A 114,217-nucleotide genomic window follows, 5' to 3' on the forward strand; every position below is an offset into this window, starting at 1 on the left:
TCTCAAGGACCGGAGGCGGTGACCAAGCTGCGGCATGGCCACCACCCTCGCACGTGGCCCGATCGACATGAAGTCAAAGAGACAGAACCTAGTCACTCGCCCGCGAACGGCGGAGCCACCAGATGCCGGTCACCGGCAGCAGGACCGGAATGAAGATGTAGCCGTAGCCGTAGTCAGACCAGACCGTGGCGTCGGGGAACGCGGACGGGTCCGCGAGTGTCCAGGTCCCCACGGTCAGCACGCCCACCAGCTCGGCGGCGCAGCACACCAGCGCCGCCCTGCGGGCCGTCTCACCACCCCTGACCAGCGTGTACGTGATGAACGCGTACACCACGGCCGCGACCGCCGACAGCGCGTACGCGAGCGGCGCCCGGTCGAACTCGGTCGCGATCTGGTAGATCGAGCGGGAGACCGCGCCCACCGACATCACTCCGTACAGCCAGACGAGCAGCATGCCCGGGCCCTTGACCAGCCGGGTGGTCCCCTCGGTCGTGGTCATCAGCCCACCGTCCAGATGTCGAAGAGACGCACCTCGAGCACCGCCAGCACGACCGCGCCGGCCGCCACCGTCGCCGAGCCCCAGCGGGTGCGCTCCGCGAGCGACATGAATCCGGCCGCCGGGACGGCGCACAGCGCGCCCAGCAGATACGCGACGAAGATCGTCGTGCCCTCCTCGGCCTTCTCGCCGCGCGACAGCTGCACGATGCCCACGATCAGCTGGGCCAGCGCGAGGAAGGACACCACGGCCATGCCGATGAAGTGCCAGTCCTTGGTCGGCTGATCGCGGAAGAAGGCGAAGCCGCACCAGGCGGCGAGGGCGAGCGCGGCCACCGAAACCGCGACCGTCAGGGCGTCAAGCATGGGCCCGAGGGTATTACGGGCCAAAAGGCCCGATGCGCTCGCCCCCCGCCCGGCCCCGCCCGCCTCTCGCTCGCCCCCGTCCGGCCCCGCCCGCCTTCCGCTCGCCCCCGTCCGGCCCCCGACCGCCTCCCGCGCGCCTTCCGCCGTGGCCGCGGACCGTGGCCTTGACCACAGCACCCCGCCCTGCCGGGCCGGACACCGAGGGCGTCCCGACCCGACCGGCGGAGGCGTCCGCGCAGGCCGCGGACGGGATCGCGGATGCCGTGGCCGGAACCTGACGGCCCGGACGCGGTGTCCGGATGCTGTGTCGACGGCGTCCGCTATTCGGACATGCCCGATCCGGTCGAACAGGTGCGTGCTTTACTTGCAGCCATGACCACGACGAGCAGCCGCACCCTTGCGACCGAGGCGATCACGACGCCCGGTGCTCGTTGTATGTGTCGAATGTGCGCCTTCTGAGGGCCCCCGCCTGAGACTCGCGCCCCGAAGCGAGCCCCCGACGGCCGTGCCGATCCGCCCGCCCCCGCGGCGCCGGACCGTGCCTGCCCCGCGCACGCGCCCCTCCCGGTCACCCACCGGGCCGGCCGACTTCGCGCCTGACTGTCCGAACGACGAATGCCCCGTGCCCGGCGGACCCCGCGCCGCGCACTCGACAGTGACGGAAACCCCTGTGATCACCACTTCGGGCCTGACCAAGGTCTATGAGTCGCGAGGCCGCCAGGTCACCGCTCTGGACGGCGTCGACCTCCACGTCCGCGAGGGCGAGGTGTTCGGCGTGATCGGCCAGAGCGGCGCTGGCAAGTCCTCGCTCATCCGCTGCGTCAACCTCCTGGAGCGCCCCACCTCCGGCACCGTGACCGTCGACGGCGTCGACCTCACCGCGCTCGCGGCGAACGGCCGCCGCGCCGGCAAGGACCTGCGCCGCGCCCGCAGCAGCATCGGCATGGTCTTCCAGCACTTCAACCTGCTGTCCTCGCGCACCGTCAAGGACAACATCGAGCTGCCGCTGGAGATCCTCGGTGTCTCCGGCACCGAGCGCTCGCGCCGCGCCCTGGAACTCCTCGACCTCGTCGGCCTCGCCGACAAGGCCAAGTCCTACCCCGGCCAGCTCTCCGGCGGCCAGAAGCAGCGCGTCGGCATCGCCCGCGCCCTCGCCGGGAACCCCAAGGTGCTGCTCTCCGACGAGGCCACCAGCGCCCTCGACCCGGAGACCACCCGCTCCATCCTCCAGCTGCTGCGCGACCTCAACCGGCAGCTCGGCCTCACCGTCCTGCTCATCACGCACGAGATGGACGTCGTCAAGACGATCTGCGACTCGGCCGCGCTGATGCGCAAGGGCCGGATCATCGAGTCCGGCACCGTGAGCGGACTGCTCGCCACCCCCGGCTCGGAGCTGGCGGCCGAACTCTTCCCGGTCAGCGGCGCCGCCACCGCCCCCGACCGCACGGTCGTCGACGTCACCTTCCACGGCGAGGCCGCCACCCAGCCGGTGATCTCGCAGCTCTCCCGTACGTACAACATCGACATCTCGATCCTCGGCGCGGCGATGGACACCGTCGGCGGGAAGCAGATCGGGCGGATGCGGATCGAGCTGCCCGGACGGTACGAGGAGAACGTCGTGCCCGTCGGCTTCCTGCGCGAGCAGGGCCTCCAGGTCGACGTCGTCGACGAGGACACGGCGCCCGAGGAGGCGCCCGTACTGGTCAAGGAAGGTGCCAAGTGACCTGGTCGGAGATGCAGCCCCTGCTGGAGCAGGGAACGGTCGACACCCTCTACATGGTCCTGTGGGCCACGCTCGTCACCGTCCTCGGCGGCCTGCCCCTCGGCATCCTCCTCGTCCTCACGGACAAGGGGGGCCTGCTGCAGAACACGGTGGTCAACAAGGTCGTCGGCGTGATCGTGAACATCGGCCGCTCGCTGCCGTTCATCATCCTGCTGATCGCCCTGATCCCCTTCACGACCTTCGTGGTCGGCACCTTCATCGGCCCGACCGCCATGATCGTGCCGCTCGCGATCGGCGCCATCCCCTTCTTCGCGCGCCTCGTCGAGACGTCGGTGCGCGAGGTCGACCACGGCCTGGTCGAGGCCGTCCAGTCGATGGGCGGCTCGGTGCCCACGATCATCCGCAAGGTGCTGCTGCCGCAGGCGCTGCCCTCGCTGGTCTCCGGCGTCACCACCACCGTCATCGTGCTCGTCGGTTACTCCGCGATGGCCGGCGCGGTCGGTGGCGAGGGCCTCGGCTCCAAGGCCATCACCTACGGGTACCAGCGCTTCGACACCCCGTTCATGCTGGTCACCGTCGTCGTCCTGATCGCCCTCGTCACCGTCGTCCAGCTCATCGGCGACCTGGCCGTCCGCCTCCTCGCCCGCCGAGGACGCACCGCCTGACGCACCGCCGTCGGCCCCGCGCCCCACCGCGCGACCCCGGCGCGTGCCACCACGCGCCCCCACAGACTTCGCTCGTCGAAGAAGAGCCCGGACTTGTTGTCCAGGCTTCCACCGCACCACCGGAAAGAGGCACTCTTCGTGCGTAAGAACATCAAGCTCACCGCCGGCTTCGCCGCCACCACCGCGCTCGCCCTCGGCCTGACCGCCTGCGGCACGTCCTCGGACCCGTCCTCCGCCAAGGACACGGCCGGCTCCGCCGACAAGCCGCTCGTCGTCGCCGCGTCCCCGACGCCGCACGCCGACATCCTGAACTACGTCAAGGACAACCTCGCCGCGAAGGAGGGCCTGAAGCTGGAGGTGAAGGAGTTCACGGACTACGTCCTGCCGAACACCGCCACCGAGTCCGGCCAGGTCGACGCCAACTTCTTCCAGCACAAGCCGTACCTCGACGACTTCAACCTGAAGAACAAGACCCACATCGTCCCGGTGGTCGACGTCCACCTGGAGCCCCTCGGTCTCTACTCCAAGAAGGTCAAGGACCTCAAGGACATCAAGGCCGGCCAGACCATCGCCGTCCCCAACGACACCACCAACGGCGGCCGCGCCCTCAAGCTGCTCGCCGACAACGGGCTGATCACCCTCAAGGACGGCGTCGGCTCCAACGGCAAGCTGTCCGACATCACCGACAAGAAGGGCCTGGAGTTCAAGGAGCTGGAGGCCGCCACCGTGCCCCGCGCCCTGAACGACGTGGACGCCGCGGTCGTGAACGGCAACTACGCCATCGAGGCCAAGCTCAACCCGGCCACCGACTCCCTGGCCCTGGAGAAGGCGGACGGCAACCCCTACGCCAACTTCCTCGCCGTCAAGGAGGGCAACGAGAAGGACGCCCGCGTGCAGAAGCTCGCCAAGCTCCTCAACTCGCCCGAGGTGAAGAAGTACATCGAGGACACCTACAAGAACGGCTCGGTCGTCCCGGCCTTCGGCACCGTCGCCAAGTAAGGCCCGTCGTACAGTTCTTGTGACGAAGGCCCCCGCATCCCGTCCGGTGCGCGGGGTCTTCGTCGCACCCGCCGCCATCTGACGCCACATCGGACCCGGCCATGCACACCGGCCGCTGCATGCTGCATGCTGTGCGTTCACGGTCGATTCGGACGGTCCTCGGCATGGAGCTGCGCATGACTACCACCTTTCCGGACATCTCCATCAACACGGACCGGTTGGTGCTGCGCCCGTACGACGACGCCGACATCCCCGCCTTCACCGAGATGATGAACGACGAGCTCATCACGGCCTGGACCTCGATCCCGCACCCCTACACCCGCTCCGACGCCGAGGACTGGGTGCGCAGGATCGCTCCTGCTGAGCGCACCGAAGGCCGCGGGATCGTCTTCGCCGTCACCGAGTTCCTCACCCAGCGCCTCGTGGGCACCGTCCACCTCAGAAACACCAACTGGCGCACCTTGGCCACCGAGGTCGGCTACGTGACCGCGCCCTGGGCCCGCGGCGAGGGGTACGCCACCGAATCCGTGCTCGCCGTCGCCCAATGGCTCTTCCGGGACCGCGGGTTCGAGCGCCTGGAGCTGCGTACCGCCGCCGACAACACCGCCTCCCAGCAGGTCGCCCAGAAGATCGGCTGCATCAGCGAGGGAGTCCTGCGCAACGCGTGGATAGCGCGGACGCAGACCGAATCCGGCGACTGGACCGACATCCGCACCGACCTCATCGTCTGGAGCCTCCTCCCCGAGGACCTCGAGGGCCTCGCGGACCAGATGGCGGAGGCCGGCTACTCCTCCTTCACCGACTGGAGCTGAGCCCGCAACCGATCCCGGGTACCCTCGACAACCCCCGACCTGCGACAAGACCTCAGGAGACAGACGACGATGGCCGATCGGGTCACGGTGATCGGCTGGGACGGCTCGCCCCTCACCGCGGCGGCCCGGTCCGCGCTCTCGGCCGCCACGCTCGTGGCCGGAGCCGCACACCACCTCGCGCTCCCCGAGGTCCCGCCGGCCGCCGAGCGCATCCGCCTCGGCAGCGTCGACCTCGCCGCCCGCAGGATCGCCGGCCACCGTGGTACCGCCGTGGTCCTCGCCGACGGCGACCCCGGCTTCTTCGGCGTCGTCCGCACGCTCCGCGCCCGGGAGCACGGCCTCGAGGTCGAGGTCGTCCCCGCCGTCTCCTCCGTCGCCGCCGCCTTCGCCCGGGCCGGCATGCCGTGGGACGACGCCCGGATCGTCGTCGCCCACCAGCGCACCCTGCGCCGCGCCGTCAACGTCTGCCGCGCCCACCCCAAGGTCGCCGTCCTCACCTCTCCCGGCGCGGGACCCGCCGAGCTCGCCCTCCTCCTCGACGGGGTGCACCGGACGTTCGTCATCTGCGAGGAGCTCGGCACCGACCGCGAACAGGTCAGCGTCCTCACCTCGGACAAGGCCGCCGACCACGCCTGGCGCGATCCGAACGTCGTGATCGTCATCGGGGGATCCGCCGGCGGGCAGGGCGGCGGCTGGCTGATGGGCCACGAGACCCCGGCCGTACGCGGCTGGGCGCTGCCCCTCGAAGAGCCCGGCGGCAGCGGCGAGGACCCCACCCTGCGCGCCGCCCAGCTCGCCCGGCTCGGCCCCCGCGTCGGCGACCTCGTCTGGGACATCGGCTGCGGTGGCGGAGCCTTCTCCGTCGAGGCCGCCCGCTTCGGCGCCGCCGTCATCGCCGTCGACGCCGACCCGGACGCCCGCTCCCGCACCGAGGCCGCCGCCCGCCGCCACGGGGTCCAGCTGCAGGCGGTGCAGGGCCGGGCCCCTCATGTACTGGAACGGCTTCCCGAACCCGATGTCGTACGGATCGGGGGCGGCGGCGTCCCCGTCGTCACCGCCTGCACCGACCGCAGGCCCGAACGGATCGTCACCCACGCCTCCACCCGTGACGAGGCCGAGGCCCTCGGCGCCGCCCTCGCCGACGGCGGCTACACCGTCGAATGCGCCCTGCTGCAGACCGTCGGCCTGGACGCCGGGGACTGGTCGGAACGCGAGCGATCGGTCGTCTTCCTGCTCTCCGCGCGCAGGATCGACCGCGCCCCGTGAGCGGGCGGCCCCGAGGGGCCAGGTAGGCTGGCCGATCGTCGTACCGCACCCGAACCTTCGGCGGTTCTCCCCCTCGCTTCCCTGGGGGACCCCCAGCCAATGTCCGGAAGTGTGGGCCCCTTTGGGCCCCCTGCTGTGGTACGGAGCGATGGGGGGCCGCGCGACGTGGCGCAGTCCACAGCGCACCGTGGCGGATCTCCCTGCCACGATGGCCGAAGACGGCGACAATGCTGGGGTGTCCGCGTGTCATTCGTGCCGCGCGGCGCGCACGCTCGTTGTTGTTGACGGGCGAAGGTCTGAAGGAGCAGAAGCGATGGGCGAGGGGTACGCATGACGGACACCGGCCAGGTCCCGGGCGAGGGGCTGCCGGAGAACGCAGGCATGGTCGAGCAGCCGGGCATCCCCGCTCCGGGCGCGTACACCTTCCTGGACCCCTCCGAGAGCGCAGCCGAGGACGACGACCTTCTTCTGATGCCCGGCGCGCAGGGCGCGTGGAGCGAGCACCAGCCCGGCGCCGTGCCCGCGCCGCCCGTCGCCGTACCGGCTCACGGCACGGTGCCGGGGCAGCCGCACCAGGGCGACCCGCTCACCGACCCGCTGGCGGGTCCGATCGCCGACGCCCTCGCCGCGCAGGCGCCCGTGGCACCGGTTCCGCCGGCCGCGCATGAGCCCTACTCCACCCCCGCGCACGGCGTGCCGGCGGCCCCGCAGGAGCCGGTCGTCACCGACCACGGGTACGAGCCCGGGATCCTGGACACCGGCGCCCACGAGGCGGCCGGCCGTGACTCCGGCTCGGTGGACCTCAGCGCGGTCCGCGTACCGCCGGCGACCGCTCCGACCCCGCCGCCCGCCCGCCGTCCGCTGCACATGGGCCCGCCCGTCCCGGAGGCCGGTGGGGGAGTCGTGCGCTCGCTCGCCGACCGTGGTGCCCAGCCCGCCGCGCCCGCGCAGATGCCCGCCCAGGCGCAGATGGCCGCCGCGGCGGCCGCTCCGATGCCGGCGCGCGTGCAGGGCCCGGCGACGACCGGCCCCGAGTACCTCGACGTCCCGCGCGAGCAGCCGGCCGCACCGGCCGCCGTTCAGTTCGGCGAGGTCCCGCCGCAGGGCGCGGTGCCGTGGGACCCGCAGCCGCAGGGTCCCGTGGCGGCGCCCGCGCAGCAGATGGCGCCCGCAGAAACGGTCGGCCAGTTCGTCCAGGTCGAGGGCACCGTCCCGACCACCCCGCACCTGGCGCCGACGCCGGTCGTCGAGGCCACCGAGGTCGCCGAGGAGCCGGTTCCGGCACCGGAGCCCGTGACCGGACCCGCGCAGGAGCCGGTACAGGCGCAGGCCCTCGGGACCGACGAGCCCGTGGCGCCCGTCGAGCCCGTCGCGGCGGAGCCCGCGGCCGAGGTGCCGGCAGAGCTTCCGGCCGAGGTTCCGGTCGCGGCCGAGGTGCCGGTGGCGGAAGCCCCCGTGGCCGTCCCCGCCCCGCGCGACGGCGGTCCGTCCGCCGCCGTGCCCGTACCGCCCGCGAAGACCGAGACTCCGGCCGAGCCGGTCGCCGAGGTCGCGGCGGAGGCGGTCCAGCAGGTTGAGGCCGAGGCGGTCGTCGAGCCCGTCGTCGAGCCGGCCGCCGAGCCTGTCGTCGAGCCGGCCGCCGAGCCTGTCGTCGAGGCGGCACCGGAGCCCGCGGTGGAGCCGGTGGCCGAGGCGCCCGCCGCCGAACCGCCCGTAGCGGACGAACCCGCTGCGGACGCGCCGGCAGTGGACGAGCCGGCCACGGGCGAGCCCGTCGTGGAGCCCGTCGCCGTGGAGGCCGTCGTCGAGACCGCCCCCGAGCAGGAGCAGCCGGAACTGCCGGCCGAAGCCGAGCTCCCGGCCCCGGCCGAGGCGCCGGTCGCCCAGGTCCAGGCCCCCGCGGCCGAGCCCGAGGCCCAGGCCCAGGCCGAGATCCCCGAGGCCGAGGCCCAGGCCCAGGCCGAGCCCCCCGCGGTCGCGGTCGCCGAGCAGCGCACCGCCGAGCAGCCCGCCGCCGCAGAGCCGGCCCCCGAGCAGCCCGCCCTCGAAGAGCCCGTCGCCGACGCGCCGGTGGCGGCAGAGCCGGTCCCCGAGGAGCCGGTCGCCGAGGACTCCGTCCAGGAGGCTCAGCGGCAGGAGCCCGTCGGCGCTCCCGCGCCCGGATACGACGAGGCCGAGCGCGAGGCCGTGCTGCGCGTCATGCGCGAGCGCCGCGACATCCGCAACGGCTTCCGGTCCGATCCCATCCCGCACGAGGTGCTGCTCCGCGTTCTGGAGGCCGCCCACACGGCCCCCAGCGTCGGCCACTCCCAGCCCTGGGACTTCGTCGTCATTCGCTCCGCCGAGACCCGCCGGAGCATGCACGAACTGGCCCAGCGCCAGCGCGAGGCGTACGCCCAGTCGCTGCCCAAGGCCCGGGCGAAGCAGTTCAAGGAACTGAAGATCGAGGCCATCCTCGACACCCCGGTCAACATCGTCGTCACCGCGGACCCCACGCGGGGCGGCCGGCACACCCTGGGCCGCTACACGCAGCCTCAGATGGCGCCGTACTCCTCCGCGCTGGCCGTCGAGAACCTGTGGCTCGCCGCCCGCGCCGAAGGTCTCGGCGTCGGCTGGGTCAGCTTCTTCGACGAGCGCGAGATGGTCCGCGCGCTCGGCCTCCCGGAGCACCTGGAGGTCGTCGCGTACCTGTGCGTCGGGTACGTCGACGAGTTCCCCGAGGAGCCCGAACTGATGCAGGCCGGCTGGTCCAAGCGCCGCCCGCTGTCCTGGGTCGTCCACGAGGAGACGTACGGCCGCCGCGCCCTGCCGGGCGAGGAGCCGCACGACCTGCTCCAGGACACCGTCTCCAGCATCCGTCCGCTGGACGCCAAGGCGCTCGGCGAGGCGTGGGAGCGGCAGAAGCGCATGACGAAGCCCGCCGGGGCGCTCGGCATGCTGGAGATCATCTCGGCGCAGCTCTCCGGACTCTCCCGGATGTGCCCGCCGCCGATCCCGGAGCCCGCGGCCGTCGCGATCTTCGCCGGCGACCATGGAGTGCACGCCCAGGGCGTCACCGCCTGGCCGCAGGAGGTGACCGGCCAGATGGTCGCGAACTTCCTCGGCGGCGGAGCGGTCTGCAACGCCTTCGCGAACCAGGTCGGCGCCGAGGTCTGCGTCATCGACGTCGGTGTCGCCTCCGACCTGCCGTCCACGCCGGGGCTGTTGCCGCGCAAGGTCCGCGCCGGTACGGGCGACTTCACGACCGGTCTCGCGATGACCCGCGAGGAGGTGCTCGCCGCGATCGAGGTGGGCATCGAGACCGCGCGGGACCTGGTGGCGGCCGGCAACAAGGCGCTGCTGACCGGTGAGATGGGCATCGCCAACACCACCGCCTCCGCGGCGCTGATCTCGGTGTACACGGGCGTCGACCCGGTCGAGGTCACCGGCCGCGGTACGGGCATCAACGACGAGATGCACGCGCGGAAGGTGGACGTGGTCCGCCGCGCCCTCGACCTCCACCAGCTTGACCCGGCGGACCCGATCGGTGTCCTGTCGGCGATCGGCGGTCTGGAGCACGCGGCGCTCGTCGGCCTGATCCTGGGCGCGGCCTCCCTGCGCACCCCGGTCATCCTGGACGGCGTCTCGACGGGCGCGGCGGCTCTGGTGGCCCGGGCGATCGCGCCCGAGTCCCTGGCGGCCTGCATCGCGGGCCACCGCAGCGCGGAGCCCGGCCACGTCGCCGCCCTCAACAAGCTGGGCCTGCGCCCCCTGGTCGACCTCGACCTCCGCCTCGGCGAGGGCACGGGCGCGCTCCTCGCCCTCCCGGTCGTCCAGAGCGCGGCCCGTGCGATGCACGAGGTGGCGACGTTCGACTCGGCGGGCGTGACGGAGAAGTAGCGCGACGCGCTCCACCGCGCGACGCGAGGAGATGCCGGGGCCGCCCAGGTCCCGGCATCTTCCGTACCCGGCATCTTCCGTACCCGGCATCTTCCGTACCCGGCATCTTCCGTACCCGGCATCTTCCGTACCCGGCATCTTCCGTACCCGGCACCTTCCGCACCCCACCGGGTGCCCCGCACCCTCCGTACCCGGCAGCCCCTTGTGCCCCGCACCGTCCGTACCCGGCATCTTCCGTACCCGGTGACCGGGAGCGGGAGGGACATGGGTCACAGGTCGCCCACCGCCGGTGACCGATATCGTGGGGGCGGGCGCCCAAGCCCGCCTCACCAGCCGCTTCAGCGCCGACGCGGCCCCCGCACTCGCCCCGCCCCTCCGAGGAGCCGCACACCCATGGCCGAGCACGCCGCGCACCCCGCCTACCCCGTAGGACTCCGCCTCTCCGGCCGCCGCGTCGTCGTCTTCGGCGGTGGCCAGGTCGCCCAGCGCCGCCTCCCCGCCCTGATCGCCGCCGGCGCCGACATCACCCTGGTCTCCCCCTCCGCGACCCCGTCCGTCGAGGCGATGGCCGAGGCGGGCGAGATCACCTGGGTCAGGCGCCGTTACGAGGACGGGGACATCGCCGACGCCTGGTACGCGCTCGTCGCCACCAGCGATCCCGTCGCCAACGCGGCCGCCTCCGCCGAGGCCGAGCGGACCAAGACCTGGTGCGTGCGCTCCGACGACGCCGACGCGGCCACCGCCTGGACCCCGGCCACCGGCCGCAGCGAGGGCGTGACCGTCGCCGTCCTCACCGGACACGACCCGCGCCGCTCCGCCGCCGTGCGCGACGCGATCGTCGAGGGACTGCGGGACGGTTCGATCGCGGCCCCGCAGCACCGCTCCCGCACCCCCTTCGTCGCGCTGGTGGGCGGCGGTCCCGGTGACCCGGACCTGATCACCGTGCGCGGCCGCCGACTGCTCGCCGAGGCCGACGTGGTCATCGCCGACCGCCTGGGCCCCCGCGACCTGCTCGACGAACTGCCCCCGCACGTCGAGGTGATCGACGCGGCGAAGATCCCGTACGGCCGCTTCATGGCCCAGGAGGCCATCAACAACGCGCTGATCGAGCACGCCAAGGCCGGGAAGTCGGTCGTACGGCTCAAGGGCGGCGACCCCTTCGTCTTCGGGCGCGGCATGGAGGAGGCCCAGGCCCTGGCGGCGGAGGGCATCGCCTGCACGGTCGTCCCCGGCATCTCCAGCTCGATCTCGGTCCCCGGCGCGGCCGGCATCCCCGTCACCCACCGCGGAGTGGCGCACGAGTTCACGGTGGTCAGCGGTCATGTCGCCCCCGACGACCCGCGTTCGCTGGTGGACTGGGGCTCCCTCGCCAAGCTCACCGGCACGCTCGTGATCCTGATGGGCGTCGACAAGATCGGGAAGATCGCCGAGGCGCTGATCGCCCACGGCAAGGACCCCGAGACCCCGCTCGCCCTCGTCCAGGAGGGCACCACGGCCGCCCAGCGCCGCGTGGACGCCACGCTGGCCACGGTCGCGGAGACGGTCAAGGCCCAGGAGGTCCGCCCGCCGGCCGTCATCGTCATCGGCGCGGTCGTCGGCGAGGGTCCCGGGAAGCTCCTGAAGTAACCAGGGGTGACCGAACCCCCTGCACACATTGGCACCACACCCCGGACAAGGCAGTATCACCTCGTGGCCGAACTCATCACCATCGACGATCCCGACGACCCGCGTCTGCGCGACTACACCGGGCTGACCGACGTCGAGCTGCGCCGCAGACGCGAGCCCGCGGAGGGTCTGTTCATCGCCGAGGGCGAGAAGGTCATCCGCAGGGCCCGCCAGGCCGGGTACGAGATGCGGTCGATGCTGCTGTCCGCCAAGTGGGTCGACGTCATGCGCGACGTCATCGACGAGGTCCCGGCTCCCGTGTACGCGGTGCAGCCGGACCTCGCCGAGCGCGTCACCGGCTACCACGTGCACCGCGGCGCCCTCGCCTCCATGCAGCGCAAGCCGCTGCCGAGCGCCGAGGAACTCCTCCGTACCGCCCGCAGGGTCGCCGTCATGGAGTCGGTCAACGACCACACCAACATCGGCGCCATCTTCCGCAGCGCCGCCGCCCTCGGCATGGACGCGGTGCTGCTCTCCCCGGACTGCGCCGACCCGCTGTACCGGCGGTCGGTGAAGGTCTCCATGGGCGCGGTCTTCTCCGTCCCGTACGCCCGTCTGGACACCTGGCCGCGCGGCCTGGAAGCCGTACGGGAGGCGGGCTTCAAGCTCCTCGCCCTCACCCCCGACGAGAAGGCGTCCCCGATCGACGTGGCCGCCCCGCACAAACTGGAGCGGGCGGCGCTCATGCTCGGCGCGGAGGGCGACGGCCTGTCCACGCAGGCGCTGCGGGCCGCGGACGAATGGGTCCGCATCCCGATGGCCCACGGGGTCGACTCGCTCAACGTGGGCGCGGCGGCCGCCGTGGCCTTCTACGCGGTGGCGAGCGGCCGCCCGCAGGACTGACGCCCGGCCACCGGCCGAGGCCGGTCGTCCTCACGCACCCGCACGGCCCGCGACGCTCCCAGGATCACAGGAGCGTCGCGCCGGCGGGTGGCGATGAGGACCGGCTCGGCGCCGTCCCGGCAGGCGAGGACGACACCGTCGCACCTGTACGTCCGGGGCCAGGCGTCGGGGTCGTCGCCGAGCCGGAAGGCCCGTACCCCTTCCACGGTCAGCGACTCCGGAACGGCAGGGACGGTCCCGGTTCCGGAGCGAGGCCGCCGTACGGTAGGTGAGGCCGTCGCGATGTCGCCGGACTCCGGCAGGGGGCCTCAGCCCTGGAGGGCCTGCGCGGCCGCGATCCCCAGGGCGACGACCAGCGTGACCACCACGAAGACGAACAGGCGCTGACGCAGGAGTCGCGGATTGGCGGGGCGGCGGCCCGTCGAGGTGGTGCGGACGCCCGGCCGGGACGGCACCGGCCGCCCGTTGGGCCGGGACTGCGGGGCGGGCCGCCCACCCGTACGCGAGGCGGCGGGCCGCGAGCCCGCGCCAGGTGCCCGACCCTGCGTGGTGCGTTCGGTGTACCGCTCCGTCGGCCGGCTGCCCGTCGCCACCTCCGTACGCTCCCGCTGCACGGGCGGGCGGGCGGCGGGCAGTCCCTGCGCCTCGCGGGCCGCGATCTCCTTGAGCCGCATGGAGAGCTGCAGCGTGCTGGGACGGTCCTCGGGATCCTTGGCCAGACAGGCCCGCACGAGCGGCGCCAGGGCGTCCGGTACGCCGTTCAGCTGCGGCTCCTCGTGCACCACCCGGTACAGCATGACCTCCGAACTGCCGTGCCCGAAGGGGGAGTCGGCCATCGCCGCGTACGCGAGGGTGGCACCGAGCGAGAAGACGTCCGTGGCCGGGGTGACGGCCGCGCCCCGCACCTGCTCGGGCGCGAGGAAACCGGGGGAGCCGACGGCCGTGCCCACATGGGTCAGGGTGCTGGCGCCGGTGGCCCAGGCGATGCCGAAATCGATGATCCGCGGCCCCTTGGGTGACAGCAGGATGTTCGACGGCTTGAGGTCCCGGTGCACCACACCGGCCTCGTGGACGGCGACCAGGCCCTCCGAGAGCGCCGCCCCGATCGCGGCCACGTCGGCGGCCCGCAGCGGACCCTCCTCGGCGACGCGGTCGTGCAGCGAGGGGCCGGGCACGTACTGGGTGGCGAACCACGGGCGGTCCGCCTCCAGATCGGCCGCGACCAGCCGGGCCGTGCAGCCGCCCCGGATCCGGCGGGCCGCGGAGACCTCGCGCGCGAAGCGCGACCGGAACTCCTGGTCCTCGGCCAGATCGGGCCGGATCACCTTCAGCGCCACGCGCTGCCCCCGCCGGTCGGACCCCAGGTACACGACCCCCATCCCACCGGCCCCGAGCCGGCGGTGGAGCCGGAACGACCCGACGATCCGCGGGTCCTCGCGCCGGAGCCGCATCATCGCCATGTCCGTCCCCTCGTCCGTTCGACGTGGCACAGCTTACGTATTGGCGCCCCGGTGTGCTCATAGGCCGCGCCCTCGCCGGAGGATCGATTGTCAGTGCTGAGGGGGACACTTGAGGGGTGGTCAGGACGACGGCGTCGACGTCCGTCCCGGCCGCGGGATTTCCCAATGTCCGGGCACAGAAGGGGGATTGGCTCGATGAAGGGTGATCGCGTGGAGATAGTCGTGGATGCGGGGGACACGACACGGACGTACGAAGTGGTGGCAAGCCGGGCGGGCCGGAGGGTGGAGACGGCGGTACGGCGAGGGGTGGTGGAAGTGAGCGAAGTCACGCGCACCGGGGTGGTCGTCCGGACGGCCCGCTTCATGGCCAGCCGCGTGCTCGCGCTGGTCGAGCAGCCGGTACCCCTCCGGGAAGACCCTCAGTCCTAGGGCGGACTCTCCACCCAGGGGAGTACGCCGCGGGGGGACTCCTCATCCTCCGGGAGGCCCGGAGATCGGTACGCGGGCATGACGTCCGGGCCGCATCCGATCCCTAATGTTGAAGTCAAGCGGCGGGTGCAGCACTCGTCCCCCGAGGTCAGACACCCGCCGCTGCCAACACGAACAGGAGAGGACTCATGGCGTTCACGGCATCGCGGATGAACACCCGCCCTTCGGGCCGCCGCCACCCCCTGGTGGCGACCGCCATGGTCCTCCCTCTCGCGACCCTGCTGGTCGTCGTCTTCGGCGGCTGGGACGCAGTGGTCACACAGGCGTCGTCCGTGGGCGTGATGCTGGGGCGCTGAGCGGCGCCCCGGACCCGGGAGAGCGGCCCGGGTCGGGGACATCCGGCCAACAACCCCGTGGGGACGGGGGTGCGGCGGACGGCAGCGTGCGGCCGGTCAGCTGGGGAGCTGACCGGCCCTCGCGCTTTCCCGCCCACCAGCCGGGCGCCACTCGGCCGCCCTCCGAACCCGCCCCGCTCGCACCACGGCTGGGCACCCCATCCGTCCGTGGGCGCGAAGGCCGCGCCCCGCGAGGAAGGGGCAGGTACCACCCGCCACCCGCCCCGGCGGGGCAGGGCCGGACCGGGGACTCCCTCCTCCGCCGACCCCCCCCGCCCGCGTACGCTCCCCGCGTGGAGCACGCCCCTCTCGAACAGCTCAGCGCCCTCGCGCGCGACGCAGCCCACCGGGCCGACGCCGCCTGTCGCTGCGTCTCGCACACCCGGCTCGTCCTCGCCGACCGCGACGACGGCACCGTGGTCCGCCACGGCGCCGTCGTCGTCAAGGCGCACGCCCCCGGCACCGATCCCGACGCGCACGCGGCCCGCATCGCGGTCGCCGCCCTCGACGCGCTCGACGGGATCCTCCTCCCGCCCCACCCCGGCCCCCTCGCCCCCACCGTCGACGCCCGTCCCCTCACCGCCTGGCCCTACGGCACCCCCGTCGACCCGGCCGACCCCGACGCCGCCCCCTGGGAGGACGCCGCCCGGCTCCTCGCCCGGCTCCACCGCACTCCGCCGCCCCGCGGGATCCCGCTCCCGCCCATGCGCGCGCCCGCCAAGGCCGCCCTCGCCGTGCGCCGGATGCGCCGGTCCGGCGCGCCCCGCCCCGCCGTCGAGGCCGTGCTCCGCGCCTGGCACACGCTTCCGCGGGAGCCGGTCGTCGAGCGCCCCCTGCTCTGCCACGGCGACTTCCACCTCGGCCAGCTCGTCCGTGATCCCCGCACACCCGACGGCCCCTGGCTCCTCATCGACGTCGACGACCTCGGCCTGGGCGACGCCGCCTGGGACCTCGCCCGCCCGGCCGCCTGGTTCGCCGCCGGCATCCTGCCCCCGGACATCTGGTCCCGTTTCCTCGACGCCTATCTGGCGGCCGGCGGCCCCGCCGTCGCCGCCCACGACCCCTGGAGCCGACTCGACCTTCCCGCCCGGGCCCTGACCGTCCAGACCGCAGCGCTCGCCCTCGCCAAGTCCACGGCGGAGAAGCGCCCTCTGGACGAGGTCGAGGAGGTGATGATCGACACCTGTGCCCGAATAGGTTCGCTCCGAACCGAGTTGCCCCCGCCCGCGTCCTCATAAGCTGAGAGCACCATCCGAACGGCAGGGAGTTGAGCCGAACATGCAGTGTCCCAAGTGCCATGCGGCCATGCACACGTACAACCGCAACGGTGTCCAGATCGAGCAGTGCAGCGGTTGCCGCGGGATATTCCTGGACTACGGCGAGCTGGAGGCCCTGACGCGGCTCGAGTCCCAGTGGGTGCAGCAGGCCCCGCCGGCCCCCGCCCCGCCGGCCTACCCGGCGCAGCCCGCCCCCGCCGCCCCCGCCTGGGGCGCCCCGCACCACGGAGGCCACCACGGCGGTCACTACCGCCAGCGCGGTTTCGGCCGGATGCTCTTCTCCTCCTGAGCGGGGAGCGGGAACGACGAAGCCCCCGGCCGCGAGAGGCGGCCGGGGGCTTCGGTGCGGTGCGCGATACTGGGATTGAACCAGTGACCTCTTCCGTGTCAGGGAAGCGCTCTCCCGCTGAGCTAATCGCGCGGGACGGTCCCAAACCATACAGGACCAGGTGTTACTGCGTGCGCGATACTGGGATTGAACCAGTGACCTCTTCCGTGTCAGGGAAGCGCTCTCCCGCTGAGCTAATCGCGCGGGGATCCTTGCGGACCAGATCCTTACGGATCAGTGGACGATACTGGGATTGAACCAGTGACCTCTTCCGTGTCAGGGAAGCGCTCTCCCGCTGAGCTAATCGTCCTTGGAGGTGGAGACGGGATTTGAACCCGTGTAGACGGCTTTGCAGGCCGTTGCCTCGCCTCTCGGCCACTCCACCAGGAGTGAATACGGGGGTTCGGGAAGATCCCCCACATCGAGCGGACGACGAGATTCGAACTCGCGACCCTCACCTTGGCAAGGTGATGCTCTACCAACTGAGCCACGTCCGCTTGTCGTTTCCGTTCGGCTTGCGCGTCCCGGCGACGTGTTGAACTCTAGCGGATTCCTGGGCCAGCACAAAAACGCGTTTCCGCAGCGTGCTGAGCTGCGTACCCAGCCGGGCGGCCGGAGCTTCCGCGCGCCGTTCACTCCGCGTGGTCCCGAGGTGGCTCCCCGCCGCGCCGGGACGAGCGCCCCGGTGCACGCCCCGCCACCGGGCCCCCGCCCGCCTAGACTCGCACCCGTGCACGACCTTGCTCCTCTGGCCCGCTTCGGCGGCCTCGTCGCGACCGACCTGCGGGATGTCACCAGTGACCCCGAGGCCCTGGACTCCGCCGGCTTCTGGGCCGTCTCCGCGGACTTCGAGGGCCGTCTGACCTGCGCCCGCTTCGGCGACGTACGGCCGGACCCGGTCCCGGCCCCCGTCCCGGGCGCCTGGCGCGGGCCCGGTGTCGGTGACTGGACGTCCTCGCTCGATCGCTCCGCGTACACGGCGGGCGTACGGGCGATCCGGGCGCAGATCGCCCGGGGCGAGGTCTACCAGGCGAATCTCTGCCGGGTGATGTCCGCGCCGCTGCCCGACCCGCGGGCCGCCGACGTCGACGCGCTCACCGCCGTCCTGGCCCGGGGCAACCCCGCCCCGTACGCGGGAACGATTCGGCTGCCCGCTCACGGGGTGGAGATCGCCACCGCGTCCCCCGAGCTCTATCTGCGCCGCGACGGCCGCACCGTCGAGTCCGGCCCGATCAAGGGCACCGCACGCACCGCCGACGGTCTGCTGGAGAAGGACCACGCCGAGAACGTGATGATCGTGGACCTCGTCCGCAACGACCTCGGCCGGGTCTGCGCGAGCGGCTCGGTCACCGTCCCGGAGCTGTGCGCCGTCGAGCCGCACCCCGGACTGGTCCACCTCGTCTCCACCGTCCGAGGCGAACTCGACGAGCGCGCCGGCTGGCGGGAGCTGCTCGCCGCCACCTTCCCGCCCGGTTCCGTGACCGGCGCGCCGAAGTCCAGCGCCCTGCGCATCATCAAGGCCCTGGAGACGGCACCCCGCGGCCCGTACTGCGGCGGCATCGGCTGGGTCGACGCCGACCGCCGCACCGCCGAGCTCGCCGTCGGCATACGCACCTTCTGGATCGACCGCGCCGAGGGAGTGCTCCGCTTCGGCACCGGCGCCGGCATCACCTGGGGCTCCGACCCGGAGCGTGAGTGGGCGGAGACCGAATTGAAGGCGTCCCGCCTGCTGGCGGTAGCGTCGGGCACGTACGAGGCGAGCGGAAAGGCCATTTCTCGATGAAACTCTGGGTCAACGGCGGGCTGTACGACGCGGCGGAAGCCCGGGTGTCCGTACTGGACCACGGTCTGACCGTCGGCGACGGCGTCTTCGAAACGGTCAAGGCGGAGCGCGGCGAGACCTTCGCCCTCACCCTCCACCTGGAGCGCCTGACCCGCTCCGCGCGCGGTCTCGGCCTGCCCGACCCCGACCTCGACGAGGTCCGCCGCGCCTGCGCCGCGGTCCTGGAGGTCAACCCCATGGAGCTGGGCCGGCTCCGGATCACGTACACCGGCGGACTCTCCCCGCTCGGCTCGGAGCGGGGCGACGAGGGCGCGGGTCTCGTCGTGGCGCTCGGCGAGACGGGCCGCCGTGCCGACTCCACCGCCGTGATCACGGTCCCGTGGACCCGGAACGAGCGCGGCGCGCTCACCGGCCTGAAGACCACCTCGTACGCCGAGAACGTCGTCGCCCTCGCCAGGGCACGGGAACAGGGCGCCTCCGAGGCGCTGTTCGCCAACACCGTCGGCCGGCTCTGCGAGGGCACCGGATCGAACGTGTTCGTCGTGCTCGACGGCCGGATCCACACCCCGCCCGTCTCCTCCGGCTGCCTGGCGGGCATCACCCGCGCCCTCGCCGTGGAGTGGACCGGCGCCGAGGAGACCGATCTTCCCTTCGACGTCCTGGAGAGCGCCGAGGAGATCTTCCTGACCTCGACCCTCCGCGACGTCCAGGCCGTCCACCGGGTCGACGGGCGCGAACTGGCGACGGCGCCCGGGCCCGTGACCGCCAAGGCCATGCGGGTCTTCGACGAGCGGGCGGCCGAGGACCGGGATCCCCGTCTCGCGTAGGAAAACCGGATGACGGACGGCCGCGGTATGGGTACAACACCCGTGATGACCACCACCCTGCGGCCGTCCGGGCCGCTTCAGCAGACCCCCGACGGCGACCGCTCACGCACCTACGACGTCTGCGTGAACAGCCGTCGCGTCGGTTCCGTGCGCCTCACCACGGCCCCTGGCTTCGGCGCCGGGTCCGGCGTGATCGAGGCCCTGGCCATCGACGAGAAGGACCGCCGCCGCGGCCGCGGCACGGTCGCCGCGCTGGCCGCCGAGGAGGTGCTGCGCGGCTGGGGCTGCGGCCAGGTGCAGATCTCCGTACCGGCGACGGCCTCGGCGGCGCTGCGCATGGCCGACGCCCTCGGCTACACCGAGCGCGGCCGGAACATGGTCAAGGAACTGCCGGCGGAGCCCCCCGCGCTGCCGCCGGGCATCGAGGTCCGCCCCATGGGCGAGGCCGAGTTCGACGTCTGGGAGGCCGAGGCCAGGGACCGTTTCGCGCGGAGCTGGGTCGACCGGGGCGTACCGGAGGACCAGGCCCGCGCCAAGGCCGAGGCGAGCCACCGCGAGCTGCTCCCGCGGGGACTGGCCACCCCCGGTACGAGCATCGACCTGGCGGTACGGGACGGCGAGGTGGTCGGTCACGTCTGGACCGCCCCCCGGGAGCTGGAGCCGGGCGGGCGAGGCCGGTACGTCTTCGGCGTCGAGGTCCTCGAGGGGCACCGGGGCCAGGGCTACGGCCGTGCGCTGATGCTGTTCGCCGAGCGGGTCGCGATCGACGCCGGGGAGAGCCTGCTGGGACTCCATGTCTTCGCGGGCAACACCCCGGCGATCCGGCTCTACGAGTCGCTCGGCTACCGGACGACGCACGTCAACAGCTACAAGCGGCTGCTGTAGAAGAGGTCAGCCGGCGAGCAGCCGGTCGGCGACCGCCTCGATGCGCTCGCGCAGGCCGTCCTGGCTCTTGCCGCCGTCCAGACGCTCGCCGTCGACGATGTAGGTCGGCGTGCCGGTGACCTTGACCGCCTTGCCCTCGGCCTGGTCGGCGTCGACGGTCAGCAGGTGCCGGCCGTCGATCAGGGCGGTGTCGAACTCCTCGGCGTCCAGGCCCAGTTCGCGGGCGACCTCCAGAAGCACCGGCTCGCCCCGGTCGCCCAGCTCCGCCGTCCTGGCCAGCAGCGCCTCCACGTACGGCCAGCCCTTGCCCTGCTCGGCCGCCTCCTCCGCGGCCTGCGCGGCGGCGTAGGCGTGCTTGTGCTTCTCCAGCGGGAAGTGCCGCAGCTGTACGTCGATCCGGTCGCCGTACGTCTCGCGCAGCGCGCGTACGTCGTCGAGCGCCCGGAAGCAGTCGGGGCACTGGAGGTCGAACCATGCCTCCACGACGACGGGGGAGGCGGACGGGGTGGTGGAGTCACTCATGGGAGCAGTCTCCCAGCCGCCGGTCGTCCGGCCCAACCGGGACCTGGGGAGGAGATCCGCGGGGGGCGACCCGGAGATCTCCCTGAGGTCCGCCTCGGGGCATGGCCGCGGGCGGCCCCGCCGGTGCAGGATGGAAGGGACGTATCGCCCCGCGCCAGGAGGATCGCATGCTCGCCGAGACCATTTTTTCCGCGGTGTCCGCGGCAGGGCTGGGCGTCGCCGCGATCACGGCGTGGCGCAGGCGCTTCCTCGCCGCGACGCGCATCGCGGCGTACGCGCTGGTGCCTGTCGGCCTGGTCATGACCGGTGTGGTGGAGTGGGCCTTCGGCACGGTCTTCAGCCCGGCCGCCTGGGCCGGATTCGGTGTGCTCGGGGTGGCCTGGCTGCTCTTCCTGTCCACGCGAGCCGTCGAGCGGCGCAGGGGCCGGGACCGTAGGGAGGCCGCCGAGGACGTCCGGCCCGGTGTCGCCGCACCGGCCTCGTCGGCGCCCGCGCTGGGCCGGGGGCAGCGTGGCGCGAGCCCGAAGCCGAAGCCCCCGGCCGCCGGGGACGACTTCAGCGACATCGAGGCGATTCTGAAGAAGCACGGGATCTGACGGGCGCCCCCTCCACGGGATGGGATGAACTGCCCATCCCGAGGGGCGTGTTGCGGAGGGTCCTGGGGCGCCACTGCGCCATGATCGCCCCCGAGATGCTGGATACCTCGCGGGATCACGCCCCCGCCCCCACCGAAGAGCCGCGCGGCTGTCTGTTCGCGCTCTCCCAGCCGCCGCTGATGATCTTCCTCGCGGTCATCGGCTGCCTGCTGCTGATGGCCGCCGTGCACGACCTCTTCGTGCTGTGACGGGCCGGTCCGGGAAGGATCAGCCGGCGGCTTCCTTGCGGCGCGCCCGGTACGCGGCGACGTGGAGCCGGTTACCGCAGGTGCGGCTGTCGCAATAGCGGCGCGAACGGTTGCGGGAGAGGTCGACGAAGGCCCGGCCGCAGTCCGGCGCCTCGCAGCGCCGCAGGCGCTCCTGCTCGCCCGCCACCACGATGAAGGCCAGCGCCATGCCGCAGTCCGCGCCGAGGTGGTCGGCGACCGACGCGCCCGGCGCGAAGTAGTGCACGTGCCAGTCGTAGCCGTCGTGGTCGGTGAGCTGCGGGGTGGTGCCCGCGGCCGCCACCAGCTGGTTGATCAGTGTCGCCGCGATCCGGGCGTCCGGCGCCGCGAAGACGGCGGCGAACCTGGCACGTACCTCCCGCACGGCCCGCAGGTCGTTCTCGCAGAGCTCGCCCACGTCGCTGATGTCGTGAGCGCGCACGAAGGCGTGCAGCGACGGGAGGTCCGCGAGCTCGTCGTCACGGTCGCCCTGCGCGGCCGTGTTCATCAGATCGACGACGGTGTCGAGCGCGCTCCGGGTGTCGTGGGGGATCAGCACGATTCGCTCCCTGGCAGGCCGCGGGCGGGCGCCCGCGGAATTGCGCTGACTCTAGCGGCTTCGCGGCGCAGGGCCCGGGGCGGTCCGAAAGCGGGCCGGAACGGGGCCGAAACCAGGCCCCGACCGGCTCTCCGCGGTGCGGAACGGGCATCGGCGCCCTCCTCCGCGCCGGCTGCGCGGTGAGGACGCCGATGTCTGCCGTATGGGGTTGTCCGCGCGGCGCCGTCTCCCCGAGTCGGACGGCGCCGTGCGGCTCTCGGCCTGGCTCAGCTGTCGGCCAGGATGTGGGAGAGCTCCGTGTCGAGGTCGAAGTGCCGGTGCTCGGTGCCCGGTGGAACGGCGGCGTCGGTCCGCTTCAGGAACGACTCCAGGGCCCTCGCCGGGGCCTCGAGCAGGGCTTCGCCCTCGGGGGAGCTCAACGCGATGCAGACGACGCCCTGACCGTGACTGCGGGACGGCCAGACTCTGACGTCGCCGGTGCCGGTGGGCCGGTGCAGCCCCTCGGCGAGAAGGTCGCGGGCGAAGACCCACTCGACCGTCTCCTCGGCTCCGGTGTGGAAGGTGGCGTGCACGGCATACGGATCGGCCGTGTCATACCGCAGGCCCGCGGGTACAGGCAGTGAGGACTCGCTCGACACAACGAGGCGCAGGTGCAGCTCGCAGCTGACCGTGGTGTTCATAAGCGCCAGGGCCTTTCGCTCAGTGTGCGCTCGGGGATTCGCACGTCGGCGAAATCGACATGCCACCTACGGTGGCGTTGTAAACCCCTCTGTCTGTTTTGTGATCGTTCAGGTAGCTCGTTCGGGCGTGTGTGACTTTGGGTAATACCGCCATTCCGGTGACGGCGCCGAATCCGGTAGGTTGGAAGCCATGAATGCGGAGAGTGACGAGCGCGCCGGGGAGTCCGCGGCGGACGGGGAAGCTCCCCTGGGATCCCGCGCCCCGGAGTACATCAAGGCCCGCAAGACCCTGCATCTGAGCTGGCAGGTCGGCGTCTTCATCGTGGGCCTCGCCGTGGTCGGCGCCGGCGTCGTGATGCTGCCGCTGCCCGGGCCGGGCTGGCTCGTGATCTTCGGCGGCATGGCGATCTGGGCGACCGAGTTCGTCTGGGCGCAGCTCGTGCTCCGCTGGACGAAGCGGAAAGTCACCGAGGCCGCGCAGCGCGCGCTCGACCCCAAGGTCCGCCGCCGCAACATCATCCTCACGTCCGTCGGTCTGGTGATCATCGCCGTGCTGGTCGCGATCTACCTCTGGAAGTTCGGCTTCGTCATGCCGTGGACGATAAAGCAGTGACCCTCCCACGGTCGGAGGCAGCCGCTGACATGCGGTAATGTTTGCGGTGCGCCCGGGCGATTAGCTCAGTGGGAGAGCGCTTCGTTCACACCGAAGAGGTCACTGGTTCGAACCCAGTATCGCCCACCCCGGACCGAAGGCCCGGAGACTGCATCCAGTCTCCGGGCCTTCGGCGTTCCCGCGTCGGGTCACCGCATGCGGCCGAGCCGCTCCCGGAGCCGGCGGGCGTCCCGCAGCCGCTGCTCGTACGTCGCGCCCACCGCGAGGAGCAGCAGCCCGGCCAGAGCCGGCGGCAGCCAGCGGGGGAGGGCGCCGACGACCTGGACCACGTACGGAGCCAGCTCGTGCAGCGCGTCGAGGGCGAGCACCGCACCGCCGAGCACCAGCAGCGCCTGCAGCCGGTACCGGGCGCCCAGCAGCGTCACCGCGAGGGCGGCGAGTCCCAGGAGCAGCGGACGCACCCAGTCCGGGTCGGCCCAGGCCGCGAAGAGGCTCGGCACCAGGGTCGCCGCCAGGCCGGGGCCGTACGCCACCCAGGACGAGGCCTCCGCGTCACGGCGCCGGCGCAGCACCCCGACGACCAGCGCGGGCACTGTGACCGGCAGCGTGTACGCCTCCGGGGTCTCCACGTCCCACACGGCGAGCCGCACCCAGGTCGCGAGCAGGAACAGCGCCGCGGCCGTCCACGAGGCGTACGGGCGCCGCTCGGGGCGGACGGCCGTCACCGCCGCGATCACCCCGCACAGGGCCAGGACGAGCGCGAGCACGGCAGGCCGGGACACCGCCGCGCCGATCGCGAGCAGACCCACGACGGCGCCGGTGATCTCCACCGGCAGCGCGACGGGGTGACGGCGCAGCCACGCACCGGCCGCGGCGGTGGCCGCGGGAATCACGAGCAGGGCCAGAGCCGTCCGATGGTCCGGGAGGTCCGCGGCGGCCGCTCCGGCGGCGACGAGCCCGGTCGCCGCGACCACCGCCGCACAGCCGGCCACGGCCCGCCGTGCGCCCTCCGCGAGGAACGCGACCCCGACGAAGAGGCCGAGCAGGACACCCAGCGCCGTGAACGTCGCCGCACGGGTGTCCAGGGCCACCGCGACCGCTCCGGTCGCCGTCGCGAGCCCGCAGCCGAGAGCGGTCCACCCGAGCACCTCACGCGGCGGAACGGGACGGGCGGCCCCCGCCGGGGCCGGAGCCGCTCCCCAGCCGGTCCGCCCCGCTCCGTCGCCGGACGCGGTGGCAGGGCCACCCGTCGCGGTAGGCGTCGCTTCCCGCGCCCCGGCCGCGTCCTCGGATCCGCCGGCCCCGGCGGCATCCGGCGCCGGCGCGGCAGGGTCGGCCCCGGCCGGAGCCCGGACTCCGCGCGCCGGCACCCCGGGGCGCACCGCCAGGAAGAGCGCCGCCGTGGTCGTCAGGAGCTGGAGGGTCAGCGTGAGGACGCGCGACAGGTCCAGGGACACCGGGAGGGCCGTCAGGAGCGCCCACGCGAGGACGAGGGCGGCGCAGCGGGCCCACAGGCGCGGCACGGCCGCCAGGGCCGCCGCCGCGACCAGGAGGACCAGCGGGGCCGTCGACGGGTACGAGGTGAGGACGCGGTGCGGGGCGGCACCCGACCAGACCGGGGTCGTCCGCGCCAGAGGGACGAGCAGCGCCGCCGCCACCGGCGGCAGCGCCCAGGCGACGCCCAGCGCCAGCACCCCGCCACCCGCCCCCACGAGCCCCCGCTTCACCGCACGCGGCACCGCGGACCGCAGGACCGCCGCCAGGGCGACCGCGCACAGCACGTACCCCGGTACCTCCCAGTCACCCGGCACCACCGCGCGCAGCACACCACCCACCGCCGCGACCAGCGCAAGCCCCGCCACCACCGACGCGGCCACCGCCGCCGGGGCCGCCTTCCAGGCCAGGAACAGCGCCACCGCCGCACAGGCCAGCAGCAGCGCACCCGCGGGAACCGCCGTCGACAGCGACAGACCTCCCCCCGTCACCAGGGCCCAGCCACCCAGCAGCCCGGCGCCGACGCCCGCCGTCGTCCGTACACCCACCGGCTTCGCCCGGAGCACCACGGCCAGATCCGCGGCCGCCGTCGCGAGCGCCGCCCAGCCCAGCGCGAGCGCGCCCCCGTCCGCCGCCAGCACGGCCAGCGGCAAAGGCAGTTGAGCCGCCACCACGGCCACCGGCAGCGGAATCCGCAGCCGCCCCAGCGTCGCGCCGTACGCCGCCCAGGCGCCGGCGAGCACCGCCGAGGCGGCCGCGGCGTACCCGAGACCGTCCGTCTCCGGCAGCGCCACCCGGTGCAGCGCGTACGCGTCGAGCACCATCAGCACCAGGCCGAGCGCCGCCACCGACTCCGCCGTGGAGACGAGCCCCCGGCGCAGCAGCACCACCGGCACGGCCAGCGCCGCGGACGTCACCACGCCCAGCACGGCCGCCCGGCCGGCGATCCCCATAGAGCCCCAGCTCACCAGAGTGAACGCGAGCGCGGCGATCGTCAGCAGCACACCGCCCAGCGTGAGCAGCACGTTCTGGGCGCTGCGCGGGCTCGAGTCCGCCACCGGCCCGGTCGCGGGCAGCGGCGCGCCGGGAGCCGCCACGGGCGGACGCAGCACCTGGAGCAGCCAGGCCCGCCGGGCCAGCAACTGGGACCGGCGGGCGTCGAGTTGGGCCAGCTCGCGGTCGACGAGCACCAGCTCGTCCGCGGGCGGCAGCGCATTGTTCATACCGGGAGTGTGGCGCCGGACACACCGCGCGTCATGCGTGGACGTACTCATGTTCCGGCCTGAGTACGTCCACACTGGAGACATGGACTGGTCCCGCTACCGCTTCCGCAGCGTCTGGCAGCTGGCCGCCCCGCCCGACGTGGTCTACGCCGTGCTCGAACGCGGCGAGGAGTATCCGCAGTGGTGGCCGCAGGTCCGCGAGGTCGTCCCCGTCGACGAGCGCACCGGCACCGCCCGGTTCCGCTCCGTCCTCCCGTACGACCTGGTCGTCACCGTCGAGACCCGGCGCGGCGACCCCGCCGCCGGCGTCCTGGAAGCCTCCCTGTGGGGCGATCTGGAGGGGTGGGCGCGCTGGACCCTCACCCCGCGAGGTGCCGGCACCCACGCCCTCTACGAGCAGGAGGTCGAGGTGACCAGCCCTCTCATGCGGCGCCTCGCCGTCCCCGGGCGGCCCGTCTTCCGCGCCAACCACGCCCTGATGATGCGCGCGGGACGACGCGGGCTCGCCGCCCGGCTGCGGCTGGTTTGAACGAAGCCCGTCCCGGCCTGTATGGTTCAACCCGTTCCCGGGCGATTAGCTCAGCGGGAGAGCACTTCGTTCACACCGAAGGGGTCACTGGTTCGATCCCAGTATCGCCCACCGGGAGAGGCCGGTCCGTCGAAAGACGGACCGGCCTTCCGCATTCCCGGCCCCGCGCTCCCCGGCCCGCCGCCTCATGCCGCCGTGCGCAGCTCCGGGCGGAGCGGCCACGCCGGATCGACCAGCTCCGGCGTCCCGTTGCGCGTGAACCACGCCTGGAGGCCCCGCGCCTGCGCCGCGTGCCACACCGCCTGCAGGGTGTGCAGCTCCGCCGGTGACAGCCGCTCCAGCCGGGACGCGAAACGCCGCGCCACCGCCCGTACGACATCCAGCGCCGCCGTCGCGTCCGCCGCCGCGTCGTGCGCGTCGTCCAACTCCACGCCGTACTGCGCGCACAGATCCGTCAGCGTCCGGCGGCCCTTGCGATAGCGGTCCAGATGCTTGTCGAGCACGCGCGGATCCAGCACGCACAGCGACGCGTTCTCCATGTACCGCCCCAGCGAGGAGGCGCGGTGGCGGCGCAGCTCGCGGTCCAGGATCGTCAGATCGAACGGCGCGTTCATCACCACCAGCGGCCGGCCCGCCGCACACTGCTCGGCGAGCGCCCGCCCCAACTCCTCCATCACGGGCGCGGGCCAGCGACCGTGCAGCTGCAGATGTCGATCCGTCAGACCGTGGACCGCCGTGGCCTCGGCGGGCACCGGAACCCCGGGATTGACCAGCCAGCGTGTCACCCGAGGCCGCCCGCCGGCCGTGTCCTGGACGACGAGGGCGGCCGAGACGATCCGGTCCTCCTCGACGTCGACTCCCGTGGTTTCCGTGTCGAATGCGGCCAGGGGCCCTTCGTACCAGTGCGTCATCCCCGAACTCCTCGCACCTCTGGGGCAGATGGCGATCCCCCTGCCCGAATCGGTGATACCCGGGCTGTTTGCGCCGTACGCCGACCGGTGACAACACAACTGACGGGGAAGGAAATTGACATGGCGCTCGCCCAGCCCGAATCGGGAGGGCTGCCGCCCCAACAGGCAGCACCGCTGCGCGGCTCGCTCGCCACCACCGCCTGCATGGAGACGCTCCAGGTCGGGTATCTCCACGCGGTCGCGGCGGCGGCGGGCTGCTCGCTGTCGCAGCCGTTTCCGGACAACGGCATCGACTGGCACGTGAGCCACAGCGCTCCCGGCCACACCGTCGACGACGAAGTGACCATCAAGGTGCAGCTCAAGTGCACCTATCAACTACCACCGCGGCCGCACGGTCCCGCGTCCGCGACGTTCTCGTTCACCCTCGACAACGACCATCTGGTGAAGCTGGCGCGGACCCCCGTCGCGGTGCACAAGATCCTGGTCGTGATGATCGTGCCGCGGGACCGGGAGGACTGGCTGCGGGCCGGCCACGACCGGCTCGACCTGCGGCACTGCTGCTACTGGATCAACCTGGCCGGACACCCGGTCACGGGACGGCGCAGGACGACCGTGCGCATACCGACGGCACGGATCTTCGACGACCGGGCGCTCTGCGAGATCATGACCCGGGTCGGCGTGGGAGGGAGACCTTGATGCACCGGCCGATCGAGGAACCAGGAGGCGGGAGCGGTCACGGCCCCTCCCTGCCGTCGTTCCGCCCGCACCCCACGCCCGGCGAGGTGCCCGGCGGCCCCTGGGCCGGGAGCGGGGGCGCACCGGACCCCGGACGCGTCGACCCGCTCGTCCTCGGCGCGCTCCTCGCCCGCCACGGCTGGCGACGGCGCGGCGGGGCCGCGGGCCGCTACAGCCGCTGGACCCCACCGGGACCCGTCGGGGCGACCGGCGGCACGAGCCTGCTCGTGCCCGAGAGCCGCGCCTTCCCCGACTGCGAGGACCTGCTCGACGAGGCGCTCACCGCCCTCCGGCGCAGCGCGGCGCCGTCCGCGCGGGACGTCCTGGTCGGACTGACCGTGCCCAGCGACGAGATCCGCTGGTGGCGCGACGTGGCGCCCGGCCCCGCGGGCACGGTTCCCTGGACGGTCCAGGAACAATTCAGGTCGGCCGCCCGCCGGCTCCTGCTCGCCGGGGCGCTCGCCGTCCGCGGCCGTGCCGGGTACTACGGCGCCAGGCACCGCCGCCAGGCCGAGGCGTCCCTCGAGGCGGTGGTCGTGGGGGCGGACCCGGGCGGCCGGGGCCTGACCGCGTTCGTCCCCGTCGACCCGGGCCGGCCGATCGCCGTACGGCTCTATCACGCGCTCTACGCGGCCCGGGAGGCCACCGACTACCAGCGGGCCACGGGCGGCATGGAGGCCTTCGACGCCGCCGTGGAGGCCGGGGTGAGCCGCGAACTCACCGAGGCCCTCGTCGCGCTGGTGCGGGGCACCGAGGGCGCCCGGATCGCGCTGGAGTGGGCGCCCGCGGCCGGGACCCCGGAGGGGTGCGCGGCACGGCCCGAGCCCGTGGAGTTCTCGGCGGGCGACCTGCCCGCGCTGCGCGAGGCCGGCGCCCGCTACCTGGCCGACGAGCCGTCCCTCCCGGTGCGGATCACCGGCGTCGTCGTCCGGATGCGCCGCTCGGGCCCGCGCGGCGAGGGAACCGTCCGGCTGCGGGTCCTGGCCGGCGTGGAGGTGCCGCACGTGAGGGTGACCCTGGACGAGGAGTCGTACCGCACGGCCGGCCACGCCCACCTCGTGGGAGTGCCGATCCGGGTCGTCGGGCGGCTGGAGAGCCGAGGGGGCTTCCGGCGGCTGACCGATGCCTCCGGCGTCGTACCGGTGCAGGTCGACGAGGCGGAGCGGGACCGGCTGATGAAGTCCCTCCACGAGAACCTCGACTTCTTCGAGGAGGCGTGCGGGGGCGACTGACCGCGCGGCGGGGCCGCCTGGACACGCGGCGCCGCGGCCGGACCGGGCCGGTCACCGGGAGCGGGCCCGCGGAGAGGCCGCGCGGGGCTCCCGGCCGTCAATCGTTTCGCGGCCGGGGGCCCCGGCTCGGTACGATCGACGCGACGCGGCACCTCGTCTCTGCCGCGCACCGTCGGCGCCGGCACTTCGTGTCTGCCTGCGCCCCTATGGAAAGAGCATCTGTGTCTGAAGTCCGTGTGACCGTCCAGTCCGCCTCAGGATCCGAGGAACGGGCGGTGAGCGCGGGCACCACGGCCGGCGCCCTCTTCGCCGACGACCGGTCCGTCATCGCCGCCCGCGTCGGCGGCGAGCTGAGGGACCTCTCGTACGAGCTCGCCGAGGGAGACCTTGTCGAGGGCGTCGAGATCTCCTCCGAGGACGGCCTGAACATCCTGCGCCACTCCACCGCGCACGTCATGGCCCAGGCCGTGCAGGAACTCTTCCCCGAGGCCAAGCTGGGCATCGGCCCGCCGGTCCGGGACGGCTTCTACTACGACTTCGACGTCGAGAAGCCGTTCACCCCCGAGGATCTCAAGGCCATCGAGAAGAAGATGCAGGAGATCCAGAAGCGGGGGCAGAGGTTCGCCCGCCGCGTGGTGACCGACGAGGCCGCCCGCGAGGAGCTCGCGGACGAGCCGTACAAGCTGGAGCTCATCGGCATCAAGGGCTCCGCGTCGACCGACGACGGCGCGAACGTCGAGGTGGGCGGCGGCGAGCTGACCATCTACGACAACCTCGACGCCAAGACCGGCGAGCTGTGCTGGAAGGACCTCTGCCGCGGTCCGCACCTGCCCACCACCCGGAACATCCCGGCCTTCAAGCTGATGCGCAACGCCGCCGCCTACTGGCGCGGCAGCGAGAAGAACCCGATGCTCCAGCGCATCTACGGCACCGCCTGGCCGTCGAAGGACGAGCTGAAGGCCCACCTCGACTTCCTCGCCGAGGCCGAGAAGCGCGACCACCGCAAGCTCGGCAACGAGCTCGACCTCTTCTCCGTCCCGGACGAGATCGGCTCCGGCCTCGCCGTCTTCCACCCCAAGGGCGGCATCATCCGCCGGGTCATGGAGGACTACTCGCGCAAGCGCCACGAGGAGGAGGGCTACGAGTTCGTCTACTCGCCGCACGCCACCAAGGGCAAGCTGTTCGAGAAGTCGGGCCACCTCGACTGGTACGCCGAGGGCATGTACCCCCCCATGCAGCTCGACGAGGGCGTGGACTACTACCTCAAGCCCATGAACTGCCCGATGCACAACCTGATCTTCGACGCGCGCGGCCGTTCCTACCGTGAACTGCCGCTGCGCCTCTTCGAGTTCGGCACCGTGTACCGGTACGAGAAGTCCGGCGTCGTGCACGGCCTGACCCGTGCCCGGGGCTTCACCCAGGACGACGCGCACATCTACTGCACCAAGGAGCAGATGGCGGAGGAGCTCGACAAGACCCTCACCTTCGTCCTGAACCTGCTGCGCGACTACGGTCTGACCGACTTCTACCTGGAGCTGTCCACCAAGGACCCGGAGAAGTTCGTCGGCTCGGACGAGGTCTGGGAGGAGGCCACCGCGGTCCTCCAGCAGGTGGCCGAGAAGCAGGGCCTCCCGCTCACCCCCGACCCGGGCGGTGCCGCGTTCTACGGCCCGAAGATCTCCGTGCAGGCGCGCGACGCCATCGGCCGCACCTGGCAGATGTCGACCGTGCAGCTCGACTTCAACCTGCCGGAGCGCTTCGACCTGGAGTACACCGGCCCGGACGGCACCAAGCAGCGCCCGGTCATGATCCACCGCGCGCTGTTCGGTTCCATCGAGCGCTTCTTCGCGGTGCTGCTCGAGCACTACGCGGGTGCCATGCCGCCGTGGCTGGCCCCCGTGCAGGCGACCGGCATCCCGATCGGTGACGCGCACATCCCGTATCTGCAGGAGTTCGCCGCCAAGGCGAAGAAGCGGGGCCTGCGGGTCGAGGTCGACGCCTCGTCCGACCGGATGCAGAAGAAGATCCGTAACGCCCAGAAGCAGAAGGTCCCGTTCATGATCATCGCGGGTGACGAGGACATGGCCGCGGGCGCCGTCTCCTTCCGTTACCGCGACGGTTCGCAGGAGAACGGCATCCCGGCCGACGAGGCCATCGCCAAGATCGCCAAGATCGTCGAGGACCGCGTCCAGGTCTGACCGGACGTGTTCAGGAGGCCCCCGGGGAAACCCCGGGGGCCTCTCCTCGTCCTCCCGCCCGGAGATCCGGAGCGGGGCCTCAAGGGCCCCGTGAGCATCGCCCCGGCCATACGGTCCGAACGGGCGAAGCAATATGCTGCACAGCATGACGATTGAGCCGGAGCAGCAGATCGGAGTCGGGACGCAGGACGCGTTCCAGCGCCTGTGGACGCCTCACCGGATGGCGTACATCCAGGGCGAGAACAAGCCGACCGGGCCAGGGGCCGAGGACGGCTGTCCCTTCTGCTCGATCCCGGCGAAGTCGGACGTGGACGGGCTGGTGATCGCGCGCGGCGAGCACGTGTACGCCGTGCTGAATCTCTACCCGTACAACGGCGGACACCTGATGGTCGTGCCGTACCGCCACGTCGCCGACTACACGGGTCTGGACGCGGCGGAGACGGCCGAGCTGGGCGAGTTCACCAAGCGGGCGATGATCGCGCTGCGGGCCGCCTCCGGCGCCCACGGTTTCAACATCGGCATGAACCAGGGCTCGGTCGCCGGTGCCGGCATCGCCGCCCATCTGCACCAGCACGTGGTGCCCCGCTGGGGCGGCGACACCAACTTCATGCCGGTCGTCGGCCACACCAAGGTGCTGCCGCAGCTCCTCGCCGACACCCGCGCGATGCTCGCGGACGCCTGGCCGGCGACCTCCGAGCCGGCCTAGCCGGCGGGGCCGGCCTGGGCCGGCCCCGACGCCCTCGCCCTCACGCGTCGTAGACGTCGGCCTTCTTCGGGCCTGGGTCCTGGATGGATCCGCTCAGCACCAGCGAGCGGTTGGTGAAGCGCTCCGTGTCCACGCCGTGCTCGTCGAGCACCTTGATCGTCGCGGCGTGGACGGCGCGCATCACGGGGGTCGCCGTGCGGATGGCGTCGTCGGCCATGAAGCGGTGCCGCCAGGGCTGGGCGGCCCAGGCGTGCCGCAGGCCGAACGGCTCCGGCAGGACCAGCTTGCCGCCGAGGAAGTCCAGGACCGGCGGGAACCAGGTCAGCGGGGCGCGGACGGCCTTGCTGACGATGTCGTCGTCCTCCAGGATCGGCAGCTGGATCTCCCGCGTCTCCCAGAACCGTACGGTCTTGGAGACCTCCTTGGTCCTCGCCTTGGGCTTGGTCGTGAACAGCGAGTGCACCGGGCCCAGCGCGTGGCCGGTGACCTCCACCCGCAGCGTGTGGTGCAGCGAGGTCACCGTGATCATCATGGTGAGAACCAGCTGGCCGTCCCAGAGCGTGAACTGCACCCCCAGGTAGTGGCGGTTTCCGGCACCGAACTGCTGGTCGTTGCAGATGCGCTGTATCTCGTGCGGCTTCACCTGGAAGTGGACGATGTTGTCGCCCTCGGGGCGGGCGACCTCGTCGGCGCCCTCACCCACGGGGGAGACGATCCAGTGCTTGACGGTCGGCTTGGGGAAGCCGGTCTTGAGGGAGCCGCGCTCCAGGAGCGTGAGCTCGTCGTGGATCTTGCGTACGACGTCCCAGGCGCGGAAGGCGTGGATCTCGCGGCCCTCCTTGGGGATCAGTTCCTCGGCGAGCGTCCAACTGCCCCACCGCGTACCCATGCCCAGTATTCCCTTGGGGCCGGCGTAGAAGACGATGTTGGACTGCTGCTCGGCGGTGAGCTTCTCCAGGTTCTGGCGGAGGTCCTCGGCCGCCTTCTCCGTCGGGTCCTGGGGGACGGCCTCCGGCACCATGGCGCCGATGCCGCCCCCGCTGAGCAGGGCGCCCCAGCGCTCCCGCAGATCCTTGGCCGTGGACTCGCAGATGCGCTTGGCGAGGAACCAGCCGACGACCGGGGCGATGATCATGGCCCGGAGGTAGATCGACAGCAGCCCGCCGAACGGAAGCTTGATCAGGAAGAGCAGGGCGAGGAATCCGACGGCGATCAGGAACGCCGTGCCGATCGCACTCGTGCGCTTGTTCTCCGTGCCCGCGAGCATGCGGCGCAGCTGGATGACGCCGAGCCAGAGCAGCAGCCCGGGCAGGAAGACGACGCCGAAGACCAGGGTGACCAGGGTCAGCTTGACGTCGCGCTGCTTGCGGATTCCCGTGGCCGCCAGGCAGTGCTCGACCACGGGCCGCGAGTCGGTACCGAAGGACTGGATGAGCGCCTTGCGGGCGCCACCGAGCGTCCGCACCTGGACCGCCCGCGAGAAGGCCTCGCCGAGGTCCGGACGGAAGAGCTTCCACCGGGCTTCGGTGACCTTGGACTGGTGCCATTCGTTGTTGGCGTCCAGGATCGCTTCGACCTTGCCGTCGCGGTACGCGGCGGAGGCCAGGGCATGGGTCGCCGCCGTCTGTCCGTCCGAGCCCTGGAGGGGAACCTGAGCCCCGGGTCCGAAACTGCCGATCGTCACTGATGCCCCCATCGCCGCGTGCCCGCGTGGTTCACCGCGTATCCCTCTGCGGCCTTTTCCCAACTACCGCGCCCCGCACACCTGCTGAGCTGGGCACCACAGCGTAACCGGGTACCGGTGGATGCGTCACGAGTCGGCCGAATGCCGCCCGTCGGAGGGGAGTCGACGGACGGCATTCGGCGGTCCGGAAGATGACTAAGATCCCCTTTCCGCCTTTTCGCGTATCTTGTTGGCGAGTTGGGGCGGCATCGCCTCATGGCGGGCGTACGTACGGTCGAAGCGGCCGGTGCCGTGCGAGACGGAGCGGAGGTCGATCGCGTACCGGCCGATCTCGATCTCGGGGACCTCGGCGCGGACCAACGTCCGCCCCGAACCCGCCTGTTCGGTACCGACGACCCGGCCGCGCCGCCCGGAGAGGTCGCTCATCACCGGCCCCACGTACTCGTCCTGGACGAGCACCTGGACCTCGGCGACCGGCTCCAGGAGCTGGATGCTCGCCTCGGCCGCCGCCTCGCGCAGCGCGAGGGCGCCGGCCGTCTGGAAGGCGGCGTCGGAGGAGTCGACCGAGTGGGCCTTGCCGTCGCGCAGCGTGATCCGCACGTCGACCAGTGGGTAACCGGCGGCGACGCCGCGCGCGGCCTGGGCGCGAACACCCTTCTCGACCGAGGGGATGAACTGGCGCGGAACCGCCCCGCCCACCACCTTGTCGACGAACTCGATGCCGCTGCCCGGCGGAAGCGGCTCGACGTCGATCTCGCAGATCGCGTACTGGCCGTGGCCACCGGACTGTTTGACGTGCCGGCCCCGCCCGGCCGACGGGCCGCCGAAGGTCTCACGGAGCGCCACCTTGTGCGGGACGGCGTCGACCTGGACCCCGTACCGGTTGCGCAGCCGCTCCAGGGCCACGTCCCGGTGGGCCTCGCCGAGACACCACAGAACGACCTGATGGGTGTCCTGGTTCTGCTCCAGGCGCATGGTCGGATCCTCGGCGACGAGCCGGGCGAGCCCCTGGGAGAGCCGGTCCTCGTCGGCCTTGCTGTGGGCCTCGATCGCGAGCGGCAGCAGCGGATCGGGCATCGTCCAGGGCTCCATCAGGAGCGGATCGTCCTTGGCGGAGAGGGTGTCGCCGGTCTCCGCGCGGCCGAGCTTGGCGACGCAGGCGAGGTCGCCCGCGATGCACCGGTTGAGCGTGCGCTGCTGCTTGCCGAAGGGCGCGGTCAGCGCCCCGACCCGCTCGTCGACATCATGGTCCTCATGGCCACGGTCGGCCAGTCCGTGCCCCGAGACGTGGACGGTCTCGTCCGGTCGCAGGGTGCCCGAGAAGACCCGGACCAGCGAGATCCGGCCGACGTAGGGGTCGGAGGCGGTCTTCACGACCTCCGCGACGAGCGGGCCTTCGGGGTCGCAGGTGACCGGCGGCCGCGGGACGCCGTCGGGCGTGGTGACGGCGGGCGCCTCGCGCTCCAGCGGAGTGGGGAAGCCGCCGGTGATCAGTTCCAGCAGCTCGACGGTGCCGAGACCCTGCTTCGCGCCGTTCGCGGCGGGCGCCGCGGCCAGCACGGGATGGAAGGTGCCGCGGGCGACGGCCTTCTCCAGGTCGTCGATGAGCGTCTTGATGTCGATCTGCTCGCCACCGAGATAGCGGTCCATGAGGGTCTCGTCCTCGCTCTCGGCGATGATCCCCTCGATCAGCCGGCCGCGGGCCTCCGCGATCAGCGCCTGCTGGCCGTCGTCCGGCGCGTTCTCCTGGCGTACGCCCGTGGAGTAGTCGAAGATCCGCTCCGAGAGCAGCCCCACCAGGCCGGTGGCCGGAGCGTGCCCGTCCGGTGCCTCGGCGCCGTGGACGGGGAGGTAGAGGGGGAGCACGGCGTCGGGGTCGTCGCCGCCGAAGATCGAGGCGCAGACGGAGGTCAGCTCGTCGAAGCCGGTGCGGGCGGTGTCCAGGTGAGTGACCACGATGGCGCGGGGCATGCCGACGGCCGCGCACTCCTCCCAGACCATGCGGGTCGACCCGGCGATCGCGTCGGCCTCCTGGGCGGCCGAGACGACGAAGAGGGCCGCGTCCGCCGCGCGCAGACCGGCCCTGAGCTCCCCGACGAAGTCGGCGTATCCCGGTGTGTCGAGGAGATTGATCTTGCATCCGCCCCATTCGAGCGGGACGAGGGAGAGCTGGACGGAACGTTGCTGGCGGTGCTCGATCTCGTCGTGGTCGGAGACCGTCCCGCCGTCCTCGACCCGGCCGGCCCGGTTGACCGCCCCGGCGGTCAGCGCCAGCGCCTCGACGAGGGTCGTCTTTCCCGATCCGCTGTGGCCGACCAGCACCACGTTCCGTATGTCCGCGGGCCGGTCGGCCGTCGGAGCCCTGCCGGCGGCCCCGGAGTGTGCGTGCGCCTTGTCGCCCATGGTGTTCCTCCCGATCGCTTGCACCGCTCGCTGCGCGGTGCGGCGGGGCGCGGGCGCGGGGGAGTCGGCGCGGGAGGGGATCGCGTGCAGCTCCGGCGATGCCCGCGGTGGTCCTTCGAGCTTTGCACCGTCGTCAGGGCCCGTCCATACGTCGTGCACGACGCGACGGGCGGGTGGCCGACGGTGCGCCGGGGTGGGCCTGGCTACGATGGGCAGGCCGGTGGCCAGAGGGGCCGCGCGGCCACCGAACGTCGGGAAGGCCATGCTGAACAAGTACGCGCGTGCATTTTTTACGCGTGTCCTCACACCGTTCGCCGCGTTTCTGCTCCGCCGGGGCGTCAGCCCCGACGCGGTGACGCTCATCGGCACGGCCGGGGTGATGGCGGGTGCGCTGGTCTTCTTCCCCCGGGGAGAGTTCTTCTGGGGCACGATCGTCATCACCCTTTTCGTCTTCTCCGACCTCGTCGACGGCAACATGGCCCGGCAGGCCGGGATCTCCAGCCGCTGGGGCGCGTTCCTCGACTCGACCCTGGACCGGGTCGCCGACGGCGCCATCTTCGGCGGCTTCGCGCTCTGGTACGCGGGTACGGGCGACGACAACGTGCTGTGCGCCGTCTCCATCTTCTGCCTGGCCAGCGGCCAGGTCGTCTCGTACACCAAGGCACGCGGTGAATCGATCGGCCTGCCGGTGGCCGTCAACGGCCTGGTGGAACGGGCCGAGCGGCTCGTGATCTCGCTGGTCGCGGCCGGGCTCGCCGGACTGCACGGGTTCGGAGTGCCCGGTGTCGACGTCCTGCTGCCGATCGCGCTGTGGATCGTCGCCGTGGGCTCCGCGGTGACGCTGGGGCAGCGGGTGGTGACGGTACGGCGGGAGTCGGCCGAGGCCGACGCGGCCGCCGCACCGGGGAACGAGGCGACGTCATGAGTGGCGCGAGCGGCATGAAGGACCGGCTGACCGACGGGCTGTACGGGCTCGGCTGGGCCACCGTGAAGAAGCTGCCGGAGCCCGTGGCGGCCGGGCTCGGGCGGCGGATCGCCGACATCGCCTGGAAGCGGCGCGGCGCGAGCGTGCTGCGCCTTGAGTCCAACCTCGCGCGCGTGGTCCCCGACGCCGGCCCCGAGCGGCTCGCCGAACTGTCGAAGGCCGGGATGCGCTCGTACATGCGGTACTGGATGGAGTCCTTCCGGCTGCCGACCTGGAGCAAGGAACGGGTCGACAGCGGTATCGACATCAAGGACATCCACCGCATCGAGGACGGCCTCGCCTCGGGGCGCGGCGTCATCGCCGCCCTGCCGCACCTGGCGAACTGGGACCTCGCGGGCGTGTGGGTGACCCGCTCGCTCGGCGTGCCCTTCACCACGGTCGCGGAGCGGCTCAAGCCGGAGACGCTGTTCGACCGGTTCGTCGCCTACCGCGAGTCGCTGGGCATGGAGGTCCTGCCGCACACCGGCGGCGCCGCCTTCGGCACGCTGGCGAGGCGGCTGCGCGCCGGCGGCCTGATCTGTCTGGTCGCCGACCGAGACCTGTCCGCCTCCGGCACGGAGGTCACCTTCTTCGGCGAGACGGCGCGGATGCCGGCCGGTCCGGCCATGCTCGCCCAGCAGACGGGCGCCCTGCTGCTGCCCGTGACCCTCTGGTACGACGACACCCCGGTGATGAAGGGGCGCGTGCACGCGCCCGTCGACGTACCCGAGACAGGTACGCGTGCGGAGAAGACGTCCGTGATGACCCAGGCGCTGGCCGATGCCTTCGCCGGCGGAATCGCGGACCATCCGGAGGACTGGCACATGCTGCAACGACTGTGGCTCGCCGACCTGGAGGAGCGCGGGGAGGGGGTCCGCGCGTGAAGATCGGAATCGTCTGCCCGTACTCCTGGGACGTGCCGGGCGGCGTCCAGTTCCACATCCGGGACCTCGCCGAGCACCTGGTCCGGCTCGGCCACGAGGTGTCCGTCCTCGCGCCCGCCGACGACGAGACGCCGCTGCCGCCGTACGTCGTCTCGGCCGGCCGCGCCGTGCCCGTGCCCTACAACGGTTCCGTGGCACGCCTGAACTTCGGTTTCCTCTCCGCGGCGCGCGTGCGGCGCTGGCTGCACGACGGCACCTTCGACGTCATCCACATCCACGAGCCGGCCTCGCCCTCGCTCGGCCTGCTGAGTTGCTGGGCGGCGCAGGGACCGATCGTGGCGACCTTCCACACCTCCAACCCCCGCTCGCGCGCGATGATCGCGGCGTACCCGATCCTGCAGCCCGCCCTGGAGAAGATCAGCGCCCGGATCGCGGTGAGCGAGTACGCCCGGCGGACCCTGGTCGAGCACCTGGGCGGTGACGCCGTCGTCATCCCCAACGGCGTCGACGTGGACTTCTTCGCGCGGGCCGAGCCGAAGGCGGAATGGCAGGGCGCCACCCTGGGGTTCATCGGGCGGATCGACGAGCCGAGGAAGGGCCTGCCGGTCCTGATGAAGGCCCTCCCGAAGATCCTCGCCGAGCTGCCGGAGACCCGGCTGCTGGTCGCCGGGCGCGGCGACGAGGAGGAGGCGGTGGCCTCGTTGCCGCAGGAGATGCGGTCGCGCGTCGAGTTCCTCGGCATGGTCAGCGACGAGGACAAGGCACGGCTGCTGCGCAGCGTCGACGTCTACGTGGCACCGAACACCGGTGGCGAGAGCTTCGGGATCATCCTCGTCGAGGCGCTGTCGGCCGGAGCGCCGGTCCTCGCCTCCGACCTGGACGCCTTCGCCCAGGTCCTGGACCAGGGCGCGGCGGGGGAGCTGTTCGCCAACGAGGACGCGAACGCCCTGGCCGACGCGGCGATCCGGCTGCTCGGCGACGAGACGCGCCGCGAGGAGCTGCGCAAGCGCGGCAGCGCGCACGTGCGGCGCTTCGACTGGACGACGGTGGGCGCCGACATCCTCGCGGTCTACGAGACGGTGACCGACGGCGCGGCCTCGGTGGCGACCGACGAACGCACGGGCCTGCGGGCGAGGTTCGGGCTGGCGCGCGACTGACCGCGCGGCGGTGGCGGTGCCGCTCCCGCCGTGTGGTGGGCATGCTGAGGGAATGACCTCCATCGAGTTACTGGACCTCGGTCACTTCGTCCGCCCCGCCGAGGAGTGGGGCGGCCCCCACGCGCGAGTGGAGCCCGTACTCGCCTACCTCGTCCGGCACGCGCGCGGGGCGCTGCTCTTCGACACCGGCATGGGAACCGGCTGCGCGGAGACGGACGCGCACTACCAACCCACCCGCCACGCCCTCCCCGTGGGGCCCGAGGACGTCGATCTCGTCGTCAACTGCCACCTCCACTTCGACCACATCGGCGGCAACCAGCTCTTTCCCGACACCCCCGTCCTCGTCCAGCGCAAGGAACTGGCCACCGCCCGCGCCGGCGGCTACACCCTCGAGTGGCTGCTCGACGGAGTCCGGTACCAGGAGATCGACGGCGAGTACGAGATCGCGCCCGGGATCACGGTCGTCCCCACGCCCGGGCACACCGAGGGCCATCAGTCCCTGGTGGTGGACCACGGCGATTACGTCACCGTGCTCGCGGGGCAGGCGTGCGACGTCGCGGCCGAGTTCGGCGTCCCCCACCGCCCCTGGCTCGACCGGCTCGCGGAGCTCGCCGCCGGGCGGCCCGCACGCGTCCGGTTCGCCCATGACCGTGCCCTCCGGGAGGGTGTGCTGCCGGTGCGACGGTAGCCTGTGCGCCCGTGACCGAAACCCTGATCTGGACCGTCGTCGCGCTGATCGCGATCGGCCTGTACCTCAGCTGGACCGCCGGCCGGCTCGACCGTCTCCACGCGCGGATCGACGCGGCCCGCGCCGCCCTCGACGCCCAGTTGCTCCGCAGGGCCTCGGTCGCCCAGGAACTGGCCACCTCCGGAATCCTCGACCCGGCCGCCTCCATCGTGCTCTACGAGGCCGCGCACGCCGCCCGGCAGGCCGAGGAGGACCACCGGGAGGTCGCCGAGAGCGACCTGAGCCAGGCGCTGCGCGCCGTCTTCGGTGAGCCCGAGCAGGTCGAGGTCGTACGGGAGACCCCCGGCGGGGACGAGGCCGCCGGCGAGCTCGCGGCCGCCGTCCGCAGGGTGCCGATGGCCCGCAGGTTCCACAACGACGCCGTGCGGGCCGCCCGCGCCCTGCGCCGCCACCGCACGGTGCGCTGGTTCCGGCTCGCCGGCCACGCCCCGTTCCCGCTGGCCTTCGAAATGGACGACGAGCCGCCGGTGGCCCTTGCCGATCGCCCGACCTGATCCCGATCACCTGCGAAAACAGCGAAAACGATCCACCGGCTCCACATTGGCCCTTGATGTGGACTGGTGGTGGCCTGTTTCCTCACTGTTGTCTGAACATCGCTTTCCCCCGAGTGAGGTCCCCCCGTGTCCACCACGCTTCCCACCAGCACCCAGTCTGCAGAGTCCTCGGCGATCGGCACCTCGCGAGTCAAGCGCGGCATGGCCGAGCAGCTCAAGGGCGGCGTGATCATGGACGTGGTCAACGCCGAGCAGGCGAAGATCGCCGAGGACGCCGGCGCCGTCGCCGTCATGGCCCTGGAGCGGGTCCCCGCCGACATCCGCAAGGACGGCGGCGTCGCCCGTATGTCCGACCCGAACATGATCGAAGAGATCATCGGCGCCGTCTCCATCCCGGTCATGGCCAAGTCCCGCATCGGCCACTTCGTCGAGGCCCAGGTCCTGCAGTCCCTCGGTGTCGACTACATCGACGAGTCCGAGGTCCTCACCCCGGCCGACGAGGTCAACCACTCCGACAAGTGGGCCTTCACGACCCCCTTCGTCTGTGGCGCCACCAACCTGGGCGAGGCCCTGCGCCGCATCGCCGAGGGCGCGGCCATGATCCGCTCGAAGGGCGAGGCCGGCACCGGCAACGTCGTCGAGGCGGTCCGCCACCTGCGCCAGATCAAGAACGAGATCGCCCGCCTGCGCGGCTACGACAACAACGAGCTCTTCGCCGCCGCCAAGGAGCTGCGTGCCCCGTACGAGCTCGTCAAGGAGGTCGCCGAGCTCGGCAAGCTCCCCGTCGTGCTGTTCTCCGCGGGTGGCGTCGCCACCCCCGCCGACGCCGCGCTGATGCGCCAGCTCGGCGCCGAGGGCGTCTTCGTGGGCTCCGGCATCTTCAAGTCGGGCGACCCGGCCAAGCGCGCCGCCGCCATCGTGAAGGCCACCACCTTCTACGACGACCCGAAGATCATCGCGGACGCCTCCCGCAACCTCGGCGAGGCCATGGTCGGCATCAACTGCGACACCCTCCCCGAGTCCGAGCGCTACGCCAACCGCGGCTGGTAATCACCATGAACACCCCCGTGATCGGTGTCCTGGCCCTCCAGGGCGACGTCCGGGAGCACCTGATCGCCCTGGCCGCGGCTGACGCCGTGGCCAGGCCGGTCCGGCGCCCCGAAGAACTCGCCGAGGTCGACGGCCTCGTCATACCCGGCGGCGAGTCCACCACCATCTCCAAGCTGGCCGACCTCTTCGGCCTGATGACCCCGCTGCGCGAACGCATCGCCGCGGGCATGCCGGTGTACGGCACCTGCGCCGGCCTGATCATGCTCGCCGACAAGATCCTCGACCCGCGCTCGGGTCAGGAGACCTTCGGCGGCATCGACATGATCGTCCGCCGCAACGCCTTCGGACGGCAGAACGAGTCCTTCGAGGCCGGCGTGACCGTGACCGGCATCGACGACGGTCCCGTCGAGGGCGTCTTCATCCGTGCCCCGTGGGTCGAGTCCGTCGGCGCCCAGGTCGAGGTGCTCGCCGAGCACGAGGGCCACATCGTGGCCGTACGGCAGGGCCGGGCCCTGGCCACCTCCTTCCATCCGGAGCTCACCGGCGACCACCGACTGCACGCCCTGTTCGTCGACATGGTGCGCGCGGCGCGGTGACGAGGTCCCGGTAGGATCTCTGGGGTTCGTGCAGAAATGGGTTACGCGAAGGAGACAGGCAGATGTCCGGCCACTCTAAATGGGCTACGACGAAGCACAAGAAGGCCGTGATCGATGCCAAGCGCGGCAAGCTCTTCGCGAAGCTGATCAAGAACATCGAGGTCGCCGCCCGGACCGGCGGCGCCGACCCCGAGGGGAACCCGACCCTCTTCGACGCCATCCAGAAGGCGAAGAAGAGCTCCGTCCCGAACAAGAACATCGACTCCGCGGTGAAGCGCGGCGGCGGCCTCGAGGCCGGCGGCGTCGACTACGAGACGATCATGTACGAGGGCTACGGCCCGAACGGCGTCGCGGTGCTCATCGAGTGCCTCACCGACAACCGCAACCGTGCCGCCTCCGACGTCCGTGTCGCCATGACCCGCAACGGCGGATCGATGGCCGACCCCGGCTCCGTCTCGTACCTCTTCAACCGCAAGGGCGTCATCGTGCTGCCCAAGGGCGAGCTGACCGAGGACGACGTCCTCGGCGCGGTGCTCGACGCGGGTGCCGAGGAGGTCAACGACCTCGGTGAGAGCTTCGAGGTCATCAGCGAGGCCACCGACATGGTCGCGGTCCGCACCGCCCTCCAGGAGGCCGGCATCGACTACGACTCCGCCGACTCCAGCTTCGTCCCGACCATGCAGGTCGAGCTCGACGAAGAGGGCGCGCGCAAGATCTTCAAGCTGATCGACGCGCTGGAGGACAGCGACGACGTGCAGAACGTCTTCGCCAACTTCGACGTCAGCGACGAGGTCATGGAGAAGGTCGACGCCTGACGAGGGCCTCGCACCCACGGACAGACAAGGCCGGACCGACGGAGTATCCGTCGGTCCGGCCTTCTCCGTCTCGGACCCGTTCGAGCCGGTCGACCCGCGGGCGGGGCCCCGGGCGGTGCACGGAAGCGGCCCGCCGGAACACCGGCGGGCCGCTCTCTTCGACATCCCGCCTGGTCATGAATCAGCGGGAAGAGGGATCACACTCAGTCGATCCGCTTGAAGTCGCCCGAGTTCTTGACGCTGCCCGACGCGCCACCCGCGGCGGTGACCTTCTTCATCCGGCTGGTGCGGCCGTCCTGCCACCAGACGTTCATCGAGGCCTCGTAGGAGCAGGTGTTGCGGTAGTACACCGTGGTGGTGGTCCAGCCCTCGGCCCAGGACCAGCTGAAGCAGCCGGTCTTGCCGCGGTGGATCTCCGAGGTCGCCGCCTGGGCGGGCGAGCTGAGGCCGACCGTGGCGAGCGCGAGTGAGGCGCCGGCTACGGCGAGCTTGGACATGCGACGCATGTGTTTCCCCCTGCTGAGTTGTAGATGTTTGTACTAATCGAACGTACGCACGTCGGTCAAACGTGCGAACATCAGGATCATAAGTGACTGTTGATCATGACGGCAAGGCGGAAAAGCGGCCCTCGAACGCCAGGTCGGCGGGCCGTCGGGCCGCCGGGCCGCGTGGTCGATCGCGGTGTCGGTGGCAGCCGGTAGCCTTCAGGCGGTTACCGAGGGATGGAGGAGCTGTGCGTGTCTTGGGTGTCGACCCCGGGCTGACGCGGTGCGGCGTGGGAGTCGTCGACGGCGTGGCCGGGCGCTCTCTGACCATGCTCGGCGTCGGAGTCGTGCGCACTCCCGCGGACGACCACATCGGCGCACGGCTCGTCCTCATCGAACAGGGCATCGAGGCGTGGATCGACGAATACCGCCCCGAACTGGTCGCGGTGGAGCGGGTGTTCAGCCAGCACAACGTACGTACGGTGATGGGCACGGCCCAGGCCAGCGCCGTCGCCATGCTCTGCGCCGCACGCCGTGGCATCCCCGTCGCCCTGCACACGCCCAGCGAGGTCAAGGCCGCCGTCACCGGCAGCGGCCGGGCCGACAAGGCCCAGGTCGGTGCGATGGTCACGCGACTGCTGCGGCTCTCCGCCCCGCCGAAACCGGCCGACGCGGCGGACGCCCTCGCCCTCGCCATCTGCCACATCTGGCGGGCGCCCGCCCAGAACCGCCTGCAGCAGGCCGCCGCCGCCCACCGCGCGGCGCAGGCCACGCACGCCTCGTACACGCCGTCCGCGTCACCCGCACCGCGCGCACCGAAAGGCCGTACCGCATGATCGCCTTCGTCAGCGGCCCCGTCGCCGCCCTCGCCCCCACCACGGCCGTGATCGAAGTGGGCGGCATCGGCATGGCCGTCCAGTGCGCCCCGAACACCATCGCCGAACTGAGGATCGGTCAGGAAGCCCGCCTCGCCACCTCGTTGGTGGTACGGGAGGACTCGCTCACCCTCTACGGGTTCGCGGACGACGACGAGCGGCAGGTGTTCGAACTCCTCCAGACCGCGAGCGGGGTCGGGCCGAGGCTGGCCCAGGCCATGCTCGGCGTGCATTCCCCGGACGCGCTGCGCCTGGCCGTCTCCACCGGGGACGAGAAGGCGCTCACGGCCGTCCCGGGCATCGGCAAGAAGGGCGCCCAGAAACTGCTGCTCGAACTGAAGGACAAGCTCGGCGCCCCGCTGGGCGGCAGCGGCCTCGTCGGCGCCCAGCGCGCGGCGGCCTCCGGCCCGGCGCCGTGGACCGAGCAGCTGTCCGCCGCGCTGATCGGCCTGGGCTACGCGAGCCGCGAGGCGGAGGACGCGGTCTCGGCGGTGGCGCCGCAGGCCGAGGCGGCGATCGCCGCCGGCGGCCCGGCCCCCGTACCGCAGCTCCTGCGCGCCGCCCTCCAGACCCTGAACCGCGCGAGATAGCCCCGGGGCTCGTTCCCCACCCCGCCCTTGCCGAACCGAGGGCAAGTCCCCAGGTCCCGTGCCGCTTCGGCCGTGTCCTCGAGCGCCGGACGGCCGGTTTGGCCCCAAGGGCGGACAACGCGGTTCCGCCGGCGATCGAGGCGCAGGGCCCGGGGCGGAGCCTCCGTTCGGGAAGGGAGCGGGGAACAAGCCCGCCGTAGGCGACCCGCAGGCCGCAGACACCGCACACACCACGAAGGCAGACACGTGAACTGGGACGACGAAAGCACCGCCGAGCCGGACGCGCGGATCGTCGGCGCCTCCGCCGAGGGGGACGACCAGGCCGTCGAGGCGGCCCTGCGCCCCAAGGACCTCAGCGAGTTCGTCGGTCAGGAGAAGGTCCGCCAGCAGCTCGACCTGGTCCTCAGGGCGGCCCGCCAGCGCGGCGCCACCGCCGACCACGTCCTGCTCTCCGGCGCCCCCGGCCTCGGCAAGACCACCCTGTCGATGATCATCGCGGCGGAGATGAACGCCCCGATCCGGATCACCTCCGGACCCGCCATCCAGCACGCGGGCGACCTCGCCGCGATCCTCTCCTCCCTCCAGGAGGGAGAGATCCTCTTCCTCGACGAGATCCACCGCATGTCCCGGCCCGCCGAGGAGATGCTCTACATGGCGATGGAGGACTTCCGCGTCGACGTCATCGTCGGCAAGGGCCCCGGCGCCACGGCGATCCCCCTGGAGCTGCCGCCCTTCACCCTGGTCGGCGCCACCACCCGGGCCGGACTCCTGCCGCCCCCGCTCCGCGACCGCTTCGGCTTCACCGGGCACATGGAGTTCTACGAGCCCGCCGAGCTGGAGCGGGTCATCCACCGCTCCGCCGGACTCCTCGACGTCGAGATCGACACCGCCGGCGCCGCCGAGATCGCCGGCCGTTCCCGCGGCACCCCCCGCATCGCCAACCGCCTTCTCCGCCGCGTCCGCGACTACGCCCAGGTCAGGGCCGACGGCGTGATCACCCGGGAGATCGCCGAGGCGGCTCTGAGCGTGTACGAGGTGGACGGCCGCGGTCTCGACCGGCTCGACCGGGCCGTCCTCGAGGCCCTGCTCAAGCTCTTCGGCGGCGGACCGGTCGGTCTGTCCACCCTCGCCGTCGCGGTGGGGGAGGAGCGCGAGACCGTCGAGGAGGTCGCCGAACCCTTCCTCGTACGGGAGGGACTGCTGGCCCGTACGCCCCGTGGTCGCGTCGCCACTCCCGCGGCATGGGCCCACCTCGGACTGGTTCCGCCGCAGGCAGCGGCGCCCGGCGCCCCAGGAAGCGGACAACCGGGGCTCTTCGGGGCGTGACGGCGCGGACACTCGTCGGGGCAGGAACCGCGGTGCGATGCTGGACGTTGTTCCATCGATGCGGACTCGCCTAGACTCCGCCGATGCCGACCTTTCTGGTCGGCACGCCCACCCCCGAAGATCAGGCCGCGGGTTCTCCGCGTCCGTGCGAAGGAAACCCGTCCCGTGAGTATCGTGACCCTCCTCCCCTTCATCGTCCTCATCGGGGCCATGTTCCTGATGACCCGCTCTGCGAAGAAGAAGCAGCAGGCGGCCGCGCAGATGCGCGACGAGATGCAGCCCGGCACCGGCGTCCGCACGATCGGGGGGATGTACGCCACCGTCAAGGAGATCGGCGACGAGACCGTCCTCCTCGAGGTCGCTCCCGGCGTGCACGCCGTCTACGCCAAGAACGCGATCGGCGCGGTCCTCCCGGACGAGGAGTACAACCGCATCGTCCACGGCGACGAGCCCGACGCCGAGACCGTCGTTCCGGACGACGCCTCCTCGCTGACCGAGTCGGCCGAGGCCGAGGCGTCGGACGACGCCACCGAGCCGGTCGGGGACGCCAAGCCCGACCTGACCAAGAAGGCGCAGGCCACCGAGGCCGACGCCGAGGTCAAGAAGGACGACAAGGCCGACGGCGAGACCGAGGCGAAGTAGTCCGGACCGGGGACCGCGGGACGCCCACCGGCGTCCTTGGTCCCCGGCACGGTTCCACGTCTGCGGGGGCAGGTCCCCACACACACTTCGTGGCCGCACCGCGCACACCCGGCGCGGGACGGTTGGACAGGGAGAAACGACAAGGTGGCAGCACCGAAGAAGGGCCGAAGGCCGGCGGGGGGCCAGGGCAAGCCGGGGCGTGCCCTGGCTCTGATCCTGATCGCCATGGTCGCGCTCACGGGCGGGATGTTCTGGTCCGGCCACACCACGCCGCGGCTGGGCATCGACCTCGCGGGTGGCACGTCGATCACGCTCAAGGCCAAGGCGGAGCCCGGCAAGGAAGACGCCGTCAACGAGACCAACATGAACACCGCGGTCGGCATCATCGACCGCCGTGTCAATGGTCTGGGTGTCTCCGAGGCCGAGGTTCAGACGCAGGGCCGCGAGAACATCATCGTCAACATCCCCAGGGGTGTGAACGAGAAGCAGGCGCGTGAGCAGGTCGGTACGACCGCTCAGCTGTACTTCCGACCGGTACTGGCCTGGGCCCCGAGCGGGCCGACGACGCCGCCGCCGTCCGGCAGCGCCACGCCGTCCCAGTCCGCGCCGCCGTCCGCCGGTTCCTCCGCGAGCCCGTCGGCCTCGGCCACGAAGCAGTCCGGCCAGGGCGCCTCGGCCACTCCGTCCGGGGGAGCCACCACGCAGGGGCGCGCCGTCAGCGACGCCCTGAAGAAGGCGCCCACCCCCGGCGCCACCCCGACTTCCGGCTCCTCCACCTCGCCGGATGCCTCGAAGTCCCCGAACCCCACGGCGACGACCACGCCTCCGGCCGACGCGGCCGACGCGCGGCTGGAGCAGCAGTTCGCCGCGCTCGACTGCACGCCCAAGGGCGAGAAGTCCGGCGACAAGAAGGCCGTGCCCAACCCGGCCCGCTCCGTTCCGCCGGAGCAGCCGACCGTCGCGTGCGCCGCCGAGGGTGACGCCAAGTACCTCCTCGGCCCGGCCGAGGTCAGCGGCAAGGACGTCGACGACGCCCAGGGCACCTTCGACCAGCAGCGCGGCATGTGGATCGTGAACATGGAGTTCACGGACGAGGGCGCCAAGAAGTTCTCGAAGATCACCGGCAAGCTCTCGCAGCAGCAGGAGCCGCAGAACCAGTTCGCGATCGTGCTGGACGGCGAGGTCGTCTCGGCCCCGTCCGTGCGCACCGTGCTGAGCGCCAACGCGGAGATCTCCGGCAGCTTCACCCAGCAGTCCGCCCAGGACCTCGGCAACATCCTGTCCTACGGCGCCCTGCCGCTCTCCTTCGACACCCAGAGCGTCGACACCGTCACCGCCGCCCTCGGCGGTGAGCAGCTGGAGGCGGGCCTGATCGCCGGTGCGATCGGTCTGGCCCTGGTCGTCCTCTACCTGGTGGTCTACTACCGCGGTCTGTCGCTGGTCGCCCTGCTCAGCCTCGCGGCCTCGGCACTGCTCACGTACGTGATCATGTCCCTGCTCGGCCCGGCCATCGGCTTCGCGCTGAACCTGCCGGCCGTCTGCGGTGCCATCGTCGCCATCGGTATCACCGCGGACTCGTTCATCGTCTACTTCGAACGCATCCGCGACGAGATCCGTGAGGGCCGCACGCTGCGCCCCGCGGTCGAGCGGGCCTGGCCGCGCGCCCGTCGCACGATCCTGGTCTCCGACTTCGTGTCGTTCCTCGCCGCCGCGGTGCTCTTCGCGGTCACCGTCGGCAAGGTCCAGGGCTTCGCGTTCACGCTTGGTCTGACCACGCTGCTCGACGTGGTCGTGGTGTTCCTCTTCACCAAGCCGGTCATGACGCTGCTCGCCCGCACCAGGTTCTTCGGCGAGGGTCACGCGTGGTCCGGGCTGGACCCGAAGCGGCTCGGTGTCAAGCCGCCGCTGCGTCGTTCCCGCCGTGTCTCCGCCCCCATCGACCCGAAGGAGGCGTGAGATGTCGAAGCTCGGCGATCTCGGCGCCCGGCTCCACCGTGGTGAGGTCGGCTACGACTTCATCAAGAACCGCAAGATCTGGTACGGCCTGTCCATCCTGATCACCATCACGGCCATCGTCGGCCTGGCGGTGCGCGGGCTGAACATGGGCATCGAGTTCCAGGGCGGCGCCCTCTTCACCACGCCGAAGACGTCCGTCTCGGTCACCGACGCCCGCCACTACGCGGAGAAGGCGTCCGGCCACGACGCGATCGTGCAGAAGGTCGGCAACGACACCCTGCGCATCCAGATCGGCGGCCTCGACACCGAGCAGTCCGACAAGGTCCGCACGCAGCTCGCCAAGGACCTGAAGGTCGACGAGAGCAAGATCGCGGCGGAGCTCGTCGGCCCCAGCTGGGGTGAGCAGATCGCCAACAAGGCATGGATGGGTCTCGGGATCTTCATGATCCTGGTGGTGATCTATCTGGCGATCGCCTTCGAATGGAGAATGGCGGTCGCGGCGCTCGTCGCCCTGATCCATGACCTCACCATCACCGTCGGCATCTACTCGCTCGTCGGCTTCGAGGTCACGGTCGGTACGGTGATCGGTCTGCTGACCATCCTCGGATACTCCCTCTACGACACGGTGGTCGTCTTCGACTCCCTCAAGGAGGGCACGAAGGACATCACCAAGCAGACCCGCTGGACGTACAGCGAGGTCGCCAACCGCTCGATCAACGGCACCCTGGTCCGTTCGATCAACACCACCGTCGTCGCCCTGCTGCCGGTCGCCGGTCTGCTCTTCATCGGTGGCGGCGTCCTCGGCGCCGGCATGCTGAACGACATCTCGCTGTCGCTGTTCGTCGGCCTCGCCGCCGGTGCGTACTCCTCGATCTTCATCGCCACCCCGCTCGTCGCCGACCTCAAGGAGCGCGAGCCGGCGATCAAGGCGCTGAGGAAGCGGGTGCTCGCCAAGCGGGCGGCCGCGGCCGCCAAGGGCGAGTCCCTGGACGGTGCGGACCGCGACGACGACGACCACGGCGCGTTCCACGAGGACGAGGACGAGGACCGGACCGCCGTCGTCGGCCAGCGCGGCCGCCGCGCCAGGCCGTCGGAGCACCGCGGATGACCGCCGGCACCCAGGACAGCACGGCCCTGCTGCTCAGCCGGATCCGGGACGTCCCCGACTATCCGAAGCCGGGCGTGCTGTTCAAGGACATCACCCCGCTGCTCGCCGATCCGGAGGCGTTCACCGCGCTGACCGAGACCCTCGCCGCCCTGTGCGCCACGCACGGCGCGACGAAGGTCGTCGGCCTGGAGGCGCGCGGCTTCATCCTCGCCGCACCCGTGGCCGTCCGCGCGGGCCTGGGCTTCATCCCGGTCCGCAAGGCCGGCAAGCTGCCCGGTGCGACGCTGAGGCAGGCGTACGAGCTGGAGTACGGCACCGCCGAGATCGAGGTGCACGCCGAGGACCTGGCCGCGGGCGACCGGGTCATGGTCATCGACGACGTCCTCGCCACCGGCGGCACCGCCGAGGCATCGCTGGACCTCATCCGGCGGGCGGGCGCCGAGGTCGCGGGCGTCGCGGTCCTCATGGAGCTCGGCTTCCTCGCCGGACGGGCCCGGCTGGAGCCCGCCCTGCGCGGCGCCCCGCTCGAGGCGCTGATCACGGTCTGACACCGCGCCCGCATGCGGTGAGGGGCGCCCCGGGGAATCCCCGGGGCGCCCCGCCCGTTCTCCGGGTATGTCCCGGAACGGGACCGTTTCCGCGCGTGGTGCCCGTCTCACCCCCTGCGCGCGTGAGCACGGCGGCTCCCGGCTCGATACCATGGCCTTTCCGGGCCTGACCGGGGGACCCGGACCATCCCCCAGACTCCGTCCGGGGGGACCCCCAAGGAGCGCTCTTGCCAGACGAGGCCCAGCCACTCTCCGCCGCGCAGCCCGACCCGCAGGCCGAGAAGGCCGCGGCGGAACCCGCGACGCCCAAGGACAAGCCCGCGGAGAGCCGGCCCGCGCCCGTACCGGCCTCCACGCCCAAGCCGGCGCCCGCCCCCGTGACCCGCTCCGGCGGCGGCTCGTCCAACCGCGTCCGCGCCCGCCTCGCCCGCCTGGGTGTCCAGCGCTCCTCCCCGTACAACCCGGTCCTCGAACCGCTGCTGCGGATCGTCCGCTCCAACGACCCGAAGATCGAGACCGCGACGCTCCGCCAGATCGAGCGCGCCTACCAGGTCGCCGAGCGCTGGCACCGCGGTCAGAAGCGCAAGAGCGGCGACCCGTACATCACCCACCCGCTCGCCGTCACCACCATCCTCGCCGAGCTCGGCATGGACCCGGCCACGCTCATGGCCGGTCTGCTGCACGACACCGTCGAGGACACCGAGTACGGCCTGGACCAGTTGCGCCGCGACTTCGGCGACCAGGTCGCCCTGCTCGTCGACGGCGTCACCAAGCTCGACAAGGTCAAGTTCGGCGAGGCCGCGCAGGCCGAGACCGTCCGCAAGATGGTCGTCGCCATGGCCAAGGACCCGCGCGTCCTGGTCATCAAGCTCGCCGACCGCCTGCACAACATGCGCACCATGCGCTACCTCAAGCGGGAGAAGCAGGAGAAGAAGGCCCGCGAGACCCTCGAGATCTACGCGCCCCTGGCCCACCGCCTGGGCATGAACACCATCAAGTGGGAGCTGGAGGACCTCGCCTTCGCGATCCTCTACCCCAAGATGTACGACGAGATCGTCCGGCTCGTCGCGGAGCGCGCGCCCAAGCGCGACGAATACCTCGCCATAGTGACCGACGAGGTCCAGTCCGACCTGCGCGCCGCCCGGATCAAGGCCACCGTCACCGGCCGGCCCAAGCACTACTACAGCGTCTACCAGAAGATGATCGTCCGCGGCCGGGACTTCGCGGAGATCTACGACCTGGTCGGCATCCGCGTCCTCGTGGACACCGTCCGCGACTGCTACGCGGCCCTCGGCACCGTCCACGCGCGATGGAACCCGGTCCCCGGCCGGTTCAAGGACTACATCGCGATGCCGAAGTTCAACATGTACCAGTCGCTGCACACGACGGTCATCGGACCCAACGGCAAGCCCGTCGAGCTGCAGATCCGCACGTTCGACATGCACCGCCGGGCCGAGTACGGCATCGCCGCGCACTGGAAGTACAAGCAGGAGGCCGTCGCAGGGGCCTCCAAGGTGCGCACCGACGTGCCGAAGAGCACCGGCAAGGACGACCACCTCAACGACATGGCGTGGCTGCGCCAGCTGCTCGACTGGCAGAAGGAGACCGAGGACCCCAGCGAGTTCCTGGAGTCCCTCCGCTTCGACCTGTCGCGCAACGAGGTCTTCGTCTTCACCCCCAAGGGCGACGTCATAGCGCTGCCCGCCGGGGCCACCCCCGTCGACTTCTCCTACGCCGTCCACACCGAGGTCGGCCACCGCACCATAGGCGCCCGGGTCAACGGGCGGCTCGTCCCGCTCGAGTCGACCCTCGACAACGGCGACCTGGTCGAGGTCTTCACCTCCAAGGCCGCCGGCGCCGGGCCGTCCCGCGACTGGCTGGGCTTCGTCAAGTCCCCGAGGGCCCGCAACAAGATCCGCGCCTGGTTCTCCAAGGAGCGCCGCGAGGAGGCGATCGAACAGGGCAAGGACGCCATCGCGCGGGCCATGCGCAAGCAGAACCTGCCGATCCAGCGGATCCTCACCGGCGACTCGCTCGTCACGCTGGCCCACGAGATGCGCTACAGCGACATCTCCTCGCTGTACGCGGCGATCGGCGAGGGCCATGTCACGGCCCAGTCCATCGTCCAGAAGCTGGTGCAGGCCCTCGGCGGCGAGGAGGCGGCCAACGAGGACCTCGTCGAGACCACCCCGCCCTCGCGCGGCCGCTCCAAGCGCCGCTCCAGCGCCGACCCGGGTGTCGTCGTCAAGGGCGTCGAGGACGTCTGGGTCAAACTGGCCCGCTGCTGCACGCCCGTACCCGGCGACCCGATCATCGGCTTCGTCACCCGAGGCAGCGGCGTGTCCGTGCACCGCAGCGACTGCGTCAACGTGGAGTCGCTCTCCCGCGAGCCCGAGCGCATCCTCGACGTCGAGTGGGCACCCACCCAGTCCTCGGTGTTCCTGGTCGCCATCCAGGTCGAGGCGCTCGACCGCTCCCGGCTGCTGTCGGACGTCACGAGGGTCCTGTCCGACCAGCACGTCAACATCCTGTCGGCGGCGGTGCAGACCTCCCGCGACCGGGTGGCCACCTCGCGCTTCACCTTCGAGATGGGCGACCCCAAGCACCTCGGGCACGTCCTGAAGGCCGTCCGGGGCGTCGAGGGCGTCTACGACGTCTACCGGGTGACGTCGGCGCGGCGCCCGTAACACCGCGTACGACGAGAAGGGCCCCGGTACCTGCGAGGTACCGGGGCCCTTTCCGTACGTACGGCGAAGATCAGCCGCCGAACTCCTCCAGGCCCTTCAGCGCCTGGTCGAGGAGCGCCTGGCGGCCCTCCAGCTCACGCGCCAGCTTGTCGGCCTTGGCGTCGTTGCCCGCCGCACGGGCCGTGTCGATCTGCTTCTGCAGCTTGTCGACCGCGTCCTGCAGCTGACCGGTCAGACCCGCCGCACGCGCGCGTGCCTCCGGGTTGGTCCGGCGCCACTCCGACTCCTCGGCCTCCTGGAGCGCCCGCTCCACCGCGTGCATCCGGCCCTCGACCTTCGGCCGGGCGTCGCGCGGCACGTGGCCGATGGCCTCCCAGCGCTCGTTGAGGGAGCGGAAGGCCGCACGCGCCGCCTTCAGATCCGTCACGGGCACCAGCTTCTCGGCCTCGACCGCGAGCTCCTCCTTCAGCTTGAGGTTCTCGGTCTGCTCCGCGTCCCGCTCGGCGAACACCTCACCGCGCGCCGCGAAGAAGACGTCCTGGGCGCCGCGGAAGCGGTTCCACAGCTCGTCCTCGTGCTCGCGCTGGGCACGGCCCACGGCCTTCCACTCCGCCATCAGCTCGCGGTAGCGGGCGGCCGTGCCACCCCAGTCCGTGGAGTGGGACAGCGACTCGGCCTCGGCGACCAGCTTCTCCTTGGCCTTGCGGGCCTCCTCGCGCTGCGCGTCCAGCGAGGCGAAGTGCGCCTTGCGGCGCTTGGAGAACGCCGAGCGGGCGTGCGAGAAGCGGTGCCACAGCTCGTCGTCGGACTTCCGGTCGAGCCGGGGCAGGCCCTTCCAGGTGTCCACGAGCGCCCGCAGCCGCTCCCCGGCGGCCCGCCACTGCTCGCTCTGCGCCAGCTCCTCGGCCTCCTTGACCAGCGCCTCCTTGGCGCCGCGCGCCTCGTCGGTCTGCTTGGCCTTCTGGGCCTTGCGCTCCTCACGGCGCGACTCCACCGTCTCGACCAGCTTGTCGAGACGCGTGGTCAGCGCGGCGAGGTCGCCCACGGCGTGATGCTCGTCGACCTGCTGCCGGATGTGGTCGATCGCGGCCATGGCGTCCTTGGCCGAGAGATCGGTCGTCTTCACCCGCTTCTCGAGGAGGCCGATCTCGACCACCAAGCCCTCGTACTTGCGCTCGAAGTAGGCCAGTGCCTCCTCGGGAGTGCCGGCCTGCCACGAACCGACGACCTTCTCGCCCTCGGCCGTACGCACGTACACGGTGCCCGTCTCGTCGACGCGGCCCCACGGGTCGCTGCTCACAGCGCCTCCTCCACATGATGCCGACGAGGGGGTTGTGCCCCCTGGGCATCGTCCACAGTTTCCCGGCGGGCCTCGCCCGCCCTCAACAACGCGGATACAGGACCGCGCTGCACAACGCCAATCTAGGCGACCGGCCGCCCGGCTGTCCGCACTCAGCGCGACCGAAGTTCGACGGTCACGCCCCGGGTCACTTCTTGGTGACCGTGGCCTTCTCGATGGTGACGGCCTTCTTGGGCGCGCCGTCCTTGGCACCGCCCTCGACACCGGCCTTCGCGACCTCCTGGACGGCCTTCAGACCGGCCGCGTCGATCTTCCCGAAGGGGGTGAACTGCGGAGGCAGTTTGGTGTCCTTGTAGACGAGGAAGAACTGGCTGCCGCCCGTGTTCGGCTGCATCGTGTTGGCCATCGCGACCGTCCCGGCGGGGAAGGTCACCGAACCGTCCGCGCCGGCCTTGCCCAGCGCGTCCAGGTTCTCGTCCGGGATCGTGTAGCCGGGGCCGCCCGTGCCGTCGCCCTTCGGGTCACCGCACTGCAGGACGAAGATCCCCTCCGTCGTCAGCCGGTGGCACTTCGTCCCGTCGAAGTACTTCTTGTCGGCCAGGTGCTTGAACGAGTTCACGGTGCGCGGGGTCTTGGCCGCGTCCATCGCGATCGAGATGTCGCCCGCGTTCGTCTTCAGCGCCATCGTGTACGTGGCCTTCCCGTCGACGGCCATCGCCGGCTCGGGCGTCGTCGATTCGCTCGTCGAGGGCGACGGGGTGCTGCTCGCCCCGGCGTCGTCCGAGCTCTTCGCGCCGCCGTCGCTCAGCGCGACCGAGGCGTACACCGCGCCGCCCGCGGCCAGCACGACGGCCAGCGAGGCGGCGATGACGGTGTTCCGGCGCCTGGCCTTCTGCCGCGCCTCCTGCCGTCGCTGCTGCTGCCGCGCGTACTTCTCCCTGGCGAGCTGCCGCCGCCGCTGATCGCTGCTGACCACCGGGTCTGCTCCTTAGTCGGTCGTCTGTTCCTGTCCGGGCCGGATGTGCCCGTACCGTATACGGGTTGGCTGTGGAATACGCAGCGCCGGTAGGCTCTGATCTGCCACTTCCGCTCCGTCGCACCTCCGTGCCGGACGACATTTAAGGACGATCGTGCTGATTGCCGGGTTCCCCGCCGGGGCCTGGGGGACCAACTGCTATCTGGTCGCCCCCGCCGCGGGCGAGGAGTGCGTGATCATCGACCCGGGCCACCAGGCCGCCCAGGGAGTCGAGGAGACGCTTCTGAAGCATCGGCTCAAGCCCGTCGCGGTGGTCCTCACCCATGGCCACATCGACCACGTCGCCTCCGTCGTCCCGGTCTGCGGCGCCCATGACGTACCCGCGTGGATCCACCCCTCGGACCGGTACATGATGAGCGACCCGGAGAAGGCGCTCGGGCGCTCCATCGGGATGCCGCTCATGGGCGAGCTGACCGTGGGCGAGCCGGACGACGTGCACGAGCTCACGGACGGCGCGACGCTGGACCTCGCCGGACTGCAGTTCTCCGTCGCCCACGCGCCCGGTCATACCAAGGGGTCGGTGACCTTCCAGATGCCGCAGACCACGGAGATCCCCTCCGTGCTGTTCTCCGGAGATCTGCTCTTCGCCGGCTCCATCGGACGCACCGACCTGCCCGGCGGTGACATGGACGAGATGCTCGAATCGCTGGCCCGTGTGTGCCTGCCCCTCGACAACTCGACCGTGGTGCTGTCGGGACACGGTCCCCAGACGACCATCGGCCAGGAGCGCGCCACCAATCCGTACCTGCGGGACGTGGCGGCAGTCCGCCCGGATCGCGGCAGCGCGAAGGCTCCCCGACGAGGAATGTGACGACATCTACGTGAGCAGCTTCCAGGCCCCCAAGGGCACGTACGACCTGATTCCGCCCCGCTCCGCCACGTTCCTGGCGGTCCGCGAGGCGATCTCCACCCCGCTGAAGAACTCCGGATACGGCTACATCGAGACGCCCGGATTCGAGAACGTCGAGCTGTTCTCGCGCGGTGTCGGCGAGTCCACCGACATCGTGACCAAGGAGATGTACACCCTCACCACGAAGGGCAACGACAAGCTCGCCCTCCGCCCCGAGGGCACGGCCTCCGTCCTGCGGGCGGCGCTGGAGGCCAACCTGCACAAGCAGGGCAACCTGCCGGTCAAGCTCTGGTACTCCGGCTCGTACTACCGCTACGAGCGGGCCCAGGCGGGCCGCTACCGCCACTTCTCCCAGGTGGGCGCCGAGGCCATCGGCGCCGAGGACCCGGCGCTCGACGCCGAGCTGATCATCCTTGCCGACCAGGCGTACCGCTCGCTGGGCCTGCGCAACTTCCGCATCCTGCTGAACTCGCTCGGCGACAAGGAGTGCCGTCCCGTCTACCGCGAGGCCCTGCAGAGCTTCCTGCGCGACCTCGACCTGGACGAGGACACCAGGCGCCGCGCCGAGATCAACCCACTGCGCGTCCTCGACGACAAGCGCGAGTCCGTGCAGAAGCAGCTGGTGGGCGCGCCGCTGCTGCGCGACTACCTGTGCGACGCGTGCAAGGCGTACCACGAGGAGGTGCGCGCCCTGGTCACGGCCGCGGGCGTGGTCTTCGAGGACGACGCCAAGCTCGTGCGCGGCCTGGACTACTACACCCGGACCACCTTCGAGTTCGTCCACGGCGGCCTCGGCTCCCAGTCGGCGGTCGGCGGCGGCGGCCGCTACGACGGTCTCTCGGAGATGATCGGCGGCCCCGCGCTGCCGTCCGTGGGCTGGGCCCTGGGGGTGGACCGTACGGTCCTCGCCCTGGAGGCCGAGGGCATCGCGCTCGACATCCCGGCCGCCACCAGCGTCTTCGCGGTGGCGATCGGCGACGAGGCGCGCCGGGTGCTCTTCGGCAAGGTGACCGAGCTGCGCAAGGCCGGGATCGCGGCGGACTTCTCCTTCGGCGGCAAGGGTCTGAAGGGCGCGATGAAGGACGCCAACCGCTCCGGTGCCCGCTTCGCCGTCGTCGCCGGCGAGCGCGACCTCGCCGAGGGCGTCGCCCAGCTCAAGGACATGGAGTCCGGCGAGCAGCGCCCGGTCGCCCTGGACGAGCTGGTCGGGGAGATCCGGACGCGCCTCGTCTGACGCACGTGCGACGACCTGAGGGGCCCGGACCGCGGAAAACGGTCCGGGCCCCTCGTCGTCCGGGCTCGCCCCTCCCGTCCGCCCGGTTCACCCGCCGAAGCGGACGATCAGCAGAAGGACCGGCGGCAGAGCCGCGGCCGCGATCACGAAAAGGGTCAGGCCGGTCAGCACCAGGGACCAGAAGACGTGCGCGAAGGTCATCGTCCGGCCCGCCCGGCGACCCGGGTCCCGAGGGTCGTAGCGCAGCACGATCCGCCCGGGCGGGCCGTCGAGCTGACGGCCGACGCACGAGAGGACCTCGTGCTCCGTGCCCTCCCGGGTGGTGAAGCGCAGGAGCGGGTAGTACAGGGCGTTGTCACCGGCCCTGCGCCGGTGGTGGACGACCCGGCCCTCGACCCGGACACCGCGCCGCAGCAGGATCCACGGGTCCCGCAGCTGGTGGCCCCAGGCGAACCGGGCCACCAGCCAGGCGAACGGCCCCATCCAGCTCGACACCAGCAGCATCAGCGCGGCGGCGCCGGTCGCGTCGTCGCCGTCGAGCGGCAGCGACACGACCAGGCAGAGCCCGAGCACCGCCTCGACGAACAGCACCCGGAACCACCAGAGGCGGAACGGGTTGCCGAGCCGCGTCCGGGAGGCGACCAGATCCAGCCCGTTCGGCAGCGGGGCCGCGGCGGCGGCCGCCGCGCGCACGGCGCCGGCGAGTTCCCGGGCGAGGACGGGGGAGGCGTACGAGACCCGCTGGGCGGCCTGGGCGTCGGTCCCGCTCACCGACCGCCCGGTCAGCTGGAACACCAGCCGGTTGCCGGTCAGCTCCACGGAGTGGATCGCGCCGACCGGTATACGGAGCACATGGCGGCCTCGGCCGATCTCGACGGCGGCCCCGTCGAAGGTGGTGCTCTCCGCTTCACCGGGAGCACCGGGCACGCACAGGCGGGCGGACGCCGGAGTGGCGGTCATCGTTCTCCAAGCTGCTCTGTCGAACTGTCGGCCGGGGAGCGGCAGATGCTAGCCCACCCCGCTCACCGGCCGGTCGTCCTTATCTCCATCGAACGGTGGCGGGGGGAGTGGTTGCGGCAGAATGACTGTGCCCAGCAGCCAGCGAACGACGGAACGGCGATATGACGAAGGCAGCGGTTGACGAGGTGCCCTCCGACCGGCACGGCAGCGGCGGGACCGGCGCCGGCCGTGGCTTCGCCTGGATGCTGGTGATCACCGGCGCCGCCGGGCTGCTCGCCGCCTGGGTCATCACGATCGACAAGTTCAAGCTGCTCGAGGACCCGAACTTCACCCCGGGCTGCAGCCTCAACCCGATCGTCTCCTGCGGCAACATCATGAAGAGCGAGCAGGCCTCGGTCTTCGGCTTCCCCAACCCCATGCTCGGCCTGGTCACCTACGCGATGGTGATCGCCATCGGCGTCGCTCTCCTGGCGGGCGCCCGCTACCGCCGCTGGTACTGGCTCGGCCTGAACGCCGGCACGCTGTTCGGTGTCGGGTTCTGCACCTGGCTCATGCAGCAGTCGCTGTACGAGATCAACGCGCTCTGCCTGTGGTGCTGCCTGGCCTGGGTCGCCACGATCGTCATGTTCTGGTACGTGACCTCGCACAACGTCCGCAACGGCGCCCTCCCCGCCCCCCGCGGCCTGCGCACCTTCTTCGACGAGTTCACCTGGGTGCTGCCCGTCCTGCACATCGCGATCATCGGCATGCTGATCCTCACGCGCTGGTGGGACTTCTGGACCGGCTGACGGGCGCGGGCCCCGCTGTCAGTGCTCTGACTTAGGCTTCATGACTGTGGAGCCCGACCTCTTTACCGCAGCCGCCGAAGAACGCCAGGAGAAGGATCCGTCCAGCAGCCCCCTGGCCGTACGGATGCGCCCGCGCACCCTCGACGAAGTCCTCGGCCAGCAGCATCTGCTGAAGCCGGGCTCGCCGCTGCGCCGGCTCGTGGGCGAGGGGTCCGGGGGCCCCGCGGGGGCCTCGTCCGTGATCCTGTGGGGACCGCCGGGCATCGGCAAGACCACCCTCGCGTACGTCGTCTCCAAGGCGACCAACAAGCGCTTCGTGGAGCTCTCCGCGATCACGGCGGGCGTCAAGGAGGTCCGCGCCGTCATCGAGGGCGCCCGCCGGGCCACCGGCGGCTTCGGCAAGGAGACCGTCCTCTTCCTCGACGAGATCCACCGCTTCTCCAAGGCCCAGCAGGACTCGCTCCTCCCCGCCGTCGAGAACCGTTGGGTGACGCTGATCGCCGCGACGACGGAGAACCCGTACTTCTCGATCATCTCCCCGCTCCTCTCCCGCTCCCTGCTCCTCACCCTCGAATCGCTCACGGACGACGACCTGCGCGCCCTGCTGAAGCGGGCCCTGACCGAGGACCGGGGCCTCGGCGGGGCGGTCACCCTGCCCGAGGACGCCGAGGCGCACCTGCTGCGGATCGCCGGCGGCGACGCGCGGCGCGCGCTGACCGCCCTGGAGGCGGCGGCGGGCGCGGCCATCGCCAAGGGCGAGCCGGAGATCACCCTGTCGACGGTCGAGGAGACCGTCGACAGGGCGGCGGTGACGTACGACCGGGACGGCGACCAGCACTACGACGTGGCCAGCGCGCTCATCAAATCGATCCGCGGCTCGGACGTGGACGCGGCCCTGCACTACCTGGCCCGGATGATCGAGGCCGGCGAGGACCCCCGCTTCATCGCCCGCCGCCTGATGATCTCGGCCAGCGAGGACATCGGCCTGGCCGACCCCACGGCCCTGCCGACGGCCGTGGCGGCCGCGCAGGCGGTCGCCATGATCGGCTTCCCCGAGGCCGCGCTGACCCTCAGCCACGCCACGATCGCCCTGGCCCTCGCCCCCAAGTCGAACGCGGCGACCACCGCGATCTCCGCGGCCCGGGCGGACGTGCGCAACGGCCTGGCGGGCCCGGTCCCGCCCCACCTGCGCGACGGCCACTACAAGGGCGCGGCCAAGCTCGGCCACGCCCAGGGGTACGTCTACCCGCACGACGTCCCGGGCGGCATCGCGGCCCAGCAGTACGCCCCCGACGCGGTCCACGGCAAGCGGTACTACGAACCGACCCGTTACGGCGCGGAGGCGCGGTACGCCGACGTGGTGGAGAAGGTGCGGGAGCGGCTGCGCGGCGACGGCTGACGGCCGGACCCCGGCTCGGTCACGGGCCCCCGGCGGACCCGGTACACTCGTGCGGAGTGCTGCGTCCCGTGTCCGGCTTCGGCCGGCGCCACCAGAACGGGACAAGCAGCCGGAGCCCCGCCTCGCGCGGGATCTCCAGGAGTGTCGCGCACCTTCGAAGGTGTCGCGGGCAACCCATCACCTTCCCGGATTCCCGGGGGCAGGCGATGGGCCGTTCGCGTGCTGCACGTATGTGCCCAGACCAGGGAGCGGCTGCCCGACAGGTCCTCGACGACCGTTCGGGTTTCCCCGGCTGCGGATGCGACCTCCTCTAACCCTGGTGAAGCCGTATTCGTACAGATAGAGAGGTTGGTTCATGCCGAACCAGTCCCGTCCCAAGGTCAAGAAGTCGCGTGCCCTCGGCATCGCGCTGACCCCCAAGGCCGTCAAGTACTTTGAGGCCCGCCCCTACCCGCCGGGCGAGCACGGCCGTGGCCGCAAGCAGAACTCGGACTACAAGGTCCGTCTGCTCGAGAAGCAGCGTCTGCGCGCCCAGTACGACATCAGCGAGCGCCAGATGGCGCGCGCCTACGACCGTGCCAAGAAGGCCGAGGGCAAGACGGGCGAGGCGCTGGTCGTCGAGCTCGAGCGCCGCCTCGACGCCCTGGTCCTGCGTTCGGGCATCGCCCGCACCATCTACCAGGCCCGCCAGATGGTCGTGCACGGTCACATCCAGGTCAACGGTGGCAAGGTCGACAAGCCGTCGTTCCGCGTCCGTCCCGACGACGTCGTGATGGTCCGCGAGCGCTCCCGCGAGAAGCCCCTGTTCCAGGTGGCCCGTGAGGGTGGCTTCGCCGCCGACGGTGAGACCCCGCGCTACCTGCAGGTCAACCTGAAGGCCCTGGCGTTCCGCCTCGACCGCGACCCGAACCGCAAGGAAATCCCGGTCATCTGCGACGAGCAGCTGGTCGTCGAGTACTACGCCCGCTGATCCGGGAGTAGTACCACCCCCGCGGTGTTCAGCCCGCCGCTTCCCCACCCTTGCCGGTGGGGGAGCCGGCGGGCTTCCGCGTGTCCGGGCCCCTCGTACGGAACGGCCGCGGAGCCCGCGCGCCGACGAGGCGGGTGGCGGGACCGCGACGCCCGCTGAGCGCCCGGTCCACCGTCGCGTCCAGGGAGAGCCGCCGTCCCTCCCGTACGGACTCCCGGTAGCGCTCCGCGCCGAGCGCCTCGCCCGCCTGGCGCTCGCACAGGGTCCGCGCCCCGTTGAAGTGGCCCGAGCCGAAGAGCTGAAGGCCCACCGAGTCCCACACCGGCAGCGCGGCACCCTGCAGCACCGCGGCCTCCGCCGGATCACCCTCGCTCGCCGTCACCAGCGCGAGCAGCTCGACGGCCAGGACCAGACCCACCAGATCGTGGAACGTGTGATTGATGGTGACGCACTCGCCGAGCAGCGCCCGCGCCTCGCCGTGATCGCCCCTGACCCACGCGGCGTACGCCAGCACGTACAGCGCGTACGCCCTGGTCCAGCGCTCGCCGCGCTCCTCGCAGATCTCCCGCACCTCCGCGCACAGCGCGACCGCGCTCTCCAGGTCCCCCTGGAAGACCCGCGCCATGGCCAGCTCGACCTGCCCCATCAGCACGTTGCTGTTCAGCTCGCCGAGCTCCCGGTACGCCTCCAGCGCACGGCCGATCAGCTCCTCCGCACGGGACACGTCGTCCGAGAGCAGCGCCAGGCAGCCCATCCGGTGCGTCGCGTACGCCTCCGCCACCGGATCGCCGACCGAGCGGGCCCGCTCCCCGCACTCGTGCAGCGCCGCGACCGCCGCCGTGCCGTCCCCCTGCAGGATCGCCACGTAGCCGAGCACCCACAGCGCCTTCAGCCGGGCGGCGGCGTGCACCGAGGCGTCCGCGTCGTCCGGGACCGGAGCCAGCGCCCGGTCCAGCCAGTGCCTGCCTTCCGACAGCCGGCCGCACCCCGCCCAGTAGAACCAGAGCGTCCCCGCCAGGTGCTGCGCCAGATGCGCATCGTCCGGCTGCTCCAGACAGAGCTCCAGGGCCGCCCGCAGATTGGGCAGCGCCGCGTCCGCGCAGGCCGCGACCTCGGTCTGGCGGGGGCTGAACCACTCCAGCTCGCACCAGGTGGCCAGACCCATGTACCAGTCGCGGTGCCGCCGGCGCGTCCGCTCCGTGTCGCCCAGAGCCGCCAGCCACTCCGCCCCGTACGCGGAGACGGTGTCCAGCAGCCGGTACCGAGGGCCCGCGGAGGCGTCCTCCCGCACCACCAGCGACTGGGCCAGCAGGCCGCCGAGCGTGTCCAGGATCTCCTCCGGGGGCAGGTCCGGCCCGCCGCAGACGTACTCCACCGCTTCCAGATCGAACGGCCCGGCGAAGACCGAGAGGCGCGCCCACAACAGCCGCTCCCGCGCGGTGCACAGCTCATGGCTCCAGCCGATCGCCGTCCGGAGCGTCTGATGGCGGGGCAGCGCGCCGCGTGCCCCGTCGCTGAGCAGCCGGAACCGGTCGTCGAGCCGGTGCAGCACCTGCTCCGCCGTGAGCAACGGCATCCGGGCGGCCGCCAGCTCCAGGGCCAGCGGGATCCCGTCGAGCCGCCGGCACAGCTCGCGCACGACCGCGGCGTCCCGGTCGTGCGGCGCGCCCGGTGCCCCGGCGGCCTCGGCCCGCTCCACGAAGAGGCGCACCGCGTCCGCCTCGCCCATCGGCGTGAGCGGGAACACCGCCTCCCCGTCCACCCGCAGCGGCCGCCGGCCCACCGCGAGCACGGTGAGGCCGGGGGAGCGCCGCAGCAACTCCCGCACCAGCGGGGCGCACTCCGCCACGAGATGCTCGAAGCCGTCGAGGACCAGCAGCAGCCGGCGCTCCGCCAGGTGCTCGGCCAGGGTCTCGCGCGGCGTACGCAGAGTGTGGTCGGTCAGGCCCAGGGCCTCGGCCACGGCGAGGGCCACCAGGTCCGGGTCGCGCAGCCCCGAGAGCTCGGCGAACCACACGCCGTCGACGTAGCGTTTCTGCGCGGCCGATGCGACGCGCAGGCCCAGCCGGGTCTTGCCGACCCCGCCCACCCCGACGACCGTGACCAGCCGGAACTCCCGCAGCAGCCTGGCCAGTTCGTCCTGCTCGGCGGTCCGCCCGACGAACCGGTCGAGTTCCGCCGGGAGATTGCTCCTTCGCATGGGACACGGAGCGTACCCATCCGCACGCACTCCGTACAATCGGACCGGTCGGCCCCCTTCCCCGCGCGCGGCGATACGGCCCTTATCCGGTACGGGGAAAGACCCCGGGCGCGATAGGGTCGGAGGACGACTTTTGGCAAGGGCCCAACGACAGCAGAGAGCGGTGCGGAGTGACCGGTGGAGAGGTTGCCGGGATTCTGGTGGCCGTGTTCTGGGCGATCCTCGTCTCCTTCCTCGCCGTGGTGCTGGTGAGGCTGGCGCAGACGCTCAAGGCGACCACCAAGCTGGTGGAGGACGTGACCGAGCAGGCTGTCCCGCTGCTCAGCGATGCCTCCGCCACCGTGCGGTCGGCACAGACCCAGCTCGACCGGGTGGACGCGATCGCCTCGGACGTCCAGGAGGTCACCTCCAACGCCTCGGCGCTCTCCACCACCGTCGCCTCCACCTTCGGGGGCCCGCTCGTCAAGGTCGCGGCCTTCGGCTACGGGGTGCGCAAGGCCCTCGGCCGCGGCCGTGACGAGGCGCCGCCGGCGCCCTCGCGACGTACCGTCGTCGTCGGTCGCACCCTGCCGACCGCGAGACGCCGGAAGCAGAAGGGCTGAGGCGCGATGTTCCGCCGTACGTTCTGGTTCACCGCCGGCGCCGCCGCCGGCGTGTGGGCCACCACCAAGGTCAACCGGAAGCTCAAGCAGCTGACCCCGGAGAGCCTCGCCGCACAGGCGGCGAACAAGGCGATCGAGACCGGCCACCGGCTCAAGGACTTCGCCCTTGACGTCAGGGCGGGCATGGTCCAGCGCGAGGCCGAGCTGGGCGAGGCGCTCGGCCTGGAAGCTCCGGTGGACGCGCCCGCGGACCGCGAGCTGCCCGGCCCGCGCCGCAGGGCCGTGCTCGACGCCACCCCGAAGACCACCACCACGTATTCGCCCACCGAAATGCCTACGCGTTCGTACAACCGGAATGAGGACCACTGATGGAGTCGGCTGAAATCCGCCGCCGCTGGCTGAGCTTCTTCGAGGAGCGCGGGCACACCGTCGTGCCTTCGGCGTCGCTCATCGCGGACGACCCGACTCTGCTTCTGGTCCCCGCGGGCATGGTTCCCTTCAAGCCGTACTTCCTCGGCGAGGTGAAGCCGCCGTTCGCGCGCGCCTCCAGTGTCCAGAAGTGCGTGCGCACGCCGGACATCGAAGAGGTCGGCAAGACCACCCGCCACGGCACGTTCTTCCAGATGTGCGGCAACTTCTCCTTCGGCGACTACTTCAAGGAAGGCGCCATCAAGCTCGCCTGGGAGCTGCTGACCACCTCGGTGGAGCACGGCGGCTACGGGCTCGAGCCGGAGAAGCTCTGGATCACCGTCTACGAGGAGGACGACGAGGCCGAGCAGATCTGGCGCGACGTCGTCGGCGTCCCGGCGGAGCGCATCCAGCGCCTCGGCAAGAAGGACAACTACTGGTCCATGGGCGTCCCCGGCCCCTGCGGCCCGTGCTCCGAGATCAACTACGACCGCGGCCCCGAGTTCGGCGTCGAGGGCGGCCCGGCCGTCAACGACGAGCGGTACGTGGAGATCTGGAACCTGGTCTTCATGCAGTACGAGCGCGGCGAGGGCATCTCGAAGGAGGACTTCGAGATCCTCGGCGACCTCCCGTCGAAGAACATCGACACCGGTCTCGGCCTCGAGCGCCTGGCGATGATCCTCCAGGGCGTACAGAACATGTACGAGACCGACACCCTCAAGGTCGTCATCGACAAGGCCACCGAGCTCACCGGCGTCGAGTACGGCAAGGCCCACGACACCGACGTCTCGCTGCGTGTGGTGGCCGACCACATGCGTACGTCCGTGATGCTCATCGGCGACGGGGTCACCCCCGGCAACGAGGGCCGCGGCTATGTGCTGCGCCGCATCATGCGCCGCGCCATCCGCAACATGCGCCTGCTCGGCGCCACCGACGTCGTCGTCGGGCAGCTCGTGGACACCGTGATCGACACGATGGGCGAGCAGTACCCGGAGCTCGTCACCGACCGCAAGCGGATCGAGACGGTCGCCCTGGCCGAGGAGGCCCGCTTCCTCAAGACGCTCAACGCCGGCAGCAACGTGCTCGACGGCGCCGTCACCGAGACCAAGGCCGCCGGCTCCACGGTCCTCCCGGGCGACAAGGCGTTCCTGCTCCACGACACCTGGGGCTTCCCGATCGACCTCACCCTGGAGATCGCCGCCGAGCAGGGCCTCTCCGTGGACGAGGCCGGCTTCCGCCGCCTGATGCAGGAGCAGCGGGACAAGGCCAAGGCCGACGCCAGGGCCAAGAAGACCGGCCACGCCGATGTCGCCGCCTACCGCGAGATCGCGGACGGCAACGGCGCCACCGAGTTCACCGGCTACACCAACACCGAGGGCGAGACCACGGTCGTCGGCCTGCTGGTCAACGGCGTTCCCTCGCCCGCCGCCTCCGAGGGCGACGAGGTCGAGGTCGTCCTCGACCGGACCCCGTTCTACGCCGAGGGCGGCGGCCAGCTCGCCGACCAGGGCCGGATCAAGCTGCACAGCGGCGCCGTCATCGACGTCCGCGACGTCCAGCAGCCGGTCCCCGGCGTCTCCGTGCACAAGGGCTCGGTCCAGGTCGGCGAGGTGACGGTCGGCTCCACCGCCTACGCTGCCATCGACGTGCGCCGCCGCCGGTCCATCGCCCGCGCCCACAGCGCCACCCACCTCACGCACCAGGCGCTGCGCGACGCGCTCGGTCCGACCGCCGCCCAGGCCGGTTCGGAGAACTCGCCCGGCCGCTTCCGCTTCGACTTCGGCTCGCCCAACGCGGTGCCCGGCACGGTCCTCATGGACGTCGAGCAGAAGATCAACGAGGTCCTGGCCCGCGAGCTCGACGTGCACGCCGAGGTCATGCCGATCGACGAGGCCAAGCGCCAGGGCGCCATCGCCGAGTTCGGCGAGAAGTACGGCGAGAAGGTCCGCGTCGTCACCATCGGCGACTTCTCCAAGGAGCTGTGCGGCGGTACGCACGTCCACAACACCGCCCAGCTGGGCCTGGTGAAGCTGCTCGGCGAGTCGTCGATCGGCAGTGGCGTGCGCCGGGTCGAGGCCCTCGTCGGCGTCGACGCGTACAACTTCCTCGCCCGTGAGCACACGGTCGTGGCCCAGCTCCAGGAGCTGGTGAAGGGCCGCCCCGAGGAGCTCCCGGAGAAGATCTCCTCCATGCTCGGCAAGCTGAAGGACGCCGAGAAGGAGATCGAGAAGTTCCGCGCGGAGAAGGTGCTCCAGGCCGCCGCCGGTCTCGTCGAGGGCGCCAAGGACATCCGCGGCGTCGCGCTCGTCACCGGCCAGGTCCCGGACGGCACCTCCGCCGACGACCTGCGCAAGCTGGTCCTCGACGTCCGCGGCCGCATCCCGGGCGACCGCCCGGCCGTCGTGGCCCTGTTCACCACGGCGGGCGGCCGCCCGCTGACGGTCATCGCCACCAACGAGGCCGCCCGCGAGCGCGGTCTCAAGGCCGGCGAGCTGGTCCGTACGGCCGCCAAGACCCTCGGTGGCGGCGGTGGCGGCAAGCCCGACGTCGCCCAGGGCGGCGGCCAGAACCCCGAGGCCATCGGCGAGGCCGTCGCCGCCGTCGAGCGCCTCGTGGTGGAAACCGCGTGACGGAGCGGACGATGCGCCGTGGCCGTCGCCTCGCGATCGACGTCGGGGACGCCCGGATCGGGGTCGCCTCGTGCGACCCGGACGGGGTCCTCGCGACGCCGGTGGAGACCGTGCCGGGGCGTGACGTCCCGGCCGCCCACCGGCGGCTGAGGCAGATCGTCGAGGAGTACGAACCGATCGAGGTCGTCGTGGGCCTGCCCCGCTCGCTCAGCGGGCGGGAGGGGCCCGCGGCGACCAAGGTCCGGGCCTTCGCGCGGGAGATGGCGAAGGGGATCGCCCCGGTGCCGGTGCGTCTGGTCGACGAGCGGATGACGACGGTGACGGCAACGCAGGGCCTGCGGGCCTCGGGGGTGAAGGCGAAGAAGGGGCGGTCCGTCATCGATCAGGCCGCCGCTGTGATCATCCTTCAGGCTGCTCTTGAGTCCGAACGGGTATCAGGTAATCCGCCCGGCGAGGGCGTCGAAGTGGTCATCTGATCGCGATACGGTAACGTTCCGCGCGATGCGGCGGTGTTCGAACAGCTGCCGCACAACGTAGAGGCGGATCGTCCGGACGCCTCGCGGCTGTTTGGGGATCGATGACTGAGTATGGCCGGAGCCCCGGCTCCGAACCGTGGCATCCCGCGGACCCGTTGTACGGGGAGCAGGGATGGGGAGGCCAGCAGCAGTACCCGCAGCAGGCGCAGCACGGCCAGGACCAGTACGCGCAGGACCAGTACGGGCAGGAGCAGTACGGCCAGGGCCAGTACGGCCAGGAGCAGTACGGGCAGGCGTCCTACGGTCAGGAGCAGTACGGCCAGGGCGGTCAGCAGGGCTACGACCCTCAGTACCAGCAGCCTGAGCAGCCGCGTCAGCAGCAGCCCCAGCAGTACAACGATCCGCAGTACAACGACCCGCAGTACGGTGGCCGGCAGGGGTACCAGCAGCAGGGTTACGACACGCCCGGGTACCCCGCACAGCAGTACGACACGGGCTGGGAGACGGGTCAGGCGGCCATGCCGTACGGCGCGACTCCCGCCGATCCGTACGGCGGCCAGAACCCCGATCTCTACCGCACGCCCGAGGCGTACCCGCCGCCGCAGCCCCCGGGCCGGCGGCAGGGCCCGCCGGAGCCGGTGACCGACTGGGAGGCGGAGGCCGCGGAGGAGGAGCGGCACCCCTTCTTCACCGGCGAGGACGGGGATGCCGACGACGACCGCGACGACGACCCCTCCGAGGGCCGCTCGTCGCGCGGCGGCGGTCGTGACCGCCGCGGTGGCGGCGGCAAGAAGAGTGGCAAGAAGAAGAGCAGGAACGGCGTCGCCTGTCTGGTCGTCGCGCTCGTCCTCGCGGGCGGCGTCGGCGGCATCGGTTACTTCGGCTACCAGTTCTGGCAGGGACAGTTCGGTGCCTCGCCCGACTACACGGGTGAGGGCAGCGGTGAGGTCCAGGTCGAGATCCCCAGGGCCGCCGGCGGCTACGAGATCGGCAACATCCTGAAGAAGGCCGGGGTCGTCGCGAGCGTCGACGCCTTCGTCTCGGCGCAGCAGAAGCACCCGAAGGGCCTGTCGATCCAGGCCGGCGTGTACACGCTGAAGAAAGAGATGTCGGCCGAGAGCGCGGTCGCGCTGATGCTGAGCCCGGCGAGCCAGGCCAACTTCGTCATCCCCGAGGGCAAGCGGAACACCTGGGTCTACGAGCAGATCGACAAGAAGCTCGAGCTCAAGACGGGCACGACGCAGGACATCGCCAAGGCGAAGGCGAACGACCTCGGGCTCCCGGACTGGGCGAAGAACCAGAAGGACGTGCAGGACCCGCTGGAGGGCTTCCTCTTCCCGGCGAGCTACCCGGTGGCCAAGGACAACAAGCCGGAGGACGTGCTGCGCAGGATGGTCTCGCGCGCGAACCAGGAGTACGGCAAGCACGACTTCCAGGCCGAGGCGTCCAAGCTCGGACTCGACTCCCCCCTGGAGTTGCTCACGGTCGCGAGCCTCGTGCAGGCCGAGGGCAAGCACAAGCAGGACTTCGACAAGGTCTCGCGCGTCGTCTACAACCGGCTCAAGCCCGACAACAGGGAGACGTACGGCCTGCTCGACTTCGACTCCACGGTCAACTACGCCAAGGGTCAGAGCACGCTCGACATCGGCTCGGTGGACAAGCTGCGCCAGTTCAAGAACCCGTACAACACGTACTACATCAAGGGCCTGCCGCCCGGTCCGATCGGCAACCCGGGCCTCGAGGCGCTCAAATCGGCGATCAACCCGACGCCCGGTCCCTGGTACTACTTCGTGTCCGTCACCGAGGACGAGACCCTGTTCGCGGAGACGAACGAGGAGCACGAGCGGAACCGGCAGAAGTACGAGGAAGCACGGAAGTCCGGACAGTGAGCAACCCGTCGCGCGCGGCCGTCCTCGGCTCGCCCATCGCCCACTCGCTCTCGCCCGTCCTGCACCGGGCGGCCTATGAGGCGCTCGGCCTCGACACCTGGACGTACGAGCGCTTCGAGGTCGACGAGGCCGCTCTTCCCGGCTTCGTCGCCGGACTCGACGGCTCCTGGCGCGGGCTGTCGCTGACCATGCCGCTCAAGCGGGCGGTCATCCCGTTGCTCGACGAGATCAGCGACACGGCCGCCTCCGTCGAGGCCGTGAACACGGTCGTCCTCACCGAGGACGGCCGCCGGGTCGGCGACAACACCGACATCCCTGGCTTCGTCGCGGCCCTGCGGGAGCGGGGCGTCGACACGGTGGAGTCCGCGGCGATCCTCGGCGCCGGTGCCACCGCGTCCTCGGCGCTCGCCGCGCTGGCCAGGATCTGCGACGGCCCCGTCACCGCGTACGTACGGAGCGAGGCGCGGGCCGAGGAGATGCGGGGCTGGGGCGAACGGCTCGGCGTGGACGTCCGTACGGAGGACTGGGGGAGCGCGGCCGAGGCGTTCGCTTCCCCGCTGGTGATCGCGACCACCCCCGCCGGTGCGGCCGACGCCCTGGCGCCGGACGTCCCCGGCGCTCCCGGCACCCTCTTCGACGTGCTCTACCACCCCTGGCCGACCCCGCTCGCCGGAGCCTGGTCCGCCCGGGGCGGCACGGTCCTCGGCGGCCTCGACCTCCTGGTCCACCAGGCGGTCCTCCAGGTCGAACAGATGACCGGCCGCGCCCCGGCGCCGCTCGCCGTGATGCGCGAGGCGGGCGAGAAGGCCCTCGCCTCCGCCGCCTAGTCACGGCCGGGGGCCGAAGGCCGGGAACTGACATATTCGCCGGATGCATCGTCCGATAACTGGACCTGAAGCGGGATCCGCCGCCGGACGTGGGAGGATCGACGACGGCGGGCCAGGGCCGCGCACCTGGCCGCGCCACAGCAGTTCTGGGCGCGAGCATGAGGAGCATCGTTGAGCAGGTTGCGCTGGCTGACCGCCGGAGAGTCCCACGGACCCGCGCTGGTCGCGACGCTGGAGGGCCTTCCCGCCGGCGTCCCGGTCACCACGGAGCTCGTGGCCGACCACCTCGCGCGGCGGCGCCTCGGCTATGGGCGCGGGGCGCGCATGAAGTTCGAGCAGGACGAGATCACCTTCCTGGGTGGCGTCCGGCACGGGCTCTCCCTCGGCTCCCCGATCGCCGTGATGGTCGGCAACACCGAGTGGCCCAAGTGGGAGAAGGTCATGTCGGCCGACCCGGTCGACCCCGCGGAGCTCAAGGAGACGGGCCGCAACGCCCCCCTGACCCGGCCCCGCCCCGGACACGCCGACCTCGCCGGCATGCAGAAGTACGGCTTCGACGAGGCCCGGCCGATCCTCGAGCGCGCCAGCGCCCGCGAGACCGCCGCCCGCGTCGCCCTCGGCGCCGTCGCCCGGTCCTTCCTCAAGGAGGCCGCCGGGATCGAGATCGTCTCCCACGTGGTGGAGCTGGCGGCCGCCAAGGCCCCGTACGGCGTCTACCCCACCCCCGCCGACGTCGAGAAGCTCGACGCCGACCCCGTGCGCTGCCTGGACGCCGACGCCTCGAAGGCGATGGTCGCGGAGATCGACCAGGCCCACAAGGACGGCGACACCCTCGGCGGAGTGGTCGAGGTCCTGGCGTACGGCGTGCCCGTCGGCCTCGGCTCCCACGTCCACTGGGACCGCCGTCTGGACGCGCGGCTCGCCGCCGCGCTCATGGGCATCCAGGCCATCAAGGGCGTCGAGGTCGGCGACGGCTTCGACCTCGCCCGCGTCCCCGGCTCGAAGGCGCACGACGAGATCGTGAAGACGGAGGACGGCATCAGGCGCACCTCCGGCCGCTCCGGCGGCACCGAGGGCGGCCTCACCACCGGTGAGCTGCTCCGGGTCCGCGCCGCGATGAAGCCGATCGCCACCGTGCCGCGCGCGCTGGCCACGGTCGACGTCGTCACCGGCGAGGCCACGCAGGCCCACCACCAGCGCTCCGACGTCTGTGCCGTCCCCGCCGCCGGCATCGTCGCCGAGGCCATGGTCGCGCTCGTCCTCGCGGACGCCGTCGTCGAGAAGTTCGGCGGCGACAGCGTCCCGGAGACCCGCCGCAACGTCCGGTCGTACCTCGACAACCTCCAGATCCGGTGACCGGACCCCTGGTCGTCCTGGTCGGGCCGATGGGCTCCGGCAAGTCCACGGTGGGCGCGATCCTGGCCGAGCTGCTGGGCGCGCCCTACCGGGACACCGACGCCGACATCGTCGCCGCGCAGGGCCGTGAGATCGCTGACATCTTCATCGAGGACGGCGAGGAGCACTTCCGTGCCCTGGAGCGGGAGGCCGTGCGGACCGCGGTCGCCCAGCACGAGGGCGTCCTCGCCCTCGGCGGCGGCGCGATCCTCGACGCCGGCACCCGCGAGCTGCTCAGCGGGCTGCCCGTCGCCTATCTCTCGATGGACGTCGAGGAGGCGGTCCGCCGCGTCGGCCTGAACACCGCGCGGCCGCTGCTCGCCGTCAACCCGCGCCGCCAGTGGCGCGAGCTGATGGAGGCACGCCGCCACCTCTACACCGAAGTCGCCCGGGTCGTCGTCGCCACCGACGACCGCACCCCCGAAGAGGTCGCGAGCGCGGTCCTCGACGCACTGGAGCTGAAGAAGGACGTATGACGGACCACGAAGTGACCCGTATCCAGGTCGGCGGCTCGGCGGGCACGGATCCGTACGAGGTGCTGGTCGGACGGCAGCTGCTCGCCGAGCTGCCCGCCCTGATCGGCAACCGCGCCAAGCGCGTGGCCGTGATCCACCCCGAGGCGCTCGCCGAGACGGGCGAGGCCCTGCGGGCCGACCTCGCCGACCAGGGCTTCGAGGCCGTGGCCATCCAGGTGCCCAACGCCGAGGAGGCCAAGACCGCCGAGGTCGCGGCGTACTGCTGGAAGGCGCTCGGCCAGACCGGCTTCACCCGCACCGACGTCATCGTCGGCGTCGGCGGCGGCTCCACGACCGACCTGGCGGGCTTCGTGGCCGCCACCTGGCTGCGCGGCGTGCGCTGGATCGCCGTACCGACCACCGTCCTCGGCATGGTCGACGCGGCCGTCGGCGGCAAGACGGGCATCAACACCGCCGAGGGCAAGAACCTCGTGGGCGCCTTCCACCCGCCCGCCGGGGTGCTCTGCGACCTGGCCGCGCTGGACTCGCTGCCCGTCAACGACTACGTCAGCGGCATGGCGGAGATCATCAAGGCCGGCTTCATCGCCGACCCGGTGATCCTCGACCTGGTGGAGGCCGACCCCCAGGGCGCGCGTACGCCCGAGGGGCCGCACACCGCCGAGCTGATCGTCCGCTCGATCAGGGTCAAGGCCGAGGTCGTCTCCGGCGACCTCAAGGAGTCCGGCCTGCGGGAGATCCTCAACTACGGCCACACGCTGGCCCACGCCATCGAGAAGAACGAGCGCTACAAGTGGCGCCACGGCGCCGCCGTGTCGGTCGGCATGGTCTTCGCCGCCGAGCTCGGCCGGCTCGCGGGCCGGCTCGACGACGCCACCGCCGACCGCCACCGTACGGTCCTGGAGTCCGTCGGCCTGCCGCTCACCTACCGCGGCGACCAGTGGCCCAAGCTCCTGGAGACCATGAAGGTGGACAAGAAGTCCCGCGGCGACCTGCTGCGCTTCATCGTCCTCGACGGGCTCGCCAAGCCGACTGTCCTCGAAGGCCCCGACCCGGCGGTGCTCGTGGCGGCCTACGGCGAGGTGTCCGCGTGAGCGACCTCCGTCCCGTCCTCGTGCTGAACGGCCCGAACCTCGGCCGTCTGGGCTCGCGCGAGCCCGACATCTACGGCGCCACCTCCTACAAGGGCCTGGTGGAGTCCTGCCGGTCCCTCGGCGCCGAGCTGGGTTTCGACGTGGACGTGCGGGAGACCAACGACGAGGGCGAGATGATCCGCTGGCTGCACGAGGCCGCGGACCGTTCGATTCCGGTCGTTCTCAACCCCGGAGCGTTCACGCACTACTCGTACGGGATGCGCGACGCGGCCGCCCAGCGGACCGCGCCGCTGATCGAGGTGCACATCTCCAACCCGTACACCCGGGAGGAGTTCCGGCACACCTCGGTCGTCGCCGCCGTCGCGACGGGGACGGTGGCCGGATTCGGGATCGGCTCCTACCGGCTGGCCCTGCGGGCGCTGGCCGAGGAACTGACGGACTGAAGGATCGCGCCACAGGGCACTCCTCACCGCCCCCGGCCGTTCCCCCTGTGGGGGCCGGGGGCGGTAACGTTCCTGGAAGTATCGGCCGTACGAGACGGAGTGGCACCGGATGCAGCACGCAGTGGGGGCTCCGTTGCCACCACCCGAATCCTCGGGATGGCCGCAGGGCGCCGGGCGACCGACCATGGCGCACGGCGGGCACCAGGCCCCGCACCCGCACCCCGCCCCGCCGCAGGCCCCGCGCCCTGCCCCGCCCGCCCCGCCGCTGGCGCACCTCCCCGCCGCGCCCCATGCTCCCGGCTGGACCGGAGGCATGCCGCAGCATCCCGGGCAGCCCGTGCAGGCGCCGCGCGACACCACCGGACACGTCCAGCTGCCTCCGGTCCCCGTGCCCGGCCCGCCCGCCGCCGAGCCCGGCACCGGCACGGCGACCCTCGCCGTCCTGCTGATCGGCCCGGCGGGCGCGGGCAAGACGACCGTCGCCCGCCACTGGGCCCAGCGCCGCCGCGTGCCCACCGCGCACATCAGCCTGGACGACGTCCGCGAGTGGGTGTGTTCCGGCTTCGCCGACCCGCAGTCCGGGTGGAACGAACACTCGGAGGCCCAGTACCGCCTCGCCCGCCGGACCTGCGGCTTCGCGGCCCGCAACTTCCTCGCCAACGGCATCTCGTGCATCCTCGACGACGCCGTCTTCCCCGACCGGCCCGTCGTCGGCCTCGGCGGCTGGAAGCGGCACGTCGGCCCCGGCCTGCTTCCGGTCGTCCTCCTGCCCGGCCTGGAGATCGTCCTGGAGCGCAACGCCGAGCGCAGCGGAAACCGGCGCCTCTCCGACGAGGAGGTCGCCTCCATCCACGGACGGATGGCCGGCTGGTACGGCTCCGGCCTGCCGATCATCGACAACTCCAAGTACGACGTCGAGACCACCGCCCGGGTCCTCGACGAGGTCCTGGCCCGGTCCATAGCGAGCCCGCCCGCCTGGTGACGGCCCGATACGGCCGGTCATGGCCCGGTCGGCCGCGCTGAGCAGGCCGGGGCGGCCCGCCGCTCGTAGGCTCGGAACATGTCAGAGGTGTATGCGGACCGACGAATGCGGCTGCGCGACCGGTGCGCGGCCGTCGGCAGCCCGGCGGCCCTGGTCTCCCGCCCCGCCAACGTCCGCTATCTGGCGGGCGGTTCACCCCCGGGTGCCGTGCTGCTGCTCGCTCCGGACGGGGACGTACTGCTCTGTCCCACCGCTCCCGGCGGCGATCCGGCCGACGGGCGGCTGGACGAGCTGCTCCGGCAGGACGTGCTGCCCGCGGCCGGCGGCGATCCGGCCGTCGCGGCCGTCGACTTCGCCCGGAAGGCGGGCGCGCACTCCCTCGCCGTCGAGGAGCACCATCTGACCGTCGCCCGCCACCGGGCCATGGCCTCGATCGCCCCGCAGCTCCGGCTCGCGGATCTCGGCGCAGCCGTCGAGCAGCTGAGGCTCGTGAAGGACGAGGACGAGATCGCCTGTCTGCGGATCGCGGCCGAGATCGCCGACCAGGCGCTGGGGGAGCTGCTGGAGTCCATCCTGGTCGGGCGGACCGAACGGCATCTCGCCCTGGAGCTGGAGCGCCGACTCGTCGACCACGGCGCGGACGGCGCCGCCTTTCCGACCTCCGTGGCCACCGGCCCGAACTCCGGCCGGCGAGGTCACCGGCCCTCCGACCGCCGTGTCGAGGAGGGAGATTTCCTCTCCGTCTGCCTCGGCGCCAACTACCGGGGCTATCGCTGCGAGATCGGCCGTACGTTCGTCATCGGCACCACCCCCGCGGACTGGCAGATCGAGCTGTACGACCTCGTCTTCGCCGCTCAGAGGGCGGGCCGGGAGTCCCTGGTGCCCGGTGCCGAGTACCGTGACGTGGACCGCGCCGCCCGGCACATCCTGGACGCCGCGGGTCACGGCGAGGCCGTCCCGCTCCTCACGGGGCACGGTGTCGGCCTGGAAATCGACGAGGACCCGCAGCTCGCACCCTCCGCCATGGGTAAACTGGACGCTTGTGTGCCGGTCACCGTCGAACCGGGGGTCCACCTCCCGGGCCGGGGCGGAGTCCGGATCGATGACACGCTCGTCGTGCGCCAGGAGGCGGACGGCGGACCCGAGCTACTCACCATTACGACCAAGGAGCTGCTCGCGCTGTAAGGCGCGTACGCCTCCCTGGTCCACGTCAGTCCAGGAGATTCCGCAACCGTGGCTTCCACGAACGACCTCAAGAACGGCATGGTGCTCAAGCTCGAAGGCGGCCAGCTCTGGTCCGTCGTCGAGTTCCAGCACGTCAAGCCCGGCAAGGGCCCCGCCTTCGTGCGCACCAAGCTCAAGAACGTGCTGTCCGGCAAGGTCGTCGACAAGACCTTCAACGCCGGTGTGAAGGTCGAGACGGCCACCATCGACCGCCGCGACATGCAGTTCTCGTACATGGACGGCGACTACTTCGTCTTCATGGACATGCAGACCTACGACCAGCTGATGGTCGAGCGCAAGGCCGTCGGCGACGCCGCCAACTTCCTGATCGAGGGCTTCACCGCCTCCGTGGCCCAGCACGAGGGCGAGGTGCTCTACGTCGAGCTGCCGGCCGCCGTCGAGCTGACCATCCAGCACACGGACCCGGGCGTCCAGGGCGACCGCTCCACCGGTGGCACCAAGCCCGCCACGCTGGAGACCGGCCACGAGATCCAGGTCCCGCTCTTCATCACCACCGGTGAGAAGATCAAGGTCGACACCCGCACCAGTGACTACCTCGGCCGGGTGAACAGCTAACCGTGGCTGCTCGGAGCAAGGCCCGTAAGCGCGCCTTCCAGATCCTCTTCGAGGCCGACCAGCGCGGTGCGTCCGTGCAGGAGGTCCTCGCGGACTGGGTCCGGCACGCCCGGTCCGACGACCGTCAGCCGCCGGTCAACGAGTTCACGATGCAGCTGGTCGAGGGGTACGCGGGTCACGCGAACCGGATCGACGAGCTCATCGCCACCTACGCGGTGGACTGGGACCTGGACCGGATGCCGGCCGCCGACCGGAACATCGTCCGCCTCGGCGCGTACGAACTGATCTGGGCCGACGAGACGCCGGACGCCGTGGCGATCGACGAGGCGGTGCAGCTCGCCAAGGAGTTCTCCACCGACGAGTCCCCGACGTTCGTCAACGGCCTCCTGGGGCGCTTCAAGGACTTGAAGCCGCGCCTTCGCCGGGACGCCTGAACCCGCCCCCGGCAGACGAAGGGGCCCGCAGCACATGGTGCTGCGGGCCCCTTCGCCGTGTTCCCGCCGCTCTCGCGGCCGGCCCATGACCTACGAAGACCGCCGGGGTGGGGAAGGCCCTCAGGCCCGTCCCCACCCCGGCGGCAACGTTTCTGCTCAGTTGTCCTCGTGGGCGACCGCACGGCGCGCGTCCGCGTCCAGCACGCCCCAGCTGATCAGCTGCTCGGTCAGCACCGAGGGCGACTGGTCGTAGATGACGGCGAGCGTGCGCAGGTCGTCCTGGCGGATCGACAGCACCTTGCCGTTGTAGTCGCCGCGCTGCGACTGGATCGTCGCCGCGTAGCGCTGCAGCGGGCCGGCCTTCTCCTGCGGGACGTGGGCCAGGCGCTCGAGGTCGAGAACGAGCTTCGGCGGCGGCTCGGCGGCCCCGCCGGGGGTCGTGCCGGGCAGGAGCTCCTGCACCGGAACGCCGTAGAAGTCCGCCAGCTCGGCGAGGCGCTGCACCGTCACGGCGCGGTCACCGCGCTCGTACGAGCCGACCACGACGGCCTTCCAGCGGCCCTGGGACTTCTCCTCCACACCGTGGAGGGAAAGGCCCTGCTGGGTGCGGATGGCACGGAGCTTGGCCCCGAGCTGCTTTGCGTATTCGCTGGACATATAGCTCCCCGGACGCTGGACGCTGTGGACAACGTGCGGCTCCGCCGCGTGGCTGGTAACTCACTGTGAGGTTACGCAGCGTTACTCTTTCCCGTCAAGCCGAATGGTCCATACCGCCCCCTCCCGGGGGACGGCGCCCGGAGTGGCGGCAGGGTGGTGAGCAGGGCGGTCGCCCGCCCCTGGTAGAGTCGGTGGCGCAATTCCGACGTCCTTTAAGGTCCGTCCCGTGAGGCGGAGAAGGAGGTCCGTTTCATATGGACGCCCAGCAGCACACCGATGCCGCACGCCCTGTTCTCGAGGGTCCGGACATCGCGCGGGTACTGACCCGTATCGCCCACGAGATCGTCGAGCGCGCCAAGGGCGCCGACGACGTGGTCCTCCTCGGCATTCCCACGCGTGGCGTCTTCCTCGCCCGCCGGCTGGCCGACAAGCTCGCCGACATCACCGGACGCACCATCCCGGTCGGCTCCCTCGACATCACCATGTACCGCGACGACCTGCGGATGAAGCCCGCGCGCGCCATCGGCCGCACCGAGATCCCCGGTGACGGCATCGACGACCGCCTGGTCGTCCTCGTGGACGACGTGCTCTTCTCCGGCCGTACGATCCGGGCCGCGCTCGACGCGCTCGGCGACATCGGCCGCCCCCGCGCCGTCCAGCTCGCGGTCCTCGTCGACCGCGGCCACCGCGAACTCCCGATCCGCGCCGACTACGTCGGCAAGAACCTCCCCACGTCGCTGCGGGAGACGGTCAAGGTCCAGCTCGCCGAGGAGGACGGTCGCGACACCGTGCTGCTCGGCAGCAAGCCCGCCTCCTAGCCGGAGCCGGCCGGACCGGCTTCCCGACGGGTCCAGGGCACGCCCCTGCGCGCCCGCACGCCCGAAGGGCCCTCCGGGGGACACCCCCCGACCCCCGACCTCCCCACCACGGAGAGACACCCCGATGATGCGTCACCTCATCTCGGCCGCCGACCTCACCCGCGACGACGCCGTCCTCATCCTCGACACCGCCGAGGAGATGGCCCGGGTGGCCGACCGGCCGATCAAGAAGCTGCCCACCCTGCGCGGCCGAACGATCTGCAACCTGTTCTTCGAGGACTCCACCCGTACGCGGATCTCCTTCGAGGCGGCCGAGAAGCGCCTCTCCGCCGACGTGATCAACTTCGCGGCCAAGGGCTCCAGCGTCTCCAAGGGCGAGTCGCTCAAGGACACGGCCCAGACCCTGGAGGCGATGGGCGTCGACGCCGTCGTCATCCGCCACAGCGCCTCCGGCGCCCCCTACCGGCTCGCCACCTCCGGCTGGATCGACGCCCCCGTCATCAACGCCGGAGACGGCACCCACCAGCACCCCACCCAGGCCCTCCTGGACGCCTTCACCATGCGCCGCCGGCTCGTCGGCCGCGACGCCGGCCTCGGCCAAGACCTCGCCGGCAAGCGCATCACCCTCGTCGGCGACGTCCTGCACAGCCGGGTCGCCCGCTCCAACGTCGACCTGCTGCGGACCCTCGGCGCCGAGGTCACCCTGGTGGCCCCGCCCACCCTGGTCCCGGTCGGCGTCGAGACCTGGCCCTGCGCCGTCAGCTACGACCTGGACAGCGTGCTGCCGAAGTCCGACGCGGTCATGATGCTGCGTGTGCAGCGCGAGCGGATGAACGCGGCCTTCTTCCCCACCGAGCGCGAGTACTCGCGGCGGTACGGGCTCGACGGCCACCGGATGGCGAAGATGCCCGAGCACGCCATCGTCATGCACCCCGGCCCCATGGTCCGCGGCATGGAGATCACCGCCGAGGTCGCCGACTCCGACCGCTGCACGGTCGTCGAGCAGGTCTCCAACGGCGTCTCCATCCGGATGGCCGTCCTGTACCTGCTGCTCGGCGGCAACGAGTCCGACACCCACCCCCGTACCGAGGAGAAGTAAGAACCATGAGCAAGATCCTTATCCGCGGTGCGAAGGTGCTGGGCGGCGAGCCCCAGGACGTCCTGATCGACGGCGAGACCATCGCCGAGGTCGGTACGGGCCTGTCGGCCGAGGGCGCGACGGTGATCGAGGCCGAGGGCCGGATCCTGCTGCCCGGCCTGGTCGACCTCCACACCCACCTGCGCGAGCCCGGCCGCGAGGACTCCGAGACCGTCCTCACCGGCACCCGCGCGGCCGCCTCCGGCGGCTACACCGCCGTCTTCGCCATGGCCAACACCTTCCCGGTCGCCGACACCGCCGGCGTCGTCGAGCAGGTCTACCGGCTCGGCAAGCAGTCCGGCTACTGCGACGTGCAGCCCATCGGCGCCGTCACCGTCGGTCTGGAGGGCAAGAAGCTCGCCGAACTCGGCGCCATGCACGACTCCGCCGCCGGCGTCACCGTCTTCTCCGACGACGGCAAGTGCGTCGACGACGCCGTGATGATGCGCCGCGCGCTGGAGTACGTGAAGGCCTTCGGCGGCGTCGTCGCCCAGCACGCCCAGGAGCCCCGCCTCACCGAGGGCGCCCAGATGAACGAGGGCGTCGTCTCCGCCGAACTGGGCCTCGGCGGCTGGCCCGCCGTCGCCGAGGAGTCGATCATCGCCCGCGACGTGCTCCTCGCCGAGCACGTCGGCTCCCGCGTCCACATCTGCCACCTCTCCACGGCCGGCTCGGTCGAGATCGTCCGCTGGGCCAAGTCCCGGGGCATCGACGTCACCGCCGAGGTCACCCCGCACCACCTCCTCCTCACCGACGAGCTGGTCCGGAGCTACAACCCGGTCTACAAGGTCAACCCGCCGCTGCGCACCGAGCGTGACGTGATGGCGCTCCGCGAGGCCCTGGCCGACGGCACCATCGACATCGTCGCCACCGACCACGCCCCGCACCCGCACGAGGACAAGGACTGCGAGTGGGCCGCGGCCGCCATGGGCATGGTCGGCCTGGAGACGGCGCTCTCCGTCGTCCAGCAGACGATGGTCGAGACGGGACTGCTCGACTGGGCCGGCGTCGCCGACCGGATGTCCTTCAAGCCCGCGCGGATCGGGCAGGCCACCGGGCACGGACGCCCCGTCTCGGCAGGTGAGCCCGCGAACCTCACGCTGGTCGATCCGGCATACCGTGGTCTCGTGGACCCCGCGGGCTTCGCCTCCCGCAGCCGTAACACCCCCTACGAGGGCCGCGAGCTGCCGGGTCGCGTCACCCACACCTTCCTGCGGGGCCGGGCAACGGTCGTGGACGGGAATCTGGCGTGACACCTGCACTCATCACTCTGGCCGCCGAGCAGAAGTCGGCCGAGGTCACCGACTGGGCCGGACGGCTCGGCTGGGTGGCCGGACTCCTGCTCTTCGTCGCCTTGGTCTACTGGCTGATGCGCCAGGGATGGAAGTGGCGCGGCAGCCTCCAGTCGGACCTGCCGGAGCTTCCGGGAATGCCGGAGGCGCCGGGCGAGGCGAGACTGACTCTGAGCGGGCGCTACCACGGGTCCACGACCGCCGGGCAGTGGCTCGACCGGATCGTGGCCCACGGCCTCGGCGCCCGCAGCCGGGCCGAGCTCACCCTGACCGACGCGGGCCTGGAGGTCGTACGCCCCGGGGCGACCGACTTCTTCGTCCCCGCCGCCGCCCTGCGCGAGGCCCGGCTCGACAAGGGCATCGCCGGCAAGGTCCTGGCCGAGGGCGGGCTGCTCGTCGTCACCTGGGCACACGGCGACAAGCTCCTCGACTCCGGCTTCCGCTCCGACCGGGCGGCCGAGCACGCCGCCTGGGTCGAAGCCATCAACACCATGACCACGACGCATCACGCAAGCACGACGGAAGGCACCGCACGATGACGACCTCCACAAGGGGAGCCAAGGCTCCCGCCGTACTCGTCCTGGAGGACGGCCGCATCTTCCGCGGCCGCGCCTACGGGGCCGTGGGGGAGACCTTCGGCGAGGCCGTGTTCTCCACCGGCATGACCGGCTACCAGGAAACCCTCACCGACCCGTCGTACCACCGGCAGGTCGTCGTGATGACCGCCCCGCACGTCGGCAACACCGGCGTCAACGACGAGGACCCCGAGTCGGCGAAGATCTGGGTCGCCGGCTACGTCGTCCGCGACCCCGCGCGCGTCTCCTCCAACTGGCGCGCCCGGCGCTCGCTCGACGAGGAGCTCGCCGCCCAGGGCGTCGTCGGCATCTCCGGCATCGACACCCGCGCCCTCACCCGCCACCTGCGCGAGCGCGGCGCCATGCGGGTCGGCATCTTCTCCGGCGACGCGCTGACGGACGACGCCGCCCTCCTCGCCAAGGTGCAGGAAGTCCCGCAGATGAAGGGCGCGGACCTCGCCGCCGAGGTCGCCACCAAGGAGACGTACGTCGTCCCCGCCATCGGCGAGAAGAAGTTCACCGTCGCCGCCGTAGACCTCGGCATCAAGGGCATGACCCCGCACCGGATGGCCGAGCGCGGCATCGAGGTGCACGTACTGCCCGCCACCGCCACCGTCGAGGACGTGTACGCGGTCCAGCCCGACGGCGTGTTCTTCTCCAACGGCCCGGGCGACCCGGCCACCGCCGACGGCCCCGTCTCCGTCATGCAGGGCGTGCTCGCCCGCAGGACGCCGCTCTTCGGCATCTGCTTCGGCAACCAGATCCTGGGCCGCGCGCTCGGCTTCGGCACCTACAAGCTGAAGTACGGCCACCGCGGCATCAACCAGCCGGTGCAGGACCGTACGACCGGCAAGGTCGAGGTCACCGCGCACAACCACGGCTTCGCCGTCGACGCGCCCCTCGACAAGGTCTCCGACACCCCCTACGGCCGCGCCGAGGTCTCCCACGTCTGCCTGAACGACCAGGTCGTCGAGGGCCTCCAGCTGCTCGACCAGCCGGCCTTCAGCGTCCAGTACCACCCCGAGGCGGCCGCGGGCCCGCACGACGCCGCGTACCTCTTCGACCGTTTCGTATCCCTGATGGAGGCCGAGCGTGCCTAAGCGCACCGATATCCAGTCCGTCCTGGTCATCGGCTCCGGCCCGATCGTCATCGGCCAGGCAGCCGAGTTCGACTACTCCGGCACCCAGGCCTGCCGCATCCTCAAGGCCGAGGGCCTGCGGGTCATCCTGGTCAACTCCAACCCGGCGACGATCATGACCGACCCGGAGATCGCCGACGCCACCTACGTCGAGCCGATCACCCCCGAGTTCGTCGAGAAGATCATCGCCAAGGAGCGCCCCGACGCGCTGCTCCCCACCCTGGGCGGCCAGACCGCGCTCAACACCGCGATCTCCATGCACGAGCAGGGTGTGCTGGAGAAGTACGGCGTCGAGCTCATCGGCGCCAACGTCGAGGCCATCCACAAGGGCGAGGACCGCGACCTCTTCAAGGGAGTCGTCGAGGCCGTCAAGGCCAAGATCGGTTACGGCGAGTCCGCCCGCTCGGTCATCTGCCACTCCATGGAGGACGTCCTCCAGGGCGTCGAGACGCTCGGCGGCTACCCCGTCGTCGTCCGTCCCTCCTTCACCATGGGCGGCGCCGGTTCCGGCTTCGCCCACGACGAGGACGAGCTGCGCCGCATCGCCGGCCAGGGCCTGACGCTGTCTCCCACCACCGAGGTGCTCCTGGAGGAGTCCATCCTCGGCTGGAAGGAGTACGAGCTGGAGCTGATGCGCGACAAGAACGACAACGTCGTGGTCGTCTGCTCCATCGAGAACTTCGACCCGATGGGCGTCCACACCGGTGACTCGATCACCGTCGCCCCGGCGATGACCCTCACCGACCGCGAGTACCAGCGGCTGCGCGACATCGGCATCGCGATCATCCGCGAGGTCGGCGTCGACACCGGCGGCTGCAACATCCAGTTCGCGGTCAACCCCGACGACGGCCGGATCATCGTCATCGAGATGAACCCCCGCGTCTCCCGGTCCTCGGCGCTCGCCTCCAAGGCCACCGGCTTCCCGATCGCCAAGATCGCGGCCCGTCTCGCCGTCGGCTACACGCTGGACGAGATCCCCAACGACATCACCGAGAAGACCCCGGCGTCCTTCGAGCCCACGCTCGACTACGTCGTGGTCAAGGCGCCCCGCTTCGCCTTCGAGAAGTTCCCCTCCGCCGACTCCACGCTGACCACGACCATGAAGTCGGTCGGCGAGGCCATGGCCATCGGCCGGAACTTCACCGAGGCGCTGCAGAAGGCCCTGCGCTCCCTGGAGAAGAAGGGCAGCCAGTTCGCCTTCACCGGCGAGCCCGGTGACAAGGACGAGCTGCTGCGCGAGGCGGTGCGCCCCACCGACGGCCGCATCAACACCGTCATGCAGGCCATCCGCGCCGGCGCCACCCCGCAGGAGGTCTTCGACGCCACGAAGATCGACCCGTGGTTCGTCGACCAGATGTTCCTGATCAAGGAGATCGCCGACGAGCTGGCCGCCGCCGACAAGCTCGACCCCGAGATCCTCGCCGAGGCCAAGCGCCACGGCTTCTCCGACGCCCAGATCGCCGAGATCCGGGGCTTGCGCGAGGACGTCGTCCGCGAGGTCCGGCACGCCCTCGGTGTCCGCCCGGTCTACAAGACGGTCGACACCTGCGCCGCCGAGTTCGCCGCGAAGACGCCGTACTTCTACTCCTCGTACGACGAGGAGAGCGAGGTCGCCCCGCGCGAGAAGCCCGCGGTGATCATCCTCGGCTCCGGACCGAACCGCATCGGCCAGGGCATCGAGTTCGACTACTCCTGCGTCCACGCCTCCTTCGCGCTCAGCGACGCCGGCTACGAGACCGTGATGGTCAACTGCAACCCGGAGACCGTCTCCACGGACTACGACACCTCCGACCGCCTCTACTTCGAGCCGCTGACGCTCGAGGACGTGCTGGAGATCGTCCACGCCGAGACCCTCGCCGGACCCGTCGCCGGCGTCGTCGTCCAGCTCGGCGGCCAGACCCCGCTGGGCCTGTCCCAGGCGCTCAAGGACAACGGCGTGACGGTCGTCGGCACCTCGCCCGAGGCCATCCACGCCGCCGAGGACCGCGGCGCCTTCGGCCAGGTCCTCGCCGAGGCCGGTCTGCCCGCCCCCAAGCACGGCACCGCGACCACCTTCGCCGGCGCCAAGGCCATCGCCGACGAGATCGGCTACCCCGTCCTCGTACGCCCCTCGTACGTGCTCGGCGGCCGCGGCATGGAGATCGTCTACGACGAGGCGCGCCTGGAGAAGTACATCGCCGAGTCCACCGAGATCAGCCCCACCCGGCCGGTCCTGGTCGACCGCTTCCTCGACGACGCGATCGAGATCGACGTCGACGCCCTCTACGACGGCACCGAGCTCTACCTCGGCGGCGTCATGGAGCACATCGAGGAGGCCGGTATCCACTCCGGCGACTCGGCCTGCGCCCTGCCCCCGATCACGCTCGGCGGCTTCGACATCAAGCGCCTGCGCGCCTCCACCGAGGCGATCGCCAAGGGCGTAGGCGTCCGCGGACTGATCAACATCCAGTTCGCCATGGCCGGCGACATCCTCTACGTGCTGGAGGCGAACCCCCGCGCCTCGCGGACCGTCCCCTTCACCTCGAAGGCGACCGCCGTGCCGCTCGCGAAGGCCGCGGCCCGCATCTCGCTCGGCGCCACCATCGCCGAGCTGCGCGAGGAGGGCCTGCTGCCGAGGAACGGCGACGGCGGCACCCTGCCGCTCGACGCGCCGATCTCCGTCAAGGAGGCCGTGATGCCGTGGAGCCGCTTCCGCGACATCCAGGGACGCGGTGTCGACACCGTCCTCGGCCCGGAGATGCGCTCCACCGGCGAGGTCATGGGCATCGACTCGGTCTTCGGCACGGCGTACGCCAAGTCCCAGGCCGGCGCCTATGGCCCGCTGCCCACCAAGGGCCGCGCGTTCGTCTCCGTCGCCAACCGCGACAAGCGCTCGATGATCTTCCCGGCGCGCGAGCTGGTCGCCCACGGCTTCGAACTGCTCGCCACCTCCGGCACCGCCGAGGTCCTCAAGCGCAACGGCATCAACGCCACCGTCGTGCGCAAGCTCAGCGAGGGCGAGGGTCCGGGCGGGGAGAAGACGATCGTCCAGCTGATCCACGACGGTCAGGTCGATCTCATCGTCAACACCCCCTACGGCACCGGTGGCCGCCTCGACGGCTACGAGATCCGTACGGCGGCGGTCTCGCGCGGCGTCCCGTGCCTCACCACGGTCCAGGCGCTCGCCGCGGCCGTCCAGGGCATCGACGCGCTCACCCACGGCGACGTGGGCGTCCGCTCGCTCCAGGAACACGCGGCGCATCTGACCGCGGCCCGCGACTAGCAGCCCGACGAGGGGGACACCGGAAACGGTGTCCCCCTCTTGGTGAGGACACCTCCATGTACAAGTTCTTCTTCCACCTGGTCTTCAAGCGGATGGACCCGGAGGAGGCCCACTACCTGGCCTTCCGCTGGATCCGCCTCGCCGCCCGCATCCCCGTCCTGCGCACCTTCGTCGCCGCGGTCCTCGCGCCCCGGTACGAGGAGTTGCGCACCGAGGCGCTCGGCCTGCGCATGCACGGCCCCTTCGGGCTCGCGGCCGGCTTCGACAAGAACGCCGTCGCCATCGACGGGATGTCCATGCTCGGCTTCGACCACGTCGAGATCGGCACGGTCACCGGCGAGGCCCAGCCCGGCAACCCCAAGAAGCGGCTCTTCAGGCTGGTCCCGGACCGCGCCCTGATCAACCGCATGGGGTTCAACAACGAGGGCTCCGCGGCCGTCGCCGCCCGTCTCCACGCGCGCGTGCCGGTCTTCAGGACCGTCGTCGGCGTCAACATCGGCAAGACCAAGGTCGTCCCGGAGGCCGAGGCCGCCGCCGACTACGTGAAGTCCACCGAGCGCCTCGCCGCGCACGCCGACTACCTCGTCGTCAACGTCTCCTCCCCGAACACCCCGGGGCTGCGCAACCTCCAGGCCACCGAGTCCCTCCGCCCCCTGCTCACGGCGGTACGGGAGGCGGCCGACCGGACGGTCACCGACCGCCGCGTCCCGCTCCTGGTCAAGATCGCCCCGGACCTGGCGGACGAGGACGTCGACGCGGTCGCCGACCTCGCCCTGGAGCTCGGCCTCGACGGCATCATCGCCACCAACACGACCATCGCGCGCGAGGGCCTCGGCCTGACCTCCGACCCCGCGCTGGTCAAGGAGACCGGCGGGCTGTCCGGCGCGCCCGTCAAGGACCGCTCCCTGGCCGTGCTCAAGCGCCTCTACGCGCGCGTGGGGGACCGAATGGTCCTCGTGGGCGTCGGCGGCATCGAGAACGCCGAGGACGCCTGGCAGCGCATCCTGGCCGGCGCCACGCTGATCCAGGGCTACAGCGCCTTCATCTACGAGGGCCCGTTCTACGCCCGCGCCATCCACAAGGGCCTCGCCGCGCGCCTGGCGGCCTCCCCGTACGCCACCCTCGCCGAGGCGGTGGGCAGCGGGGCCGCCGAGAACCGCACGGCCTGACCGTCCCCCGCCGGCGGCCCCACAGGCCGCCGGCCGCCACGCGCGCGACACCGCCGACCCCGCGGCCGCGCGCGGGGCCGCACACCCACGGAGGAATTCATGACCGACCCGATCGAGCCCTTCGGCTCGCGCCTGCGCCGAGCGATGGACCAGCGCGGTCCGCTCTGCGTCGGCATCGACCCGCACGCCGCGCTCCTCGGCTCCTGGGGCCTCGGCGACGACATCGCCGGCCTGGAGCGCTTCACCTTCACGGTCGTCGAGGCGCTGGCGGACAGCGTGGCCGTCTTCAAGCCGCAGGCCGCGTTCTTCGAGCGCTTCGGCTCGCGCGGCATCGCCGTCCTGGAGCGCGCCGTCGCCGAGCTGCGGGCCGCGGGCGGCCTGGTCGTGATGGACGCCAAGCGCGGCGACATCGGCTCCACCATGGCCGCCTACGCCGAGGCGTTCCTCCGGCAGGACTCCCCGCTCTTCTCGGACGCCCTCACGGTCTCCCCGTACCTCGGCTACGGCTCGCTGAAGCCGGCCGTCGACCTGGCGAAGGAGTCCGGGGCGGGGCTCTTCGTGCTGGCCCTCACCTCCAACCCGGAGGGGGCGGAGGTCCAGCGGGCGGTGCGCGAGGACGGCCGCACGATCGGCGCCACCATGCTCGCCCACCTCGCCGCGGAGAACGCGGGCGCGACCCCGATGGGTTCCTTCGGCGCGGTCGTCGGCGCGACGCTCGGCGACCTGTCCTCCTTCGACCTCGACATCAACGGCCCGCTCCTCGCTCCCGGCCTCGGTGCCCAGGGCGCCGCTCCGGCCGACCTCCCGGCGGTCTTCGGCGCGGCGGTGCGCAACGTGGTCCCGAACGTCAGCCGCGGCGTCCTGAAGCACGGCCCGGACGCCACCGCCCTGCGGGCCGCCGCGGAGCGCTACGCGACGGAAATCCGCGAGGCCGTCGCCGTCTGACCTGTCGCGGGACCAATCCGCAGGTCGGGGCCGTCTCACTCCTTGACGAGAACTTGGCTCAAAACCCGGTCGTTATGCCCGGAAAGTCCTGGTCGGTCGATGCTGACCAGGACTTTTCGCTTGTTCTCGCTGACTGGAGAGGCATTGGCCGCTAGTCTCCGGGGCAGAGTCAGCGTTCAGCGGTCACACGTTGATCGTTGCTCCACTGGTGTGGGGCGACTAGGTTCCCCACCGGTCCGTATCCGACAGTTCGACATCCGAGGTGACGTAGGCGTGGCTCTTCCGCCCCTTACCCCTGAACAGCGCGCAGCCGCGCTCGAAAAGGCCGCCGCGGCTCGCCGGGAGCGGGCCGAGGTCAAGAATCGACTCAAGCACTCCGGCGCCTCCCTCCACGAGGTGATCAAGAGTGGCCAGGAGAACGACGTCATCGGCAAGATGAAGGTCTCCGCGCTGCTCGAGTCGCTCCCGGGCGTGGGCAAGGTCCGCGCCAAGCAGATCATGGAGCGGCTCGGCATCTCCGAGAGCCGTCGTGTGCGCGGGCTCGGTTCCAACCAGATCGCCTCCCTGGAGCGCGAGTTCGGCAGCACCGGCGCCTGAGACGGGAGTGCCGTCCCAGGCATCCCCGTACAGCTGGAATAATCGCTGCATGGCAGCAGAGGTTCGTCCGCGACTGACCGTGCTCTCCGGCCCCTCCGGGGTCGGCAAGAGCACGGTCGTCGCTCATATGCGCAAGGTCCACCCCGAGGTCTGGCTCTCGGTGTCGGCCACGACACGAAAGCCGCGCCCCGGCGAGAAGCACGGCGTGCAGTATTTCTTCGTCTCCGACGACGAATTCGACAAGCTGGTCGCCAACGGGGAACTCCTCGAATGGGCCGAGTTCGCGGGCAACCGCTACGGCACGCCACGGCGCGCGGTCCTGGAGCGTCTGGAGGCCGGCGAGCCGGTCCTCCTGGAGATCGACCTCCAGGGCGCCCGGCAGGTCAAGGACTCCATGACGGACTCACAGCTGGTCTTCCTGGCTCCGCCGAGCTGGGAGGAACTGGTCCGCCGGCTCACCGGCCGCGGCACCGAGTCGCCCGAGGTCATCGAGCGCCGACTGGCCGCCGCGAAGATCGAACTGGCCGCCGAGGCGGAGTTCGACACCACCCTGGTCAACACCTCCGTCGAGGACGTGGCCCGTGAGCTGCTAGCCTTGATGAACGTTGTTTGATCATTTTCTGATCGCCTGGATCTGATCACCCCGATCAGCCCACCCAGAAGTTTCTTCGGAAGGCAAGAGAGTGTCCTCTTCCATCACCGCGCCCGAGGGCATCATCAACCCCCCGATCGACGAGCTGCTCGAGGCCACCGACTCGAAGTACAGCCTCGTGATCTACGCGGCCAAGCGCGCGCGTCAGATCAACGCGTACTACTCGCAGCTCGGCGAGGGCCTCCTCGAGTACGTCGGTCCGCTCGTCGACACCCACGTCCACGAGAAGCCGCTCTCGATCGCCCTGCGCGAGATCAACGCGGGCCTGCTGACCTCCGAGGCCATCGAGGGCCCGGCGCAGTAAGCACTGTCACGTTTCTCACCTCAGGCCCGGCGGAACAACCGCCGGGCCTGTGGTGTCTCATGGAGTCGTAGGCGTCCGAGTACGCATCCGAGTGCGGGGAGTGGCAGTGGTGACCAAGCCGAAGGTCGTTCTGGGCGTCAGCGGCGGCATCGCCGCCTACAAGGCCTGTGAGCTGCTCCGGCGGCTGACCGAGTCCGGCCACGACGTGCGCGTCGTGCCCACCGACTCCGCCCTGAACTTCGTCGGCGCGGCCACCTGGTCCGCCCTCTCCGGCCACCCGGTCTCCACCGAGGTGTGGGAGTCCGTCCACGAGGTCCCGCACGTACGGATCGGACAGGCCGCCGACCTCGTCGTCGTGGCCCCCGCCACCGCCGACATGCTCGCCAAGGCCGCCCACGGCCTCGCCGACGACCTGCTGACGAACACGCTGCTCACCGCCCGCTGTCCGGTCGTCTTCGCCCCGGCGATGCACACCGAGATGTGGGAGCACCCGGCCACCCAGGAGAACGTCGCCACGCTGCGGCGCCGCGGCGCCGTCGTCATCGAACCGGCCGTCGGCCGGCTGACCGGCGTCGACACCGGCAAGGGCCGGCTGCCCGAGGCCGCGGAGATCTTCGAGGTCTGCCGCAGGATCCTGGCCCGCGGCACCGCGGCCCCCGACCTCGTCGGCCGCCACGTCGTGGTCAGTGCCGGCGGCACCCGCGAGCCCCTCGACCCGGTCCGCTACCTGGGCAACCGCTCCTCCGGCAAGCAGGGCTACGCCCTCGCCAAGGCCGCGGCCGCCCGCGGCGCCCGGGTCACCCTCGTCGAGGCCAACACCGGCATTCCCGACCCGGCCGGCATCGACGTGGTCCACGTCGGCACCGCCGTCCAGCTGCGCGAGGCCGTCATCAAGGCGGCGGCCGACGCCGACGCCGTGGTCATGGCGGCGGCCGTCGCCGACTTCCGCCCCGCCGTCTACGCGGCGGGGAAGATCAAGAAGCGGGACGACGTCGAGGCGCCGACCGTCGAACTGGTCCGCAACCCGGACGTCCTCGCCGAGATCTCCGCCGAGCGGGCCCTGCCCGGCCAGGTGATCGTCGGCTTCGCCGCCGAGACCGACGACGTCCTCGCCAACGGCCGGGAGAAGCTGCGCCGCAAGGGCTGCGACCTCCTCGTGGTCAACGAGGTGGGGGAGCGCAAGACCTTCGGATCCGAGGAGAACGAGGCGGTGGTGCTGGCGGCCGACGGCGCCGACACGCCCGTACCGTACGGACCGAAGGAGGCCCTCGCGGAAACCGTCTGGGATCTGGTCGCACCGCGTCTGCGGTCCATGCCCGCGGAGAATTCCGGGGAATCCACTGATCGTCCGGATTTCACCGCCACGGCCGAGTGAAACCCCGTGAATCCGGTCCTCTCGGGCGACCGGAACGGGTGTTCGTGTCGCGAGGGAGGCCGGATTCGGTGAGCATCCGGCTCCCACCTTGCGAGACACCTGGCCCAAGGCCCGAGCCCGCCCAGTAGACTGGTCTCGGTACGACGCGGGGCGCAGCCCCCTGCCGTCCGACATTGTTGAGCCAGCAGCCGCTGCAACCACAGGGAGCATTGTGTCCCGTCGTCTGTTCACTTCGGAGTCCGTGACCGAAGGTCACCCCGACAAGATCGCTGACCAGATCAGCGACACCATTCTCGACGCGCTCCTCCGCGAGGACCCCACCTCCCGTGTCGCCGTCGAGACGCTGATCACCACCGGCCTCGTGCACGTCGCCGGTGAGGTGACCACGAAGGCGTGGGCCGACATCCCCACCCTCGTACGGAACAAGATCCTCGAGATCGGGTACGACTCCTCGAAGAAGGGCTTCGACGGCGCCTCCTGTGGCGTCTCGGTCTCCATCGGGTCGCAGTCCCCGGACATCGCGCAGGGCGTCGACACGGCGTACGAGAAGCGCGTCGAGGGCGACGAGGACGAGCTGGACAAGCAGGGCGCCGGCGACCAGGGCCTGATGTTCGGCTACGCGTCGGACGAGACCCCGGAGCTGATGCCGCTCCCGATCCACCTCGCCCACCGGCTGTCCAAGCGCCTGACCGAGGTCCGCAAGAACGGCACCATCCCGTACCTGCGCCCCGACGGCAAGACCCAGGTCACCATCGAGTACGACGGCGACAAGGCGGTCCGCCTCGACACGGTCGTGGTCTCCTCGCAGCACGCCTCGGACATCGACCTCGAGTCGCTGCTCGCCCCCGACATCCGTGAGTTCGTCGTCGAGCACGTGCTGCAGCAGCTCGTCGAGGACGGCATCAAGCTGGACACCGAGGGCTACCGCCTCCTGGTCAACCCCACCGGGCGCTTCGAGATCGGCGGCCCGATGGGCGACGCCGGCCTCACCGGCCGCAAGATCATCATCGACACGTACGGCGGCATGGCCCGCCACGGCGGTGGCGCCTTCTCCGGCAAGGACCCGTCCAAGGTCGACCGCTCGGCCGCCTACGCCATGCGCTGGGTCGCCAAGAACGTCGTGGCCGCCGGCCTCGCCTCGCGCTGCGAGGTCCAGGTCGCGTACGCGATCGGCAAGGCGGAGCCCGTCGGCCTCTTCGTCGAGACCTTCGGCACCCACACGATCGAGCCCGAGAAGATCGAGAACGCCATCGGCGAGGTCTTCGACCTCCGCCCGGCCGCGATCATCCGCGACCTCGACCTGCTGCGCCCGATCTACGCGCAGACGGCGGCGTACGGCCACTTCGGCCGCGAGCTCCCCGACTTCACCTGGGAGCGCACGGACCGCGTGGACGCGCTGCGCAAGGCCGCCGGCCTGTAGGCGACGGCAGCACACGTGACGGAAGCCCGGCACCCCGTGGGGGGCCGGGCTTCCGCATGTCCCGCTGTCGGTGCCGTCTGGTAGGTATGGGGCTGTGAGCAGCGAGAACGAGAAGTCCGACGGGCCCGAACAGCTCGCGCTCATTCGGGAGACCGTACGGAAGGCGAAGGTGCCGCGGGCCAAGCCGCGGACGTGGCGGGGCGCCGCGCTGGCCAAGGAGCTGCCCGTGGCACGGGTGGTGGTCAACAAGGGCGTGCTGCACCTCGACCAGTTCTTCGACTACGCCGTGCCCGAGGAGCTGGACGCCGTCGCGCAGCCCGGGGTACGGGTGCGGGTGCGGTTCGGGGCCGGGGCACATCAGGTCAGGGACGGGCGGCGCGAGGGCGGCCGGCTGATCGACGGCTTCCTGATCGAGCGGCGGGCCGAGTCCGACTACCAGGGGGCGCTGGCCGCGCTCGCCGACGTCGTGTCCCCCGAGCCGGTGCTGAGCGCCGAGCTCCTGGGTCTCGCGCGCGCGGTGGCCGACCGGTACGCGGGCAGCCTGGCCGACGTGCTCCAGCTGGCGATACCGCCCCGCAACGCCCGCGCGGAGGCCAAGGCGTCCCCCGAACCGCTGCCGTCGCCCGCCGCGCCGGACGCGGGCACCTGGAGCCGGTACGAGCACGGCCCGGCGTTCCTGGACGCCCTCGCCGGCGGCCGGGCGCCCAGGGCCGTGTGGAACGCGCTGCCGGGGCCGCACTGGGCCGACGAGCTGGCCCGCGCCGTGGGCGCGACCCTCGCCTCCGGCCGGGGCGCGCTGGTCGTCGTACCCGACGGACGGGCCGCGGCACGGGCCGACGCGGCCCTCACCGCCCTCCTCGGGCCGGGACGGCACGCCCTGCTCACGGCGGAGACCGGGCCCGAGAAACGCTACGCCCAGTGGCTCGCGGTACGGCGGGGCTCCGTGCGCGCCGTCGTGGGCACCCGGGCCGCGATGTTCGCCCCCGTACGGGACCTCGGACTCGTCGCCATCTGGGACGACGGGGACGGCAGCCACAGCGAGCCGCACGCCCCCCAGCCCCACGCCCGGGACGTGCTCCTGCTGCGCGCCGCCCACGACAAGTGCGCCTTCCTGCTCGGCTCGACCAGCTGCACGGTCGAGGCCGCGCAGCTCGTGGAGTCCGGCTGGGCCGCGCCCCTGGTGGCCGGCCGGGACCAGGTGCGCGCCGCCGCCCCGCTCGTACGGACCGTGGGCGACACCGATCTCGCCCGCGACGAGGCCGCGCGCGCGGCGCGGCTGCCGTCGCTGGCCTGGCAGGCGGTACGGGAGGGCCTGAAGACCGGCCCGGTGCTCGTCCAGGTCCCGCGGCGGGGCTATGTACCGAGGCTGGCCTGCGAGCGCTGCCGGACACCGGCGCGCTGCCGGCACTGCGCCGGACCCCTGGAGGCCCCCGAGCAGCAGGAGCTGCGCTGCGGCTGGTGCGGCCGGGGCGCGCAGGACTGGCACTGCGGGGAATGCGGCGCGACGCGGCTGCGGGCCCAGGTCGTGGGCGCGCGACGGACGGCGGAGGAGCTGGGCCGGGCGTTCCCCGCGGTTCCGGTGCGGACGTCCGGGCGGGACCACGTCCTCGACACCGTGCCGGGACGGCCGGCCCTGGTGGTCTCCACGCCGGGTGCGGAGCCCGTCGCCGACGGCGGCTACGCGGCCGCCCTGCTCCTCGACGGCTGGGCCATGCTCGGCCGCCCCGACCTGCGCGCCGGGGAGGAGGCCCTGCGCCGCTGGATCGACGCGGCCTCGTTGGTACGGGGGCAGAGCGAGGGCGGCACGGTGGTCGTCGTCGCGGAACCCACCCTGCGGCCGGTGCAGGCCCTCGTGCGCTGGGACCCCGTCGGCCACGCCCAGCGCGAGCTGGCGGAACGGGCGGAGCTGGGCTTCCCGCCGGTCTCCCGGATGGCGGCGGTCTCCGGGCCGCCCGAGGCGGTCGAGAGCTTCCTGGCGGCGGCCGAACTTCCCGGCGACGCCGAGGTGCTGGGTCCGGTTCCGCTGCCCGTCGTACGGCCCGGCGGGCCCCGGCGGCCGGGTGACACCCCGCCGGGGGAGCAGTGGGAGCGGGCCCTGGTGCGCGTACCGCCGGGCAACGGGGCGGCGCTGGCCGCCGCGCTGAAGAAGGCGCAGGCGGCGAGGCTGGCCCGGGGCGGCGGCGAGCCGGTCCGGGTGCGCGTCGACCCCCCGGACATCGGCTGACACACCGTCGGCCGCCCACCCCCGAGGGGCGAGCGGCCGAGGGTGCCGTGGGAGCGGGTCAGCCGTTGCGCGGGCCCGGGAAGGCCGGGGGCCGGGGGTCCTCGCGCAGGGACTGGGACACGGGGGTGGGCTGCGGGGGCATCGTGCGGGCCGGCGGGACCACCGGGAGCGTGCGGGTCGTGCCCGGCTCCGTGGCGCGGTCCTGCTCCACGACGGCGCCCGGCTGGGGCGCGCGCCGGGCGCCGTAGCGGCGGTGGACGGCCTGCTTGGTGACCCCGAGCGCCGAGCCGACGGCGTCCCACGAGAACCCGAGGGAGCGGTCGAAGTCGACCGCCGCCGTCACCAGGGTCTCGACACTGTCCCGCAGCTCCTGGGCGAGCCGTACGGTCGGGGCGGGCGCCCGCCCGTAGACGACGAAGCCCGTCGACGGGCCGGAGCGGCGCGGGCGGTAGACATTGCCCAGCTGGGCCGTGAGCGTGCGCAGTGCGTCCACCTGCCGCCGGACCCGCTCGATGTCCCGCACCAACAGATGCAGACTTGCCCGGGCTTGGGCGTCGTGGGTTGCGTGGTCGGCCATGTGAAAGCCTCTCGAACCGGCGTGGAAAAGGATGGGCCACAAGGGGGAGGGCGGCCCGTTTCGGTCAATCTCTCTTGACCAACGCGCTACCCGTGGTTGGGTCACGCTGCGGGGGCGTACACGCATATGCGCGGGGCGCTCGTGCTCACGTACGCCCCCTCGCGTCCCGGCCCCTAGGGGGTGTCTTGTCGATCAGGCCGGGCTCGCGTGCCCTGGCACCGCGCCTCGCCGCGTTGTCGTCGGTCGCCAACGCTCCGCGTTGACTCCCCCCTCCGCCTTGCGATCCGTCCCCTCGGCCCCGGCGGGCCTGGGGAGGCCCCATGCACCAGACCCCGCTCACTGACCCGGCCTGATCGACAAGACACCCCCTAGACTGGTGCGCTGCCCGCCACCGCCCCGAGATGCGAGGTTTCCCCGAGTGAAGCTGGTCTTCGCAGGCACCCCCGAGGTCGCCGTGCCCGCCCTGGACGCCCTGCTCGCCTCCGGCCGGCACGAGGTGGCCGCCGTCGTCACGCGCCCCGACGCCCCGGCCGGCCGCGGCCGCCGCCTGGTCGCGAGCCCCGTCGCCGAGCGCGCCGAGGAGGCCGGGATCGAGGTGCTCAAGCCGGCGAGGCCGCGCGACGAGGCGTTCCTCGCGCGCCTGCGCGAGATCGCCCCGGACTGCTGCCCGGTCGTCGCCTACGGGGCGCTGCTGCCCAAGGCCGCCCTCGACATCCCCGCCCACGGCTGGGTCAACCTGCACTTCTCGCTGCTGCCGGCGTGGCGCGGCGCGGCGCCCGTGCAGCACGCCGTGATGGCGGGCGACGAGGTGACGGGCGCGTCGACCTTCCAGATCGAGGAGGGCCTCGACTCCGGTCCTGTCTACGGCGTGATCACCGAGGACGTCCGTCCCACCGACACCAGCGGGGACCTGCTCACCCGGCTCGCCTTCGCCGGCGCCGGGCTGCTCGCGGCCACGATGGACGGCATCGAGGACGGCAGCCTGAAGGCCGTCCCGCAGCCGGCCGAGGGCGTCACCCTCGCCCCGAAGATCCAGGTCGAGGACGCCCACGTGGACTGGAAGGCACCGGCGCTGCGCGTGGACCGCGTCGTGCGCGGCTGCACGCCCGCCCCGGGCGCCTGGACCGTCTTCCGCGGCGAGCGCCTGAAGCTGATCCAGACGGCACTCGTCCCCGACCGCACCGACCTGACGCCGGGCGAGCTCGCCGTCGGCAAGAACAACGTGTACGTCGGCACCGGCTCGCACGCCGTCGAACTGCTCTGGGTCCAGCCCCAGGGCAAGAAGCCGATGAAGGCGGCTGACTGGGCGCGCGGGGTACGGATCGCCCCCGGCGAGCGCGTGGGCCTCCAGGCCGTGTCCGGAAAGTAGCGCCGTCTGCCCGCAGGGCAGGGCCCGCGGCGTCCGGTGCGTGCGATCGCAAGGCGGAGGGCCGCCCTCGTACTGGGCGTACTGGGGCGATCCGACAACGCGGCGTGAGGCCACCTCCCGTGCCCGAAGGGCTACGGGGGAGGGCGTGCCAGGCGTCGCGGGCCAGGCGGGACTTTCCGGACACGGCCTAGCACAGGCGGGACTTTCGCGGCACGCCCTGGCTCGCGTCCGGAATGTCCCGCCCGGCCCCGGGCGGGGCACCCGACGGCGTCCGGGGGCCTGCTCCGCGTACCGGAACGGCAGACGTACGCTGAGAGGGTTCGACCTTTTCATTTCTCACGCGGAGCACCTTTTGAGCGAGCAGGCACGTCGCCGTCCCTCCAAGCCGTACCGGCGTCCCAAGAAGGATCCCGTCAGGATCCTGGCCTTCGAGGCACTCCGGGCCGTCGACGAGCGGGACGCGTACGCGAACCTCGTGCTGCCGCCCCTGCTGAAGAAGGCCCGCGAGCAGGGCGACTTCGACGGGCGGGACGCGGCGCTCGCGACCGAGCTGGTCTACGGGACGCTGCGGCGGCAGGGGACGTACGACGCGATCGTCTCGGCCTGCATCGACCGCCCGCTGCGCGAGGTCGACCCGCCGGTGCTCGACGTGCTGTCGCTCGGCGCGCACCAGCTGCTCGGTACCCGCATCCCCACCCACGCGGCCGTCTCGGCCAGCGTGGAGCTGGCGCGGGTGGTGCTCGGGGACGGGCGGGCCAAGTTCGTGAACGCCGTCCTGCGGAAGATCGCGCAGAACGACCTCGACACCTGGGTCGAACAGGTCGCGCCGCCGTACGAGGACGACGCCGAGGACCATCTCGCGGTCGTGCACTCGCACCCCCGCTGGGTCGTCTCCGCGCTGTGGGACGCGCTCGGCGGCGGCCGGGCCGGTATCGAGGACCTGCTGGAGGCCGACAACGAGCGGCCCGAGGTGACGCTCGTGGCCCGGCCGGGGCGCGCCACCACCGAGGAACTGACCGGCGAGGACACCCTGCCCGGCCGCTGGTCGCCGTACGCCGTGCGGCTGGCCGAGGGCGGCGAACCCGGTGCCATCGAGGCCGTGAAGGAGGGGCGCGCGGGCGTCCAGGACGAGGGCAGCCAGCTGGTCGCGATCGCGCTGGCCCACGCGCCCCTGGAGGGACGTGACGAGCGCTGGCTCGACGGCTGCGCCGGCCCCGGCGGAAAGGCGGCCCTGCTCGGCGCCCTGGCCGCCCAGCGCGGCGCCACCCTGCTCGCCTCCGAGAAGCAGCCGCACCGCGCCCGCCTGGTCGAGCGCGCGCTGGCCGGCAACCCCGGCCCGTACCAGGTCATCGCCGCCGACGGCACCCGCCCGCCGTGGCGCCCCGGCTCCTTCGACCGGGTCCTGATGGACGTGCCCTGCTCCGGTCTCGGCGCCCTGCGCCGCCGCCCGGAGGCCCGCTGGCGCCGCCGGCCGGAGGACCTGGACGGCTTCGCCCCCCTGCAGCGGGGCCTCCTGCGGGAGGCGCTGTCGGCGGTCCGCGTCGGGGGAGTGGTCGGGTACGCGACCTGCTCGCCGCACCTGGCGGAGACCCGTGTGGTCGTCGAGGACGTCCTCAAGGGCCGCGGCGGCCCGGCCGTCGAGGCGGAGTGGATCGACGTCCGCCCGCTGATGTCCGGCGTCCCCGCGCTCGGCGAGGGCCCGGACGTCCAGCTGTGGCCGCATCTGCACGGCACCGACGCCATGTACCTGGCGCTGCTCCGCCGTACCGCCTGACGGCCGGAAGGCACCGGCCCGCCGTACCGCCCGACGGCCGGAAGGCACCGGCCCGCCGTACCGCCCGACGGCCTGAGGGCGCCGGCCCGTCCGGCATGTGGACCCCGGGCTCGGCCCCCATCCGGGCCGAATCCGGGCCGAATCCCTACCGAACCCGGGCGGATCCCGGTCCGAAACCGCTCCGCGGCAAAGAAGTGGCCAAGAGCATGGCAGGCTTGGCACATGGCGCAGATCAACCCCAGCATCCTGTCCGCAGACTTCGCCCGCCTCGCCGAGGAGGCGAAGGCCGTCGACGGTGCCGACTGGCTGCATGTCGATGTCATGGACAACCACTTCGTGCCCAACCTGACGCTCGGCGTGCCGATCGTCGAGTCGCTCAGCCGGGCGACGGACACCCCGCTGGACTGCCACCTCATGATCGAGGACCCGGACCGCTGGGCCCCGCAGTACGTGGAGGCCGGCGCCGGTTCGGTCACCTTCCACGTGGAGGCCGCGGCCGCGCCCGTGCGTCTGGCGCGCGAGATCCGGGCGAAGGGCGCGCGGGCCTCGATGGCGCTCAAGCCCGCCACGCCCATCGAGCCGTACGAGGACCTGCTCCCCGAACTCGACATGCTGTTGATCATGACCGTGGAGCCCGGCTTCGGCGGTCAGGCCTTCCTCGACATCATGCTGCCCAAGATCCGGCGCACCCGTGAGCTGATCTCCAAGCACGGCCTGGAGCTGTGGCTGCAGGTCGACGGCGGGGTCGCCGAATCCACCATCGAGCGGTGCGCCGAGGCCGGCGCCGACGTCTTCGTCGCCGGATCCGCCGTCTACGGCGCCGCCGACCCGGCGGAGGCCGTCCGCGCGCTCCGCGCCAAGGCCGAGTCCGCGACCGCCTCGGCGGCGTGGGCGTGTGGCCACTGAGCCACCGTCAGATGAACGCGGTCCGTCGGAGGGCCGACAGGACTGATCAGGGCCCCTCGTATCTGACAGGATGAACGTCGGGTCCAGAGTGTGAACGGCAGAAGTGAACCAGCGGTACGTGAACAGCAGTGAGGAGATCGCGGTGGCGGGAATCTCGGCGGGACGGTCAGCCCTGCGGATGGGTCCCGCGGAGCTGGTGCAGGCGGCGGCCATGGCCCGCCGCTTCTACCTCGAGGGCAAGTCCAAGATCCAGATCGCCGAGGAGTTCGGCGTGAGCCGCTTCAAGGTGGCCCGGGTCCTGGAGACCGCCCTCGAACGCGACCTCGTACGGATCGAGATCCGCGTACCCGCGGAGCTGGACGCCGAGCGCTCCGACGCCCTGCGGGCCCGCTACGGGCTCCGCCACGCCGTCGTCGTCGAGTCCCCGGCCGAGGGCGAGGAGGAGTCGCCCGACCCGGAGAACCTCGGCGAGGTCGCGGCCGACCTGCTCGGCGAGCTGGTCAACGAGGGTGACGTCCTCGGCCTGGCCTGGGGCCGCTCCACCATCCACATGGCCGCGGCCCTCGACCGGCTGCCCCCGTGCACGGTCGTGCAGCTCACGGGCGTGTACGACGCCGGGACCGCCGAGCGCGGCTCGGTCGAGGCGGTACGGCGTGCCGCCCAGGTCTCCGGCGGCGAGGCGCACCCCATCTACGCGCCGATGCTGCTGCCCGACCCGGCCACGGCCGCCGCGCTACGGAACCAGACCGGCATCGCGCGTGCCTTCGAGTACTTCGACAAGGTCACCGTCGCCTGTGTCTCCATCGGCTCCTGGGAGCCGGGCATCTCGACCGTGCACGACATGCTCTCGGACGAGGAGCGCGCGCACTACGCCTCCCTCGGCGTCGCCGCCGAGATGTCCGCGCACCTCTTCGACGCCGACGGGCGCCGGGTGGGCCGCGACCTCGGCGAGCGCTGCATCACGGTGGAGGCCGACCGGCTGCGCCGGATCCCCGAGGTCGTGGCGATCGCGGGCGGTCAGCGCAAGGCCGCGGCGATCGGCGCGGTGCTCCGCTCGGGGCTCGTCACCAGTCTGGTGACCGACCGCGCGGCGGCGGACTTCCTGCTCACCGAGTCGGCTCCCGGCTCGCGCCCCGCTCTGGAGCGCAAGGACCCGGACGGCGTCTGAGCGCCGGCACCTCCCCGGCGACCGCGCGAGCCCCAGTCCTCGCGCGGCCGCTCCCTCGCCCTCGTACGATCCGACAAAGGTGCTGCCGCAAGGCTCGGATGATCCGCCCGGGTCTGGTATGGGTACCGGCGTGGGACAATGAACTACGTGCTTTTTCCCCTGGCTGAAATGCCTAGGGGCCGATCCGAACGACTGGGATGTCAGCACGTGCGTTTCCTCAATGACGTCAAGCCGCCCTACGACCTGACGTACGACGATGTCTTCATGGTGCCGAGCCGCTCGGCCGTGGGCTCCCGCCAGGCCGTGGACCTCACCTCACCGGACGGTTCCGGTACGACGATCCCGCTGGTCGTCGCCAACATGACCGCGATCGCCGGCCGCCGCATGGCCGAGACCGTCGCCCGCCGCGGCGGCATCGTCGTCATTCCCCAGGACATCCCCATCGAGGTCGTCACCGACGTCATCTCGTGGGTCAAGAGCCGCCACCACGTCCTGGACACCCCCATCGTCCTGGAGCCCCACCAGACCGTCGCCGACGCGCTCTCGCTGCTGCCCAAGCGGGCGCACGACGCCGGTGTCGTCGTCGACGGGGACCGCCGTCCGGTCGGAGTCGTCACCGACGCCGACCTGTCCGGCGTGGACCGCTTCACCCAGCTGTCCGAGGTCATGTCCAAGGACCTGCTGCTCCTCGACGCCGACATCGAGCCGCGCGAGGCGTTCAACAAGCTGGACCACGCCAACCGCCGCTACGCCCCGGCCGTCGACAAGGACGGGCGCCTGGTCGGCATCCTGACCCGCAAGGGCGCGCTCCGCGCGACCCTCTACACGCCCGCCACCGACGCGAACGGCAAGCTGCGCATCGCCGCCGCCGTCGGCATCAACGGCGACGTCGAGGGCAAGGCCAAGCAGCTCCTCGACGCCGGTGTCGACACCCTCGTCGTCGACACGGCGCACGGCCACCAGGAGTCGATGATCGCCGCGATCAAGGCCGTCCGGGGTCTCGACCCGCACGTCCCGATCGTCGCCGGCAACATCGTCGCCGCCGAGGGCGTGCGCGATCTCGTCGAGGCCGGCGCGGACATCATCAAGGTCGGCGTGGGTCCCGGCGCCATGTGCACCACCCGCATGATGACCGGTGTCGGCCGCCCGCAGTTCTCCGCCGTCCTGGAGTGCGCCGCCGAGGCGAAGAAGTACGGCAAGCACGTCTGGGCCGACGGCGGTGTCCGCCACCCGCGTGACGTCGCCATGGCGCTCGCCGCGGGTGCGTCCAACGTCATGATCGGTTCGTGGTTCGCCGGGACCTACGAGTCCCCGGGCGACCTCCACGCCGACGCGAACGGCCGCCTTTACAAGGAGTCCTTCGGCATGGCCTCGGCGCGCGCCGTGCGCAACCGCACCAGCGAGGAGTCCGCGTACGACCGCGCCCGCAAGGGCCTTTTCGAGGAGGGCATCTCGACCTCCCGGATGTTCCTCGACCCGGCCCGCCCGGGTGTCGAGGACCTGATCGACTCGATCATCGCGGGCGTCCGCTCCTCCTGCACCTACGCGGGCGCGGCCTCGCTGGCCGAGTTCGAGGAGAAGGCCGTCGTCGGCATCCAGAGCGCCGCCGGTTACGCCGAGGGCAAGCCGTTGCACGCCAGCTGGACCTAGTCGGTCGGGCCGGACTCCGGCCCCGCCCACGCACGCGCACGCAGAAGGGCCCCGCGAGACCTCTCGCGGGGCCCTTTTCTGTCGTCGCCTCCGCACCCCTGGGGCGGCCTCCGCCTCGGGCACGGCCCTCGTCCGGCCCGGTCCGGGTCGGGCCCCGGCCACGGTCGACCGAGGTCCGTCCCGGCGCCGCCCCAACCCCTCTCAGGTCCGTACGTGCGGGCGCAGCGCGTCCGCGACCGCCGCCGCGATCCGCGCATGCCCCCGGTCGTCGGGGTGCAGCCCGTCCGCCAGGTCCTCGGGGCCGAGCAGGGGCCGGCCGGAGAGCACCAGAAGCCGCTCGTCGCCCTCCGCGGCCAGGTCCCGGCCCGCGTGCTCCATGGCCGCGCGCAGGTCCTCCAGAGTGGCGCCCAGGGCGTTGGGGGTGGTCTCCGCCTCCGGGCGCAGCACGGGGGAGAGGACCAGCAGGGGGGCGTCGGGGTGGCCGCGGCGCACGAGCCCGACGTAGCTGCGCACCCTCTCGTACAGCCAGTCGGCCGAACACGGCGCCGCGGACCAGCAGTTGGTGCCGAAGGCGAGGGTGACGAAGGCGCCGGGGAGGCGCGCGAGCTGCTCGGCGAGCGGAAGCTCCCCGCGGGCGCCGCCCGCGTAGCCGAGGTTGACCGTGTCCAGGCCGAGCTCGCGTCCCGCCGTCGCCGGCCAGGAGCGGCCCGGCCGGGTCGACCACCAGCCCTCGGTGATCGAGTCGCCATGGACCAGCCATCGCCTGCGCCGGGGCGCGGGCGTGAGCGAGCCGCCGACCGCGCGCAGGCCGAGGACGACCGGTCCCCAGTCCTCGGGCGGATGCACGCCGAACACCCCGCCGTCCGGGGGGAGGGGAAGCACGACCGTGGCCTCCTCGGCCGGATCCGTCAGGACCTCCCCGACGCGTCGTGTGCCCCGCCACACCTCGAAGCAGTGCGGCAGGGGACCCGGCGAGGCCGTCCGGTAGCGCAGTTCGACCGCCCGGGTGCCCGGCGCGGCGGCGAACTCGACCCGTACTCCGATGGGCAGGGCGGCCCGCTCGGCTGTGTCCCAGGGCAGCCGGGCCAGGTCGGCGGGGTCGGCGCGCACCGCCCGCCCCCGGTCGAGCCATGCCGTACCGCGCAGAAAGGGTTCCGGGGCGAGCCAGCCCGCCGCCGTCTCCTGGGGTCGGAGGGGGGTGGGGTGCGCGCTGAGGGGGTCGTCGGACATGAGAAGTGCATGCCACGCCGGAGGCGGTTCACACCCCTGATGTGCTGATTCATGCGGTGAGGCGCAATGTTTCCCCGTCTGTGCCGCAAGTGCGCAATGATCATCCATGAGTGCGCAACATCCCTGCATTACGGACGCGAAGCGTGAAGGCTTAGGCTCATGCCTCGTACCAGGAGTGGCGGCGACCGCCTGCTCGGCGGTCCCTCATCCCTCGCGGGTTCCTTTCCCCCTGCTCGCGTGCCGCCGCGGTCGTCGCGTCCCGACAGGCAGCGATCAAGGAGCCCCCGCAGTGCTGGATCAAGGCACAGCCCCGCCGGCCACCGAGCCGACCGTCCCCAAGAGCTCGGTGCTCTCCGCCCTCATCCGGCGCAAGCCGGTGGAACAGCTGGTCGCGGAGGGTGGACAGGGCGAGGGCGGTTCGCTCCGGCGCTCGCTCTCGATGTGGCAGCTGACGATGATCAGCATCGGCGCCACGCTGGGCACCGGCATCTTCGTCGTCCTCGGCGAAGCCGTGCCGGAGGCCGGCCCGGCCGTCACCGTCGCCTTCGTGCTCGCCGGACTCACGGCGCTGTTCTCGGCGCTCTCGTACGCCGAACTGGCCGGCACCATCCCCGTCGCCGGATCGTCGTACTCGTATGCGTACGCAACGATGGGTGAAGTCGTCGCCTGGATCTGCGGCTGGTGTCTGCTCCTGGAGTACGGCGTTTCCGTCGCGGCCGTGGCCGTCGGCTGGGGCGACTACCTCAACGAGCTCCTCGACGGGACCATAGGCGTCACCCTCCCGGCGGCGCTCACCGCGCCCCCCGGCGACGGCGGCGTGTTCAACCTGCCCGCCCTGATCGTCGTGATGCTGGCGATGGTGTTCCTGCTCGGCGGCGCCAAGGAGTCCGCCCGGGCCAACACGATCATGGTCTTCGTCAAGATCGCCTCGCTGGTGCTGTTCTGCGCGATCGGCTTCATCGGCTTCGACTCCGGGAACTACTCGGACTTCATGCCGCTCGGCCGCGAGAGCATCGGCGCCGCTGCGGCCATCCTCTTCTTCTCGTACATCGGCTTCGACGCCGCCTCCACCGCCGGTGAGGAGGCCAAGAACCCCAAGCGCGACCTGCCCCGGGCGATCATGCTCTCGCTGGTGATCGTCACCGCGCTGTACGTCCTCGTCGCCGCCGTCGCGGTCGGCGCGTGGGACTGGAAGAAGTTCGCCGGTACCGACGCCACTCTCGCCGCGATCATGAACGACGTCACCGGACAGAGCTTCTGGGGCACCCTGCTCGCCGCCGGCGCCGTCATCTCCATCGCCAGCGTCGTCCTGACCGTGCTCTACGGCCAGACCCGCATCCTCTTCGCCATGTCCCGCGACGGCCTCGTGCCCAAGGTCTTCCGCAAGGTGAACCCCAGGACCGGCACGCCCCGCGCCAACACCGTGCTCGTCTCGCTCTTCTGCGGCATCCTCGCCGCGGCCGTCCCGCTCGGCGAGCTCGTCAACGCCACCAGCATCGGCACGCTCTTCGCCTTCGCCCTGGTCAACGTCGCCGTCGTGGTGCTCCGCTACACGCGGCGCGACATGGAGCGCTCCTTCAAGGTGCCGTTCGGGCCGCTCTTCCCCGTGCTCGGCTTCGCGTTCTGCGGATACAGCATGTACAGCCTCGACCTGATCACCTGGGCGTACTTCGGTGCGTGGATGGCCGCGGGCCTCGTGTTCTACTTCCTGTACGGCATGCGCCGCTCCCGCCTGGCCACGGACGTGGTGGCCACCGACGCAGAGAAGTGATCCACCCGTAGTGCGACTCAACGACCTCGACGAACGCATCGTCCACGCCCTCGCGGAGGACGCCCGCCGTTCCTACGCCGACATCGGCTCGCTCGTCGGTCTGTCCGCGCCCGCCGTGAAGCGGCGCGTGGACCGGCTCCGGGCCGAGGGCGCCATCACCGGCTTCACCGTACGCGTGGACCCGGCGGCGCTCGGCTGGGAGACCGAGGGGTTCGTGGAGATCTACTGTCGCCACAACACCTCGCCGGACGACATCCGGCGAGGGCTCGAGCGGTATCCCGAGGTGGTGTCCGCGTCGACCGTCACCGGCGACGCGGACGCCGTCGTCCAGGTCTTCGCCTCGGACATGCGTCACTTCGAGCGCGTCCTGGAGCGGATCGCGGGCGAGCCGTTCGTGGAACGCACCAAATCGGTCCTGGTGCTCTCGCCGCTGCTGCGGCGCTTCTCCTCCGGCTCGCCCGCGTGACCCTCTAGTTGTACGGGACCTGCCAGGGCAGGACCTTGTAGTCACCGGTGCCGGCCTTCGTCTTCTCGAACGGCGCGGCACTGGTGCACTTCGGCACGTCGTCGTCGTACGGGTCGTTCGACGCCATCCAGCTGTAGCCGAGCCGGTCGTGCTTCCCCAGGTCGTGCACCGAGATGCCGACGCGCTTGCCCACGGACGGCGTCAGGAGACCGTCGGCCCTGGTGATCACCCCCGTGACCGTCGCGACCTTGCCGCCCGTCACCAGACAGTCCACCTTCACGTCGGCCGACGCGGCGAAGTCCCCGACGTAGTGGCTGAAGCTGAACGTGCCCGTCGCCCGCGTCGGGTCCCGCCGGTCCTTCGCCGCCAGATGGGCGTCGACGGTGAACGTGATGTCGTCGCCCGTCGTCCGATAGAGCTTCGCGCTTCCGGTCAGCGCTGCCGCCTCGCGGCTCCCGCCGCCCGCACCGTCCCCGGAGGCGACGGCGGAGCCCGCGGCCCCGGCTGTGATCAACAGGGCGGCGGTCAGGGCGGCGATCTTCGTACGGTGGTTCATGGCGGTCCTCTCGGCAGGTCGGCCGGACGACGACCACTCTTCCGGCCACGCCGCCCGGGAGCGTCGTGCCACGGAAGGGTCCCTCTCTCCGCCGCGTGGCGGAGGAGCCCTACGACCCCCGCCGGGGCCGTACGCAACGAATCACCGCGATGCGCTCCGATCGCGCAACGGTTCGACGGTCGGTCCGCAACGGTCCAGCCTTGTCCCCGCCGAGGGCGAAACCGTACCGTTTTTGACGTCTTCCCCCTGTAGTCCGATCCCCCGAGGATGGCCCATGCCCGCGCTGCGCACCGCCCTGCTCCAGAGTTCCGGACAGCCCGGTGACGTGGCCGCCAATCTCGCCGTCCTCGACGAGGCCGCCGGCCGTGCCGCGGCCACCGGCGCCGGGCTCCTGATCGCCCCCGAGCTCTTCCTCACCGGGTACGCGATCGGCGCGGACGTCCCCCGGCTCGCCGAGCCCGCCGACGGCGCCTCCGCCCAGGCCGTCGCCGCCCTCGCCGCACGCCACGGCCTGGCGATCGTCTACGGCTACCCCGAGCGGGACACCGAGCGCCACGGGGTGCTGTACAACTCCGCCCAGCTGATCGGCGCCGACGGCACCCGGCTCGCGAACTACCGCAAGACCCACCTCTTCGGCTGCTTCGAGCAGAAGTGGTTCACCCCCGGTGAGGACACGGTCGTCCAGGCGGAGCTCGGCGGTGTCCGGCTCGGCATGATGATCTGCTACGACGTCGAGTTCCCCGAGAACGTCCGCTCGCACGCCCTGGCCGGTACCGACCTCCTCGTCGTGCCGACCGCCCAGATGCACCCCTTCCAGTTCGTCGCCGAGTCGGTCGTCCCGGTCCGCGCCTTCGAGAACCAGATGTACGTGGCGTACGTGAACCGGACCGGACCCGAGGGCGAGTTCGAGTTCGTCGGCCTCTCCACGCTGGCCGGCCCCGACGGCACCCCGCGCGCCCGCGCCGGCCGCGGCGAGGACCTCGTCTTCGGCGAGGTCGACCCCGCCTTCCTGGCGGCCTCCCGCGAGAACAACCCCTACCTGCGCGATCGCCGCCCCGGCCTCTACGGCTCCCTCGTCTGAGCCGCGCCTCGCCCGAGCCGCCCCCGCCTTCCCGCTCCCTCCCCAGTCTTTTCCGTGCAAGGAGTCCGTACCCCATGACGTCCACGGTGCCCACCGCCGTCCAGCACACCGACGCGCAGCCGCCGATCACCATGTTCGGTCCGGACTTCCCGTACGCGTACGACGACTTCCTGGCCCACCCGGCCGGGCTCGGCCAGATACCCGCGACCGAGCACGGCACCGAGGTCGCCGTCATCGGCGGCGGTCTCTCCGGCATCATCGCCGCCTACGAGCTGATGAAGATGGGCCTCAAGCCCGTCGTCTACGAGGCCGACCAGATCGGCGGCCGGCTGCGCACCGTCGGCTTCGAGGGCACCGGCACCGAGAACCTGACGGCGGAGATGGGCGCCATGCGCTTCCCGCCCTCCTCGACCGCCTTCCAGCACTACGTCGACCTGGTGGGCCTGGAGACGCAGCCCTTCCCGAACCCGCTCGCCGAGTCGACCCCGTCGACCGTCGTCGACCTCAAGGGCGAGTCGCACTACGCCGAGACCGTCGCCGACCTGCCGCAGGTCTACCGCGACGTCGCCGCCGCGTGGAACGCCTGCCTGGAGGAGGGCGCCGACTTCTCCGACATGAACCAGGCCATGCGCGAGCGCGACGTCCCGCGCATCCGTGAGATCTGGTCGAAGCTCGTCGAGAAGCTCGACAACCAGACCTTCTACGGCTTCCTGTGCGACTCGGAGTCCTTCAAGTCCTTCCGGCACCGCGAGATCTTCGGCCAGGTCGGCTTCGGCACCGGCGGCTGGGACACCGACTTCCCCAACTCCATCCTGGAGATCCTCCGCGTCGTCTACACCGAGGCCGACGACCACCACCGCGGCATCGTGGGCGGCTCGCAGCAGCTGCCGCTGCGCCTGTGGGAGCGCGAGCCGGAGAAGATCGTCCACTGGGCGCAGGGCACCTCGCTGTCCTCGCTGCACGGTGGCGAGCCCAAGCCCGCCGTGACCCGGCTGAACCGCACCGCGGGCAACCGGATCACCGTCACCGACGCCTCCGGCGACATCCGCACGTACCGGGCGGCGATCTTCACCGCCCAGTCCTGGATGCTGCTCTCCAAGATCGCCTGCGACGACTCGCTCTTCCCGATCGACCACTGGACGGCGATCGAGCGCACCCACTACATGGAGAGCTCCAAGCTCTTCGTGCCCGTGGACCGGCCGTTCTGGCTGGACAAGGACGAGGAGACCGGCCGGGACGTCATGTCGATGACGCTGACCGACCGGATGACCCGCGGCACCTACCTCCTGGACGACGGTCCGGACAAGCCCGCCGTCATCTGCCTCTCGTACACCTGGTGCGACGACAGCCTGAAGTGGCTGCCGCTGTCCGCGAACGAGCGGATGGAGGTCATGCTGAAGTCGCTCGGCGAGATCTACCCGAAGGTCGACATCCGCAAGCACATCATCGGCAACCCGGTGACCGTGTCGTGGGAGAACGAGCCCTACTTCATGGGCGCCTTCAAGGCCAACCTGCCGGGGCACTACCGCTACCAGCGGCGCCTGTTCACCCACTTCATGCAGGACCGGCTGCCGGAGGACAAGCGGGGCATCTTCCTCGCGGGAGACGACATCTCCTGGACGGCCGGCTGGGCCGAGGGCGCCGTGCAGACCGCGCTGAACGCGGTGTGGGGCGTGATGCACCACTTCGGCGGCGCGACCGACGCCACCAACCCGGGGCCGGGCGACGTGTACGACGAGATCGCCCCGGTGGAACTCCCGGAGGACTGACCCCCAGGGCCTGATCCAAGAGGCGGGCCCTGGCTCGCGGACACACCGACCGGCCCCCGCGGAACTTCCCGGGGGCCGGTCGCGTTGGGGGAGTGGGGCGGACAGTACCGGTGTGCGAGCGGCCGCGAGAGCGGTCAGCCGCGCCGTGCGAGCGGCGTCAGCAGCATCCGCCCCACCAGACCCACCGACCGGTCGAGGCGTTCCCGGAACTCCTCGGCCAGGTCGGGCAGCTCCCGCAGCTGCCAGAGCGAGCGCGCGGCGAGCCAGGCCCCGTCGCGCGCCCGTTCCAGGCTCCAGCAGCCCAGCAGATGCGTCAGGGGGTCGGTGATCTCCAGCAGGTCCGGGCCCGGCATCACTTCCTCGCGGATGCGCTCCTCGAGCAGGACGAGGATGTCGCCGACGCGGTCGAACTCGTCCTCCAGCTCCCGCGGAGCGCACTCCAGCTCCCGGCAGGTGTCGACCACGGCGAGAGCCAGGTCGTGGCCGATGTGCGCGTTGATGCCGGCGAGCGCGAACTGCAGCGGCCGCACGCCCGGGTGGCGACGGTACGTGAACAGGGGCCGCCAGCAGGCCGGGGCGGGGGCGCCGGTGGAGACCGCGTCGACCACCGCGAGATAGCGCTCCGCGAAACGGACGTCGAGAACCGCGGCCGCCCGCCGGTCGGTGAAGGTGCCCGACTCGATGGCCCGGCCGATCTCCTCCGTCACCGTCAGATAGACACGGTTGAAGACGGCGACGCCGTCGGTCGGGTGCCAGGCGGAGCGGATGGTACGCATCCGCTCCACCACGGGGTCGATCGCCGTGAACTGACCGATCTGCTGGGTGCCGATCTGCTGGGTCTGCGCCATGAGGGCAGCGTTCCAGCAGCCGGCCCCGGGAGGGAACCGTCCGGGCCCGGCTTCCCCAGAACGGGCGAATACCCCTACGACTTGGTGGCGGACTCGTCCTCGGTACCGCCCGCGGCCGTACCGCCGCCGGCCGAGCCGGTCTCGTACCTGCTGGTGCCGGCGTCCAGCAGCGGCTCCTGCCGCTTCATGTGCGCCGGGGCGAAGGCCCGCAGCACGTGGTACCCGGTGATCACGACGAGCGTGCCCAGCGCGATCCCGCCCAGCTCGAAGGTGTCGGTGAAGGTCAGCTTCACGCCGCCGACGCCGATGATGATGCCCGCCGCGGCCGGCACCAGGTTGAGCGGGTTGCGCAGGTCGACGTCGGCGTTGATCCAGATCTGGGCGCCGAGGAGGCCGATCATGCCGTAGAGGATCACGGTGATGCCGCCGAGCACTCCGCCGGGAATCGCGGCGACGACCGCGCCGAACTTGGGGCAGAGGCCGAAGAGCAGCGCGAAACCGGCCGCGGCCCAGTAGGCGGCGGTGGAGTAGACCCGGGTGGCGGCCATGACCCCGATGTTCTCGGAGTACGTGGTGTTCGGCGGGCCGCCCACGGCGGTCGACAGCATCGAGGCGGCGCCGTCGGCCGCGATCGCGGTGCCCAGCTTGTCGTCGAGCGGGTCGCCGGTCATCTCGCCGACGGCCTTGACGTGACCGGCGTTCTCGGCGATCAGGGCGATGACGACGGGAAGCGCGACGAGGATCGCCGACCACTCGAAGCTTGGGCCGTGGAAGGAGGGCAGGCCGACCCAGTCGGCCTGGGAGACGCCCGAGAGGTCGAGGCGCCAGTGGTCGGTGACCTGGCCGCTCGGGGCGACCGAGTGGATCTTGCCGAAGACCAGGTCGAAGACCCACGAGATGCCGTAGCCGAAGATCAGGCCGAGGAAGATCGCGATGCGGGACCAGAAGCCGCGCAGACAGACCACGGCCAGACCGGTGAACAGCATGACCAGCAGCGCCGTCCACTGGTCCTGCGGCCAGTAGGTGGCGGCCGTGACCGGGGCGAGGTTGAAGCCGATCAGCATGACGACGGCGCCGGTGACGATCGGCGGCATCGCCGCGTGGATGATCCGGGCGCCGAACCTCCGTACCGCCAGACCCGCCAGGAACAGCACCGCGCCGACGACCAGCACCGCGCCGGTGACGGTCGCGCTGGTGCCGCCAGAGGCCCGGATGGCCGCGGCGACACCGACGAAGGAGAGCGAGCAGCCCAGATAGCTGGGGACCGTGCCCCGCGTCGCGAGCAGGAAGATCACCGTCGCGACGCCGGACATCATGATCGCGAGGTTCGGGTCGAGACCCATGAGCACGGGCGCCACGAAGGACGCGCCGAACATCGCGACCACGTGCTGGGCGCCGAGGCCGGCCGTACGGGGCCAGGAGAGCCGCTCGTCCGGCCGGACGACGGCTCCTGGAGCGGGTGTCCGTCCGTCGCCGTGCAGGGTCCAGCGCACGCCGAGGTTCATGGGGTCGCTCCAGTTCTCCGGTTCCGGTGGCCGGTTCGCCGCGCGAATCATCGGCCGAAAAAGATCAGCCACATGGTAATGCGGCGCTGGTCACCGGGGTTCCGGCACGGAGTCGCTCGTGGCCGGGGCCTTCGTCGTGGACCGGCCGCCGGAGCGCAGCACGCCTGCTCCGAGCACCAGGCCGAACGTCAGCACCGTGACCAGACCGAAGGAGAACATGAGCGAGGTCACGTCGGCGATGCCGCCGATGGCGGACGGAGCGATCAGCCCCGAGGTGTACGTGATGGTGGCGACGCCCGCGATGGCCTGGCTGGGGTTCGGGCCGCTGCGGCCGGCCGCGGCGAAGGCGAGCGGGACGACGACGGCGACCCCGAGGCCGATCAGACCGAATCCGGCCATGGCCAGGGCGGCGTGCGGCGCGAACACCACGAGGAGGCCGCCGACGGTCGCGGCGACGCCCCCGACCCGTACCGTCCGTACGGCACCGAACCGGTCCACCACCCGGTCGCCGACCAGCCGGGCGATGGCCATGGTCAGGGCGAAGGCGGTGGTGGAGGCCGCCGCGACCCCGGCCGACGAGCCCAGCTCGTCCCGCAGGTAGACCGCCGACCAGTCCAGGCTCGCCCCCTCGGCGAACACACCGCAGAAGCCGATGGCGCCGATGACCAGGGCCGACTTAGGCGGGAGCGAGAAGCGCGGCGGCGGTTCCTCGTCGGGGGCGCTCTGCAGATCGAGGACGCCCTGGCAGAAGAAGAGGCCGAGGGCGGTCAGGACGAGGGCCGCGACCAGGTGGTGCAGGCGGGCGTCCCCACCGAGGTGGGCGGCGACGGTGCCGGCGGCGGAGCCGATGAGCGCGCCCACGCTCCACATGCCGTGGAGGCTGGACATGATCGACTTGCCGAGGCGGTTCTCGACCTCGACGCCGAGGGCGTTCATCGCCACGTCGGACATGCCGGCGGTGGCGCCGTAGACGAGGAGGGCCGCGCAGAGCCCGTAGATGTTCGGGGCGAGCGACGGCAGGGCGAGGGACAGCGTCCACAGGGAGAGCAGACCGCGCAGCGCGGTACGGGCGCCGAAGCGATGGCTGATCGCGCCGGCCAGGGGCATCGCCAGGGAGGCGCCGATGGCGGGGAAGGCGAGGGCCAGCCCCAGCTGGCCGGCGCTGACGCCGGCATGGTCCTGGATCCACGGGATGCGGGTGGCGAAGCTGCCGGTGACCGCGCCGTGGACGCAGAAGACGGCGGCGACGGCGAACCGGGCCCGCCGCAGCCGCTCGGTACTGAAGACGGTCTCGCCCGCCATGTGCCCTCCGCTCGTCGTTGGTCCGCGCGTAAACTATCAGGAACCCTGCCTGATAAATAGATCGGCGACCGGGGCCGCCCCCCGAGAGTCTGAGAGGATCCCGGCATGCCCGCATCCCCGAGCACCGCCCGGGCCATCAACGACCGGCTCGCCCTGCGACTGCTCCAGGACGAAGGGCCGTTGACGGCGACTCAGCTGAAGGCGCTGACCGGCCTCTCCCGGCCCACCGTCGCCGATCTCGTCGAACGGCTCCAGGGCTCGGGACTCGTCACGGTCGTCGGGGAGTCCGGCGCCGAACGGCGCGGGCCCAACGCCAAGCTGTACGGGATCGTCGCGGACCGCGCGCACCTCGCCGCCCTCGACGTGCGGACCACGTCAGTGTCGCTCACCGTCGCCGATCTGCTCGGCACCACGCTCGCCGAGGCGTCGGCCCCGGTCGGCGGGGAGGACGGAACCGGGTCCGCCGTCGAGAAGGCCGTCTCGCTTCTGGAGCGGACCGCGAGATCGGCCGGGGTGGAGCGGCTGCACAGCGTCGCCGTCGGCGCGCCCGGACTGATCGACCCGGCGACGGGGGAGCTGCGGGACACGACGGGGCTGCCCGAGTGGCACCGGCGGCTGATCGAGGCGCTCCAGGAGCGCCTGCCCGCGACCGTGCTCGTCGAGAACGAGACCAATCTCGCCGCGGTGGCGGAACAAAGGGGCGGCGCCGCCCGCGACCGCGACACGTTCGTTCTGCTCTGGCTCGGTCAGGGCGTGGGCGCGGCCGTGGTCCTGGACGGGCGGCTGCGCCGCGGGGCCTCGGGGGGCGCGGGCGAGCTCGGCTTCCTGCCGGTGCCCGGCACCTCCGGGCTGCCCTCGGCGACCGGCTGCGAGGGCGGCTTCCACGAGCTGGCCTGCGCGGCCGCGGTCGAGGCCCTTGCCGTCGAGCACGGCCTGGATCCGGCCGGTGCGCTCACCTCGGGGCACGGTCCGTTCCTGGACGCCCTCGCCCGTCGCCTCGCCGTCGGCGCCGCGGCAGTGGCCTCGGTCCTGGACCCGGGCTGCGTGGTGCTCGGGGGCGAGACCGGCCATCGTGGCGGCCCGGACCTCGCCGCCCGGGTCGAGGCCGCACTCGC

The 114,217-nt window shown here is 71.9% G+C and carries 105 protein-coding genes and 7 tRNA genes (1 of these 112 cut by a window edge); 84 read left to right on the forward strand and 28 right to left on the reverse strand.

Annotated elements, in window-relative coordinates; all coding sequences use genetic code 11:
• Positions 1-88 precede the first annotated feature (88 nt).
• Both ACZ4VW_RS27165 and ACZ4VW_RS27170 read right to left on the reverse strand, forming a co-directional pair.
• A complete protein-coding gene (locus ACZ4VW_RS27165; protein WP_467966828.1) occupies positions 89-499 on the reverse strand; it encodes a hypothetical protein in 411 nt (136 codons plus the stop codon).
• The gene (locus ACZ4VW_RS27170; protein ID WP_467966830.1) at positions 499-861 is read right to left on the reverse strand and encodes a hypothetical protein; all 363 of its coding nucleotides are present in this window, start codon (positions 859-861) and stop codon (positions 499-501) included. Before ACZ4VW_RS27170 ends, ACZ4VW_RS27165 begins: the two co-directional genes overlap by 1 nt.
• 670 nt (positions 862-1,531) lie before the next feature.
• Between ACZ4VW_RS27170 and ACZ4VW_RS27175 the strand changes: the two genes are divergently transcribed.
• From ACZ4VW_RS27175 to ACZ4VW_RS27210, 8 genes are all read left to right on the forward strand, one after another.
• Positions 1,532-2,584 (forward strand): methionine ABC transporter ATP-binding protein, encoded by a 1,053-nt coding sequence (locus ACZ4VW_RS27175; protein ID WP_467966832.1) that lies wholly within the window; start codon positions 1,532-1,534, stop codon positions 2,582-2,584.
• A complete protein-coding gene (locus ACZ4VW_RS27180; RefSeq protein WP_467966834.1) occupies positions 2,581-3,249 on the forward strand; it encodes a methionine ABC transporter permease in 669 nt (222 codons plus the stop codon). The genes ACZ4VW_RS27175 and ACZ4VW_RS27180 overlap by 4 nt, the downstream gene beginning before the upstream one ends.
• 138 nt (positions 3,250-3,387) lie before the next feature.
• Positions 3,388-4,248: a MetQ/NlpA family ABC transporter substrate-binding protein gene (locus tag ACZ4VW_RS27185; protein WP_467966836.1), complete on the forward strand. Its 861-nt coding sequence runs from the start codon at positions 3,388-3,390 to the stop codon at positions 4,246-4,248.
• Positions 4,249-4,424: 176 nt separating this feature from the next.
• Positions 4,425-5,060, forward strand: coding sequence for a GNAT family N-acetyltransferase (locus ACZ4VW_RS27190; protein ID WP_467966838.1), 636 nt, complete (start codon positions 4,425-4,427; stop codon positions 5,058-5,060).
• 69 nt (positions 5,061-5,129) lie between these two features.
• A complete protein-coding gene (gene cbiE / locus ACZ4VW_RS27195) occupies positions 5,130-6,326 on the forward strand; it encodes a precorrin-6y C5,15-methyltransferase (decarboxylating) subunit CbiE (RefSeq protein WP_467966840.1) in 1,197 nt (398 codons plus the stop codon).
• Between the two features lie 330 nt (positions 6,327-6,656).
• On the forward strand, positions 6,657-10,205 hold the full coding sequence (gene cobT / locus ACZ4VW_RS27200) for a nicotinate-nucleotide--dimethylbenzimidazole phosphoribosyltransferase (protein WP_467966842.1): 3,549 nt from the start codon (positions 6,657-6,659) through the stop codon (positions 10,203-10,205).
• A 393-nt stretch (positions 10,206-10,598) separates the two neighbouring features.
• The gene (gene cobA / locus ACZ4VW_RS27205) at positions 10,599-11,831 is read left to right on the forward strand and encodes a uroporphyrinogen-III C-methyltransferase (protein ID WP_467966844.1); all 1,233 of its coding nucleotides are present in this window, start codon (positions 10,599-10,601) and stop codon (positions 11,829-11,831) included.
• Between the two features lie 63 nt (positions 11,832-11,894).
• The gene (locus ACZ4VW_RS27210; RefSeq protein WP_361847445.1) at positions 11,895-12,713 is read left to right on the forward strand and encodes a TrmH family RNA methyltransferase; all 819 of its coding nucleotides are present in this window, start codon (positions 11,895-11,897) and stop codon (positions 12,711-12,713) included.
• Here the strand turns inward: ACZ4VW_RS27210 and ACZ4VW_RS27215 are convergent.
• Positions 12,680-12,919, reverse strand: coding sequence for a hypothetical protein (locus ACZ4VW_RS27215; RefSeq protein ID WP_467966846.1), 240 nt, complete (start codon positions 12,917-12,919; stop codon positions 12,680-12,682). The two genes, ACZ4VW_RS27210 and ACZ4VW_RS27215, sit on opposite strands and share 34 nt — an antisense overlap.
• A gap of 102 nt (positions 12,920-13,021) precedes the next feature.
• The gene (locus ACZ4VW_RS27220; RefSeq protein WP_467966848.1) at positions 13,022-14,173 is read right to left on the reverse strand and encodes a serine/threonine-protein kinase; all 1,152 of its coding nucleotides are present in this window, start codon (positions 14,171-14,173) and stop codon (positions 13,022-13,024) included.
• 195 nt (positions 14,174-14,368) lie between these two features.
• Here ACZ4VW_RS27220 and ACZ4VW_RS27225 point away from each other — a divergent pair, with 195 nt between their 5' ends.
• The 4 genes from ACZ4VW_RS27225 to ACZ4VW_RS27240 all read left to right on the forward strand — a co-directional run bounded on the left by ACZ4VW_RS27225 (position 14,369) and on the right by ACZ4VW_RS27240 (position 16,563).
• Positions 14,369-14,602: a hypothetical protein gene (locus tag ACZ4VW_RS27225; protein ID WP_137990476.1), complete on the forward strand. Its 234-nt coding sequence runs from the start codon at positions 14,369-14,371 to the stop codon at positions 14,600-14,602.
• A 188-nt stretch (positions 14,603-14,790) separates the two neighbouring features.
• On the forward strand, positions 14,791-14,958 hold the full coding sequence (locus ACZ4VW_RS27230; protein ID WP_189600160.1) for a hypothetical protein: 168 nt from the start codon (positions 14,791-14,793) through the stop codon (positions 14,956-14,958).
• A 332-nt stretch (positions 14,959-15,290) separates the two neighbouring features.
• The gene (locus tag ACZ4VW_RS27235) at positions 15,291-16,235 is read left to right on the forward strand and encodes a phosphotransferase family protein (protein WP_467966850.1); all 945 of its coding nucleotides are present in this window, start codon (positions 15,291-15,293) and stop codon (positions 16,233-16,235) included.
• Positions 16,236-16,275: 40 nt separating this feature from the next.
• Positions 16,276-16,563 carry a TFIIB-type zinc ribbon-containing protein gene (locus tag ACZ4VW_RS27240; RefSeq protein ID WP_361847457.1) on the forward strand — a complete coding sequence of 96 codons (288 nt, stop codon included), beginning with the start codon at positions 16,276-16,278 and terminating at the stop codon, positions 16,561-16,563.
• 60 nt (positions 16,564-16,623) lie between these two features.
• Here ACZ4VW_RS27240 and ACZ4VW_RS27245 read toward each other — a convergent pair.
• The 5 genes from ACZ4VW_RS27245 to ACZ4VW_RS27265 all read right to left on the reverse strand — a co-directional run bounded on the left by ACZ4VW_RS27245 (position 16,624) and on the right by ACZ4VW_RS27265 (position 17,099).
• A tRNA-Val gene (locus tag ACZ4VW_RS27245) sits at positions 16,624-16,695 on the reverse strand.
• Between the two features lie 39 nt (positions 16,696-16,734).
• Positions 16,735-16,806 (reverse strand) — tRNA-Val (locus tag ACZ4VW_RS27250).
• 34 nt (positions 16,807-16,840) lie between these two features.
• Positions 16,841-16,912, reverse strand: a tRNA-Val gene (locus tag ACZ4VW_RS27255).
• Between the two features lies 1 nt (position 16,913).
• A tRNA-Cys gene (locus ACZ4VW_RS27260) sits at positions 16,914-16,987 on the reverse strand.
• Positions 16,988-17,026: 39 nt separating this feature from the next.
• A tRNA-Gly gene (locus ACZ4VW_RS27265) sits at positions 17,027-17,099 on the reverse strand.
• 233 nt (positions 17,100-17,332) lie between these two features.
• On the opposite strand from ACZ4VW_RS27265, the gene ACZ4VW_RS27270 reads away from it, so the two are divergent.
• Genes ACZ4VW_RS27270 through ACZ4VW_RS27280 form a run of 3 tightly spaced genes read left to right on the forward strand, consistent with a single transcriptional unit; the run spans position 17,333 to position 20,097 of the window.
• Positions 17,333-18,385, forward strand: coding sequence for a chorismate-binding protein (locus ACZ4VW_RS27270; RefSeq protein ID WP_467966852.1), 1,053 nt, complete (start codon positions 17,333-17,335; stop codon positions 18,383-18,385).
• Positions 18,382-19,212, forward strand: a complete 831-nt coding sequence (locus ACZ4VW_RS27275) for an aminotransferase class IV (RefSeq protein WP_467966854.1) — start codon at positions 18,382-18,384, stop codon at positions 19,210-19,212. The genes ACZ4VW_RS27270 and ACZ4VW_RS27275 overlap by 4 nt, the downstream gene beginning before the upstream one ends.
• A 45-nt stretch (positions 19,213-19,257) precedes the next feature.
• Positions 19,258-20,097 (forward strand): GNAT family N-acetyltransferase, encoded by an 840-nt coding sequence (locus tag ACZ4VW_RS27280; RefSeq protein ID WP_467966856.1) that lies wholly within the window; start codon positions 19,258-19,260, stop codon positions 20,095-20,097.
• A 6-nt stretch (positions 20,098-20,103) separates the two neighbouring features.
• Here ACZ4VW_RS27280 and ACZ4VW_RS27285 read toward each other — a convergent pair whose 3' ends face one another.
• On the reverse strand, positions 20,104-20,619 hold the full coding sequence (locus ACZ4VW_RS27285; RefSeq protein WP_467966858.1) for a DsbA family protein: 516 nt from the start codon (positions 20,617-20,619) through the stop codon (positions 20,104-20,106).
• Positions 20,620-20,786: 167 nt separating this feature from the next.
• On the opposite strand from ACZ4VW_RS27285, the gene ACZ4VW_RS27290 reads away from it, so the two are divergent.
• A complete protein-coding gene (locus ACZ4VW_RS27290) occupies positions 20,787-21,215 on the forward strand; it encodes a hypothetical protein (protein WP_467966860.1) in 429 nt (142 codons plus the stop codon).
• A gap of 95 nt (positions 21,216-21,310) precedes the next feature.
• Positions 21,311-21,463 carry a hypothetical protein gene (locus tag ACZ4VW_RS27295; RefSeq protein ID WP_361847474.1) on the forward strand — a complete coding sequence of 51 codons (153 nt, stop codon included), beginning with the start codon at positions 21,311-21,313 and terminating at the stop codon, positions 21,461-21,463.
• 19 nt (positions 21,464-21,482) lie between these two features.
• On the opposite strand, the gene ACZ4VW_RS27300 is transcribed toward ACZ4VW_RS27295, so the two are convergent.
• Both ACZ4VW_RS27300 and ACZ4VW_RS27305 read right to left on the reverse strand, forming a co-directional pair.
• Entirely contained in the window at positions 21,483-22,040 is a 558-nt protein-coding gene (locus ACZ4VW_RS27300; protein ID WP_467966862.1) for a CGNR zinc finger domain-containing protein, read from the reverse strand.
• A gap of 266 nt (positions 22,041-22,306) precedes the next feature.
• Positions 22,307-22,720 carry an SsgA family sporulation/cell division regulator gene (locus ACZ4VW_RS27305; protein WP_015032345.1) on the reverse strand — a complete coding sequence of 138 codons (414 nt, stop codon included), beginning with the start codon at positions 22,718-22,720 and terminating at the stop codon, positions 22,307-22,309.
• Positions 22,721-22,910: 190 nt separating this feature from the next.
• Here ACZ4VW_RS27305 and ACZ4VW_RS27310 point away from each other — a divergent pair, with 190 nt between their 5' ends.
• Positions 22,911-23,333, forward strand: a complete 423-nt coding sequence (locus ACZ4VW_RS27310; protein ID WP_467966864.1) for a TIGR02611 family protein — start codon at positions 22,911-22,913, stop codon at positions 23,331-23,333.
• A 54-nt stretch (positions 23,334-23,387) separates the two neighbouring features.
• A tRNA-Val gene (locus ACZ4VW_RS27315) sits at positions 23,388-23,459 on the forward strand.
• A gap of 62 nt (positions 23,460-23,521) precedes the next feature.
• On the opposite strand, the gene ACZ4VW_RS27320 is transcribed toward ACZ4VW_RS27315, so the two are convergent.
• A complete protein-coding gene (locus ACZ4VW_RS27320; RefSeq protein WP_467966866.1) occupies positions 23,522-26,050 on the reverse strand; it encodes an SCO7613 C-terminal domain-containing membrane protein in 2,529 nt (842 codons plus the stop codon).
• A gap of 82 nt (positions 26,051-26,132) precedes the next feature.
• Here ACZ4VW_RS27320 and ACZ4VW_RS27325 point away from each other — a divergent pair, with 82 nt between their 5' ends.
• Positions 26,133-26,579, forward strand: a complete 447-nt coding sequence (locus tag ACZ4VW_RS27325) for an SRPBCC family protein (RefSeq protein WP_467966868.1) — start codon at positions 26,133-26,135, stop codon at positions 26,577-26,579.
• Positions 26,580-26,618: 39 nt separating this feature from the next.
• A tRNA-Val gene (locus ACZ4VW_RS27330) sits at positions 26,619-26,690 on the forward strand.
• 74 nt (positions 26,691-26,764) lie between these two features.
• Here the strand turns inward: ACZ4VW_RS27330 and ACZ4VW_RS27335 are convergent.
• Positions 26,765-27,490, reverse strand: coding sequence for an exonuclease domain-containing protein (locus ACZ4VW_RS27335; protein ID WP_467966870.1), 726 nt, complete (start codon positions 27,488-27,490; stop codon positions 26,765-26,767).
• A gap of 120 nt (positions 27,491-27,610) precedes the next feature.
• Between ACZ4VW_RS27335 and ACZ4VW_RS27340 the strand changes: the two genes are divergently transcribed.
• The 4 genes from ACZ4VW_RS27340 (at position 27,611) to ACZ4VW_RS27355 (ending at position 32,361) form a co-directional block, all read left to right on the forward strand.
• Positions 27,611-28,186, forward strand: coding sequence for a DUF4365 domain-containing protein (locus ACZ4VW_RS27340; RefSeq protein ID WP_467966872.1), 576 nt, complete (start codon positions 27,611-27,613; stop codon positions 28,184-28,186).
• The gene (locus ACZ4VW_RS27345; RefSeq protein WP_467966874.1) at positions 28,186-29,457 is read left to right on the forward strand and encodes a hypothetical protein; all 1,272 of its coding nucleotides are present in this window, start codon (positions 28,186-28,188) and stop codon (positions 29,455-29,457) included. Before ACZ4VW_RS27340 ends, ACZ4VW_RS27345 begins: the two co-directional genes overlap by 1 nt.
• A 221-nt stretch (positions 29,458-29,678) precedes the next feature.
• Positions 29,679-31,655 carry a threonine--tRNA ligase gene (gene thrS, locus ACZ4VW_RS27350; RefSeq protein WP_467966876.1) on the forward strand — a complete coding sequence of 659 codons (1,977 nt, stop codon included), beginning with the start codon at positions 29,679-29,681 and terminating at the stop codon, positions 31,653-31,655.
• Between the two features lie 133 nt (positions 31,656-31,788).
• Positions 31,789-32,361, forward strand: coding sequence for an HIT family protein (locus tag ACZ4VW_RS27355; protein WP_467966878.1), 573 nt, complete (start codon positions 31,789-31,791; stop codon positions 32,359-32,361).
• Positions 32,362-32,401: 40 nt separating this feature from the next.
• Here ACZ4VW_RS27355 and ACZ4VW_RS27360 read toward each other — a convergent pair whose 3' ends face one another.
• Positions 32,402-34,057: a hypothetical protein gene (locus ACZ4VW_RS27360; RefSeq protein ID WP_467966880.1), complete on the reverse strand. Its 1,656-nt coding sequence runs from the start codon at positions 34,055-34,057 to the stop codon at positions 32,402-32,404.
• Between the two features lie 183 nt (positions 34,058-34,240).
• Entirely contained in the window at positions 34,241-36,448 is a 2,208-nt protein-coding gene (locus ACZ4VW_RS27365) for an elongation factor G-like protein EF-G2 (RefSeq protein WP_467966882.1), read from the reverse strand.
• Positions 36,449-36,656: 208 nt separating this feature from the next.
• Here ACZ4VW_RS27365 and pgsA point away from each other — a divergent pair, with 208 nt between their 5' ends.
• The 8 genes from pgsA to ACZ4VW_RS27405 all read left to right on the forward strand — a co-directional run bounded on the left by pgsA (position 36,657) and on the right by ACZ4VW_RS27405 (position 43,156).
• Entirely contained in the window at positions 36,657-37,373 is a 717-nt protein-coding gene (gene pgsA, locus ACZ4VW_RS27370) for a phosphatidylinositol phosphate synthase (RefSeq protein WP_467967078.1), read from the forward strand.
• A 14-nt stretch (positions 37,374-37,387) separates the two neighbouring features.
• Positions 37,388-38,296, forward strand: coding sequence for a phosphatidylinositol mannoside acyltransferase (locus ACZ4VW_RS27375; RefSeq protein WP_467967080.1), 909 nt, complete (start codon positions 37,388-37,390; stop codon positions 38,294-38,296).
• Positions 38,293-39,453, forward strand: coding sequence for a glycosyltransferase family 4 protein (locus tag ACZ4VW_RS27380; RefSeq protein WP_467966884.1), 1,161 nt, complete (start codon positions 38,293-38,295; stop codon positions 39,451-39,453). Before ACZ4VW_RS27375 ends, ACZ4VW_RS27380 begins: the two co-directional genes overlap by 4 nt.
• A 52-nt stretch (positions 39,454-39,505) precedes the next feature.
• The gene (locus tag ACZ4VW_RS27385; RefSeq protein WP_467966886.1) at positions 39,506-40,141 is read left to right on the forward strand and encodes an N-acyl homoserine lactonase family protein; all 636 of its coding nucleotides are present in this window, start codon (positions 39,506-39,508) and stop codon (positions 40,139-40,141) included.
• 11 nt (positions 40,142-40,152) lie between these two features.
• Entirely contained in the window at positions 40,153-40,695 is a 543-nt protein-coding gene (locus tag ACZ4VW_RS27390) for a hypothetical protein (protein WP_467966888.1), read from the forward strand.
• Between the two features lie 126 nt (positions 40,696-40,821).
• The gene (pdxS, locus tag ACZ4VW_RS27395; protein WP_467966890.1) at positions 40,822-41,745 is read left to right on the forward strand and encodes a pyridoxal 5'-phosphate synthase lyase subunit PdxS; all 924 of its coding nucleotides are present in this window, start codon (positions 40,822-40,824) and stop codon (positions 41,743-41,745) included.
• Between the two features lie 5 nt (positions 41,746-41,750).
• Positions 41,751-42,341: a pyridoxal 5'-phosphate synthase glutaminase subunit PdxT gene (gene pdxT / locus ACZ4VW_RS27400; protein ID WP_467966892.1), complete on the forward strand. Its 591-nt coding sequence runs from the start codon at positions 41,751-41,753 to the stop codon at positions 42,339-42,341.
• Positions 42,342-42,403: 62 nt separating this feature from the next.
• Positions 42,404-43,156, forward strand: coding sequence for a YebC/PmpR family DNA-binding transcriptional regulator (locus ACZ4VW_RS27405; protein WP_137990502.1), 753 nt, complete (start codon positions 42,404-42,406; stop codon positions 43,154-43,156).
• A 203-nt stretch (positions 43,157-43,359) separates the two neighbouring features.
• Here ACZ4VW_RS27405 and ACZ4VW_RS27410 read toward each other — a convergent pair whose 3' ends face one another.
• Entirely contained in the window at positions 43,360-43,662 is a 303-nt protein-coding gene (locus ACZ4VW_RS27410; protein WP_467966894.1) for a hypothetical protein, read from the reverse strand.
• A gap of 227 nt (positions 43,663-43,889) precedes the next feature.
• Between ACZ4VW_RS27410 and ruvC the strand changes: the two genes are divergently transcribed.
• From ruvC to ACZ4VW_RS27450, 8 genes are all read left to right on the forward strand, one after another.
• A complete protein-coding gene (gene ruvC, locus ACZ4VW_RS27415) occupies positions 43,890-44,477 on the forward strand; it encodes a crossover junction endodeoxyribonuclease RuvC (RefSeq protein WP_467966896.1) in 588 nt (195 codons plus the stop codon).
• Positions 44,474-45,106: a Holliday junction branch migration protein RuvA gene (gene ruvA / locus ACZ4VW_RS27420; protein WP_467966898.1), complete on the forward strand. Its 633-nt coding sequence runs from the start codon at positions 44,474-44,476 to the stop codon at positions 45,104-45,106. The genes ruvC and ruvA overlap by 4 nt, the downstream gene beginning before the upstream one ends.
• 246 nt (positions 45,107-45,352) lie before the next feature.
• On the forward strand, positions 45,353-46,432 hold the full coding sequence (ruvB, locus tag ACZ4VW_RS27425) for a Holliday junction branch migration DNA helicase RuvB (protein WP_467966900.1): 1,080 nt from the start codon (positions 45,353-45,355) through the stop codon (positions 46,430-46,432).
• Positions 46,433-46,597: 165 nt separating this feature from the next.
• A complete protein-coding gene (gene yajC / locus ACZ4VW_RS27430) occupies positions 46,598-47,074 on the forward strand; it encodes a preprotein translocase subunit YajC (protein ID WP_467966902.1) in 477 nt (158 codons plus the stop codon).
• 144 nt (positions 47,075-47,218) lie between these two features.
• Positions 47,219-49,030 (forward strand): protein translocase subunit SecD, encoded by a 1,812-nt coding sequence (gene secD / locus ACZ4VW_RS27435; RefSeq protein WP_467966904.1) that lies wholly within the window; start codon positions 47,219-47,221, stop codon positions 49,028-49,030.
• Position 49,031: 1 nt separating this feature from the next.
• Positions 49,032-50,138 (forward strand): protein translocase subunit SecF, encoded by a 1,107-nt coding sequence (gene secF, locus ACZ4VW_RS27440; protein WP_467966906.1) that lies wholly within the window; start codon positions 49,032-49,034, stop codon positions 50,136-50,138.
• Positions 50,135-50,686, forward strand: a complete 552-nt coding sequence (locus ACZ4VW_RS27445) for an adenine phosphoribosyltransferase (protein ID WP_467966907.1) — start codon at positions 50,135-50,137, stop codon at positions 50,684-50,686. The genes secF and ACZ4VW_RS27445 overlap by 4 nt, the downstream gene beginning before the upstream one ends.
• A 227-nt stretch (positions 50,687-50,913) precedes the next feature.
• Complete coding sequence (locus ACZ4VW_RS27450; protein WP_467966909.1) at positions 50,914-53,373, forward strand: RelA/SpoT family protein; 2,460 nt, start codon at positions 50,914-50,916, stop codon at positions 53,371-53,373.
• A 70-nt stretch (positions 53,374-53,443) separates the two neighbouring features.
• On the opposite strand, the gene ACZ4VW_RS27455 is transcribed toward ACZ4VW_RS27450, so the two are convergent.
• Positions 53,444-54,673, reverse strand: coding sequence for a DUF349 domain-containing protein (locus tag ACZ4VW_RS27455; protein ID WP_467966911.1), 1,230 nt, complete (start codon positions 54,671-54,673; stop codon positions 53,444-53,446).
• Positions 54,674-54,860: 187 nt separating this feature from the next.
• Positions 54,861-55,649, reverse strand: a complete 789-nt coding sequence (locus ACZ4VW_RS27460; RefSeq protein ID WP_467966913.1) for a peptidylprolyl isomerase — start codon at positions 55,647-55,649, stop codon at positions 54,861-54,863.
• A 154-nt stretch (positions 55,650-55,803) separates the two neighbouring features.
• Between ACZ4VW_RS27460 and ACZ4VW_RS27465 the strand changes: the two genes are divergently transcribed.
• Together ACZ4VW_RS27465 and hisS are read left to right on the forward strand one after the other, a co-directional pair.
• Positions 55,804-56,520 carry an MBL fold metallo-hydrolase gene (locus tag ACZ4VW_RS27465; protein WP_467966915.1) on the forward strand — a complete coding sequence of 239 codons (717 nt, stop codon included), beginning with the start codon at positions 55,804-55,806 and terminating at the stop codon, positions 56,518-56,520.
• 10 nt (positions 56,521-56,530) lie between these two features.
• A complete protein-coding gene (gene hisS / locus ACZ4VW_RS27470) occupies positions 56,531-57,793 on the forward strand; it encodes a histidine--tRNA ligase (protein ID WP_467966917.1) in 1,263 nt (420 codons plus the stop codon).
• Positions 57,794-57,880: 87 nt separating this feature from the next.
• Here the strand turns inward: hisS and ACZ4VW_RS27475 are convergent, their stop codons facing one another.
• Positions 57,881-58,753, reverse strand: coding sequence for a DUF3592 domain-containing protein (locus ACZ4VW_RS27475; RefSeq protein WP_467966919.1), 873 nt, complete (start codon positions 58,751-58,753; stop codon positions 57,881-57,883).
• A gap of 161 nt (positions 58,754-58,914) precedes the next feature.
• Here ACZ4VW_RS27475 and ACZ4VW_RS27480 point away from each other — a divergent pair, with 161 nt between their 5' ends.
• From ACZ4VW_RS27480 to rpsD, 3 genes are all read left to right on the forward strand, one after another.
• Positions 58,915-59,541 carry a vitamin K epoxide reductase family protein gene (locus ACZ4VW_RS27480; protein WP_467966921.1) on the forward strand — a complete coding sequence of 209 codons (627 nt, stop codon included), beginning with the start codon at positions 58,915-58,917 and terminating at the stop codon, positions 59,539-59,541.
• Between the two features lie 46 nt (positions 59,542-59,587).
• Complete coding sequence (locus ACZ4VW_RS27485; protein WP_467967082.1) at positions 59,588-60,940, forward strand: replication-associated recombination protein A; 1,353 nt, start codon at positions 59,588-59,590, stop codon at positions 60,938-60,940.
• Between the two features lie 355 nt (positions 60,941-61,295).
• Positions 61,296-61,910 (forward strand): 30S ribosomal protein S4, encoded by a 615-nt coding sequence (gene rpsD / locus ACZ4VW_RS27490; protein WP_158985446.1) that lies wholly within the window; start codon positions 61,296-61,298, stop codon positions 61,908-61,910.
• A 28-nt stretch (positions 61,911-61,938) separates the two neighbouring features.
• Here rpsD and ACZ4VW_RS27495 read toward each other — a convergent pair whose 3' ends face one another.
• Entirely contained in the window at positions 61,939-64,110 is a 2,172-nt protein-coding gene (locus ACZ4VW_RS27495; RefSeq protein ID WP_467966922.1) for an ATP-binding protein, read from the reverse strand.
• A 170-nt stretch (positions 64,111-64,280) separates the two neighbouring features.
• Here ACZ4VW_RS27495 and ACZ4VW_RS27500 point away from each other — a divergent pair, with 170 nt between their 5' ends.
• The 14 genes from ACZ4VW_RS27500 (at position 64,281) to nusB (ending at position 77,563) form a co-directional block, all read left to right on the forward strand.
• Positions 64,281-64,712 carry a DUF948 domain-containing protein gene (locus ACZ4VW_RS27500; protein ID WP_467966924.1) on the forward strand — a complete coding sequence of 144 codons (432 nt, stop codon included), beginning with the start codon at positions 64,281-64,283 and terminating at the stop codon, positions 64,710-64,712.
• A gap of 6 nt (positions 64,713-64,718) precedes the next feature.
• The gene (locus ACZ4VW_RS27505; RefSeq protein ID WP_467966926.1) at positions 64,719-65,081 is read left to right on the forward strand and encodes a DUF6167 family protein; all 363 of its coding nucleotides are present in this window, start codon (positions 64,719-64,721) and stop codon (positions 65,079-65,081) included.
• Positions 65,081-67,750 carry an alanine--tRNA ligase gene (gene alaS / locus ACZ4VW_RS27510; RefSeq protein ID WP_467966928.1) on the forward strand — a complete coding sequence of 890 codons (2,670 nt, stop codon included), beginning with the start codon at positions 65,081-65,083 and terminating at the stop codon, positions 67,748-67,750. The genes ACZ4VW_RS27505 and alaS overlap by 1 nt, the downstream gene beginning before the upstream one ends.
• A gap of 11 nt (positions 67,751-67,761) precedes the next feature.
• On the forward strand, positions 67,762-68,226 hold the full coding sequence (ruvX, locus tag ACZ4VW_RS27515) for a Holliday junction resolvase RuvX (protein WP_355112071.1): 465 nt from the start codon (positions 67,762-67,764) through the stop codon (positions 68,224-68,226).
• A 101-nt stretch (positions 68,227-68,327) separates the two neighbouring features.
• Complete coding sequence (gene mltG, locus ACZ4VW_RS27520; RefSeq protein ID WP_467966930.1) at positions 68,328-70,115, forward strand: endolytic transglycosylase MltG; 1,788 nt, start codon at positions 68,328-68,330, stop codon at positions 70,113-70,115.
• On the forward strand, positions 70,112-70,942 hold the full coding sequence (locus ACZ4VW_RS27525; protein WP_467966932.1) for a shikimate dehydrogenase: 831 nt from the start codon (positions 70,112-70,114) through the stop codon (positions 70,940-70,942). The genes mltG and ACZ4VW_RS27525 overlap by 4 nt, the downstream gene beginning before the upstream one ends.
• Before the next feature lie 171 nt (positions 70,943-71,113).
• The gene (gene aroC, locus ACZ4VW_RS27530) at positions 71,114-72,298 is read left to right on the forward strand and encodes a chorismate synthase (protein ID WP_467966934.1); all 1,185 of its coding nucleotides are present in this window, start codon (positions 71,114-71,116) and stop codon (positions 72,296-72,298) included.
• A 29-nt stretch (positions 72,299-72,327) separates the two neighbouring features.
• Positions 72,328-72,813 carry a shikimate kinase gene (locus ACZ4VW_RS27535; protein WP_467967084.1) on the forward strand — a complete coding sequence of 162 codons (486 nt, stop codon included), beginning with the start codon at positions 72,328-72,330 and terminating at the stop codon, positions 72,811-72,813.
• Positions 72,810-73,904, forward strand: coding sequence for a 3-dehydroquinate synthase (aroB, locus tag ACZ4VW_RS27540; protein ID WP_158985430.1), 1,095 nt, complete (start codon positions 72,810-72,812; stop codon positions 73,902-73,904). The genes ACZ4VW_RS27535 and aroB overlap by 4 nt, the downstream gene beginning before the upstream one ends.
• Positions 73,901-74,347, forward strand: a complete 447-nt coding sequence (gene aroQ, locus ACZ4VW_RS27545) for a type II 3-dehydroquinate dehydratase (protein WP_467966937.1) — start codon at positions 73,901-73,903, stop codon at positions 74,345-74,347. Before aroB ends, aroQ begins: the two co-directional genes overlap by 4 nt.
• Before the next feature lie 109 nt (positions 74,348-74,456).
• Positions 74,457-75,329 carry a Pro-rich N-terminal domain-containing protein gene (locus ACZ4VW_RS27550; RefSeq protein ID WP_467966939.1) on the forward strand — a complete coding sequence of 291 codons (873 nt, stop codon included), beginning with the start codon at positions 74,457-74,459 and terminating at the stop codon, positions 75,327-75,329.
• A 78-nt stretch (positions 75,330-75,407) separates the two neighbouring features.
• The gene (locus ACZ4VW_RS27555) at positions 75,408-76,514 is read left to right on the forward strand and encodes an aminopeptidase P family protein (RefSeq protein ID WP_467966941.1); all 1,107 of its coding nucleotides are present in this window, start codon (positions 75,408-75,410) and stop codon (positions 76,512-76,514) included.
• A 48-nt stretch (positions 76,515-76,562) separates the two neighbouring features.
• Complete coding sequence (gene efp, locus ACZ4VW_RS27560) at positions 76,563-77,129, forward strand: elongation factor P (RefSeq protein ID WP_362371482.1); 567 nt, start codon at positions 76,563-76,565, stop codon at positions 77,127-77,129.
• A gap of 2 nt (positions 77,130-77,131) precedes the next feature.
• Positions 77,132-77,563: a transcription antitermination factor NusB gene (nusB, locus tag ACZ4VW_RS27565; RefSeq protein ID WP_467966943.1), complete on the forward strand. Its 432-nt coding sequence runs from the start codon at positions 77,132-77,134 to the stop codon at positions 77,561-77,563.
• A gap of 156 nt (positions 77,564-77,719) precedes the next feature.
• Here nusB and bldD read toward each other — a convergent pair whose 3' ends face one another.
• Complete coding sequence (bldD, locus tag ACZ4VW_RS27570; RefSeq protein WP_017242229.1) at positions 77,720-78,220, reverse strand: transcriptional regulator BldD; 501 nt, start codon at positions 78,218-78,220, stop codon at positions 77,720-77,722.
• A 254-nt stretch (positions 78,221-78,474) separates the two neighbouring features.
• Here bldD and pyrR point away from each other — a divergent pair, with 254 nt between their 5' ends.
• From pyrR to ACZ4VW_RS27640, 14 genes are all read left to right on the forward strand, one after another.
• Positions 78,475-79,038 carry a bifunctional pyr operon transcriptional regulator/uracil phosphoribosyltransferase PyrR gene (gene pyrR, locus ACZ4VW_RS27575; RefSeq protein ID WP_467966946.1) on the forward strand — a complete coding sequence of 188 codons (564 nt, stop codon included), beginning with the start codon at positions 78,475-78,477 and terminating at the stop codon, positions 79,036-79,038.
• A 124-nt stretch (positions 79,039-79,162) separates the two neighbouring features.
• On the forward strand, positions 79,163-80,137 hold the full coding sequence (locus ACZ4VW_RS27580) for an aspartate carbamoyltransferase catalytic subunit (protein WP_467966948.1): 975 nt from the start codon (positions 79,163-79,165) through the stop codon (positions 80,135-80,137).
• Between the two features lie 5 nt (positions 80,138-80,142).
• A complete protein-coding gene (locus ACZ4VW_RS27585; RefSeq protein ID WP_467966950.1) occupies positions 80,143-81,429 on the forward strand; it encodes a dihydroorotase in 1,287 nt (428 codons plus the stop codon).
• Entirely contained in the window at positions 81,426-82,007 is a 582-nt protein-coding gene (locus ACZ4VW_RS27590) for a PH-like domain-containing protein (protein ID WP_467966952.1), read from the forward strand. Before ACZ4VW_RS27585 ends, ACZ4VW_RS27590 begins: the two co-directional genes overlap by 4 nt.
• Positions 82,004-83,143 carry a glutamine-hydrolyzing carbamoyl-phosphate synthase small subunit gene (gene carA / locus ACZ4VW_RS27595; RefSeq protein ID WP_467966954.1) on the forward strand — a complete coding sequence of 380 codons (1,140 nt, stop codon included), beginning with the start codon at positions 82,004-82,006 and terminating at the stop codon, positions 83,141-83,143. Before ACZ4VW_RS27590 ends, carA begins: the two co-directional genes overlap by 4 nt.
• A complete protein-coding gene (carB, locus tag ACZ4VW_RS27600) occupies positions 83,136-86,444 on the forward strand; it encodes a carbamoyl-phosphate synthase large subunit (RefSeq protein WP_467966956.1) in 3,309 nt (1,102 codons plus the stop codon). The genes carA and carB overlap by 8 nt, the downstream gene beginning before the upstream one ends.
• A gap of 56 nt (positions 86,445-86,500) precedes the next feature.
• The gene (locus ACZ4VW_RS27605) at positions 86,501-87,613 is read left to right on the forward strand and encodes a quinone-dependent dihydroorotate dehydrogenase (RefSeq protein ID WP_467966958.1); all 1,113 of its coding nucleotides are present in this window, start codon (positions 86,501-86,503) and stop codon (positions 87,611-87,613) included.
• Between the two features lie 99 nt (positions 87,614-87,712).
• A complete protein-coding gene (gene pyrF / locus ACZ4VW_RS27610; protein ID WP_467966960.1) occupies positions 87,713-88,558 on the forward strand; it encodes an orotidine-5'-phosphate decarboxylase in 846 nt (281 codons plus the stop codon).
• Between the two features lie 273 nt (positions 88,559-88,831).
• Positions 88,832-89,155 carry an integration host factor gene (locus ACZ4VW_RS27615; RefSeq protein WP_030693098.1) on the forward strand — a complete coding sequence of 108 codons (324 nt, stop codon included), beginning with the start codon at positions 88,832-88,834 and terminating at the stop codon, positions 89,153-89,155.
• A gap of 49 nt (positions 89,156-89,204) precedes the next feature.
• Positions 89,205-89,768 (forward strand): guanylate kinase, encoded by a 564-nt coding sequence (gene gmk, locus ACZ4VW_RS27620; protein WP_467966962.1) that lies wholly within the window; start codon positions 89,205-89,207, stop codon positions 89,766-89,768.
• 70 nt (positions 89,769-89,838) lie between these two features.
• Positions 89,839-90,111: a DNA-directed RNA polymerase subunit omega gene (rpoZ, locus tag ACZ4VW_RS27625; protein ID WP_005319902.1), complete on the forward strand. Its 273-nt coding sequence runs from the start codon at positions 89,839-89,841 to the stop codon at positions 90,109-90,111.
• 109 nt (positions 90,112-90,220) lie between these two features.
• Positions 90,221-91,486, forward strand: a complete 1,266-nt coding sequence (gene coaBC / locus ACZ4VW_RS27630) for a bifunctional phosphopantothenoylcysteine decarboxylase/phosphopantothenate--cysteine ligase CoaBC (RefSeq protein ID WP_467966964.1) — start codon at positions 90,221-90,223, stop codon at positions 91,484-91,486.
• Between the two features lie 211 nt (positions 91,487-91,697).
• Positions 91,698-92,906, forward strand: coding sequence for a methionine adenosyltransferase (metK, locus tag ACZ4VW_RS27635; protein ID WP_467966966.1), 1,209 nt, complete (start codon positions 91,698-91,700; stop codon positions 92,904-92,906).
• Between the two features lie 94 nt (positions 92,907-93,000).
• On the forward strand, positions 93,001-95,130 hold the full coding sequence (locus ACZ4VW_RS27640) for a primosomal protein N' (protein WP_467966968.1): 2,130 nt from the start codon (positions 93,001-93,003) through the stop codon (positions 95,128-95,130).
• Between the two features lie 58 nt (positions 95,131-95,188).
• Here ACZ4VW_RS27640 and ACZ4VW_RS27645 read toward each other — a convergent pair whose 3' ends face one another.
• Complete coding sequence (locus tag ACZ4VW_RS27645) at positions 95,189-95,707, reverse strand: hypothetical protein (RefSeq protein ID WP_467966970.1); 519 nt, start codon at positions 95,705-95,707, stop codon at positions 95,189-95,191.
• 418 nt (positions 95,708-96,125) lie between these two features.
• Between ACZ4VW_RS27645 and fmt the strand changes: the two genes are divergently transcribed.
• The 5 genes from fmt to ACZ4VW_RS27670 all read left to right on the forward strand — a co-directional run bounded on the left by fmt (position 96,126) and on the right by ACZ4VW_RS27670 (position 102,574).
• The gene (gene fmt, locus ACZ4VW_RS27650; protein ID WP_467966972.1) at positions 96,126-97,076 is read left to right on the forward strand and encodes a methionyl-tRNA formyltransferase; all 951 of its coding nucleotides are present in this window, start codon (positions 96,126-96,128) and stop codon (positions 97,074-97,076) included.
• 352 nt (positions 97,077-97,428) lie between these two features.
• Positions 97,429-98,850, forward strand: coding sequence for an RsmB/NOP family class I SAM-dependent RNA methyltransferase (locus ACZ4VW_RS27655; protein WP_467966974.1), 1,422 nt, complete (start codon positions 97,429-97,431; stop codon positions 98,848-98,850).
• Between the two features lie 222 nt (positions 98,851-99,072).
• On the forward strand, positions 99,073-99,756 hold the full coding sequence (gene rpe, locus ACZ4VW_RS27660; RefSeq protein WP_467966976.1) for a ribulose-phosphate 3-epimerase: 684 nt from the start codon (positions 99,073-99,075) through the stop codon (positions 99,754-99,756).
• Between the two features lie 118 nt (positions 99,757-99,874).
• On the forward strand, positions 99,875-100,924 hold the full coding sequence (locus ACZ4VW_RS27665; protein WP_467966978.1) for a sugar-binding transcriptional regulator: 1,050 nt from the start codon (positions 99,875-99,877) through the stop codon (positions 100,922-100,924).
• Positions 100,925-101,131: 207 nt separating this feature from the next.
• Entirely contained in the window at positions 101,132-102,574 is a 1,443-nt protein-coding gene (locus tag ACZ4VW_RS27670; protein WP_467966980.1) for a GuaB1 family IMP dehydrogenase-related protein, read from the forward strand.
• 201 nt (positions 102,575-102,775) lie between these two features.
• Here the strand turns inward: ACZ4VW_RS27670 and ACZ4VW_RS27675 are convergent, their stop codons facing one another.
• Positions 102,776-103,804, reverse strand: coding sequence for a GDSL-type esterase/lipase family protein (locus ACZ4VW_RS27675; protein WP_467966982.1), 1,029 nt, complete (start codon positions 103,802-103,804; stop codon positions 102,776-102,778).
• Positions 103,805-104,093: 289 nt separating this feature from the next.
• Here ACZ4VW_RS27675 and ACZ4VW_RS27680 point away from each other — a divergent pair, with 289 nt between their 5' ends.
• The gene (locus ACZ4VW_RS27680) at positions 104,094-105,575 is read left to right on the forward strand and encodes an amino acid permease (protein ID WP_467966984.1); all 1,482 of its coding nucleotides are present in this window, start codon (positions 104,094-104,096) and stop codon (positions 105,573-105,575) included.
• A gap of 10 nt (positions 105,576-105,585) precedes the next feature.
• The gene (locus ACZ4VW_RS27685) at positions 105,586-106,041 is read left to right on the forward strand and encodes an Lrp/AsnC family transcriptional regulator (RefSeq protein ID WP_015032260.1); all 456 of its coding nucleotides are present in this window, start codon (positions 105,586-105,588) and stop codon (positions 106,039-106,041) included.
• 4 nt (positions 106,042-106,045) lie between these two features.
• Here ACZ4VW_RS27685 and ACZ4VW_RS27690 read toward each other — a convergent pair whose 3' ends face one another.
• Positions 106,046-106,597 carry a Repetin gene (locus ACZ4VW_RS27690; RefSeq protein ID WP_467966986.1) on the reverse strand — a complete coding sequence of 184 codons (552 nt, stop codon included), beginning with the start codon at positions 106,595-106,597 and terminating at the stop codon, positions 106,046-106,048.
• Between the two features lie 274 nt (positions 106,598-106,871).
• Between ACZ4VW_RS27690 and ACZ4VW_RS27695 the strand changes: the two genes are divergently transcribed.
• A complete protein-coding gene (locus ACZ4VW_RS27695) occupies positions 106,872-107,678 on the forward strand; it encodes a carbon-nitrogen hydrolase family protein (protein ID WP_467966988.1) in 807 nt (268 codons plus the stop codon).
• Positions 107,679-107,752: 74 nt separating this feature from the next.
• The gene (locus ACZ4VW_RS27700) at positions 107,753-109,447 is read left to right on the forward strand and encodes a flavin monoamine oxidase family protein (RefSeq protein ID WP_467966990.1); all 1,695 of its coding nucleotides are present in this window, start codon (positions 107,753-107,755) and stop codon (positions 109,445-109,447) included.
• Between the two features lie 134 nt (positions 109,448-109,581).
• Here the strand turns inward: ACZ4VW_RS27700 and ACZ4VW_RS27705 are convergent, their stop codons facing one another.
• The 3 genes from ACZ4VW_RS27705 to ACZ4VW_RS27715 form a co-directional block, all read right to left on the reverse strand.
• Positions 109,582-110,295, reverse strand: coding sequence for a DUF5995 family protein (locus ACZ4VW_RS27705; protein WP_467966991.1), 714 nt, complete (start codon positions 110,293-110,295; stop codon positions 109,582-109,584).
• Between the two features lie 74 nt (positions 110,296-110,369).
• Positions 110,370-111,800 carry a uracil-xanthine permease family protein gene (locus ACZ4VW_RS27710; protein WP_467966993.1) on the reverse strand — a complete coding sequence of 477 codons (1,431 nt, stop codon included), beginning with the start codon at positions 111,798-111,800 and terminating at the stop codon, positions 110,370-110,372.
• A gap of 90 nt (positions 111,801-111,890) precedes the next feature.
• A complete protein-coding gene (locus ACZ4VW_RS27715; protein ID WP_467966995.1) occupies positions 111,891-113,102 on the reverse strand; it encodes an MFS transporter in 1,212 nt (403 codons plus the stop codon).
• A gap of 105 nt (positions 113,103-113,207) precedes the next feature.
• On the opposite strand from ACZ4VW_RS27715, the gene ACZ4VW_RS27720 reads away from it, so the two are divergent.
• Positions 113,208-114,217, forward strand: the 5' portion of a protein-coding gene (locus ACZ4VW_RS27720; protein WP_467966997.1) for an ROK family transcriptional regulator. Its footprint extends 139 nt past the window's final position; 1,010 of the gene's 1,149 nt are visible here — the first part of the coding sequence; the start codon lies at positions 113,208-113,210; the stop codon falls past the right edge of the window.

This window comes from Streptomyces sp. NPDC029139 (assembly GCF_055564335.1).

Coding starts and splice junctions, on each gene's coding strand:
- ACZ4VW_RS27375 (WP_467967080.1), top strand. CDS start 37,388: ATGAAGGACCGGCTGACCGACGGGCTGTACGGGCTCGGCTGGGCCACC.
- gmk (WP_467966962.1), top strand. CDS start 89,205: ATGGCAGCAGAGGTTCGTCCGCGACTGACCGTGCTCTCCGGCCCCTCC.
- ACZ4VW_RS27715 (WP_467966995.1), bottom strand. CDS start 113,102: ATGGCGGGCGAGACCGTCTTCAGTACCGAGCGGCTGCGGCGGGCCCGG.
- ACZ4VW_RS27335 (WP_467966870.1), bottom strand. CDS start 27,490: ATGACGCACTGGTACGAAGGGCCCCTGGCCGCATTCGACACGGAAACC.
- ACZ4VW_RS27285 (WP_467966858.1), bottom strand. CDS start 20,619: ATGAGTGACTCCACCACCCCGTCCGCCTCCCCCGTCGTCGTGGAGGCA.
- ACZ4VW_RS27355 (WP_467966878.1), top strand. CDS start 31,789: ATGCTGCACAGCATGACGATTGAGCCGGAGCAGCAGATCGGAGTCGGG.
- ACZ4VW_RS27240 (WP_361847457.1), top strand. CDS start 16,276: ATGCAGTGTCCCAAGTGCCATGCGGCCATGCACACGTACAACCGCAAC.
- ACZ4VW_RS27695 (WP_467966988.1), top strand. CDS start 106,872: ATGCCCGCGCTGCGCACCGCCCTGCTCCAGAGTTCCGGACAGCCCGGT.
- ACZ4VW_RS27220 (WP_467966848.1), bottom strand. CDS start 14,173: ATGGCGATGATGCGGCTCCGGCGCGAGGACCCGCGGATCGTCGGGTCG.
- cobA (WP_467966844.1), top strand. CDS start 10,599: ATGGCCGAGCACGCCGCGCACCCCGCCTACCCCGTAGGACTCCGCCTC.
- ACZ4VW_RS27165 (WP_467966828.1), bottom strand. CDS start 499: ATGACCACGACCGAGGGGACCACCCGGCTGGTCAAGGGCCCGGGCATG.
- ACZ4VW_RS27290 (WP_467966860.1), top strand. CDS start 20,787: ATGCTCGCCGAGACCATTTTTTCCGCGGTGTCCGCGGCAGGGCTGGGC.
- ACZ4VW_RS27305 (WP_015032345.1), bottom strand. CDS start 22,720: ATGAACACCACGGTCAGCTGCGAGCTGCACCTGCGCCTCGTTGTGTCG.
- bldD (WP_017242229.1), bottom strand. CDS start 78,220: ATGTCCAGCGAATACGCAAAGCAGCTCGGGGCCAAGCTCCGTGCCATC.
- ACZ4VW_RS27230 (WP_189600160.1), top strand. CDS start 14,791: ATGGCGTTCACGGCATCGCGGATGAACACCCGCCCTTCGGGCCGCCGC.
- ACZ4VW_RS27275 (WP_467966854.1), top strand. CDS start 18,382: ATGAAACTCTGGGTCAACGGCGGGCTGTACGACGCGGCGGAAGCCCGG.
- ACZ4VW_RS27580 (WP_467966948.1), top strand. CDS start 79,163: ATGATGCGTCACCTCATCTCGGCCGCCGACCTCACCCGCGACGACGCC.
- ACZ4VW_RS27705 (WP_467966991.1), bottom strand. CDS start 110,295: ATGGCGCAGACCCAGCAGATCGGCACCCAGCAGATCGGTCAGTTCACG.
- ACZ4VW_RS27505 (WP_467966926.1), top strand. CDS start 64,719: ATGTTCCGCCGTACGTTCTGGTTCACCGCCGGCGCCGCCGCCGGCGTG.
- ruvA (WP_467966898.1), top strand. CDS start 44,474: ATGATCGCCTTCGTCAGCGGCCCCGTCGCCGCCCTCGCCCCCACCACG.
- ACZ4VW_RS27700 (WP_467966990.1), top strand. CDS start 107,753: ATGACGTCCACGGTGCCCACCGCCGTCCAGCACACCGACGCGCAGCCG.
- pdxT (WP_467966892.1), top strand. CDS start 41,751: ATGAACACCCCCGTGATCGGTGTCCTGGCCCTCCAGGGCGACGTCCGG.
- carA (WP_467966954.1), top strand. CDS start 82,004: ATGACGACCTCCACAAGGGGAGCCAAGGCTCCCGCCGTACTCGTCCTG.
- cbiE (WP_467966840.1), top strand. CDS start 5,130: ATGGCCGATCGGGTCACGGTGATCGGCTGGGACGGCTCGCCCCTCACC.
- ACZ4VW_RS27445 (WP_467966907.1), top strand. CDS start 50,135: ATGACCGCCGGCACCCAGGACAGCACGGCCCTGCTGCTCAGCCGGATC.
- ACZ4VW_RS27550 (WP_467966939.1), top strand. CDS start 74,457: ATGCAGCACGCAGTGGGGGCTCCGTTGCCACCACCCGAATCCTCGGGA.
- ACZ4VW_RS27645 (WP_467966970.1), bottom strand. CDS start 95,707: ATGGCCGACCACGCAACCCACGACGCCCAAGCCCGGGCAAGTCTGCAT.
- ACZ4VW_RS27365 (WP_467966882.1), bottom strand. CDS start 36,448: ATGGGCGACAAGGCGCACGCACACTCCGGGGCCGCCGGCAGGGCTCCG.
- ACZ4VW_RS27675 (WP_467966982.1), bottom strand. CDS start 103,804: ATGTCCGACGACCCCCTCAGCGCGCACCCCACCCCCCTCCGACCCCAG.
- pyrR (WP_467966946.1), top strand. CDS start 78,475: ATGGACGCCCAGCAGCACACCGATGCCGCACGCCCTGTTCTCGAGGGT.
- ACZ4VW_RS27535 (WP_467967084.1), top strand. CDS start 72,328: ATGGGCTCCGGCAAGTCCACGGTGGGCGCGATCCTGGCCGAGCTGCTG.
- ACZ4VW_RS27405 (WP_137990502.1), top strand. CDS start 42,404: ATGTCCGGCCACTCTAAATGGGCTACGACGAAGCACAAGAAGGCCGTG.
- rpsD (WP_158985446.1), top strand. CDS start 61,296: ATGCCGAACCAGTCCCGTCCCAAGGTCAAGAAGTCGCGTGCCCTCGGC.
- ACZ4VW_RS27555 (WP_467966941.1), top strand. CDS start 75,408: ATGTCAGAGGTGTATGCGGACCGACGAATGCGGCTGCGCGACCGGTGC.
- ACZ4VW_RS27280 (WP_467966856.1), top strand. CDS start 19,258: ATGACCACCACCCTGCGGCCGTCCGGGCCGCTTCAGCAGACCCCCGAC.
- ACZ4VW_RS27190 (WP_467966838.1), top strand. CDS start 4,425: ATGACTACCACCTTTCCGGACATCTCCATCAACACGGACCGGTTGGTG.
- ACZ4VW_RS27385 (WP_467966886.1), top strand. CDS start 39,506: ATGACCTCCATCGAGTTACTGGACCTCGGTCACTTCGTCCGCCCCGCC.
- cobT (WP_467966842.1), top strand. CDS start 6,657: ATGACGGACACCGGCCAGGTCCCGGGCGAGGGGCTGCCGGAGAACGCA.
- ACZ4VW_RS27310 (WP_467966864.1), top strand. CDS start 22,911: ATGAATGCGGAGAGTGACGAGCGCGCCGGGGAGTCCGCGGCGGACGGG.
- alaS (WP_467966928.1), top strand. CDS start 65,081: ATGGAGTCGGCTGAAATCCGCCGCCGCTGGCTGAGCTTCTTCGAGGAG.
- aroB (WP_158985430.1), top strand. CDS start 72,810: ATGACGGACCACGAAGTGACCCGTATCCAGGTCGGCGGCTCGGCGGGC.
- ACZ4VW_RS27710 (WP_467966993.1), bottom strand. CDS start 111,800: ATGAACCTCGGCGTGCGCTGGACCCTGCACGGCGACGGACGGACACCC.
- ACZ4VW_RS27225 (WP_137990476.1), top strand. CDS start 14,369: ATGAAGGGTGATCGCGTGGAGATAGTCGTGGATGCGGGGGACACGACA.
- mltG (WP_467966930.1), top strand. CDS start 68,328: ATGACTGAGTATGGCCGGAGCCCCGGCTCCGAACCGTGGCATCCCGCG.
- rpe (WP_467966976.1), top strand. CDS start 99,073: ATGGCGCAGATCAACCCCAGCATCCTGTCCGCAGACTTCGCCCGCCTC.
- ACZ4VW_RS27585 (WP_467966950.1), top strand. CDS start 80,143: ATGAGCAAGATCCTTATCCGCGGTGCGAAGGTGCTGGGCGGCGAGCCC.
- pyrF (WP_467966960.1), top strand. CDS start 87,713: ATGACCGACCCGATCGAGCCCTTCGGCTCGCGCCTGCGCCGAGCGATG.
- ACZ4VW_RS27345 (WP_467966874.1), top strand. CDS start 28,186: ATGCACCGGCCGATCGAGGAACCAGGAGGCGGGAGCGGTCACGGCCCC.
- ruvX (WP_355112071.1), top strand. CDS start 67,762: ATGCGCCGTGGCCGTCGCCTCGCGATCGACGTCGGGGACGCCCGGATC.
- ACZ4VW_RS27480 (WP_467966921.1), top strand. CDS start 58,915: ATGACGAAGGCAGCGGTTGACGAGGTGCCCTCCGACCGGCACGGCAGC.
- ACZ4VW_RS27605 (WP_467966958.1), top strand. CDS start 86,501: ATGTACAAGTTCTTCTTCCACCTGGTCTTCAAGCGGATGGACCCGGAG.
- ACZ4VW_RS27475 (WP_467966919.1), bottom strand. CDS start 58,753: ATGACCGCCACTCCGGCGTCCGCCCGCCTGTGCGTGCCCGGTGCTCCC.
- ACZ4VW_RS27325 (WP_467966868.1), top strand. CDS start 26,133: ATGGACTGGTCCCGCTACCGCTTCCGCAGCGTCTGGCAGCTGGCCGCC.
- ACZ4VW_RS27495 (WP_467966922.1), bottom strand. CDS start 64,110: ATGCGAAGGAGCAATCTCCCGGCGGAACTCGACCGGTTCGTCGGGCGG.
- ACZ4VW_RS27340 (WP_467966872.1), top strand. CDS start 27,611: ATGGCGCTCGCCCAGCCCGAATCGGGAGGGCTGCCGCCCCAACAGGCA.
- ACZ4VW_RS27690 (WP_467966986.1), bottom strand. CDS start 106,597: ATGAACCACCGTACGAAGATCGCCGCCCTGACCGCCGCCCTGTTGATC.
- ACZ4VW_RS27295 (WP_361847474.1), top strand. CDS start 21,311: ATGCTGGATACCTCGCGGGATCACGCCCCCGCCCCCACCGAAGAGCCG.
- ACZ4VW_RS27320 (WP_467966866.1), bottom strand. CDS start 26,050: ATGAACAATGCGCTGCCGCCCGCGGACGAGCTGGTGCTCGTCGACCGC.
- ACZ4VW_RS27410 (WP_467966894.1), bottom strand. CDS start 43,662: ATGCGTCGCATGTCCAAGCTCGCCGTAGCCGGCGCCTCACTCGCGCTC.
- ACZ4VW_RS27170 (WP_467966830.1), bottom strand. CDS start 861: ATGCTTGACGCCCTGACGGTCGCGGTTTCGGTGGCCGCGCTCGCCCTC.
- ACZ4VW_RS27360 (WP_467966880.1), bottom strand. CDS start 34,057: ATGGGGGCATCAGTGACGATCGGCAGTTTCGGACCCGGGGCTCAGGTT.
- pgsA (WP_467967078.1), top strand. CDS start 36,657: ATGGGCAGGCCGGTGGCCAGAGGGGCCGCGCGGCCACCGAACGTCGGG.
- secF (WP_467966906.1), top strand. CDS start 49,032: ATGTCGAAGCTCGGCGATCTCGGCGCCCGGCTCCACCGTGGTGAGGTC.